This is a genomic window from Pseudotabrizicola sp., from assembly GCF_030656345.1.
Taxonomy (GTDB): Bacteria; Pseudomonadota; Alphaproteobacteria; order Rhodobacterales; family Rhodobacteraceae; genus Pseudotabrizicola.
On sequence record NZ_JAUSNR010000023.1, the window covers coordinates 109,851 to 221,156 of the forward strand.

At 63.9% G+C, this 111,306-nt stretch carries 106 protein-coding genes (1 of these 106 cut by a window edge); 56 read left to right on the forward strand and 50 right to left on the reverse strand.

The genetic code is table 11. From position 1 onward, the window contains the following. Positions 1 to 649 carry the 5' portion of an SDR family NAD(P)-dependent oxidoreductase gene (locus tag Q7J44_RS13450; RefSeq protein ID WP_304880664.1) on the reverse strand. It extends 176 nt beyond the left edge of the window, so 649 of the gene's 825 nt are visible here — the first part of the coding sequence; the start codon lies at positions 647 to 649; the stop codon falls past the left edge of the window. A 92-nt stretch (positions 650 to 741) separates the two neighbouring features. Beyond that, entirely contained in the window at positions 742 to 1,230 is a 489-nt protein-coding gene (locus tag Q7J44_RS13455) for an SH3 domain-containing protein (RefSeq protein ID WP_304880666.1), read from the reverse strand. A gap of 163 nt (positions 1,231 to 1,393) precedes the next feature. Between Q7J44_RS13455 and parC the strand changes: the two genes are divergently transcribed. Then, positions 1,394 to 3,697: a DNA topoisomerase IV subunit A gene (parC, locus tag Q7J44_RS13460; protein ID WP_304880974.1), complete on the forward strand. Its 2,304-nt coding sequence runs from the start codon at positions 1,394 to 1,396 to the stop codon at positions 3,695 to 3,697. Between the two features lie 109 nt (positions 3,698 to 3,806). On the opposite strand, the gene bhcR is transcribed toward parC, so the two are convergent. Next, positions 3,807 to 4,622 (reverse strand): HTH-type transcriptional regulator BhcR, encoded by an 816-nt coding sequence (gene bhcR, locus Q7J44_RS13465; RefSeq protein ID WP_304880668.1) that lies wholly within the window; start codon positions 4,620 to 4,622, stop codon positions 3,807 to 3,809. Positions 4,623 to 4,773: 151 nt separating this feature from the next. Between bhcR and bhcA the strand changes: the two genes are divergently transcribed. The 5 genes from bhcA (at position 4,774) to Q7J44_RS13490 (ending at position 10,316) form a co-directional block, all read left to right on the forward strand. After that, a complete protein-coding gene (gene bhcA, locus Q7J44_RS13470; protein WP_304880670.1) occupies positions 4,774 to 5,964 on the forward strand; it encodes an L-aspartate--glyoxylate aminotransferase BhcA in 1,191 nt (396 codons plus the stop codon). 102 nt (positions 5,965 to 6,066) lie between these two features. After that, positions 6,067 to 7,038, forward strand: a complete 972-nt coding sequence (bhcB, locus tag Q7J44_RS13475; protein ID WP_304880672.1) for a beta-hydroxyaspartate dehydratase BhcB — start codon at positions 6,067 to 6,069, stop codon at positions 7,036 to 7,038. Between the two features lie 4 nt (positions 7,039 to 7,042). After that, complete coding sequence (gene bhcC, locus Q7J44_RS13480; protein WP_304880674.1) at positions 7,043 to 8,206, forward strand: 3-hydroxy-D-aspartate aldolase BhcC; 1,164 nt, start codon at positions 7,043 to 7,045, stop codon at positions 8,204 to 8,206. A gap of 78 nt (positions 8,207 to 8,284) precedes the next feature. Continuing rightward, a complete protein-coding gene (gene bhcD, locus Q7J44_RS13485; RefSeq protein WP_304880676.1) occupies positions 8,285 to 9,244 on the forward strand; it encodes an iminosuccinate reductase BhcD in 960 nt (319 codons plus the stop codon). A gap of 97 nt (positions 9,245 to 9,341) precedes the next feature. Further along, positions 9,342 to 10,316, forward strand: a complete 975-nt coding sequence (locus tag Q7J44_RS13490; RefSeq protein ID WP_304880678.1) for a type I glyceraldehyde-3-phosphate dehydrogenase — start codon at positions 9,342 to 9,344, stop codon at positions 10,314 to 10,316. A 195-nt stretch (positions 10,317 to 10,511) separates the two neighbouring features. Here Q7J44_RS13490 and Q7J44_RS13495 read toward each other — a convergent pair whose 3' ends face one another. Beyond that, positions 10,512 to 11,747: a Coenzyme F420 hydrogenase/dehydrogenase, beta subunit C-terminal domain gene (locus Q7J44_RS13495; protein WP_304880680.1), complete on the reverse strand. Its 1,236-nt coding sequence runs from the start codon at positions 11,745 to 11,747 to the stop codon at positions 10,512 to 10,514. Between the two features lie 99 nt (positions 11,748 to 11,846). Between Q7J44_RS13495 and Q7J44_RS13500 the strand changes: the two genes are divergently transcribed. After that, positions 11,847 to 12,284 carry a GNAT family N-acetyltransferase gene (locus Q7J44_RS13500; protein WP_304880682.1) on the forward strand — a complete coding sequence of 146 codons (438 nt, stop codon included), beginning with the start codon at positions 11,847 to 11,849 and terminating at the stop codon, positions 12,282 to 12,284. Positions 12,285 to 12,330: 46 nt separating this feature from the next. On the opposite strand, the gene Q7J44_RS13505 is transcribed toward Q7J44_RS13500, so the two are convergent. The 4 genes from Q7J44_RS13505 to puuE all read right to left on the reverse strand — a co-directional run bounded on the left by Q7J44_RS13505 (position 12,331) and on the right by puuE (position 16,654). Further along, positions 12,331 to 13,746, reverse strand: coding sequence for a uracil-xanthine permease family protein (locus Q7J44_RS13505; protein ID WP_304880683.1), 1,416 nt, complete (start codon positions 13,744 to 13,746; stop codon positions 12,331 to 12,333). Between the two features lie 79 nt (positions 13,747 to 13,825). Beyond that, the gene (locus Q7J44_RS13510) at positions 13,826 to 14,320 is read right to left on the reverse strand and encodes an ureidoglycolate lyase (protein ID WP_304880685.1); all 495 of its coding nucleotides are present in this window, start codon (positions 14,318 to 14,320) and stop codon (positions 13,826 to 13,828) included. A 79-nt stretch (positions 14,321 to 14,399) separates the two neighbouring features. Next, positions 14,400 to 15,242 carry a bifunctional allantoicase/(S)-ureidoglycine aminohydrolase gene (locus Q7J44_RS13515; RefSeq protein WP_304880687.1) on the reverse strand — a complete coding sequence of 281 codons (843 nt, stop codon included), beginning with the start codon at positions 15,240 to 15,242 and terminating at the stop codon, positions 14,400 to 14,402. Continuing rightward, positions 15,239 to 16,654, reverse strand: coding sequence for an allantoinase PuuE (puuE, locus tag Q7J44_RS13520; RefSeq protein ID WP_304880689.1), 1,416 nt, complete (start codon positions 16,652 to 16,654; stop codon positions 15,239 to 15,241). The genes Q7J44_RS13515 and puuE overlap by 4 nt, the downstream gene beginning before the upstream one ends. Before the next feature lie 140 nt (positions 16,655 to 16,794). Here puuE and uraH point away from each other — a divergent pair, with 140 nt between their 5' ends. Both uraH and Q7J44_RS13530 read left to right on the forward strand, forming a co-directional pair. After that, positions 16,795 to 17,163 (forward strand): hydroxyisourate hydrolase, encoded by a 369-nt coding sequence (uraH, locus tag Q7J44_RS13525; protein WP_304880691.1) that lies wholly within the window; start codon positions 16,795 to 16,797, stop codon positions 17,161 to 17,163. Positions 17,164 to 17,249: 86 nt separating this feature from the next. Then, positions 17,250 to 18,716 carry a hypothetical protein gene (locus Q7J44_RS13530; protein ID WP_304880693.1) on the forward strand — a complete coding sequence of 489 codons (1,467 nt, stop codon included), beginning with the start codon at positions 17,250 to 17,252 and terminating at the stop codon, positions 18,714 to 18,716. 21 nt (positions 18,717 to 18,737) lie between these two features. Here Q7J44_RS13530 and Q7J44_RS13535 read toward each other — a convergent pair whose 3' ends face one another. After that, complete coding sequence (locus Q7J44_RS13535) at positions 18,738 to 19,700, reverse strand: LysR family transcriptional regulator (protein WP_304880694.1); 963 nt, start codon at positions 19,698 to 19,700, stop codon at positions 18,738 to 18,740. Positions 19,701 to 19,815: 115 nt separating this feature from the next. Between Q7J44_RS13535 and Q7J44_RS13540 the strand changes: the two genes are divergently transcribed. Continuing rightward, the gene (locus Q7J44_RS13540) at positions 19,816 to 21,054 is read left to right on the forward strand and encodes a urate hydroxylase PuuD (protein WP_304880696.1); all 1,239 of its coding nucleotides are present in this window, start codon (positions 19,816 to 19,818) and stop codon (positions 21,052 to 21,054) included. A 58-nt stretch (positions 21,055 to 21,112) separates the two neighbouring features. Here Q7J44_RS13540 and Q7J44_RS13545 read toward each other — a convergent pair whose 3' ends face one another. Next, positions 21,113 to 22,195, reverse strand: a complete 1,083-nt coding sequence (locus Q7J44_RS13545; RefSeq protein WP_304880698.1) for a zinc ABC transporter substrate-binding protein — start codon at positions 22,193 to 22,195, stop codon at positions 21,113 to 21,115. A gap of 76 nt (positions 22,196 to 22,271) precedes the next feature. Here Q7J44_RS13545 and Q7J44_RS13550 point away from each other — a divergent pair, with 76 nt between their 5' ends. From Q7J44_RS13550 to Q7J44_RS13560, 3 genes are read left to right on the forward strand one after another with little or no spacing between them, the layout of a single operon-like run. Beyond that, positions 22,272 to 22,808: a Fur family transcriptional regulator gene (locus Q7J44_RS13550; protein WP_304880699.1), complete on the forward strand. Its 537-nt coding sequence runs from the start codon at positions 22,272 to 22,274 to the stop codon at positions 22,806 to 22,808. Further along, positions 22,805 to 23,563 carry a metal ABC transporter ATP-binding protein gene (locus Q7J44_RS13555; RefSeq protein ID WP_304880701.1) on the forward strand — a complete coding sequence of 253 codons (759 nt, stop codon included), beginning with the start codon at positions 22,805 to 22,807 and terminating at the stop codon, positions 23,561 to 23,563. The genes Q7J44_RS13550 and Q7J44_RS13555 overlap by 4 nt, the downstream gene beginning before the upstream one ends. Then, entirely contained in the window at positions 23,556 to 24,347 is a 792-nt protein-coding gene (locus Q7J44_RS13560; protein ID WP_304880703.1) for an iron chelate uptake ABC transporter family permease subunit, read from the forward strand. The genes Q7J44_RS13555 and Q7J44_RS13560 overlap by 8 nt, the downstream gene beginning before the upstream one ends. A gap of 78 nt (positions 24,348 to 24,425) precedes the next feature. Here the strand turns inward: Q7J44_RS13560 and Q7J44_RS13565 are convergent, their stop codons facing one another. From Q7J44_RS13565 to Q7J44_RS13575, 3 genes are all read right to left on the reverse strand, one after another. After that, positions 24,426 to 25,487, reverse strand: a complete 1,062-nt coding sequence (locus tag Q7J44_RS13565; RefSeq protein WP_304880705.1) for a PRC-barrel domain-containing protein — start codon at positions 25,485 to 25,487, stop codon at positions 24,426 to 24,428. Positions 25,488 to 25,719: 232 nt separating this feature from the next. Further along, on the reverse strand, positions 25,720 to 27,108 hold the full coding sequence (locus tag Q7J44_RS13570) for a PepSY domain-containing protein (RefSeq protein WP_304880706.1): 1,389 nt from the start codon (positions 27,106 to 27,108) through the stop codon (positions 25,720 to 25,722). A gap of 47 nt (positions 27,109 to 27,155) precedes the next feature. Further along, positions 27,156 to 27,545 carry a hypothetical protein gene (locus Q7J44_RS13575; RefSeq protein WP_304880707.1) on the reverse strand — a complete coding sequence of 130 codons (390 nt, stop codon included), beginning with the start codon at positions 27,543 to 27,545 and terminating at the stop codon, positions 27,156 to 27,158. A gap of 177 nt (positions 27,546 to 27,722) precedes the next feature. Between Q7J44_RS13575 and Q7J44_RS13580 the strand changes: the two genes are divergently transcribed. Beyond that, positions 27,723 to 30,221, forward strand: coding sequence for an FAD-dependent oxidoreductase (locus Q7J44_RS13580; protein WP_304880708.1), 2,499 nt, complete (start codon positions 27,723 to 27,725; stop codon positions 30,219 to 30,221). Positions 30,222 to 30,341: 120 nt separating this feature from the next. On the opposite strand, the gene Q7J44_RS13585 is transcribed toward Q7J44_RS13580, so the two are convergent. The 9 genes from Q7J44_RS13585 to xdhA form a co-directional block, all read right to left on the reverse strand. Continuing rightward, positions 30,342 to 31,148: a GH25 family lysozyme gene (locus Q7J44_RS13585; protein WP_304880709.1), complete on the reverse strand. Its 807-nt coding sequence runs from the start codon at positions 31,146 to 31,148 to the stop codon at positions 30,342 to 30,344. A gap of 89 nt (positions 31,149 to 31,237) precedes the next feature. Further along, entirely contained in the window at positions 31,238 to 32,317 is a 1,080-nt protein-coding gene (locus Q7J44_RS13590; protein ID WP_304880711.1) for an FAD-binding oxidoreductase, read from the reverse strand. A 134-nt stretch (positions 32,318 to 32,451) separates the two neighbouring features. Further along, on the reverse strand, positions 32,452 to 33,543 hold the full coding sequence (locus Q7J44_RS13595; protein WP_304880713.1) for a BMP family ABC transporter substrate-binding protein: 1,092 nt from the start codon (positions 33,541 to 33,543) through the stop codon (positions 32,452 to 32,454). Positions 33,544 to 33,594: 51 nt separating this feature from the next. Beyond that, positions 33,595 to 34,524 carry an ABC transporter permease gene (locus Q7J44_RS13600; protein WP_304880715.1) on the reverse strand — a complete coding sequence of 310 codons (930 nt, stop codon included), beginning with the start codon at positions 34,522 to 34,524 and terminating at the stop codon, positions 33,595 to 33,597. Further along, positions 34,524 to 35,612 (reverse strand): ABC transporter permease, encoded by a 1,089-nt coding sequence (locus Q7J44_RS13605; protein WP_304880716.1) that lies wholly within the window; start codon positions 35,610 to 35,612, stop codon positions 34,524 to 34,526. The genes Q7J44_RS13600 and Q7J44_RS13605 overlap by 1 nt, the downstream gene beginning before the upstream one ends. 59 nt (positions 35,613 to 35,671) lie before the next feature. Beyond that, entirely contained in the window at positions 35,672 to 37,198 is a 1,527-nt protein-coding gene (locus Q7J44_RS13610) for an ABC transporter ATP-binding protein (RefSeq protein ID WP_304880718.1), read from the reverse strand. Continuing rightward, positions 37,195 to 38,130, reverse strand: coding sequence for a xanthine dehydrogenase accessory protein XdhC (xdhC, locus tag Q7J44_RS13615; RefSeq protein ID WP_304880720.1), 936 nt, complete (start codon positions 38,128 to 38,130; stop codon positions 37,195 to 37,197). Before xdhC ends, Q7J44_RS13610 begins: the two co-directional genes overlap by 4 nt. Beyond that, positions 38,123 to 40,612, reverse strand: coding sequence for a xanthine dehydrogenase molybdopterin binding subunit (locus Q7J44_RS13620; RefSeq protein WP_304880722.1), 2,490 nt, complete (start codon positions 40,610 to 40,612; stop codon positions 38,123 to 38,125). Before Q7J44_RS13620 ends, xdhC begins: the two co-directional genes overlap by 8 nt. Beyond that, positions 40,609 to 42,024, reverse strand: coding sequence for a xanthine dehydrogenase small subunit (xdhA, locus tag Q7J44_RS13625; RefSeq protein ID WP_304880724.1), 1,416 nt, complete (start codon positions 42,022 to 42,024; stop codon positions 40,609 to 40,611). The genes Q7J44_RS13620 and xdhA overlap by 4 nt, the downstream gene beginning before the upstream one ends. Positions 42,025 to 42,246: 222 nt before the next feature. Here xdhA and dnaE point away from each other — a divergent pair, with 222 nt between their 5' ends. Continuing rightward, positions 42,247 to 45,678: a DNA polymerase III subunit alpha gene (gene dnaE / locus Q7J44_RS13630; RefSeq protein WP_304880726.1), complete on the forward strand. Its 3,432-nt coding sequence runs from the start codon at positions 42,247 to 42,249 to the stop codon at positions 45,676 to 45,678. A gap of 60 nt (positions 45,679 to 45,738) precedes the next feature. Here dnaE and Q7J44_RS13635 read toward each other — a convergent pair whose 3' ends face one another. Beyond that, a complete protein-coding gene (locus Q7J44_RS13635) occupies positions 45,739 to 46,422 on the reverse strand; it encodes a hypothetical protein (RefSeq protein WP_304880728.1) in 684 nt (227 codons plus the stop codon). Continuing rightward, the gene (locus Q7J44_RS13640; protein WP_304880729.1) at positions 46,419 to 46,850 is read right to left on the reverse strand and encodes a DUF1489 family protein; all 432 of its coding nucleotides are present in this window, start codon (positions 46,848 to 46,850) and stop codon (positions 46,419 to 46,421) included. The genes Q7J44_RS13635 and Q7J44_RS13640 overlap by 4 nt, the downstream gene beginning before the upstream one ends. 128 nt (positions 46,851 to 46,978) lie before the next feature. On the opposite strand from Q7J44_RS13640, the gene Q7J44_RS13645 reads away from it, so the two are divergent. Next, positions 46,979 to 49,255 carry an adenosylcobalamin-dependent ribonucleoside-diphosphate reductase gene (locus Q7J44_RS13645; RefSeq protein ID WP_304880731.1) on the forward strand — a complete coding sequence of 759 codons (2,277 nt, stop codon included), beginning with the start codon at positions 46,979 to 46,981 and terminating at the stop codon, positions 49,253 to 49,255. Positions 49,256 to 49,306: 51 nt separating this feature from the next. Here the strand turns inward: Q7J44_RS13645 and ychF are convergent, their stop codons facing one another. After that, positions 49,307 to 50,404, reverse strand: a complete 1,098-nt coding sequence (ychF, locus tag Q7J44_RS13650; protein WP_304880734.1) for a redox-regulated ATPase YchF — start codon at positions 50,402 to 50,404, stop codon at positions 49,307 to 49,309. Between the two features lie 129 nt (positions 50,405 to 50,533). On the opposite strand from ychF, the gene trpA reads away from it, so the two are divergent. After that, positions 50,534 to 51,325 (forward strand): tryptophan synthase subunit alpha, encoded by a 792-nt coding sequence (gene trpA / locus Q7J44_RS13655; RefSeq protein WP_304880736.1) that lies wholly within the window; start codon positions 50,534 to 50,536, stop codon positions 51,323 to 51,325. Positions 51,326 to 51,366: 41 nt separating this feature from the next. Here trpA and Q7J44_RS13660 read toward each other — a convergent pair whose 3' ends face one another. The 3 genes from Q7J44_RS13660 to argC all read right to left on the reverse strand — a co-directional run bounded on the left by Q7J44_RS13660 (position 51,367) and on the right by argC (position 53,803). Next, entirely contained in the window at positions 51,367 to 51,759 is a 393-nt protein-coding gene (locus tag Q7J44_RS13660; RefSeq protein ID WP_304880738.1) for a VOC family protein, read from the reverse strand. A 278-nt stretch (positions 51,760 to 52,037) separates the two neighbouring features. Further along, entirely contained in the window at positions 52,038 to 52,688 is a 651-nt protein-coding gene (locus Q7J44_RS13665) for a pyridoxamine 5'-phosphate oxidase family protein (protein ID WP_304880740.1), read from the reverse strand. Positions 52,689 to 52,885: 197 nt separating this feature from the next. Next, positions 52,886 to 53,803: an N-acetyl-gamma-glutamyl-phosphate reductase gene (gene argC, locus Q7J44_RS13670; RefSeq protein WP_304880742.1), complete on the reverse strand. Its 918-nt coding sequence runs from the start codon at positions 53,801 to 53,803 to the stop codon at positions 52,886 to 52,888. Positions 53,804 to 53,940: 137 nt separating this feature from the next. On the opposite strand from argC, the gene Q7J44_RS13675 reads away from it, so the two are divergent. Continuing rightward, on the forward strand, positions 53,941 to 55,104 hold the full coding sequence (locus Q7J44_RS13675; RefSeq protein ID WP_304880744.1) for an alpha-hydroxy acid oxidase: 1,164 nt from the start codon (positions 53,941 to 53,943) through the stop codon (positions 55,102 to 55,104). Here the strand turns inward: Q7J44_RS13675 and Q7J44_RS13680 are convergent, their stop codons facing one another. Continuing rightward, positions 55,105 to 56,244, reverse strand: coding sequence for an MFS transporter (locus tag Q7J44_RS13680; protein ID WP_304880745.1), 1,140 nt, complete (start codon positions 56,242 to 56,244; stop codon positions 55,105 to 55,107). A gap of 93 nt (positions 56,245 to 56,337) precedes the next feature. Continuing rightward, positions 56,338 to 57,237, reverse strand: coding sequence for an NAD(P)/FAD-dependent oxidoreductase (locus Q7J44_RS13685; protein ID WP_304880747.1), 900 nt, complete (start codon positions 57,235 to 57,237; stop codon positions 56,338 to 56,340). Between the two features lie 44 nt (positions 57,238 to 57,281). Between Q7J44_RS13685 and Q7J44_RS13690 the strand changes: the two genes are divergently transcribed. Both Q7J44_RS13690 and Q7J44_RS13695 read left to right on the forward strand, forming a co-directional pair. After that, the gene (locus Q7J44_RS13690; protein ID WP_304880748.1) at positions 57,282 to 57,734 is read left to right on the forward strand and encodes an Rrf2 family transcriptional regulator; all 453 of its coding nucleotides are present in this window, start codon (positions 57,282 to 57,284) and stop codon (positions 57,732 to 57,734) included. 73 nt (positions 57,735 to 57,807) lie between these two features. Then, positions 57,808 to 58,419, forward strand: coding sequence for a 50S ribosomal protein L25/general stress protein Ctc (locus tag Q7J44_RS13695; protein ID WP_304880749.1), 612 nt, complete (start codon positions 57,808 to 57,810; stop codon positions 58,417 to 58,419). A gap of 79 nt (positions 58,420 to 58,498) precedes the next feature. On the opposite strand, the gene Q7J44_RS13700 is transcribed toward Q7J44_RS13695, so the two are convergent. Continuing rightward, positions 58,499 to 58,879 (reverse strand): GFA family protein, encoded by a 381-nt coding sequence (locus Q7J44_RS13700; RefSeq protein WP_304880750.1) that lies wholly within the window; start codon positions 58,877 to 58,879, stop codon positions 58,499 to 58,501. An 81-nt stretch (positions 58,880 to 58,960) separates the two neighbouring features. On the opposite strand from Q7J44_RS13700, the gene pth reads away from it, so the two are divergent. Further along, a complete protein-coding gene (pth, locus tag Q7J44_RS13705; protein ID WP_304880751.1) occupies positions 58,961 to 59,686 on the forward strand; it encodes an aminoacyl-tRNA hydrolase in 726 nt (241 codons plus the stop codon). 113 nt (positions 59,687 to 59,799) lie between these two features. Further along, positions 59,800 to 61,815 (forward strand): M3 family metallopeptidase, encoded by a 2,016-nt coding sequence (locus Q7J44_RS13710; RefSeq protein ID WP_304880753.1) that lies wholly within the window; start codon positions 59,800 to 59,802, stop codon positions 61,813 to 61,815. 203 nt (positions 61,816 to 62,018) lie between these two features. Here Q7J44_RS13710 and Q7J44_RS13715 read toward each other — a convergent pair whose 3' ends face one another. Beyond that, positions 62,019 to 63,074, reverse strand: coding sequence for a GlxA family transcriptional regulator (locus Q7J44_RS13715; RefSeq protein WP_304880755.1), 1,056 nt, complete (start codon positions 63,072 to 63,074; stop codon positions 62,019 to 62,021). On the opposite strand from Q7J44_RS13715, the gene Q7J44_RS13720 reads away from it, so the two are divergent. The 8 genes from Q7J44_RS13720 (at position 63,073) to Q7J44_RS13755 (ending at position 72,569) form a co-directional block, all read left to right on the forward strand. Next, positions 63,073 to 63,981, forward strand: a complete 909-nt coding sequence (locus tag Q7J44_RS13720; protein ID WP_304880756.1) for a 3-keto-5-aminohexanoate cleavage protein — start codon at positions 63,073 to 63,075, stop codon at positions 63,979 to 63,981. The two genes, Q7J44_RS13715 and Q7J44_RS13720, sit on opposite strands and share 2 nt — an antisense overlap. Beyond that, positions 63,978 to 64,490 (forward strand): lipocalin family protein, encoded by a 513-nt coding sequence (locus Q7J44_RS13725; protein ID WP_304880758.1) that lies wholly within the window; start codon positions 63,978 to 63,980, stop codon positions 64,488 to 64,490. Before Q7J44_RS13720 ends, Q7J44_RS13725 begins: the two co-directional genes overlap by 4 nt. An 83-nt stretch (positions 64,491 to 64,573) precedes the next feature. Further along, positions 64,574 to 66,031, forward strand: coding sequence for a carnitine 3-dehydrogenase (locus Q7J44_RS13730; RefSeq protein ID WP_304880760.1), 1,458 nt, complete (start codon positions 64,574 to 64,576; stop codon positions 66,029 to 66,031). Continuing rightward, on the forward strand, positions 66,031 to 67,194 hold the full coding sequence (locus Q7J44_RS13735) for an acyl-CoA dehydrogenase family protein (protein WP_304880761.1): 1,164 nt from the start codon (positions 66,031 to 66,033) through the stop codon (positions 67,192 to 67,194). Before Q7J44_RS13730 ends, Q7J44_RS13735 begins: the two co-directional genes overlap by 1 nt. 261 nt (positions 67,195 to 67,455) lie before the next feature. Further along, a complete protein-coding gene (locus Q7J44_RS13740) occupies positions 67,456 to 69,447 on the forward strand; it encodes an acetate--CoA ligase family protein (RefSeq protein WP_304880763.1) in 1,992 nt (663 codons plus the stop codon). A 12-nt stretch (positions 69,448 to 69,459) separates the two neighbouring features. After that, positions 69,460 to 70,245: a carnitinyl-CoA dehydratase gene (locus tag Q7J44_RS13745; protein WP_304880976.1), complete on the forward strand. Its 786-nt coding sequence runs from the start codon at positions 69,460 to 69,462 to the stop codon at positions 70,243 to 70,245. Between the two features lie 70 nt (positions 70,246 to 70,315). Then, a complete protein-coding gene (locus tag Q7J44_RS13750) occupies positions 70,316 to 70,786 on the forward strand; it encodes an OsmC family protein (protein ID WP_304880765.1) in 471 nt (156 codons plus the stop codon). Positions 70,787 to 70,865: 79 nt separating this feature from the next. Next, the gene (locus Q7J44_RS13755; RefSeq protein ID WP_370693011.1) at positions 70,866 to 72,569 is read left to right on the forward strand and encodes a GMC family oxidoreductase; all 1,704 of its coding nucleotides are present in this window, start codon (positions 70,866 to 70,868) and stop codon (positions 72,567 to 72,569) included. Positions 72,570 to 72,608: 39 nt separating this feature from the next. Here the strand turns inward: Q7J44_RS13755 and betC are convergent, their stop codons facing one another. Further along, positions 72,609 to 74,138 (reverse strand): choline-sulfatase, encoded by a 1,530-nt coding sequence (gene betC, locus Q7J44_RS13760; RefSeq protein ID WP_304880767.1) that lies wholly within the window; start codon positions 74,136 to 74,138, stop codon positions 72,609 to 72,611. 110 nt (positions 74,139 to 74,248) lie between these two features. Here betC and Q7J44_RS13765 point away from each other — a divergent pair, with 110 nt between their 5' ends. From Q7J44_RS13765 to Q7J44_RS13790, 6 genes are all read left to right on the forward strand, one after another. After that, positions 74,249 to 76,273: a CocE/NonD family hydrolase gene (locus Q7J44_RS13765; RefSeq protein WP_304880769.1), complete on the forward strand. Its 2,025-nt coding sequence runs from the start codon at positions 74,249 to 74,251 to the stop codon at positions 76,271 to 76,273. A gap of 119 nt (positions 76,274 to 76,392) precedes the next feature. After that, positions 76,393 to 77,976 (forward strand): ABC transporter substrate-binding protein, encoded by a 1,584-nt coding sequence (locus Q7J44_RS13770; protein WP_304880771.1) that lies wholly within the window; start codon positions 76,393 to 76,395, stop codon positions 77,974 to 77,976. A gap of 12 nt (positions 77,977 to 77,988) precedes the next feature. Beyond that, a complete protein-coding gene (locus Q7J44_RS13775; RefSeq protein ID WP_304880773.1) occupies positions 77,989 to 78,945 on the forward strand; it encodes an ABC transporter permease in 957 nt (318 codons plus the stop codon). Further along, entirely contained in the window at positions 78,942 to 79,754 is an 813-nt protein-coding gene (locus Q7J44_RS13780; RefSeq protein ID WP_304880775.1) for an ABC transporter permease, read from the forward strand. The genes Q7J44_RS13775 and Q7J44_RS13780 overlap by 4 nt, the downstream gene beginning before the upstream one ends. Before the next feature lie 135 nt (positions 79,755 to 79,889). Next, on the forward strand, positions 79,890 to 81,524 hold the full coding sequence (locus Q7J44_RS13785) for an ABC transporter ATP-binding protein (RefSeq protein ID WP_304880777.1): 1,635 nt from the start codon (positions 79,890 to 79,892) through the stop codon (positions 81,522 to 81,524). Positions 81,525 to 81,604: 80 nt separating this feature from the next. Next, entirely contained in the window at positions 81,605 to 82,438 is an 834-nt protein-coding gene (locus Q7J44_RS13790; RefSeq protein WP_304880779.1) for an alkaline phosphatase family protein, read from the forward strand. Positions 82,439 to 82,490: 52 nt separating this feature from the next. Here the strand turns inward: Q7J44_RS13790 and Q7J44_RS13795 are convergent, their stop codons facing one another. From Q7J44_RS13795 to Q7J44_RS13815, 5 genes are all read right to left on the reverse strand, one after another. After that, a complete protein-coding gene (locus tag Q7J44_RS13795; protein WP_304880781.1) occupies positions 82,491 to 83,237 on the reverse strand; it encodes a class II aldolase and adducin N-terminal domain-containing protein in 747 nt (248 codons plus the stop codon). Further along, on the reverse strand, positions 83,234 to 84,160 hold the full coding sequence (locus tag Q7J44_RS13800; RefSeq protein ID WP_304880783.1) for an alpha/beta hydrolase fold domain-containing protein: 927 nt from the start codon (positions 84,158 to 84,160) through the stop codon (positions 83,234 to 83,236). Before Q7J44_RS13800 ends, Q7J44_RS13795 begins: the two co-directional genes overlap by 4 nt. A gap of 164 nt (positions 84,161 to 84,324) precedes the next feature. Continuing rightward, positions 84,325 to 84,531 (reverse strand): cold-shock protein, encoded by a 207-nt coding sequence (locus tag Q7J44_RS13805; RefSeq protein WP_100197370.1) that lies wholly within the window; start codon positions 84,529 to 84,531, stop codon positions 84,325 to 84,327. 196 nt (positions 84,532 to 84,727) lie between these two features. Then, positions 84,728 to 84,937 carry a hypothetical protein gene (locus Q7J44_RS13810; protein WP_304880787.1) on the reverse strand — a complete coding sequence of 70 codons (210 nt, stop codon included), beginning with the start codon at positions 84,935 to 84,937 and terminating at the stop codon, positions 84,728 to 84,730. Between the two features lie 159 nt (positions 84,938 to 85,096). Next, complete coding sequence (locus tag Q7J44_RS13815; protein ID WP_304880789.1) at positions 85,097 to 85,981, reverse strand: LysR family transcriptional regulator; 885 nt, start codon at positions 85,979 to 85,981, stop codon at positions 85,097 to 85,099. Between the two features lie 215 nt (positions 85,982 to 86,196). Between Q7J44_RS13815 and Q7J44_RS13820 the strand changes: the two genes are divergently transcribed. From Q7J44_RS13820 to trmD, 7 genes are all read left to right on the forward strand, one after another. Continuing rightward, positions 86,197 to 86,709 carry a hypothetical protein gene (locus tag Q7J44_RS13820; RefSeq protein WP_304880790.1) on the forward strand — a complete coding sequence of 171 codons (513 nt, stop codon included), beginning with the start codon at positions 86,197 to 86,199 and terminating at the stop codon, positions 86,707 to 86,709. Between the two features lie 256 nt (positions 86,710 to 86,965). Then, entirely contained in the window at positions 86,966 to 88,459 is a 1,494-nt protein-coding gene (gene ffh, locus Q7J44_RS13825; protein ID WP_304880792.1) for a signal recognition particle protein, read from the forward strand. Then, positions 88,456 to 88,962: a GNAT family N-acetyltransferase gene (locus tag Q7J44_RS13830; RefSeq protein WP_304880794.1), complete on the forward strand. Its 507-nt coding sequence runs from the start codon at positions 88,456 to 88,458 to the stop codon at positions 88,960 to 88,962. Before ffh ends, Q7J44_RS13830 begins: the two co-directional genes overlap by 4 nt. Continuing rightward, on the forward strand, positions 88,959 to 89,267 hold the full coding sequence (locus Q7J44_RS13835) for a chorismate mutase (RefSeq protein ID WP_304880795.1): 309 nt from the start codon (positions 88,959 to 88,961) through the stop codon (positions 89,265 to 89,267). Before Q7J44_RS13830 ends, Q7J44_RS13835 begins: the two co-directional genes overlap by 4 nt. Before the next feature lie 59 nt (positions 89,268 to 89,326). Beyond that, complete coding sequence (gene rpsP, locus Q7J44_RS13840) at positions 89,327 to 89,680, forward strand: 30S ribosomal protein S16 (protein ID WP_304880797.1); 354 nt, start codon at positions 89,327 to 89,329, stop codon at positions 89,678 to 89,680. Positions 89,681 to 89,855: 175 nt separating this feature from the next. After that, positions 89,856 to 90,362, forward strand: coding sequence for a ribosome maturation factor RimM (gene rimM, locus Q7J44_RS13845; protein WP_304880799.1), 507 nt, complete (start codon positions 89,856 to 89,858; stop codon positions 90,360 to 90,362). Positions 90,363 to 90,366: 4 nt separating this feature from the next. Then, positions 90,367 to 91,197, forward strand: coding sequence for a tRNA (guanosine(37)-N1)-methyltransferase TrmD (gene trmD, locus Q7J44_RS13850; RefSeq protein ID WP_304880801.1), 831 nt, complete (start codon positions 90,367 to 90,369; stop codon positions 91,195 to 91,197). Here the strand turns inward: trmD and Q7J44_RS13855 are convergent. Continuing rightward, positions 91,194 to 92,069, reverse strand: coding sequence for a DMT family transporter (locus Q7J44_RS13855; protein WP_304880803.1), 876 nt, complete (start codon positions 92,067 to 92,069; stop codon positions 91,194 to 91,196). The two genes, trmD and Q7J44_RS13855, sit on opposite strands and share 4 nt — an antisense overlap. A 317-nt stretch (positions 92,070 to 92,386) precedes the next feature. Between Q7J44_RS13855 and rplS the strand changes: the two genes are divergently transcribed. The 3 genes from rplS to Q7J44_RS13870 all read left to right on the forward strand — a co-directional run bounded on the left by rplS (position 92,387) and on the right by Q7J44_RS13870 (position 93,975). Beyond that, positions 92,387 to 92,761: a 50S ribosomal protein L19 gene (gene rplS / locus Q7J44_RS13860; RefSeq protein WP_304880805.1), complete on the forward strand. Its 375-nt coding sequence runs from the start codon at positions 92,387 to 92,389 to the stop codon at positions 92,759 to 92,761. An 11-nt stretch (positions 92,762 to 92,772) separates the two neighbouring features. Continuing rightward, positions 92,773 to 92,994: a 50S ribosomal protein L31 gene (rpmE, locus tag Q7J44_RS13865; RefSeq protein ID WP_103332505.1), complete on the forward strand. Its 222-nt coding sequence runs from the start codon at positions 92,773 to 92,775 to the stop codon at positions 92,992 to 92,994. Between the two features lie 171 nt (positions 92,995 to 93,165). Then, entirely contained in the window at positions 93,166 to 93,975 is an 810-nt protein-coding gene (locus Q7J44_RS13870; protein ID WP_304880807.1) for a division plane positioning ATPase MipZ, read from the forward strand. On the opposite strand, the gene Q7J44_RS13875 is transcribed toward Q7J44_RS13870, so the two are convergent. Both Q7J44_RS13875 and Q7J44_RS13880 read right to left on the reverse strand, forming a co-directional pair. Continuing rightward, positions 93,959 to 94,114: a hypothetical protein gene (locus Q7J44_RS13875; RefSeq protein WP_304880809.1), complete on the reverse strand. Its 156-nt coding sequence runs from the start codon at positions 94,112 to 94,114 to the stop codon at positions 93,959 to 93,961. The genes Q7J44_RS13870 and Q7J44_RS13875 overlap by 17 nt on opposite strands. Before the next feature lie 133 nt (positions 94,115 to 94,247). Further along, positions 94,248 to 94,652, reverse strand: coding sequence for a helix-turn-helix transcriptional regulator (locus Q7J44_RS13880; RefSeq protein ID WP_304880811.1), 405 nt, complete (start codon positions 94,650 to 94,652; stop codon positions 94,248 to 94,250). A 261-nt stretch (positions 94,653 to 94,913) separates the two neighbouring features. On the opposite strand from Q7J44_RS13880, the gene Q7J44_RS13885 reads away from it, so the two are divergent. The 5 genes from Q7J44_RS13885 (at position 94,914) to Q7J44_RS13905 (ending at position 97,514) form a co-directional block, all read left to right on the forward strand. Next, positions 94,914 to 95,252 carry an AtpZ/AtpI family protein gene (locus Q7J44_RS13885; RefSeq protein ID WP_304880813.1) on the forward strand — a complete coding sequence of 113 codons (339 nt, stop codon included), beginning with the start codon at positions 94,914 to 94,916 and terminating at the stop codon, positions 95,250 to 95,252. Further along, a complete protein-coding gene (locus Q7J44_RS13890) occupies positions 95,245 to 96,009 on the forward strand; it encodes a F0F1 ATP synthase subunit A (RefSeq protein ID WP_304880815.1) in 765 nt (254 codons plus the stop codon). The genes Q7J44_RS13885 and Q7J44_RS13890 overlap by 8 nt, the downstream gene beginning before the upstream one ends. Before the next feature lie 50 nt (positions 96,010 to 96,059). Further along, positions 96,060 to 96,299 carry a F0F1 ATP synthase subunit C gene (locus Q7J44_RS13895; protein WP_103332512.1) on the forward strand — a complete coding sequence of 80 codons (240 nt, stop codon included), beginning with the start codon at positions 96,060 to 96,062 and terminating at the stop codon, positions 96,297 to 96,299. Between the two features lie 83 nt (positions 96,300 to 96,382). Continuing rightward, complete coding sequence (locus tag Q7J44_RS13900; RefSeq protein WP_304880817.1) at positions 96,383 to 96,952, forward strand: F0F1 ATP synthase subunit B'; 570 nt, start codon at positions 96,383 to 96,385, stop codon at positions 96,950 to 96,952. Positions 96,953 to 96,956: 4 nt separating this feature from the next. Next, positions 96,957 to 97,514, forward strand: coding sequence for a F0F1 ATP synthase subunit B (locus Q7J44_RS13905; RefSeq protein WP_304880819.1), 558 nt, complete (start codon positions 96,957 to 96,959; stop codon positions 97,512 to 97,514). A 46-nt stretch (positions 97,515 to 97,560) separates the two neighbouring features. On the opposite strand, the gene Q7J44_RS13910 is transcribed toward Q7J44_RS13905, so the two are convergent. The 3 genes from Q7J44_RS13910 to Q7J44_RS13920 form a co-directional block, all read right to left on the reverse strand. Further along, positions 97,561 to 98,328: a FadR/GntR family transcriptional regulator gene (locus tag Q7J44_RS13910; protein WP_304880821.1), complete on the reverse strand. Its 768-nt coding sequence runs from the start codon at positions 98,326 to 98,328 to the stop codon at positions 97,561 to 97,563. Between the two features lie 131 nt (positions 98,329 to 98,459). Continuing rightward, entirely contained in the window at positions 98,460 to 99,113 is a 654-nt protein-coding gene (locus tag Q7J44_RS13915; protein WP_304880823.1) for an OmpA family protein, read from the reverse strand. Positions 99,114 to 99,230: 117 nt separating this feature from the next. Beyond that, complete coding sequence (locus Q7J44_RS13920; protein ID WP_304880825.1) at positions 99,231 to 100,097, reverse strand: bifunctional helix-turn-helix domain-containing protein/methylated-DNA--[protein]-cysteine S-methyltransferase; 867 nt, start codon at positions 100,095 to 100,097, stop codon at positions 99,231 to 99,233. A 106-nt stretch (positions 100,098 to 100,203) separates the two neighbouring features. Here Q7J44_RS13920 and nth point away from each other — a divergent pair, with 106 nt between their 5' ends. Both nth and Q7J44_RS13930 read left to right on the forward strand, forming a co-directional pair. Beyond that, positions 100,204 to 100,848: an endonuclease III gene (gene nth, locus Q7J44_RS13925; RefSeq protein ID WP_304880980.1), complete on the forward strand. Its 645-nt coding sequence runs from the start codon at positions 100,204 to 100,206 to the stop codon at positions 100,846 to 100,848. Beyond that, positions 100,845 to 101,828 carry an adenosine kinase gene (locus tag Q7J44_RS13930; RefSeq protein WP_304880827.1) on the forward strand — a complete coding sequence of 328 codons (984 nt, stop codon included), beginning with the start codon at positions 100,845 to 100,847 and terminating at the stop codon, positions 101,826 to 101,828. The genes nth and Q7J44_RS13930 overlap by 4 nt, the downstream gene beginning before the upstream one ends. Here the strand turns inward: Q7J44_RS13930 and Q7J44_RS13935 are convergent. Further along, positions 101,761 to 102,528, reverse strand: coding sequence for a hypothetical protein (locus Q7J44_RS13935; protein WP_304880829.1), 768 nt, complete (start codon positions 102,526 to 102,528; stop codon positions 101,761 to 101,763). The two genes, Q7J44_RS13930 and Q7J44_RS13935, sit on opposite strands and share 68 nt — an antisense overlap. A 75-nt stretch (positions 102,529 to 102,603) precedes the next feature. Beyond that, a complete protein-coding gene (locus Q7J44_RS13940) occupies positions 102,604 to 103,422 on the reverse strand; it encodes a sulfotransferase family protein (RefSeq protein ID WP_304880831.1) in 819 nt (272 codons plus the stop codon). A gap of 142 nt (positions 103,423 to 103,564) precedes the next feature. Here Q7J44_RS13940 and Q7J44_RS13945 point away from each other — a divergent pair, with 142 nt between their 5' ends. Continuing rightward, positions 103,565 to 105,142 carry a DUF5928 domain-containing protein gene (locus Q7J44_RS13945; RefSeq protein ID WP_304880833.1) on the forward strand — a complete coding sequence of 526 codons (1,578 nt, stop codon included), beginning with the start codon at positions 103,565 to 103,567 and terminating at the stop codon, positions 105,140 to 105,142. A gap of 23 nt (positions 105,143 to 105,165) precedes the next feature. Beyond that, the gene (locus Q7J44_RS13950) at positions 105,166 to 105,537 is read left to right on the forward strand and encodes an HIT domain-containing protein (protein WP_304880835.1); all 372 of its coding nucleotides are present in this window, start codon (positions 105,166 to 105,168) and stop codon (positions 105,535 to 105,537) included. A gap of 192 nt (positions 105,538 to 105,729) precedes the next feature. Here the strand turns inward: Q7J44_RS13950 and polA are convergent, their stop codons facing one another. Next, positions 105,730 to 108,543, reverse strand: a complete 2,814-nt coding sequence (gene polA, locus Q7J44_RS13955; RefSeq protein ID WP_304880836.1) for a DNA polymerase I — start codon at positions 108,541 to 108,543, stop codon at positions 105,730 to 105,732. A 323-nt stretch (positions 108,544 to 108,866) separates the two neighbouring features. Here polA and Q7J44_RS13960 point away from each other — a divergent pair, with 323 nt between their 5' ends. After that, complete coding sequence (locus tag Q7J44_RS13960; RefSeq protein ID WP_304880838.1) at positions 108,867 to 109,343, forward strand: GNAT family N-acetyltransferase; 477 nt, start codon at positions 108,867 to 108,869, stop codon at positions 109,341 to 109,343. A 9-nt stretch (positions 109,344 to 109,352) separates the two neighbouring features. Here Q7J44_RS13960 and Q7J44_RS13965 read toward each other — a convergent pair whose 3' ends face one another. From Q7J44_RS13965 to Q7J44_RS13975, 3 genes are all read right to left on the reverse strand, one after another. Further along, positions 109,353 to 109,538, reverse strand: coding sequence for a zinc-finger domain-containing protein (locus Q7J44_RS13965; RefSeq protein ID WP_304880840.1), 186 nt, complete (start codon positions 109,536 to 109,538; stop codon positions 109,353 to 109,355). A 319-nt stretch (positions 109,539 to 109,857) separates the two neighbouring features. Then, complete coding sequence (locus tag Q7J44_RS13970) at positions 109,858 to 110,634, reverse strand: hydroxypyruvate isomerase family protein (protein WP_304880842.1); 777 nt, start codon at positions 110,632 to 110,634, stop codon at positions 109,858 to 109,860. Then, a complete protein-coding gene (locus tag Q7J44_RS13975; RefSeq protein WP_304880844.1) occupies positions 110,635 to 111,261 on the reverse strand; it encodes a DUF1285 domain-containing protein in 627 nt (208 codons plus the stop codon). Positions 111,262 to 111,306: the final 45 nt, after the last annotated feature.

Consider the following 111,306-nt stretch of genomic DNA (forward strand, 5'->3'; position numbering starts at 1 on the left):
GGTCGCCGTACAGCCGCCCGCGCAGGCTGGCGTATTCCTCCGCACGGGCGGAGTTTTCCCAGTCGACCCATTTTTCGAAATGCGCAATCGCATTGGCGCGGATGCGGCTGGTCACCGGGCCGGGTTCGATCAGGCTGACCAAAATCCCGGTGCCCTGCATTTCGATCCGCAGCACGTCGCTCAGCCCTTCCAGTGCGAATTTGGTCGACACGTAAGCGCCGCGCCATTTGATCCCGACCAGCCCCAGCACCGATGAGCAATTGACGATCCGACCATGGCCCTGCGCCCGCATCACCGGAATCACCCGGCGGGTCAGGTCATGCGGGCCGAACAGATTGGTCTCGAAAATCTCGCGCAGCGCACCGCGCGGCAGATCTTCCACCGCGCCCGGACAGGCAAAGGCCCCGTTGTTGTACAGCGCATCCAACGTCCCGCCCGTCGCCGCCAGCACCTGTGCCAGCGCCGCGTCAAGGCTGGCCTCATCGGCGTAATCCAGCCTCGGGCTGTCAAAGCCTTCCGCGATCAGCCGGTCGCAATCGGCCTGCTGACGGCAGCTGGCAAACACCCGCCAGCCCCGCGCCCGCAGCGCCCGCGCCGCATCAAGCCCGATGCCCGACGAACACCCGGTAATAAGAATCGATTGTCCCATGCTCTGCCCGTTTGTTTTTTCCCTGCTTAGGGCGAAACAACCGGGCCGCAAAGCGGTTTTGCGTGCAGGCAGGGCGCGGGCAACGTAGCTGACTATGGGGCCGTATCGCTCAGGAAGGACATCGACATGAACCCGTCAATGCCATCGCCTTCCACCCGGACCCGCGCCCAGCCGTTGCTTTCGACGCCGACCACCGTCACAGCCTCGCCCCGGCGCAGGGTGTCCATGACCGCATCCCGCGTCGACGGGCCGACGCGCACGTTGACGGCCTGCGCGCTCACATAACGCACAGTGGCCCCGGTAACGGTGGCCCCGGTATCAGCGGCATTTTCGGACACCTGTGCCACATCCGCAGGCGCGGATTGCATCATCACCGGCTGAGCGGTACCGAAAGACACCGGCATGACCGCAGCCTCGGCAGCCGCCCCCAAAGGCGCACTGTCCTCGACCACCGGCAGCGCGACCCGCACCGGGGCATTTGCCGCCTCCACAAGGCCAAGGCGCTTTTGCCCCCGGTCCTGCCCACCGATCTGAAGCGTCAGAAACAGACCTGCACACAGCAGCAACAGCATACGGATCATTCGGGCACCCTGAATCTTGAACGTCGAAAAGCGATGGGACAGCGGTCTTCACATCCCATCACACCGCCTCAACCCCCTGTGATGCAAAAAGTTCCCGTTGCGCCGCCTTCCCCCCGCACATTTCCGTCTGGACCGGCAGCGCCCTGCGGATTACACCACCCCCATGTCAGACAATACCGATCCGCCGAAGCCCGAACCCATCGAACTGGCCGAGCCCCTCAGCCGCGCCATTGGCGAGCGGTATCTGACCTATGCGCTGTCCACCATCATGCACCGCGCGCTGCCCGATGCGCGTGACGGGCTCAAACCCGTGCACCGCCGCATCCTGTATGCCATGCGCGAATTGCGGCTGTCCGCCACCAGCGCCTTTCGTAAATCGGCCAAGATCGCCGGTGACGTCATGGGCAACTACCACCCGCATGGTGACGCCGCGATCTATGATGCGATGGCCCGTCTGGCGCAGGATTTCAACGTGCGCTACCCGCTGGTTGATGGTCAGGGCAACTTCGGCAACATCGACGGCGATAACCCGGCAGCGGCCCGCTATACCGAGGCGCGTCTGACCGCGATTGCCGAAACCTTGATGGAAGGGCTGACCGAAAACGCGGTCGACTATCGCCCGAATTACGACGGCACGCTGGAAGAGCCTGTCGTCATGCCCGCCGCCTTTCCGAACCTGCTGGCCAACGGGTCCAGCGGCATTGCCGTCGGCATGGCGACCAATATCCCGCCGCACAATCTGGATGAGCTGATCGAAGGGTGCCACGCCATGTTGCGCAACCCTGATATCACCACCGCCGAACTGGTCGACCTGATCCCCGGCCCCGATTTCCCGACCGGCGGCGTGATGGTCGAACCGCGTTCCGTGATGCTTGATGCCTACGAGTCCGGTCGCGGATCGTTCCGCACCCGCGCCAAATGGGAGATTGAGGATCTGGGCCGCGGCACCTGGCAGATTGTCGTGACCGAGATCCCCTATCAGGTCGCCAAATCCCGGCTGATCGAAAAGCTGGCCGAGCTGATCCAGACCCGGAAAATCCCGCTGCTTGCCGATGTGCGCGACGAATCCACCGAAGATGTCCGCATCGTGCTGGAACCGCGCGCCAAGACCGTCGATCCGGATATGCTGATGGGCACCCTGTTCAAAAATTCTGATCTGGAAACCCGGTTCAGCCTGAACATGAACGTGCTGATCGACGGCAAGGTGCCAAAGGTCTGCAGCCTGAAAGAGGTGCTGAAAGCCTTCCTCGACCACCGCCGCAACGTGCTGCGCCGCCGGTCGGAACACCGGGTGGAAAAGATTGACCACCGGCTGGAGATTCTCGAAGGGTTCATCATCACCTTCCTGAACCTTGACCGGGTGATCGACATCATCCGTTATGACAGCGACCCCAAAGCCGCCCTGATGCGCGAAGACTGGGGCAAATCCCACGCCCGCGCCATGTCGGAAAAAGACTACACCCCGCCCGCAGCGGGCGAAGGCGAGCTGACGGAAGTGCAGGCCGAGGCCATCCTCAACATGCGCCTGCGGTCCTTGCGCAAGCTTGAAGAGATGGAGCTGATCGCCGAACGCGACGCGCTGATGAAAGAACGCGCCGGTCTGGCCGATCTGTTGGACAGCGACCGCCTGCAGTGGAAGCAGATCGGCACAGAGCTGGAAGCCATCCGCAAGCAATTCGGCAAGACCACCAAACTGGGGGCCCGCCGCACCGCCTTTGCCGAGGCGGGGGTGATCGAAGACGTACCGTTCGAGGCGATGATCGAACGCGAACCGATCACCGTGATCTGTTCCCGCATGGGCTGGATCAGGGCGATGAAAGGCCATGTCGATCTGGGTGCCGAGCTGAAATACAAGGATGGCGACGGCCCGCGCTTTGCCTTCCATGCCGAGACCACCGACAAGATCCTGCTGATCGCCGCCAATGGCCGGTTCTACACCCTGATCGGGGCGAACCTGCCCGGCGGGCGTGGCATGGGCGAACCTGTGCGGCTGATGGTTGATCTGCCCAATGATGCCGAAATCGTTTACCTCACGATCTTTCAGCCGGGGCAGAAACTGCTGGTGGCCTCCTCTGCCGGGGATGGGTTCATCGTCCCGTCCGAAGAGGTGCTGGCCCAGACCCGTGCGGGCAAACAGGTGCTGACGGTGCGCGATGGTGTGACCACCGCTGTGGTCACTGTTGCACGCGGCGATCATGTCGCCGTGGTCGGTGAAAATCGCAAAGTGCTGGTTTTCCCGCTGGCAGAGCTGCCGGAAATGGTCAAAGGCAAGGGCGTGCGGTTGCAGAAGTACAAGGATGGCGGTCTGTCCGATGCCATCACCTTCACGCTGGCCGATGGGCTGGTGTGGAAAGACCCCGCAGGCCGCACCCGCACAGAACCGGATCTGGCCGAATGGCTTGGCCCCCGCGCCGGTGCCGGCAAGATGGCCCCGCGCGGCTTTCCGCGCGACAATAAATTCAGCTGACCACCCCCTCATCGCTTCCTTCGGGCGCTTTTCGGTCCCGCATGAGGCCAGCGAAGAGCGCCCGAAGGAAGCGATGAGCGCGCGGCTCAGGGTGGGGAAAAGCCGCCCGTCAGGGCTGCACGCCCCCGGTCGCCTCTGTCACCTGATCCGCCGCCGCCCGCACCAGCCCGCCGATCCGTTCGGCATCTTCCAGCGCTATACGGAATGCCGGGCCGGACACCGACAGCCCCGCCACCGGCTCGCCATGGCTGTTGAAGACCGGGGCCGCCACGCAGCGCATACCGGGCGCGCGCTCCTGATCGTCAATCGCATATCCGCGCGCGCGGGTGGCCGCCAGATCGCGCATCAGGTCGGCCTCGGTGCCCAGCGTCAGGGCGGTAAACCGCTCCAGCCCCTTGCGCTCGATCACCCGTTTCACCCTGATTTCGCCGTACCAGGCCAGCAGCGCCTTGCCGATGCCCGACACATGCATCGGGGCCTTGGTGCCGGGCGGGAAAAACGCGCGGATCGCCTCATGCGTTTCGACCTGCGACAGGAACAGAACCTCATCCCCGGCCTCGATCCCCAGATTGGCGGTCTCACCACTGTCGCGCATCAGCATGTCCATCGGGTGCCGGGCGCGTTCCACCACTTTGGTGCGCCGCAGGAATGTGCTGCCCACGCGGAACGCGCCGGGGCCGACATGCCACAGTTGCCCGCCGTCTTCGGCCTCGACCATGTCATGGCCCTGCAGGGTGACCAGCGCGCGGAACACCGTCGCCACCGCCTCGCCACTTTCCGCCGCCAGTTCTGACAGTGACAATCCGGGCTTTGCCGCCACCAGTTCCAGCAGCATCAACCCCCGGTCCAGCGCCTGCACCGTGTTCTGGTCGGTCTTGTCAAGAAACGCCTTGGGGCGGCCGCGCGGGCGGGGGGTATTGGCCATGTCTCACCTTTGGGGTTTTGATGAAAAACGCTTACCGTCTGATATAATTGTAAAATAGCATGGCCTCTCATAAATGAAAAACCTTTTCGAAAAAATTGTCCCCCTGTGCCACTTCGCCTAAGATGGGCCAACAGCGCTTGGAGGAGCCGTCATGCAGTCCCAGAACCCCGTCTTCATCCCCGGCCCCACGAATATTCCCGAGACCATCCGCAAGGCCTGCGACCTGCCCACCCTTGACCACCGCTCCCCTGCCTTCGCTCGGCTGTTCCGCCCGGCAGTTGAAGGCGTCCGCCGGGTGTTGAAGATGGCCGAGGGCGAGGTGATCCTGCTTCCCTCCACCGGCACCGGCGGCTGGGAGGCCGCGATCACCAACACCCTGTCCCCCGGCGACACCGTGCTGGCCGCCCGCTTCGGCATGTTCAGCCACCGCTGGATCGACCTGTGCCAACGCCACGGCCTGACCGTGCAGATCATCGAGGTGCCATGGGGGCAGGGTGCCCCATTGGACAAGATTGAGGCCGCGCTAAGGGCCGACACCACCGGCACCATCAAAGCCGTGCTCGCCACCCATAACGAGACCGCCACCGGCGTGCGGTCCGACATCGCAGGCCTGCGCCGCGCGATGGACGCGGCGGGCCATGCGGCGATGCTGATGGTTGACGGCGTGTCCTCGATCGGCTCGATGCCGTTCGAGATGGGGGCATGGGGCGTCGACATCGCGGTGGCAGGCAGCCAGAAGGGCTTCATGTTGCCCGCTGGTCTGGCGATTGTCGGGGTCAGCCCGAAAGCACTGCAGGCGATGGACACGGCCACCCTGCCGCGCACGTTCTTTGATTTCAAGGACATGCTGAAAAGCTATGCCGCAGGCGGCTTTCCCTATACCCCGCCCGTCGGGCTGATCGCCGGTCTGGCCCGCGCGATTGAGATGCTGGAGGATGAGGGGCTGGACGCCGTCTACGCCCGCCATCACCGCCTTGCGACCGGCGTGCGCCGTGCCGTTGCCGCATGGGGGATGACGCCCTGCGCTGCGTCGCCGGACCTGTACTCGGACACCGTCACCGCCGTTGTGGTGCCCGAAGGCTGCAACGGTACCGATCTGGTGAAGCTGGCTGCCGAGAAATACGACGTGGCCTTTGGCGTGGGCTTGGGTGAGGTGGCCGGAAAAGTGTTCCGCATCGGCCACTTGGGCATGCTGACCGATGTCATGGTGCTGTCCGGCCTTGCCACGGCTGAAATGTGCATGGCCGATCTGGGCTGGCCGATCACGCTGGGGTCCGGCGTGGCGGCGGCGCAGGAGTATTATCGCGGGTCATCTGTCGCAATGGCAATGGCCGCGGAGTGAGGCGGATGCCCCGGGGCTCTGCCCGTCGCCGGCTGGTTCTCGAACCAGTGGCGCACCAACCGGCGACCCCGGGATATTTAAGAACAGATGAAAGGCGGGACGATGAAGGATCTGGAGCCGATGTATATTCCGACGTTTGATGACGTGATCGCGGCGCATGACCGTATCCGCCCGCATATCCACCGCACGCCGGTGCTGACGTCGAGCTATTTCAATGAGTTGGTGGGCACCGAGCTGTTTTTCAAATGCGAGAATTTCCAGAAGGCCGGGGCGTTCAAGGTGCGCGGGGCCTGTAATGCGGTGTTTGGCTTGACCGAAGATCAGGCGCGGCTGGGGGTTTGCACCCATTCCAGCGGCAACCACGCGCTTTCGCTGTCATACGCAGCGGGGCGGCGCGGGATACCGTGCAACGTGGTGATGCCGCGCACGGCACCGCAGGCCAAGAAGGATGCGGTGCGGGGCTATGGCGGGGTGATCACGGAATGTGAGCCATCCACCAGCAGTCGCGAGGCGGTGTTCGCGCAGGTGCAGGCGCAGACCGGAGGCGAGTTTGTACACCCCTACAATGACCCGAGGGTGATTGCCGGGCAAGCCACCTGTTCGCGCGAACTGCTTGAACAGGTTGAGGAATTGGATTGTGTGATTGCGCCGATTGGCGGCGGCGGGATGATTTCCGGCACCTGCCTGACCATGAGCGCGGTGGCCCCCGGGGTGGATGTTTACGCCGCCGAGCCGCAGAATGCCGATGACGCTTACCGCAGCTTCAAGGCGGGCCGGATCATTGCCGATGACGCGCCTGAAACGGTGGCTGACGGGTTGAAGGTGCCGCTGAAGGATCTGACGTGGCATTTTGTGTCGCACCATGTGACCGATATCTTCACCGCCACGGAAGAGGAGATCATCGAGGCGATGAAGTTGACCTGGCAGCGGATGAAGATTGTGATGGAGCCAAGCTGCGCTGTGCCGCTTGCCACCATATTGAAAAACAAGGATGTTTTCCGGGGGCGGCGCGTGGGCGTCATCATCACCGGGGGGAACGTCGATCTGGACACTTTGCCTTGGATGAAAGGGTAACACCATGAACACGCACGCAGATTTCGAAGGGTTTGAAGTGGGCTATGACATTCCGGCCCTGCCGGGGATGGATGAGGCCGATATCCAGACGCCTTGCCTTGTGCTGGATCTGGACGCTTTGGAGCGCAATATCAAGAAGATGGGCGACTATGCCCGCGCCCATGGCATGCGCCACCGGGTGCATGGCAAGATGCACAAATCGGTTGATGTGGCCTTGTTGCAGGAGCGGCTTGGCGGGTCGGTCGGGGTGTGCTGCCAGAAGGTATCGGAGGCCGAGGTGTTTGCCCGGGGCGGCATCAAGGATGTGCTGGTCAGCAATCAGGTGCGCGATCCGGCCAAGATCGACCGTCTGGCGCGGATGCCGAAATTGGGTGCAAGAACAATTGTTTGCGTGGATATGCTGGACAATGTGGCCGACCTGTCGGCGGCGGCGGTGCGGCATGGGACGACGATTGAGTGCCTGGTAGAGATCGACTGCGGGGCCGGGCGTTGCGGGGTGAAGACCACGCCGGAGGTGGTGGCGATTGCGCAGGCGATTGATGCCGCACCGGGGCTGAAATTTGCGGGCCTTCAGGCCTATCAGGGTGCGATGCAGCACATGGACAGCTACGCCGACCGCAAGGCCAAGATTGATCTGGCGGTGGCGCAGGTCAAGGACGCTGTGGAGGGGCTGAAGGCTGTGGGCCTTGAGTGTGACATCGTGGGCGGTGGTGGCACCGGCAGCTATTATTTTGAAAGCAATTCAGGCGTTTACAATGAGTTGCAGTGCGGCAGCTATGCGTTCATGGATGCCGATTATGGCCGGATTCTGGACAAGGACGGCCAGCGGATTGATCAGGGCGAATGGGAGAATGCGCTGTTCATCCTGACCTCTGTGATGTCCCATGCGAAGGCCGACAAGGCCATTGTGGATGCCGGATTGAAGGCGCAATCGGTCGATTCCGGGCTGCCGGTGATCTTTGGGCGCACGGATGTGACCTATGTCAAATGCAGTGACGAACATGGCGTGGTGGATGATCCGGCGGGGGTGCTCAAGGTCAATGACAAGCTGCGGCTGGTGCCCGGGCACTGCGACCCGACCTGCAATGTGCACGACTGGTACGTGGGGGTGCGGGGTGGCCGCGTCGAGGCGGTCTGGCCGGTGTCTGCCCGGGGCAAGGCGTATTGAGATGAAAATTCAACGTATGGTCTGGGTCTGGCGCGCGTATGGTGCGCGTATGGCAAACGTCATGACGTGGGTGCAGGCATGAGGATTGTGCCGGAAGCGCTGATTGCGGGCCTTGTCTCGCCCGAAGATGCCTTTGCGGCGGTGGAGGCGGTGTTTGCCGCCATGTCGCGCGGCGAGGCCTATAACTTCGACGTGGTGCGTGAGGCACTGGGTGAGGGGCGGCAGTATGGCTTCAAGTCGGGGCTGGACCGGGCTGGCGGGCAGTTGGGGGTGAAGGCCGGGGGGTACTTTCCCGGCAATGCGGCGCGCGGGATCATCAACCACCAGTCGACCGTGTTTCTATTCGACCCCGAGACCGGGCGGCCGACGGCCATGGTCGGCGGCGGGTTGCTGACCGCGCTGCGCACGGCGGCGGCGGCGGCGATTTCCATCGACCGGCTGGCGCGGCGGGATGCGAAGGTTCTGGGCATGGTGGGGGCGGGGCATCAGGCCGGGTTCCAACTGCGCGCAGCGGCGCGGGTGCGGGGGTTCGAGCGGGTGATCGGCTGGAACCTGCACCCCGAGATGCTGGACCGGCTGGGCGCGATTGCCGCAGAGCTTGGGGTGCCGTTTGAGGCGGTGCCCTTGGCGCGGATGGTGGAGGCGGATGTGATCGTGACGATCACCTCGTCGCCCGCTGCCAGCCTGTTGAGTGCCCATGTGTCCCCCGGCACTCATCTGGCCTGCATGGGCACCGATACGAAGGGCAAGCAGGAGGTGGAGCCGGCGCTGCTGGGCCGGGCCTCGGTGTTCACCGATGAGATTGCGCAAGCGGTGAGCATTGGTGAGGCGCAGCATGCGGTGGCGGCGGGTCTGCTGGACGCGACCGCGATCACGCCTTTGGGCGATGTGATCACCGGCGCGCATCCCGGGCGGCGGACGGAGGACGAGATCACGCTGTTTGACGGTACCGGCGTGGGCTTGCAGGATCTGGCGGTGGCGGCGATGGCGGTGCGCCGGGCGGAGGAGCGCGGGCAGGGGGCGGTGGTGGAGGTCTGAGGTCCGCTTAGGGCCGGAAACCTTGTCCGGGTGACAAAGCCGCGCTTGCGCACACGGCAGTGGCGTGCTGATCCTGCCGCGCGGAACGAGGTGCAGCATGCGGGTTTTCATCAACGGATTTGGCCGGATCGGGCGTTCTGTCCTGCGGGCCTGGGCGGCTGCCCCATCGCTGTGGCCGGGGCTGGAGGTGGTGGGCATCAACGACATCGCCGCACCCGAGATGTGCGCGCATCTGTTCGAATATGACAGCGTGTTCGGGCCATGGCGCGGCACGGTGGCGCTGGAACACGGCGTGCTGGTGGTGAACGGGCGGGCGATCCCGCTGCACCGGGCGGCGGATCTGTCGGGGCTGGATCTGCGGGGCGTCGATGTGGTGATGGAATGCACCGGGCGGGCCGACTGCCATGAGGTGGCGGCACGCGGGGTGCGGGCGGGGGCGCGGCGGGTGCTGATCTCGGGTCCGTCGCAGGCGGCAGAGGTGACGGTGGTGCTGGGGGCGAATGACGAGGTGCTGACGGATCAGCAGATCGTGTCGAACGCGTCGTGCACCACCAATGCGCTGGCCCCGCTGGCGCGGTTGATCCACCGCGAATGGGGGGTGGTGACCGGGTCGATGACCACGATCCATTGCTACACCGGCAGCCAGCCCACGGTCGATGCCCCGGCGGCGGATTATGCGCGGTCGCGCGCCGCCGCCCTGTCGATGGTGCCGACCACCACCAGCGCCTCGCGCCTGCTGGACCATGTGCTGCCCCAGATTGCCGGGCGGATCGAGGGGTCGGCGGTGCGGGTGCCGGTGGCCAGCGTGTCTTGCGTCGATCTGGCGGTGATGACGCAGCGGCCGGTGACGGTTGATGCCGTCAACGCGGCGTTTCATGCGGCGGGCGGGGTGATCGGGGTGACCGACCGGGCGCTGGTGTCGACCGATCTGCGGGCCCGGCCTGAGAGCATCGTGATGGCCACGCCGGAAACCCGGGTGACCCAAGGCGGGATGCTGCGGGTGTTTGGCTGGTATGACAATGAATGGGGATTTTCCAACCGGATGCTGGATGTGGCCTTGCGGATGGGGTGATCCGGACCACAGGTGATCTGATTGAGCACCTTCGGTGCAAGCTTTTTAGTCGCTTTCGGGCGCTTCGGCCCTCGGCTCCGCTGATGGGGGCGCTGCCCCCAAACCCTCGGAGTATTTGAAAAAGCTGCAAAGCCAAACTGCGGACATTGAGGCCTGCACCTTTCTGAAATACTCCCGCGCGGTGCGCTTCCGAACTTAGTGGCGTGGGGGACGGGTCTCATCTGTGCGAGGCGTCAGGCCGTAGCGCGCGGCGATGGCCCAGACGTGGGGCGGGATCATGTTTTTCATCCGCGCCGGATGGCTGCGGCGCAGATGGAGGATGGTCTCGACGGCTTTCATTTCCACCCGCGCGCGGGCGAATTCGAGGCCCTTCGGGCCGAAGTGGCGTTGCAGGATGCTGACCAGCGGGCGCAGCCAGTTCGGCATGCGGCGCAGCGGCAGGCCGCCGGCGGCGCGGGCGGTGTTTTGCAGGAAGCCTTTCACTGCCGCTTCGCGCTTGCCCGTCGAGGTAAGCGGGGCGGTGGTCAGCCGGTCCTTGATCAGCGCCAGCAGTGCGGCACCCCGGTCGTTGCGGGCGATGATCCATTGATCGCCGTCGCCGCCCATATAGCCCACGGTGATATCGGCCAGACGGTTGGTGTAATCGACGCAGGTCTTGCAGGTCATCGGGAAGAAATCGGCAGGCAGCTGGCTGATGGGCAGTTGCAGGAAGGGGATGAACCGTGGCTTGCGGCCATCGTCAAACCGCAACTCCACCCGGAAGTCGGCGCGGAATTCGAGGTAGCTGATGGTTTCGGGGGCGGGGTCGAGCAGGTTCAGGAAGGTGTGGAAGTTCGCGGTTGTGGTGTTGTCGGAGCAGGGGGTGCCGATGATGGTGAGGGCCTCAAACCCCAGTTCGGATTCGAGCGCGCGCAGGGCGTAGGTCTGGCAGGGGATGCCGATCATCGCCAGCCGCTTGTATCCGGCGGCGCGGGCGGGTTCGAGCAGGGCAAGGGTGGGGGCCCAGCCCATGCGCATGCCGCGGGCTTGGGCCATGTCGGCGGGGTTGGTGATGAGGGCGGGCAGCGGTTTCCAGCGGTCCGCCGGGTCGGGCAGGACGGTCAGTACGGCATCGACCAGCCTGCGCTCCAGCAGCGTGGCGGCGAGGGTGGTGGTGATGCCGGTCCATTGTGCGCCGGGGGCCGGGGGGGTGAGGCGGGCGCGCAGCATGGTGTGGGTGACGCCGAAGAACGCCTCATCCGTGCCCGGGGTGGCGGTGCGGCCGTGCACCGCTTGTTCCAGCGCAGGGTAGTCGGGGGCGATGAACTGGCAGGCGCGGCCACAGGCGCGGCCATCGCCAAGGCGCGAGACGCCGCAATCGGTGCAGAGCCCGTCGCGCGGGCCGCCGGGGAGGGTGGGGATCTGCGGGCCGGGGCGGGTGTGGTCGAACATGGCATCTCCTGTCACACAGATGACAATAGGGGTGTCAGATTAAAATGACAGTGCCTTGTGTGGCGGGGCGGTGCTAGGCTGCCGGAAAAGGGGATACAGATGCAGATACGCAAGCCGGAGGCCGGGGATTTTGAGGCGTGGTCGGCGCTGTATGCAGGCTATGCGGCGTTTTACGGCGTGGCGCAGAGTGAGGCGATGCGGGGGCAGGTGTGGGAGTGGATCCACGATCCGGGGCATGAGGTGCAGGCGCTGGTGGCCGAGGCGGATGGCCGGTTGCTGGGGCTGGCGCATTTCCGGGCCTTTGCGCGGCCCTTGTCGGCCAGCAGCGGCGGATTTCTGGATGATCTGTTTGTCAGCGAGGATGCGCGTGGCAGCGGCGCTGCCGCCGCGCTGATCGCCGGGGTCGAGGCCGAGGGGCGGCGCAGGGGCTGGACGGTGATCCGTTGGATCACCGCCGAGAGCAATGACCGGGCGCGGGGGCTGTATGACCGGGTGGCTGGCCGCACGCCTTGGGTGACCTATGATCTGAAGCTGTAGCGGTCGAGGTCACAAGCCGCAGGAGCGGCTTGTGACAAGGCTGGCTTTACTCGCCCGCGTTTTCGGGCAGCACCAGATTGAGGGTGATGGCAATGGCCGCCGCAGGCAGCAGGCCCGAAGTCAGCAGGATCTGCGCGGTCTGGCCCATGTGTTGCAGGGCCTCTGGCACCAGTTGCAGGCCGAGGCTGACCGACAGGGCGGTGGCAAAGATCACCATGTTGCGGCGGTTCCATTTCACATCCGACAGCATGCTGACGCCCGCGGCACAGACCATGCCGAACATCACCACCACGCCGCCGCCCAGCACGTTGATCGGCACCGTGTTGATGGCGGCACCGATCTTTGGCACCAGACCGCAGAGGATCAGGAAGATCGCGCCGATGGTCACCACATGGCGGCTCATCAGCCCGGTCATCGCGATCAGGCCGACATTCTGGCTGAACGAGGTGTTGGGCAAGCCGCCGAAGATGCCGGCGATGGCCGAACCTGCGCCATCGGCGAAGGTGGCACCCTCGATTTCCTTGTCGGTCGCCTCACGTCCGGCGCCGCCCTTGGTGATGCCCGACACGTCGCCGACCGTCTCGATCGCAGAGATCAGCGCCATGAAGCACATGCCGATGATGATGGCGGCGTTGAATTCGATGCCCCAGCGGAACGGGTTGGGCAGGGCGAACAGCCCGGCGCGTTCCACGGCGGTAAAGCTGACCTGTCCCATGAACAGCGCGACGACATAGCCCGCCAGAATGCCGACCAGCACCGCCGCCACCGCCATGAAGCCACGGGTGAAGAACTTGATGGCGAGGGTGACGCAGATCACGACCAGCGCCGGGAACCATTGGGCAAAGCTGCCGAAGCTGACCGCATCCCAGTTCACCGGCACGCCAGCGGCATTGGCCTCGGCAATCGCGCGCATTCCGGCTTCCATCGCGGGCACGCCGCCCGCCGCATATTGAATGCCGACGCGGACCAGCGCCAGACCGATCATCAGGACGATCAGCCCGGTCACAAGCGGCGGCAGGGCATAGCGGATGCGCCCGATCAGGAAGCCGAGAAAGAAGTGGAAGATGCCGCCGAAGACCACCCCGGTCATCAACCCGGCCAGACCGGCCGAGCCCAGACCGGCGACTGCCGGGATCATGACCGGCACAAAGGCAAAGGACGTGCCCTGCACGATTGGCAGCTTTGCCCCCACCGGGCCGACGCCGATGGTCTGGAACAGGGTGGCCACCCCGGCAAACAGCATCGACATCTGGATCATGTAGGTCATGTCCGGAAAGCCGAGCGCGGCCTGATCAGACCCGAAGCCGATGCCAGCCGCACCGCAGACGATGATGGCGGGGGTGACGTTCGAGACGAACATTGCCAGCACGTGCTGGATACCCAGCGGAATGGCGCGCCCGAGGGCGGGCATGTAGTCAGGATCGCGGAGCTGCTCCGGCGTTCCCATGGCGGAACTTGTCATCTGTGTATCCTCTCCCTTGGGCTTTTGGTCGGTCCGTCGGGGCGGCCCTGTGGCCCGGACGGTCAGAAGCGCCCCCTCCTCAGGGCGCGCGCACCGTCCAGCTTTTGCTGTAGCGGTGTTCTTCGAGGTTGGGCGTGGGACCGATGCGGTCAACCACGGCGAAAAGCCCGTTGGTGGCAGGCGCGCCGGGGGCCTGCAGCGGGGTCAGCACGCCGTGCCAGGTGCCGCGGTGCAGGTTGATGCCTTGCGCGCCGTTGGTCAGGAAGGCGAGCGGTGTGGCATCAAGGCTGCGCGCGACGATGATCAGAAACGGGTGTGGGGTCATCGGGATAAAGGCCTGAGAGCCATCGGGGTGACGCTCGATCAGGTCGAAGCTGTAGGGCAGGGCGCGCGGTTCGGCCTTGAAGATGGAGATCCCCGCGCTGCCCTGTGCGCCGAAATCGAGCGTGGCGCGGTCGTGGTGGCGCTGGCACATCCCTTCGTTGATCAGCCGGAAATCGCCGGTGGCATCGAGGATGTCGCCATAGGGGGCGAAGGCTTCGGCGGTGAGGGGCTGCGGCTTGATCACCGGCATGCGCTCTTCCCTCCCTTGCGGTCGCTCATCGCTGGGCGCCCGGACAGCGATGACGCCCGCAGGGGCGGAAGAGCGGCCCTCACCGTATTGCTCCAAAGGCACCGGGGCCACGCAGCTTGGCGTGGCGGTTGACGTCTTTGTATAGAAGGTAGCGGAACGGACCGGGGCCTGCGGCGTAGCAGGCTTGCGGGCAATAGGCGCGCAGCCACATGAAATCGCCTGCCTCGACCTCGACCCAGTCTTGATTGAGCTTGTAGACCGCCTTGCCCTGCAGCACGTAAAGCCCGTGTTCCATCACATGGGTTTCTTCAAACGGGATGGTGCCGCCGGGCTGGAAGGTGACGATGTTGACATGGGCATCGTGGCGCAGATCGGCGGGGTCGGCAAAGCGGGTGGTGCCCCAGACGTTGTTGGTGTCGGGCATGAAGGACAAAGGCACGTCGCGTTCGTTGATGATGATGGGATCGGGGCGGGCGATGCCGGGGGCGGGTTCATAGATCTTGCGCAGCCAGTGGAAGCGGGCGGGGGAGTTGCCCTCGGCCAGCAGGGTCCAGCGGCTGCCTGCAGGGATATAGGCGTAGCCGCCCGCGTCCATCTCGTAGCCCTGACCGTCGATGGTCAGGGTGGCGAGGCCTTGGGTAAAGAACAGCCAGTGTTCGGCACCCTCTTCCGCGTCGGGCGCGTCAGAGCCGCCGCCGGGGGCGACCTCCATCACATATTGGCTGAAGGTTTCGGAAAACCCGCTCATCGGGCGGGCGATCATCCAGAGCCGGGTTTTGCGCCAGCCGGGCAGGGCGCTGGTGACGATGTCGGAGAAGCAGCCCTTTGGAATGACGGCATAGGCGGTGGTGAACACGGCGCGGCCGGTCATCAGCTGGGTTTGCGGCGGCAGGCCGCCGGGGGGCGCGTAATACTGGGTCATGGCAAAAGATCTTTCAGGCGCAGGGCGGCGATGCGTTCCACCTGTGCGCAGGCGGTGGTGAATTCGGTGGCGGTGTCATTGGCGATGCGGGCGTGGAATGCCGCGAGGATGCTGTCTTTGGTATTGTCGCGCACGGCGATGATGAAGGGAAAGCCGTGCTTGGCCACGTAATCGGTGTTGAGCCGCGCGAAGGCCGCGCGTTCGGCATCGGTCAGCGCATCGAGCGCCGCGCTGGCCTGTTCGGCGGTGGACTCGGGCGTCAGCCGTTTTGCGGCGGCGAGTTTGCCGGCAAGGTCGGGGTGCGCGGTCAGCACGCCCAGCTTTTCCGCCGGACCGGCGCTGCGGAACATCCGGGTCAGGGCAGAGTGCACCCCGGCGGCACAGTCATGCGCGGGGCCGAGTTCCAGATCATGGGCGCGCTCTGCGATCCATGGGGAATGCTCATAGATGCTGCCGAAGCGTTCGACAAAGCGGGCTTTGGTCATCTGGCTGGGCCGTTCAAAGCGCTGGTGCGGGTGGGTTGCGGCCCAATGGCGGGCGATGTCGATGCGGCGGGGGAACCAGACGCCATCATGGCCCTGCGCATAATCGAGAAAGCGTTGCAGCCCCGCGAACTTGCCGGGCCGCCCGATCAGGCGGTTGTGCAAGCCGATGGAGAACATCTTGGCGCTGCCATCGGTGCCTTCGGCGTAGAGCGTGTCGAAGCTGTCTTTCAGGTATTGAAAGAACTGCTCGCCGGTGATGTAGCCCGGCGCGGTGGCGAAACGCATGTCGTTGGCCTCCAGCGTGTAGGGGATGACCAGCTGGTCATGGTCACCGACCTCGCGCCAATAGGGCAGGTCGTCATCGTAGGTGTCGGAAATCCATGCGAGTTTGCGCGTTTCGGCGGTCAGCTGTACCGTGTTCATCGAACAGCGGCCGGTGTACCAGCCTTGCGGGGCCTCACCTGTCAGCTCTTCATGCAGGCGGAAGGATTCGGCGATCTGGGCGCGTTCCTCTGCCTCGGGCATGTCGCGGTGGTCGACCCATTTCAGCCCGTGGCTGGCAATTTCCCAGCCTGCGGCCTGCATGGCGGCCAATTGTTCGGGGTTGCGTGCCAGAGCGCTGGTGACGCCGTAGACCGTGACCGGCAGGTCGCGGGTGGTGAACAGGCGGTGCAGCCGCCAGAACCCGGCGCGGGCGCCGTAATCGTAGATCGATTCCATGTTCCAGTGCCGCATTCCCGGCCATGGGGCGGCCCCGGCGATATCGGACAAGAACGCCTCGGACTGCGCGTCGCCGTGCAGCAGGTTGTTTTCGCCGCCCTCTTCATAGTTCAGCACCAGAGAGATGGCGATCTTCGCGCCACCGGGCCACTGCGCATCGGGGGCATCGGGGCCATGGCCACGAAAATCTCGGGGGTAGCGGGTCACCGGGACACCTCACTTTCAAGCATTGCGGAAGGATAGACGCGAATTCAGCGCCGTTTTATCAAGAAATTTGCGAAAGACATATTCTGTCCGGGTGCAGTCGCATCGGCGCGTGTTTTGTGCTGTCATGCAAGGCGGAACAGATGAAGGAATGGGCAATGGGGCGGCTTTCGACGCATGTGCTGGATACGGCGCTGGGCAAACCGGCGGCAGGGGTGAAAATCTGGCTTTACCGGGTCAGCGGCAATTCACACAAGAAAATTGCCGAGGTTGTGACCAATGGTGATGGCCGCACCGATGCGCCGCTTCTGACCGGCGATGCGCTGAAAACCGGCACGTATGAGCTGGTGTTCTTTGCCGGCGATTACCTGCGCGCAAGCGGGCAATCAACGGGTGAGGTGTTGTTTCTGAACGAAATTCCGATCCGCTTCGGGGTGCCCGATGCCGATCAGCACTATCATGTGCCGCTGCTGATTTCGCCCTTTGCCTATTCGACCTATCGCGGCAGTTGATACGATTTTGGAAAACCTGACCTTGCGCCGGGCCCCGGAAAGCGGTTCTGTCTTGCGACAACGATAGCACTTTTCTGGAGAGTGGCATGTTCAGGACCAATGTTTTGATGACGGCGCCGGTGATGGCGATTTTGATGTGTGGCACAGCGCAGGCGGCCCTGACGGCGGATCAGGTCTGGGCCGATCTGCAGGCTGCGGCAGTGTCGGGCGGGATGAAGATCACCGTGGCGACGGAAGTGCCGGGCGATGGGGAGCTGACGCTGAACGGCGTAACCATCACCCCCGACGGCAAACCCGCCATTGCCACCATTTCCGAAGTCTCGATTGTCGAGCAGGACGATGGCAGCGTGGCATTCTTCCCCGGCGAAATCCGGCTGGAAAACACCGGGCCGGGCAAGGTGACGATCACCCATGACGAGCTGTCGGTCAGCGCGTTCGAGGATGCGGGCGGGCTGGGCTATGGCTTTGATGCCGACAGCCTGACGGTTGCGGTCAATATCGTCGAAGGGGCCAATCTGTTTGACGGCACCTTCGACCTGATCGCCGCCGGGGGGCGCTATACCCGCGGCACCGATGCGCTAGGGCTGGAGATGTCGGCGGACCAGCTGGTCTATAACTTCACGCAGAAAGACCCGTCGCTTGGGATCGATTCCGTCAGCAGCAGCGACACCGCCGATCTGGCGCTGACCGGCGAGTTGACGTTGCCAGAAGGCATCAACCTGATGTCGTTGCAGGATACGCCTGCGTTCATCAGCGCGGTGCGCGCCGGGCTTGGCATCAGTTTTGAGGCGACCCAAGGTATTTCGACCGGCGAAGCGGTCGAGAACAACCCGATGATGCCGGTGAGCGTGGCCTATACCGCCGCGCCCGGCACCACCTCTGTCACCGCGAATGCGGATGTGTTTGATGTGTCCACCACTGTCGAAGGGCTGGACCTGACCCTGCGCCCGCCGATGGTGCCGATGCCGGTCACGGCCACCACCGGGGCCTTTGGCGTTGGGATGGCGATGCCGGTCACGACCGGGGAGGAGGCCGGGGAATACGGCTTGCAGATCACCATGGAAAATCTGGTGCTGGATGATGCGGCCTGGGGCATGATTGATGCAGGCAATGTGCTGGAGCATGGGCCGCTGGATGTGGCGCTGGATCTGGGCGGTCTGGTCAAGGTCGATGTGCTTGATCTGATGCTGGCGGGCGAAACCGGGGCACCTCCGGCCAGCACGCCGGAAATGCAGTCGCTGGATATCCGCACGCTGGCCATTCAGGCGCTGGGGGCCATGGCCACCGGCACCGGGTCGTTTACCTTTGACAATTCGATGGTGGCGATGGGCGGCCCGCCGCTGCCGGTCGGCACCGCCGATGTGCGGGTTGAAGGTGGCAACAAGCTGATCGACGGTCTGCTTGCGATGGGGGTTCTCACGCAGGAAGACGCGATGGGCGCGCGGATGATGATGGCGATGTTCGGCCAGCCTGCGGGGGAGGATGTGCTGACATCCAAGATCGAAGCGCGCGAAGGCGGGTCGATCTTTGTGAACGGCCAGCAGATCCAGTAAGCGGCGCTGCCGTTCGAAAGCTCAGACGCCCGCGCCATTCCCGGTGCGGGCGTCTTGCGTTGGATCGGCACCATCGGTGGCGCGGCGCAGTTCTTCCTTGATCTTCGCGGCCATGTAATCTGTGAACAGGCGCACCTTGGGGTCTTTCAGCCGCCGGTGCTGGCTGAGGCTGGACAGTTGCACCGAAATCGGCGGCGTTGCCGCTGCCACCGGCACCAGGGCCCCTGCGCGCAGATGATCGGCCACCTCGAACCGGGGTTTCATCACGATGCCGCGCCCGGCAAGCGCCCATTGGGTCAGCACATCACCGTCATCCGATTCGTAGGGTCCGGCGATTTCAAACCGGCGCGGGCCTTCCGGGGTGATCAGGGTCCACTGAAATTCCTTGGCCCCCGGATAGCGCAGGTTCAGACAATCATGCCGGTCGCGCAGCAGGGCGGTGCCGTCCTCGGGCATTCCACGCCGGGCAATGTAGGCGGGGGCGGCACAGAGCACCCGCTGACAATCGGCGATCAGCTGCACTTTCAGCGTGCTGTCATCCAGAATCCCCAGATGAAAGGCCACGTCGATGCCTTCGCTGACCACATCCACCCCCCGGTCTGACAGGCGCAGGCGCACTTCGATCTGCGGGTAAAGATCCTTGAACGTCGGCACATAGGGCGCGATGAGGCGCCGACCGATGCCAAGCGGGGCGGCCACAAAGATCGTGCCGCGCGGGTTTTGCGTGACATCCATCACCGCCGATTCCGCATCCTCGATCGACTCCAGAATCCGGATCGCACCGTCATAGAAGATGCGGCCATTCTCGGTCGGTTGCAGGCTGCGGGTGGTGCGGTTGAACAATCGCACGCCCAGATGCTTTTCCAGTTCCGATATCCGCGCCGAGGCCACGGCGGGCGAGGTGCGCTGATCACGCGCCGCCGCACTCATGCTGCTCAATTCATAGACACGGACAAACATGCGGATGGTGTTGACGTAGGACATCTGGGCACATCCCATTATACGGCGGCATTTGAAAGTGATGCGGTATTTCGCAGGATTAACAGAAGATGCCGCCTTGGTATAGCGTTTGCACCAAGAACAAGCAGGAGAGTGGGCGATGTATGATCTGGCGGTGATGTGGGAATGGGTCGAGATCGGCGTGCGCTGGCTGCATGTGATCACGGCCATCGCGTGGATCGGGTCGTCGTTCTATTTCGTGGCGCTGGACCTTGGCCTGCGCAAGACGCCGAGCCTGCCGCCGCTGGCGCATGGTGAGGAGTGGCAGGTGCATGGCGGCGGGTTCTATCACATCCAGAAATATCTGGTGGCCCCCGAGATGATGCCGGAGCATCTGACATGGTTCAAATGGGAAAGCTATGCGACCTGGCTGTCGGGGTTCGCCATGCTGGTGCTGGTCTATTATCTGGGGGCAGAGATGTTCCTGATAGATCCACAGGTGATGGATCTGGCGGTGTGGCAGGCGGTGGGGATTTCGCTCGCGTCGCTGGCCTTTGGCTGGCTGGTCTACAACACGCTGTGCCGGGCGTTTGTGAATGCCGATCAGACCGTGCTGATGGTGGCGCTGTTTGTGGTGCTGGTGGGGATGTCGTGGTTTTACACGCAGGTCTTCAGCGGCCGTGCGGCCCTGCTGCATCTGGGGGCGTTCACCGCCACGATCATGTCTGCGAATGTGTTCATGATCATCATGCCGAACCAGCGCATTGTGGTGGCCGATCTGAAGGCCGGGCGCAAGCCGGACCCGAAATACGGCAAGATCGCCAAGCAGCGCAGCACGCATAACAACTACCTGACGCTGCCGGTGATTTTCCTGATGCTGTCGAACCATTACCCGCTGATCTTTGCCACGCAGTATAACTGGATCATCGCGTCACTGGTGTTTCTGATGGGGGTCACCATCCGGCACTGGTTCAACACGCAGCACGCCCGCAAGGGCAGCCCGCACTGGACATGGGGGCTGACCGCCATTCTGTTCGTGCTGATCGCCTGGCTGTCCACCGCGCCCCTGCGCACGGTGCCGCAGCCCGAGGCGGCGCTGTCAGGCGCGGCCCTGCAGCACGCAGCGGCGGCGGGGTTTGACGATGTGGTCGGCATTGTGCAGGGCCGGTGCAGCATGTGCCACGCGGCAGAGCCGGTCTGGGACGGGATGCACTGGGCACCCAAGGGTGTGGTGCTGGAAACACCGGCGCAGATCGCGCATGAGGCGCGGCGCATCTACATGCAGGCCGGGGTCAGCCATGCGATGCCGCCGGGCAACCTGAGCTATATGGAACCCGAGGAACGCCTTGCCATCATCCGCTGGTTCCGCGCGGCGGGTCTGGGCGGGGTCGAGGGCTGACACCGCAACGCAAAAGGGCCGGGTCTGAACCCGGCCCTTTGCAGGTGTCACGGCAGGATCAGCCGTTCAGGCAGGACACCAGATTGGTCGCCAAAGCGCGCATCAGCGCGTCATAGGCATCCGGTCCGGGGTCTATCGTGCTGCCCGAAGGGTCGAGCGCCGGGCCGATGCGGGCCGTGGTGCCGTCTGCCATCTGGGTGACCAGTGCGGCATCGTGCTGCGCCTCGGGGAACAGGCACAGCGCGTCGCCACTGGCAACGGTTGCCGACAGGTCGCGCAGCCGCGCCGCACCCGGCGAGCTGGCATCGCCCAGCGCCACCGATCCGGCCACGGTCAACCCGTAATGGCTGGCGAAATAGCCGTAAGCGTCGTGATAGACCACAAAGGGCTTGTCCGCGACCGGGGCGAGCATGGCTGCAAGTTCGGCGTCAAGCGCGGCAAGCCGCGCCTTTGTCGCTTCGGCATTGGCGGCGTAAGTGGCCGCGTTTTCGGGGTCCAGCCGCGACAGCTCTGCCGCGATCACATCGGCCCAGACCGTTGCATTGGCCGGGTCCAGCCAGGCATGCGGGTCGACGCCGGTGTGGGAATGGCCTTCGTGATCGTGGTCATGCCCGGCGTGGTCATCTGCGGCTGCTTCTTCCGCGTGGTCGTCATGGTCATGATCGTGGCCCTCGGCGTGGTCATGGTCATGACCTTCGGCGTGGTCGTGGTCGTGATTATCGTGGCCGTGATCGTCTTCCGCATGGTCATCGTCGTGACCGTCCTCGCCATGATCATGCGCGCCGGTGTCGCCGTAATTCTGGCGGTGCGTGCCCGCCGCCGCCAGCAGGGCCACGCGCGGCACATCGGGCGACAGGCCATCGAGGGCGCGTTCCATCCACGGGGTCATTTCCGGCCCGATCCACAGGATCAGACCGGCATTGGCAAGGCTTGCGGCCTGACTTGGGCGCATCTGATAGCTATGGGCATTCGCGCCCCGGTCCAGCAGCAGCTCTGGCTGGCCCAGATCACCCATCACCTGTGCGGCAATCGACTGCACCGGCGGGATGTCCGTGACCACGCGCGGCACGTCGGCACGCGCGGGCAGGCCCGCAACAGACAGGGTCGTGCTGGCCAAGAGAAGAGATATGATATAACGCATGGGCAGACCTTTCTGAACGTTCTTGCTGGCCTTATGTATGTTATACTATAACCAGTCAACCCTACAGGACCCCGTCATGCCGCATGATCATGCCGACCACAGCCACACCGACGCGGAGTGCCCCGGCTGTGCCACGCCTGATCTGGCCTTTGCCAGCCATGACCATGCCCATTGCGCCGCCGATGTGCTGGCCCGGGCCGAAAGCCTGACCGCCGCCTCGGGTGCGCGGCTGACCCCGGTGCGCAGGCGCGTGCTGGAGATCTTGCTGGAAAACCACAAGGCGATGGGGGCCTATGATGTGCTGCAACGGCTGGCGGCGGATGGCTATGGCAACCAACCCCCCGTTGCCTATCGCGCGCTGGAGTTTCTGGTGGAGCATGGGCTGGTGCACCGCATCCGCCGGTTGAACGCCTTTGCCGCCTGCATGCACCCGGGTGAGGCGCATGCGCCGGCGTTTCTGATCTGCCGGTCCTGCGACGCGGTGGCCGAGGCGGCGGGAACCCCGGTGCGCGCCGCACTGGATACCGCTGCCGCCGCGCTGGGCTTTGTGATCGAGCGGTCGAACATCGAGGCGCTGGGCCTGTGCCCCGCCTGTCAGGCCAGCGCGCCATGAGCCTGATCTCTGCTGACCGCATCTGCGTCCGCTTTGGCGGGGCCGAGGTGCTGCATGACGTAACGGTTGCAGTGCAGCCGGGTGAGATTGTCACCATCGTCGGCCCGAACGGGTCGGGCAAGTCGACGCTGCTGCGCGCGCTGCTGGGCATTGTGCCGGTGGCACAGGGCCGGGTGCAGCGCGCGGCCGCACTGCGCATCGGCTATGTGCCGCAGCGTCTGGCGCTGGACCGCAGCCTGCCGATGACCGTGCGGCGGTTCCTGTCGCTGCCGGTGCGGGTCAGCGATGCGGCGGCGGGTCAGGCCCTCGCGCGGGTGGGCGTGCCGGATGTGAGCGCTTTGCAGATGGCCAGCCTGTCGGGCGGGCAGTTGCAGCGCGTGCTGCTGGCCCGCGCTTTGCTGGCCGATCCGCAGTTGCTGGTCCTGGACGAGCCGACGCAAGGGCTGGACCAGCCGGGCGAGGCCGGGTTTTACCAGCTGATCGAGGATGTGCGCGCCAGTTCCGGGGCGGCGGTGCTGATGGTCAGCCACGATCTGCATGTGGTGATGGCGGCGAGTGACCGGGTGATCTGCCTGAACGGGCATGTCTGCTGCGAAGGCACGCCGCATGTGGTGTCATCCGCCCCGGAATACCGCGCGCTGTTCGGATTGGGCACCCAAGGCGCGCTGGCGCTGTATCAGCACGTGCATGACCATGATCACATGCATGATCACAGCCACGACCACCCTCATAAACACGATCACACCCATGCTTGATGATTTCCTGACCCGCGCCGCCCTTGCCGGGGTAGGTCTTTCGCTTGCCACCGGGCCGTTGGGGTCTTTCGTGGTCTGGCGGCGGATGGCCTATTTCGGTGATGCCACCGCACATGCGGCCATTCTGGGCGTGGCCATGGCGCTTGCGACCGATTTGCCGGTGGGCTTCGGCATCATGGTGGTGTCGCTGGCGATGGCGGTGACTGTCGCCACGCTGGCGGCCAAGGGCTGGGCGATGGATACCACGCTGGGCGTGCTGGCCCATTCGGCGCTGGCCTTCGGTCTGGTCGCCGTGTCCTTTGTGCCGGGGGTGCGGACCGACCTGTCGGCCTGGCTGTTCGGTGATATCCTTGCCGTCAGCCGGGGCGATCTGGCCTTTGTCTGGGGCGGGGCGCTGGTGGTTCTGATGCTGCTGGCCTGGCGCTGGCAGGCGTTGCTGACCGCCACGCTGAATGAAGATCTGGCCCATGCCAGCGGGCTGAACCCCGACCGCGAGCGATTGGTGCTGACCATCGCACTGGCCATCGTGGTGGCGGTGGCGATCAAGGTGGTCGGCGCGCTGCTGATTGCCGCCATGCTGATCGTGCCCGCCGCCGCTGCCCGTGGCCTGTCGCGCACGCCCGAGGCGATGGCGGCGCTGGCGATTGTGATCGGTGCGGTTTCGGCGCTTGGCGGGCTGCAGCTTTCGCTGTGGCAGGACACGCCTGCGGGGCCGTCGATCATTGTGGTGGCCGCCGTGATCTTTGCAGCAACCACCGCATTCGGCAGGCGCATCGGGTCATAAACCTACCCCGACGAAAAAGGGCGGGCTGGCATATGCCAGCCCGCCCGATCAGACGGTGTCCGAGGCGTTACGCCCGGATCACATTTCGTAAGCAGGCAGCGCTTCGAGCTGTTCCTGCGTCATCGTCACGCGGAAGTGGTCAACCGACCCGTCGGCACCGCGCACAACGTTCAGAGCGTCGGCCCCAAGCGACACGCGCTTTTCGCCCATGCCGAGGAAGCCGCCGACATCAACCACCGCGCCGGTGATCACGCCATCAGCGCCGATCGCAACCGAGCTGACTTCGCCGACATCTTCATCGTTCGGGCCGACAACACGCTGGCCGATCAGGTCGGTTTCGGTCATCACGCTCAGGTCAGCCATTTCGCCGCCAGCCATGCCGGTCGATGGCATGTCGGTTGCAGCAGTGCCCGTGCCATCAGCCGGAGCCAGAGCCGGGTCGGTCACGTTCGGGTCAACCACAGCCGAACCGGCGGTGCCGCCAGCGGCCGGAGCCATTGCCGGATCGTTCAGGGCCGGGTCAGTGGTGCCCATGCCAGTGGTTCCCATCCCGTCGTTTGTCAGGGTTCCGTCATTGACCGGCTGTGCGGCGAAAACCATGTTCTCGTCGAACTCCGGCGCTGCTTCCAGCTCTGCCTGCGTGCCGTGGAACACGATGAAGTAGTCATCGGCGCTGTTCGAATCCGGCACCATCACAAGGTTGTCGAGCGACAGGGCAACGGTCTTCTGACCAATGCCAAGGAAGCCGCCGAAATCCACCAGTACGGCCTGTGCATCGCCGTTCATCGAGATGATCAGATCGGAGATGTCACCGGCATTCTGCCACTGAGCGTCCGCTGTGCTGAGCGCATCGAGAGGCATGGTCGACGTGTCCTGTTCGGTCACATAAACGGTCTTGCCAATGAAGTCAGAGGCGCGCACACCCTGATCAATACCTGCAAAGTATGGCGAGGTTGCATCCATGCCAGCGGTTCCGCCCATGCCAGCGGTGCCGTCCATGGTGCCAGCCGGAGCAGTGGTGCCGTCCATCGTGGTTCCAGCCGGTGCGGTGGTGCCATCAGCCGGCAGGGTCGTGTCCTGGGCAAAGGCCGGCATGGCCAAAGCCATCACCAGAGCGGTCGTTCCAAAGAGCTTTTTCATGGTCATCTCCTGTTAATGCAATGACGGCGAGGCGGTCAGTAGATCGGCCATCCTCTCTGCCGTCGGTATGAACAACAAACACGCTTGCCCCGGATATGTTCCGCAAAACGGTGCGATTTTGTTTTCAGGGTGTGCAAGGAACTTCTGCGCCGGTCAGGCGTTATGCGCGCCCGTTCCTTATGGCGTGCAGGTGCCGGTGTGCAGGTGCCGGGACAGCCCGGCACCTGCGGTTTCACGACAGTGCGACGCGCAATCCCGGTACATGGCGCACCACCAGCCGGTCCAGTACGATGATGCCAAGCATCAGCGCGCCGCCCAGCGGAAACAGCACGCCCAGCCCGACCACCACAGCCGCCGCCGTTTTCCAGAACGGCAGATCACGCGGGCGCGGGGGTGCGGCAAGCCGCAGCGCCCGCTCTGGCCGGCGCTTCCACCACATCACCAGACCTGACACCGGCAGAAAGATCATCGACAGGCAGAACAGCGTGTTCAACGCGATGTTCCATGCGCCCATGTCCCCTTCGTGAAACGCGATACCCCAGGCCATGGCGCGCGCATAGGCCGAGTAATCCGCGTAGCCCACATCGGCCAGCACATTTCCGGTATACTGGTCGATGTGCAGCGTGCGGTCGCGCCACGGGTCGTTGCCGTCGTTTGACATGCTGTCATGGCTGATGGTCCAGACGCCATCCGCGCCTTGCGGCAGGTTGAGCTGGAACCGTCCGGCAAAGCCAAGGGTGCGGGCAAAACCCACAACGCTGTCCAGATCCACCGGCGCGGTGATCGCCCGCTGCCCGACCAGCGCGCCTGACAGCGGCAGCGGTGTCTGTTCCAGCGCCCAGGGCACCTCTTTGGCAGCGCCATGGTTCATCGACGCATGGGTCGCATCCGACAGGGGGGCCGACCATTTCTCGGCCGGGAAGGTGTTCCAGGCCTGCACCATGCGCTCGCCCCAGACCCCGGCCCAGCTGAGCCCCGAGATCAGGAACACCAGCATCACCACCGACATCCAGATGCCGACAGCGCCGTGCAGCGATTTCCACCAGCCGCGCCCGCGCAGCGACAGGTCGGGCACCAGCATCTGCCGCAGCCCGGCCTTGCGCGGCCAGTGCAGATAAACCCCGCTGACCACCAGAAGGATGCCCAGACTGGCCGCCGCCTCGATCAGAGTATCGCCCAGATCGCCGATCAGCAGAGTGCCGTGGATGTCTTTGGCGAAATCATACCACCCGGCCCGCCAGGGGAAGGTATCCACGATGGCACCGCTGTAGGGGTCGATCACCACTGCTGTTGCGGTATCTGCGGCCGCAACCTTGAACACTGCCACACGGTCGGCAGCCAGGGGTTCCAGATATTGCTGCGCCACCCCTCCCGGCACCGCCGCTTCGGCCAGTGTCTGCAGCGCCGAGACCGCCATCGGCGCGCCTGATACCGGCACGATGCCGCGTTCGCCGTGGATGTCGCTCAGCGCGCTGATCCACAGCATGATCAGGCCGGTCACCGCCAGCATGATCAGGAACGGGATGACATAAAGCCCGGCGTAAAAGTGCCAGCGCCAGGCGATGAAATAGAAACGATGCGCGTCGGTGTGCGACGCGTCTTGCACGGGGACAGAACTCATTCTGCCGTCTCCTCGATCTGATTTCGACAAGTGGATTGACGGGAAAATCAGATCAGGGTCGGCGGGCCACGGGCATAAAGGCCGCGCGGGTCATGTGCGGGCTGCCACAGATCATCGGGCGCGGCGGGTGCCATCTGCACCGGCAGGTGCAGGGGCGGGCCGGGCAGGGGCTGGTCGACCAGGGGAACGGCCACCGCGATCCGCGCCCAGTCGCAGCGCCCGTCTTCGGGGGGCTGGTCCACGGGCTGGCCCGTGTTCAGGTCCATCACCACCTCGACCATGGCGCCATCCGCACAGATCACCATGCGCAAGGTGCCATCCGCGTCGCGCACGGGCATGAACCCCGGTGCGATCAGCGACAGCAGCAGGAACGGCACCAGCAGCAGGGTGCCGATGGCGCGGGTCAGAGGGGAACAGGACAGCGCATGCCGGATCATGCCGCGTGTGTGGGCAGTGCCGCGTGGTCTGTCAAGCTTGTGCCGCCTGCGGCCGATGTCGTTTTCGTCTGTCAAAGGTCGGGGGATCTTGCCCGTCTGCGTGCCGATCAGGCATTGATGGCGCAGACCGCAATTTGCCAACCCCAGTTCGCTAACCCCTGTCCCGGAGCAGCCCCCATGAAAACCCATGTCAAAGCGCTTGTTGTCGGCGGTGGTGCCGTTGGAAACGGTATTGCCTACCATCTGGCCAAGGCGGGCTGGGATACGATGCTGGTCGAACGCGACGAGCTGACGGCGGGATCGACCTGGCATGCTGCGGGCTTGCTCCCGTTGTTCAACATGTCTTATGCGACCACCCATATCCACAAATACTCGGTTGACCTCTACAAGGCGCTGGAGGCGGAAACCGGGCTGAACGCAGGTTTTGCCGTGGTGGGCAACTTGCGGATGGCGCAATGTCAGGACCGCATGGATGAATTCATGCTGTATTCCTCGGTGGCCGAAACCGCCGGGGTCTACCACGAATTCCTGACGCCCAAGGAAATGAAGGACCGCTGGCCCTTGCTGCGCACTGAAGATCTGGTCGGTGCGCTGTACCATCCGCAGGACGGCTACATCAACCCGGCCGATGTAACGCAGGCGATGGCCAAAGGGGCGCGGCAGTTCGGGGCGACCATCGAGCGCCGGATTCAAGTCAACGGCTACCGTTGGACCGGGTCGGAGTGGATCGTCACCTGCGCGCGCATGGTGGAACAGGGCGGCAATCTGGTCGCCAGCGAGGATACGTTCGAGATCACCGCAGAACATGTCGTCACCGCCACCGGCAACCACGCCCAACGCACCGCGCGGCTGTTGGGGGTGAAGCTGCCCGCGATCCCGGTAGAGCATCAGTATATCGTCACCGAACCCGATCCGGCACTGGTGGCCTGGCGCAAGGCGGGCAACCCGGAACACCCGGTGCTGCGCGACGCCGATGCCAAATGGTATGTGCGCGAGGAACGTGGCGGCTGGATTCTGGGGCCGTATGAGCGCAACGCGCCGGCCCGCTTCCTCTATGACGTGCCGCAAAGTTTCCGCGCTGACCTGTTCCCGCTGGATCTGGAGCGGATCGAGGCGGAATACATGTCGATGATCCACCGTCTGCCGTCATCTGAAACTGTGGGGCTGAAGGATGATTTCAACGGTCCGATCTGCTATACCCCGGACGGCAACCCGCTGGTCGGCCCGGTTCCGGGCCTGCGCAACATGTGGATCGCCGAAGGCTTCAGCTTTGGCATCACGGCGGCGGGCGGAACCGGCCACTACCTCGCGCAGCTGATGACCGAAGGTGAGGCCGAGATCGACATGGCGTCGCTCGACCCGCGCCGCTATGGCCAATGGATCACCACCGAATATTCTGCCCGCAAGAATGAGGAATGCTATGAGCACGTCTTCATCCTGCACCACCCGGATGAGGAACGCGAAGCCGCGCGCCCGCTGCGCACCGCGCCCGTGTATGACCGGCAAAAGGCGCTTGGCGCGCAGTTCGGGCAGGTGAACGGCTGGGAACGCCCGATCTATTACGGCCCCAAGGATGCGCCCGACGATTTCGATCACAACACGCGGTCGTTCCGGCGTGGTGCGTGGTGGCAATATGCGGTCGATGAGGCACGCGCCATCCGCGAAACCGCCGGGCTGATCGACGCCACCGCCTTTACCAAGCATCTGGTGCGCGGGCCGGGGGCGACGCAGTTCCTCGACTGGTTCACCTGCAACAAGTTGCCCGCGGTGGGCCGGATCAACCTGACCTATGCATTGACCCCCACCGGCACCACCCGCACCGAATACACCATCGTCCGGCTGGCGCAGGATGAGTATTATCTGGTGTCGGCAGGCGCATGGACCGATTACGACAGCGACTACCTGCGCAAATGCGCGCAGGATAAGGCCCCGGAATTTGGCCACATCGACATCCATGACGTGACCACGCAATGGGGCGTCTTCGCGCTGGCGGGGCCGAATGCGCGGCGGATTTTGCAAGAGATCGTCAAGGACGCCACCCCCGAAACCGTGCTGTCGAACAAGCGCTTTCCGTGGCTGACCATGCGCAACATCGAACTTGGCATGGTCCCGGTCCGCGCCATCCGCGTGGCCTATACCGGCGAACTGGGCTGGGAATTGCACCACCCCATCGAGATGCAACGCCACCTGTGGGAGTTGCTGCTGAAAGCGGGCGAGAAGCACGGCATGAAGCTGGTCGGCGCGCGGGCGCAGAACTGGCTGCGGCAGGAAAAATCCTACCGCGCCTTTGGCAATGAACTTGGCCGCGACGCGACCCCGCTGGAGGCGGCGCTGGACCGCTTTGTCGATCTGTCAAAAGAGTTTCAGGGCAAAGAGGCGATGCTGGCCACCGGCATCCGCTCGAAATGCTGCACGCTGCTGATCGACGGCCCTTCGGATTGCGACCCATGGGGCAAAGAGGCGTTGCTGCTGAACGGCGAGAAAATCGGTCGCCTGACCTCGGGCGGCTATTCGGTCGCCTTTGGCAAGCAGATCGGCATGGGCTACGTCCGCCCCGATCTGGCCGAGGTGGGCACAAAGCTGAAGGTCAAGATGATGCTGCAGGAATGGGACGCGGTGGTGGTTGAGGACAGCCCGTTTGACCCCGCCAACGCCCGCATCCGGATGGATGGCTGACACCCCGGGGCGCGGCCCCCGGAGTACTTGGGGCAGGATGAAACCCGGATGCTCTTCATCTTGACAAAAATACTCCGGGGTCCGGGGCAGAGCCCCGGGGGTGACATCCGCGCAAGCGTCTCAGCGATGAGTGCGCCGGGCCAGCCAGTCGCGCCACTCTGCCGGTGATCCGGCAAACACGTTCAGGTCGCCATCGCCCGCCTTGCCCGGAATCTGCCCGGTGCCGGAGTATTGCCAGAAGGTCCAGCGCGTGCCCGGATAGACCTTTGACGGGTGGTTGGCGACAGAGCGGACCCAGAATTCCACCCCGCGCAGCCGCCACAATTCATGCGAGGCAAAGATGTCGGGGCTGACGTAGACCAGCGGCATCTGGCCGTAATGGCGCGCGACGGTGTCGATGAACACCTGCGCCTCGGACAGCAGTTCCGCCTGCGGCGGGCGCCGCGTGCAGGTGGGGGAAAACGGTGTCCATTCAAGATCGAGGACCGGCGGCAGGGCGCCAGCAGCCTTTGGCACGCGGCGGATGAAGTTCAGCGCCTGTGCCCGGCCCGGCGCGCAGTGGTACCAGAAGTGATAGGCGCCGGTCGCCACCCCGGCGGCGCGGGCGGCATTCCAGTGGGCCTGGAACATCGGGTCGGCGTCATCGGCCCCTTCGGTCGCCTTGATGAAGGTGAAGTTGATGCCATTTGCCCGCGCCGTGGCCCAATCCACCGGCGGCTGATAGCGCGAGGTGTCGGTGCCATGCACCGCATAGGCGGATGGCGCGCGCCCGTCCCATGGGTGCGGCTTGCGGTCGCCGAAATTCGGCGCGGTGACAACGCCCGTCACGGCGGCGGCGGCCGGGGCGCGGTGCTGCATGGTGGCAAGGCGCGGGCCGCCACAGGCGGACAGCATCAGCGCGGCGACAAGGAGAATGGCGTATTTCATCGCGCAACTTTGCCGCAAGGCAGGTGCCGTGTCATCCCTGCAAATCTGGGCAACGCCGCCGCCGCTGGCCGAAATCCGCCGACCCTTGGTCAGCCCCCGAACCGCCCCGGCGACAGCGCCTGCACCAGATCGGCCCCAAGGTCCGGCGCGCGGCCCGTGATCAGATCGGCGGCAAGCTGGCTGGCCGCCGGGCAGGACTGGAAGCCCTGACCGCCCTGACCTGCCAGCCAGAAGAACGACGCCTCGCGCACATCAGCCCCGATCACCAGCGCGCGGTCGGGCGCAAAGGTGCGCAGACCCGCCCAGTTCGACACCAGCCGGGTGACGGGGGTGGTCACCATCTCCTCATAGCGCGCCAGACCCTCGGCCAGCACCATGTCATCGGCCCAGGCATCCTGCGGCTCCATGCCGTGTTCTTCGGCGGGCGAGACGATCAGCGCCCCGGCATCGGGCTTGGCATACCACGCCTCACCCGCGCCAAAGAGCATCGGCCAGCGCGACACATCAAGACCGCCGGGGGCCGGAATGCGCGCCATCGACCGGCGATAGGGCGTAAAGCCCAGGGGCTGCACCCCTGCCATCTGCGCCACAGCGTCGACCCATGCCCCGGCGGCATTGACCAGCACCCCTGCCGTGGCCGGCCCCTGTGCGGTGCTCAGATGCCACCGCCCGTCATGACGGCGGATCGCCGTCACCGCCGCCCCGGTGCGAAGCACCGCCCCCGCCGCGCGGGCGGTGCGGGCAAAGCCCTGCAGCAGCAGATCGGTGTCGATATCCCATGCCTCGGGCGAATAGGCTGCCATTGCCACGCTGTCGGGGTTCAGCACCGGCACCATCGCGATGGCCTCGGCCAAGGTCACCGGCTCCAGCCCCATCGCTGCCGACTCCGCCGGAAAGCTGGCGGCATCCCCGCTCTTGCCCACCATCATCAGCCCGCGCGGGGCCAGCACGCCGGGCGTGTCGTTGAAAAATGCGCCCGAGGCCAGCGACAATTCCACCACCGCCGGGCTGCCATAGCGCGGTTCATACAGTGCCGCTGACCGGCCCGAGGCGTGATGCGCCAGCACAGGCTCTGCCTCCAGCAGCAGGACAGAGGCATGGGGGGAAAGCCGCGCCGCCAGCGACACCCCGGCAATGCCGCCACCAATGATCACAACATCCGCATCCATCGCCCGCATCTCCTGTCAGACCGTCCGACCCCCTGATACCGGGCGCGCGGGCCAAAGGGCAGTCCTTCAACGCTCTGTCACGCATAAAAAAGGCCCGCGCGGTGCGCGGGCCTTTTCCGGTTCAGACCCTCAGGTCACTGCGGGATGGCACCCGTGATGCCTTCGATGTAGAAGTTCATCCCCAGCAACTCGCCATCCGGCGCAACCGCGCCCTCGGCCAGCCACTCGGAGCCATCCTGCTTGTTGATCGGCCCGGTGAACGGGTGATAGGTGCCGGCTGCGATGGCGTCGCGCATCGCTTCGGCCTCTGCCTTCAGCTCAGCCGGGATCGCATCGGTGATCTCGCCGATCTCGACCTCGCCTTCGGGAATGCCGGCCCAGCTGTCGACCTGCTCATAAGTGCCGTCCAGCAGCTCGCCGACCCGCTTCACGTAATAGGGGGCCCAGTTGTCGATGATCGACGACACGCGTGGGCTTGGCTTGTAATCGGCCATGTCGGACGCCTGACCAAAGCCGATCACCGCGCCATTCGTCTTGGCCGCTTCGGCCAGCGGTGCGGTGGAATCGGTGTGGCTGGCGATCACGTCCACGCCTTGATCGATCAGCGCCTTGGCAGAATCGGCCTCTTTCGCCGGGTCAAACCATGTGAAGGCCCAGACCACCGACAGTTCCACATCCGGGTTCACCTTCTTGGCGTGCAGGTAGTAGCTGTTGATGCCCATCACCACTTCGGGGATCGGGAAGGACCCGATATAGCCGATCTTGTTGGTCTTGGTCATCTTGCCGGCAATATGGCCCTGAATGGCGCGGCCTTCGTAGAAGCGGGCATTGTAGGTCGACACGTTGGCATGGTCACGCTTGTAGCCGGTGGCATGTTCGAACTTGATGTCGGGGAATTTGGCCGCGACCGTGTTGGTGGGGTCCATATAGCCGAAGGATGTGGTGAAGATGATGTTGCAACCCGACAGCGCCATCTGGGTCAGCACCCGTTCGGAATCGGCGCCTTCGGGCACGTTTTCCTGATAGGCGATTTCGACCTTGTCGCCATAGGTTTCCACCAGTTCCAGCGCGCCCTGATGGTGCTGATAGGTCCAGCCCAGATCGCCGATCGGACCCACATAGATGAAGCAGGCCTTGACCTTGTCCATGCCCTGCGCGCTTGCGCCGCCGCCGAAGGCAAGGCCAAGACCCAGTGCTGCCGTGGCAAGAAGTGTTCTGCGATTCATTGTCGTCTCCCTGAAGGGTGCCGTTGACCGGCCCCGGTTTGAGTGGTGCCCCTAACGCGAGGCGTGGAAATTCTGGCCCAGACTTGCCGGAGCGTTCAGTGCAGCCTTGCCCTTGCCCGAAGACATGATGACCAACACCAGAATGGTTATCAGATACGGCGACATCGACAAGTATTCGACCGGAATACGCGCCCCCGCCGCCTGCAGATTAAGCTGAAGTACCGAGATTCCGCCAAAAAGATAGGCACCGATCAGCGCGCGCCACGGACGCCAGGCCGCAAACACCACAATCGCCAGCGCAATCCAGCCCGCCCCTGATGTGATGCCATCGGTCCACTGCGGCACCCTGACCATGCTGATATAGGCCCCGCCCAAGCCCGCCATCGCCCCCCCGAACAGGATCGCCAGCATCCGGATCTTGCGCACCTTGTAGCCAAGGGCATGCGCCGCATCATGGCTTTCGCCCACCGCGCGCAGGATCAGCCCGGTGCGGGTGGCTTTCAGCACCCACCACGTCGCCGCGACCGAGGCAATCGAGGCGTAAACCACCCAGTCATGGCTGAACAAAACCCGGCCAAAGAACGGAATATCCGCCAGCGGGCCAAGCGGCACCGCCCCGGTGGCAGGCGGGCGGATGCCGACAAAGCTTTGCCCCATCAAGGATGACAATCCCAGCCCGAACAGGGTCAGCGCAAGGCCGGATGCCACCTGATTGGCCAGCAGAAACTGCGTCAGCACCCCGAAGATAAACGCCATGCACGCGCCGCCGATGGCCCCGCCGACAAAGCCCAGCACCGCACTGCCGGTCTGGACCGAGACGATAAAGCCGCAGACGGCGCCCATGATCATCATGCCTTCCACCCCAAGGTTCAGCACCCCGGCGCGTTCCACCACCAGCTCGCCGATGGCGGCAAGGATGATCGGCACCGAAGCCACCATCAGCGCTGAAATCAGCAGCGCCGGATCAATTCCTCCGAACATCAGATGGCCTCCTTCTTATGGGCAAGGCGGATGCGGTAATTGCTGAGCAGATCGACGGCCAGCAGGAAAAACAGCAGCATCCCCTGAAACGCCTGAATGGCGGCGGCAGGCAGGCCCAGCATGAACTGCGCAAGCTCGCCGCCGATATAGGTCAGCGCCATCAACAGCCCCGCCAGCAGAATGCCAATGGGGTTCAACCGGCCAAGAAACGCCACGATAATCGCGGTAAAGCCATAGCCCACGTTGAAATCAATGCTGATCTGCCCGGCAGGCCCCGACACCTCGAACAGGCCCGCCAGCCCCGCCAAAGCCCCGGAAATCCCCATGCACAGCAGCACCAGCCCGGTCGGGTTCACCCCGGCATAGCGCGCGGCGCGCGGGGCCTGCCCGGCCAGCTTGATGTGAAAGCCAAGGATATGGCGCTGCAGCAGGATATAGGCCGCAATCACCGCCATCAACGCCGCGATCACCCCCCAATGCATGCCGGTGCCCGCAATCAGTTCGGGGTTAGACGCGGCAGGGTACTGGCTCAGGTTCCGGCTGCCCGGAAAGCCGCCGCCTTGCGGATTGCGCAGCAGGCCCAGCGACATCGACGACAGGAAGTTCTGCGCGATATAGACCATCAGCAGACTGACCAGAATCTCGTTGGTGTTGAATTTCGTCTTCAGCACCGCCGGAATCATCGCCCAGATCCAGCCGCCGAACGCGCCTGCAATCACCATCAGCGGAAAGATGAACCAGTGGTCGGCAGGATAGAACGCCAGCCCGACCCCCGCGCCGAACAGCGCCCCCATAATATACTGGCCCTCGGCCCCGATGTTCCAGATCCCGGCCCGGAAGCCCAGGGAAAGCCCGATGGCGATCAAAATCAGCGGCCCCGCCTTCACCAGCAGTTGCGGCCGCGAATAGGCCGCAAACTGCGGGTGAAACAACGGGTCCCAGAAGATCGTGCGAATGGCCTCGAACGGGTTTTTCCCCAGCGCGGCAAACATCAGCCCGCCCGCAATCATCGTCAGCACCACCGCCAGAATCGGCGTCGCCCCCTGCCAGAACCGGCTGGGTGAGGGTCTCTTTTCAAGCCTCAGCATGGAGCCGCCCCTTCATCTTGATACAAATACTCATCTTGTCGCCGCCTGCTGCACTGCGCTCAGTGGCCATGATGCGCCACCTCCATGCCATGCGCGCCGCCCATCATCAGCCCGATCTCGTCTATCGTCAGCCCCGCCACCGGGCGCGGCGAGGTCAGCCGCCCCTCGTTCAGCGCGGCGAAGGTGTCGGCGATTTCCAGCAGCTCATCCAGATCCTGGCTGATCACCACCACCGCCGCCCCTCCGGCGGCGCGGTCGAGGATCGCCTGCCGGATGCTGGCCGCCGCCGCCGCATCAACACCCCATGTCGGCTGGTTGATCACGATCACCGTCGGCGTCTGGCTCAGCTCACGCCCCACCACGAATTTCTGCAGGTTGCCGCCCGACAGCGCCCGCGCTGCCACATGGGTGCCCGGCGTGCGCACGTCGAAGTCCTTGACGATACCGGCGGCAAACGCCTCTGTCGCGCCCCAGTCGATGAAGCCGTTCTTCGTCAAACCCTTGCGCAAGGCCCCCGACAGCAGCGCATTCTCGACCAATGACATGTCCGGTGCCGCCGCATGGCCCAGCCGTTCTTCGGGGGCCGCCACCAGCCCCAGCGCCCGACGCTCATTCGGGCCGGTTTGCCCCACGCCCGCGCCGTCGATCCTGACCGCGCCCTGCGCTGCCCGCACCTCACCCGACAGCGCCAGCAGCAATTCGTCCTGCCCGTTGCCCGCCACCCCGGCGATGCCCAGCACCTCACCCTTGGCCACCTTGAAGCTGACATTCTTCAAAGAGGTGCCAAAGGGAATGGGCGAGGCGACCGACAGATCCACCACTTCCAGCGCCGTCGCCCCTTTGGTGCCGCCCGCCCGTTCCGGCGGGGTCAGTGTGGCCCCAATCATCAGCTCTGCCATCTCGCGCGCCGACCGCTCACGCGGGGTGCAGGTTGCCACCACCTTGCCGCGCCGCAGGATCGTCGCCTCGTCACACAGCGTGCGGATCTCTTCCAGCTTGTGGCTGATATACAGGATCGCGGTGCCTTCCGCCGACAGCTGGCGCAGGGTGCGGAACAGGATGTCCACCTCCTGCGGGGTCAGAACGCTTGTCGGCTCGTCCATGATCAGCAGCTTGGGGTCCTGCAGCAGACAGCGCACAATCTCCACCCGCTGCCGCTCTCCGGCGGACAGATCGCCCACCATCCGGCCCGGGTCCAGCGGCAAGCCGTATTCCTCGCTGACCGACTTGATGCGGCTGGCCAGCTCCTTCATGGGGGGCGGATTTTCCATGCCAAGGGCGACGTTTTCGGCGACATTCAGCGCCTCGAACAGGCTGAAATGCTGGAACACCATGGCCACGCCGCTCGCCCGTGCGGCCCGAGGCTCGGCGGGCGTATAGGCCGCCCCGCGCAGGGTCATCTGCCCCGAGTCCGGTTTCACCAGACCGTAGATCATCTTGACCAGCGTTGACTTCCCGGCGCCATTTTCGCCGAGCAGGGCGTGAATCTCGCCCTCAGAAATCGCGAAAGACACATCAGAGTTCGCGACCACGCCGGGATAGGCCTTTGTCACCCCCTCGACGCGCAACAGTTCGGGCCGTGTCATAGGGCGTTCTCCTTGAGCAAAGGGATGGCGGTCTGCCGCAGAACGGCCTGCGCCACGCCGATGGCGATGGCCTGAGGGTGCTTGCCCAGGGCAGGGTCGCCAATCGGGCAATCAATGCGGGCGATTTGGCCCGGCGCGTGGCCAAGAGCGGCCAGCCGCGAGCGGAACCGCGCCCATTTGGTGGCCGATCCGATCACCCCGGCGCGGGCAAAACCGTGGGTCAGCAGACGGTGGCACAGATCCAGATCAAGCGCATGGCTATAGGTCAGCACCAGATGCTCGGCACCGCGCGGCGCATGCGGCACCAAACGTGCCGCATCGGCGCAGGGCAGGGCGGTCACGCCCTTGGGGATCGTATCGGGAAAGCGGTCTGCTGCAACATCCACCCATGTAACCCGCAGCCCCGGCAGCGGGGCCAGCACCCCCACCAGCGCCCGGCCCACATGCCCGGCACCCCAGATCCACAGATCGCGCGCCGGGGCCGCCACCGGCTCCACGAACCAGCCCTGCACCAGCTGCGGCTCTGGCATCACGCCTTGCCCCCGCGCCCGGTCCAGCAACCGTTTCACCCCCAGCGGCATCGCCCGCCCATCGGTGCTGCGCGCCACCACCCCGGCCTCGGCCATGGGCAGGCACCCGGCGTCATACACTTCGGTCAACAGCGTGACCGCGCCACCGCAGCATTGCCCAAGCGCAGGCCCCAAAGGCACCCGCCGCAGGCGATGCCCGCCCGCCGCCAGCATCGCCCGCGCGTCAGCCGCCGCCTCATATTCCAGCGCGCCGCCGCCGATGGTCCCTGATTGCCCATCCGCCCAGACCAGCATTGCCGCCCCCGGCTCTCGCGGCGATGACCCGTCATGCGCGGCAATCACCACCCGCGCGACAGCCCCATGCGCCGCCACCACTGCCGCCAGCTCCGCCAGATCAAACATCGCCACGCACCCGACCCACCGCCGCCAGAACCCGTTCGGCTGTGGCGGGCGCGTCCAGTGCCGGATAGCCCGGCCCGCAAGCCGCCACCGCATCCGAGAGCGCATACAGCGCCGAGATGCCCAGCATGAACGGCGGCTCGCCCACCGCTTTCGACCGGCCCACCGTGTCTTCGCGGTTGGGCTGCCCCCAGAGGGCCACGTTGAACACATCGGGCCGGTCCGAACAGGCGGGGATCTTGTAGGTGCTGGGGGCATGCGTGGTCAGCCGCCCCTTGCCATCCCAGACCAGCTCTTCCGTGGTCAGCCAGCCCGCGCCCTGAACGTAAGCCCCCTCGATCTGCCCGATATCCAGCGCCGAATTCAGGCTGCTGCCGGTATCGTGCAACAGATCGGCGCGCAGAATGCGGTTTTCGCCGGTCAGCGTGTCGATCACCACCTCTGTCACCGCCGCGCCATAGGCGAAGTACAGGAAGGGCCGCCCCTTACCCGCCTTGCGGTCCCATTGCAGCTTTGGCGTGGCGTAGAACCCGGTCGACGACAGGCTGACTCGCGCCTGATAGGCCCACATCGCCACGCGTGCGAAGTCATAAACCTCACCCGCCACCTTGACGACGCCACCTTCAAACCGCACCGACGCCGGGTCGGCCTGATGCTTGCCCGCGACAAACTCTGCCATCCGGTCGCGGATGGTGATGCAGGCCGCCCGGGCTGCCATGCCGTTCAGGTCAGACCCGGAACTGGCCGCCGTGGCGCTGGTGTTGGGCACCTTGGCGGTATCGGTCGCGGTGATCTTCACCACCGCAGGGTCCACCCCGAACACCCCCGCCGCCACCTGCGCCACCTTCTGGAACAGACCTTGCCCCATCTCGGTGCCGCCATGGTTCAGGTGGATCGACCCATCCTGATACACATGCACCAAAGCGCCGGCCTGATTCAGATGCGTCAGCGTGAACGAAATCCCGAACTTCACCGGCGTCAGCGCAATCCCGCGCTTGAGGATCGGCGACGTCGCATTCCAGGCCGCAATCGCCGCCCGCCGCGCCGCGTAATCCGATGTCTCCACCAGCCGCCCCACCAGCTCATGCCCGATGAAATCCTCCACCGGCATGAAAAACGGCGTGCTCTGCCCTGCCGCATTCATCTTGGCGAAAATACTCTCGGGGGTAGTCCATTGGTTTCGCCATTGGTTCGAGGAACCAATGGACTGGGGGGGCGAAGCGCCCCCGGGGGTTGCCGCAATCGCCCCGCGTGAGGTCAGGTCCACCTCGTCATCCACCGGCGGGCGGTCCGGCGCGGTATCCGCCAGACTGGCCTCCCCGCCCGGCAAATCCCCGCCGACCATCGCCGCATAGAAATTCACCCGCCGCACCTCCAGCGGGTCGCAGCCCAGCGTATGTGCCACATGGTCCATCACCCGTTCGATCCCCACCATGCCCTGCGGCCCGCCAAAACCGCGGAAGGCGGTGGCGCTTTGGGTGTGGGTTTTCAGGCGATGGCTTTCGATACGGATGTCAGGCAGGTGATAGCAGTTGTCGGCATGCAGCATGGCACGGTCAGCCACCGGCAAGGACAGGTCCTGCGCCCAGCCGCAACGGAACAGGTGGGTGAAGTCCACCCCGGTCAGCTTGCCCTGATCATCAAACCCGGCGCGATAGAGGATGCGCAGGTCATGGCGCTTGCCGGTGATCATCATGTCGTCATCGCGGTCATAGCGCATCTTGGCGGGTCGCCCGGTACGGGACGCCACCACGGCGCAGGCGATGGCCAGCGCGTTGCCCTGAGATTCCTTGCCGCCAAAACCGCCGCCCATCCGCCGCACCTCGACCCGCACGGCGCTCATCGGCAGGTGCAGGGCGTGGGCGACCTTGTGCTGGATCTCGGACGGGTGCTGGGTGGACGAATGCACCAGCAGATCGCCGCCCTCCAGCGGCAGGCAGGCCGCGACCTGACCCTCCAGATAGAAATGCTCTTGCCCGCCGACCTCGAACCGGCCTTCTACCTGATGCGGGGCCGCGTCAATCGCGCGGGCGGCATCGCCCTTGACCCAGATCACCGGCCCGTCCTCGAACCGGCTGTTGGCGGCCAAGGCGTCATCCACTGTCAACAACGCTGGCTTTTCGGCATAGCTGACCTTGGCCAGCCGTGCCGCCTTGCGCGCTGCCAGATGGCTGTCGGCGGCCACCAGAAACAGCGGCATCCCCAGATAATGCACCGGCCCGGTCGAAATCATCGGTTCGTCATGGGCCGAGGGGCTGCAATCGGGCACCTCGTCAAAATCCTGTGGCCCATAGACCGCCACCACGCCGGGAGCGGCGCGCACCTCCGACAGGTCGAGCGCTGTCACATCGCCATGGGCGATGGTTGACAGGCCAAAGGCCAGATGCAGCGCATTGCCGGGCAGCGGGATGTCATCGACATAGCGTGCCTGTCCGGTCACATGCAGTGGGGCCGCGTCATGCGGCAGGGGTTTGCCCATGCTCATGCCCGCACCTCCAGAACTGACACCGATACACCGGCAAGATCATGCACATAGCGCCGCAGCATGTTCTGCGCGGTGGTCAGCCGATAGGCCGCACTTGCCCGCATGTCAGAGAGCGGCGCGAAATCCTGCGTCATCAGAGCCGCCGCCGCGTCCGCCGTTTCCGGCGTCATCGGTCTGCCGATCAGCGCGCCCTCTACCGCCGCCGCCCGTTTCGGCGTGCCCGCCATGCCGCCAAAGGCGATGCGGGCCGAGGTGATCACCCCATCCGCCGTTTCCAGATTGAAGCAGCCGCAGACGGCCGAGATATCCTGATCGAACCGCTTCGACAGCTTGTAGCAACGCAGGTTCGGGGCAGTTGCGGGGATGGTCACGGCTTCGACAAATTCCCCCGGCTGCCGGTCCTGCTTGCGATACGCGATAAAGAAATCCTCCAGCGCCATCTCGCGCCGCACATCGCCGCGGCGCAGGTGCAGGGTGGCTCCCAGTGCGATCAAGGCCGGTGGCCCGTCACCGATGGGCGAGCCATTGGCAATATTGCCGCCGATGGTGGCCGCATTGCGCACCTGCTCGCTGGAATAGCGCCGCAGCAATTCGCCGAAGGACGGAAAGCGCGGGGCGAGGGCGCCGCGCAGATCGGCAATGGTGACAGCAGCGCCAATGCGCAGGGTGTCGCCCTGATCATCGATTTGGCGCAGGTCTTCGATGCCCGCCACAAACGCCACCGGCGACAGCGCGCGCAGCTGTTTGGTGACCCAAAGGCCGACATCCGTCGCCCCGGCGATCAGCGTGGCGTCGGGGCTGGCGAGGTACCAAGCCGCCAGCTCGTCACTGTTGCGCGGGCGGAAGCCGTGCAGGGGGGCTGCCTGCCCCCCTCGGCCTGCGGCCTCACCCCCCGGGGATACTTGAGGACTAAAAATATCACGATCCGTCGTCATCCAGGCCGGCACCGGAGCGACCTCAGCCGCCTGTGCCGCGCGGATGATCGGGGCATAGCCGGTACAGCGGCACAGGTTGCCGGCCAGCTGGTCATCGTGGTCGGTGGCGCCGTTCAGATGGGCTGTTGCCATCGACACGATGAACCCCGGTGTGCAGAAGCCGCATTGCGATCCGTGGTGATCGATCATCGCCTGCTGCACCGGATGCGCCTCGCCGTTCGGCCCGGCGATGCCTTCGACCGTGCGCACCGCCTTGCCGTCCAGCTGCGGCAGGAACAGAATGCAGGCGTTCAGCGCGCGGCTGCCATTTGCATCGGTGACCATCACCGTGCAGGCCCCGCAATCGCCCTCGTTGCAGCCCTCTTTGGTGCCGGTCAGCCCACGGCTTTCGCGCAGCCAGTCCAGAAGCGTCCGCGTGGGCGCCTCGTCGGACACGCGGACAGGCGCTCCGTTCAGGTGAAACGCAATCTGCGACATATGTGTTCGTCCGCCGCCTTCTCCCCGTTCGAGGTTTTCTGCATACCCGCCCGATGCGGCGTAAAACGGGTATGCACCCCTTATCTCCCTGTCAGATCATCAAGCAAGGCGATGCGCCACAAGGCAAGACAAATATCCGGGCCCGCATTTGAAGCACCATCGGGATTTGCCGAAGAATGAGGCGCCCTTTCCCCCGGAGGGATGCTTCGCTAGGCTAGCCCTATGTCACAGCACCCACGATTCATTCACCTGCGCGTCCACACCGAACATTCCTTGCTGGAAGGGGCGGTGCCGGTCAAGTCACTGGTCAAGCTGGCGGTGGCGGGGCAGATGCCGGCCATTGCGGTGACCGACACCAACAACATGTTTGCGGCACTGGAATTTTCGGTGACCGCGCAGGGGGCCGGGGTGCAGCCGATTGTCGGCTGTCAGGTCAGTCTGGCCCATGATCCGGCCCAGCCCGGCGAGCGGCCCCGTGCGCCCGCGCCCATCGTCCTGTTGGCGCAGAACGATGCGGGCTACATGAACCTGATGAAGCTGAACTCCTGCCTGTACCTGCGCGGCGACGGGCAGCTGCCGCATGTGACGGTGGACGATCTGACCCGCCATGCCGAGGGGCTGATCTGCCTGACCGGGGGGCCGGACGGCCCGCTGGGCCGGTTTCTGCAGGCCGGGCAGATGCCAAAGGCGCGCGCGCTGCTGGAGCAGTTGGCGGCGGCCTTTCAGGACCGGCTGTATGTCGAGTTGCAGCGCCATCCCGGCGAAGGGGGCAAACTGCCGCCCGCCGAGGCCGGGTCGGAGCGCGGCCATGTCGAGCTGGCCTATGACATGGGCCTGCCGCTGGTGGCGACCAATGATGTCTACTTCCCCAAGGCCGAGATGTATGAGGCGCATGACGCGCTGATCTGCATTGCCGAGGGGGCCTATGTGGACCAGCAGCAGCCCCGCCGCCGCCTGACCCCGCAGCACTATTTCAAATCTGAGTCTGAAATGTGCGCCCTGTTCGCCGATCTGCCCGAGGCGCTGGAGAATACGGTGGAAATCGCCCGGCGCTGCGCCTTTGCCGCCTATAAGCGCAAGCCGATCCTGCCGAAGTTCGCCGATGACGAGGTCAACGAGCTGCGCCGTCAGGCCAATGCCGGGTTGCAGGCGCGACTGGCCATCATCCCCCATGCGGTGACGGTGGAAGAGTATCAGGCCCGTCTGGATTTTGAGCTGAACGTGATCGAGGGCATGGGCTTTCCCGGCTATTTCCTTATCGTGGCCGATTTCATCAAATGGGCCAAGGATCATGGTATTCCGGTCGGGCCCGGGCGCGGGTCGGGGGCCGGATCGCTGGTTGCCTATGCGCTGACCATCACCGATCTTGATCCCTTGCGCTATGCGCTGCTGTTCGAGCGGTTCCTGAACCCGGAACGGGTCAGCATGCCCGACTTCGACATCGACTTCTGCATGGACCGCCGGGAAGAGGTGATCCAGTACGTTCAAGCGAAATATGGCCGCGACAAGGTGGGGCAGATCATCACCTTCGGCGCACTGCTGTCCAAGGCCGCTGTGCGCGACGTGGGGCGGGTGCTGCAGCTGTCCTACGGGCAGGTCGACCGGCTGTCGAAGATGATCCCGGTCGAAGGGGTGAAGCCGGTCAGCATCACCAAGGCATTGGCGGACGAGCCGCGCCTGCGTGAGGCCGCGAAGGAAGAGGTGGTGGGGCGGCTCTTGGGCTATGCCCAGCAGATCGAAGGCTTGTACCGCAACGCATCAACCCACGCCGCCGGGGTGGTGATCGGTGACCGCCCGCTGGACGAGCTGGTGCCGCTGTATCAGGACCCGCGCTCCGATATGCCCGCCACCCAGTTCAACATGAAATGGGTCGAGGCGGCGGGGTTGGTCAAGTTCGACTTTCTGGGGCTGAAAACCCTGACCGTCATTCAGAACGCGATGGACCTGCTCGCCCTGCGCGGCGTGTCCTTTGACATCAACCTGATCCCGCTGGACGACAAGCCCAGCTATGAGCTGTATGCCGCCGCGAAAACGGTCGCGGTGTTTCAGGTGGAATCCAGCGGCATGATGGATGCGCTGCGCCGGATGAAGCCGACCTGTATCGAGGATATCGTGGCACTGGTGGCGCTGTACCGTCCCGGCCCGATGGAGAATATCCCGGTTTATTGTGAGGTGAAGAACGGGCTGCGCGAGATATCCTCGCTGCACCCGACCATCGATCCGATTCTGAAAGAGACGCAAGGCATCATCGTTTATCAGGAACAGGTGATGCAGATCGCGCAGGTCATGGGCGGCTATTCCCTTGGCGGGGCCGACCTGTTGCGCCGCGCGATGGGCAAAAAGATCGCCGAGGAAATGGCGAAAGAGCGGCCCAAGTTTATTGAGGGCGCGAAGAAGACCCACGGCATCGACGCGAAAAAGGCGGGCGAGGTCTTTGACCTGCTGGAGAAATTCGCCAATTACGGTTTCAACAAATCCCACGCCGCTGCCTATGCGGTGGTCTCGTATCAGACCGCCTATCTGAAGGCGAATTACCCGGTTGAATTCATGGCCGGGGTGATGAACTGCGATATTCACCTGACCGATAAACTCGCCGTCTACAAACGCGAGGTGGACAAGCTGGGGATCACCATGGTCGCGCCTTGTGTGAACCGCAGTCTTGCCACCTTTACTGTGCGCGACGGCGCGTTGATCTATGCCCTTGGTGCATTGAAAAACGTTGGTGTCGAGGCGATGAAGCTGATTGTCGAGGCGCGCGTCGAAAAGCCTTTCGCCAACCTGTTCGATTTTGCCCGGCGCGTGGATCTCAAACGCGTCGGCAAGCGCCCGATGGAAATGCTGGCCCGCGCCGGGGCGTTTGATCAGCTCGACCCCAACCGCGCCCGCGTGTTCGAGGCGCTCGACGCGCTGGTCGCCTATTCCGCCGCGATCCATGAGGCGAAATCCAGCAATCAGGTGTCGCTGTTCGGCGAGGCCGGGGCAGACATACCCGAACCCCGCTTGGCCTTCCGCGATGACTGGCAGCCGGTGGAACGGCTGGGGCATGAACATCAGGCGGTCGGCTTCTATCTGTCGGGCCACCCGCTGGATGATTACATGGGGCCGCTGAAACGCCGCGATGTGAAGACCCTGACCGAGATTACCCAACTTGCCCAACGCGGCCCGCTGATTGCGAAAATCGCAGGCTCGGTCGCGTCAAAGCAAGAGCGTAAATCGGCCAAGGGCAACCGCTTTGCCTTTGTCCAGTTGTCGGACCCGACCGGCCTGTATGAGGTGACCGTGTTCTCTGACGTGCTGGAAGCCGCGCGTGAGTTTCTGGAACCGGGGCGTAATGTGGTGCTGACGGTGAAGGTTGATCCCGATGGCGATGGCGTCAAGCTGCTGGCCAACGGCGTGCAACCCATCGACGCGGTGGCCGATCAGGCCGGCGCGTCAGACCTGCGCATCCACCTGAACCGGGCCGAGGCGGTGCCGTCGCTCGCCACCCTGCTGGGCAAGGTAGAGGGCCGCAACCGCGCCCGCATCACCCTCTGCGTGCCCGACGATCAGGGCCGCGAGATAGATCTGATCCTGCCGCAGCAATACCCGGTTACGCCGCAGATCAAGGGCGCGATCAAGGCGATGCAGGGTGTGGTGATGATCGAGGAGGTGTGAGGGGGTTGAATAGTAGCCTTCCGGACTTTCGATCATACTATTTTATTTTCAGGAGCGTGTTCAGCTACCGCTTTCTATCTTTGGATAACTGTTTTGGTCAAAGAATGGATCCTTTTCCCAGCCTTGTTCCTCTTGAATGATCTCGCGAAAAACTACAGCGATCCAATGCTCAAGACATGCACAGGCATGCTCAAATTCCTTGAAAAGTTGGCTTTGATTGTACCCAACGCGGTCGGAACTTTTATTTCGGCCAAAAGCTTCTTTCCGTGATGTGCCAAATCTGAATAGATCACCTAGAGGGTCTACAGCATGCAAATTCTCAACAAGCCGGTCGGTTGCTTCCAGCCGCGTGTCATTTGTAATGGAATATCCATTGCCGATCAACCATACCCGCCCTTGATTCCAGAGCAATTCCAAATCGTGGACAAACTTCACTGTGCTAGCTTCATCCCCAACTTTCCATCTAATCGTTTCAATTAGAGACTTGAGGTAAAGTTCGATGGTCTGTCGGATCATATGAAGAACTGGGGACGTCCAATTCGACATATTCGGGTCTTCGCACTGACGTAAAATCAGAGCCTGTGCCGCAATTTTGAAGTCAAATGCTGCCAGCCCATAATCAAAATCCGCATTATGAATTTCGCAATATGAAACACTGGGATTTGTATTTCTGAACGCTTCGCTTGGTCCGTTCCAAATTTCAAAGTGGAATCTCTCGTCAGGATGTTTGTCGTTCCCCCTCACCGCAACCCGAACTCCGCCATCGCCTCCGCCAGTCCCGGCGGCAGGGCCTCTTCCTTCTCGCGCCCCGGCAGCAGGTCGGGCGGGGCATCTTTCGGGTCCAGATAGCGCCAGCCCTGGAACGGGCGGCGGGGCACGGCCTGGGTGCGGGTCACTTCGGCATCGAGCACGATGGCGCAGCGGGAGATGCCATCCTCGCCCGTCACCTGCTCCAGCCCGACAATCCGCTGCCGCGCCAGCACCACGCCCTTGATCACCCAATACAGCGAGCCACCCGCCAGCACCTCATCGGCGCGTTTGGGCCACATGCGGGTGACATGCACCGCACGGCCCTTGGGCCAGCGCGCGCGCTGGCTGCGCTGCCAGTCCAGCAGATCCTCGACGGAGTCGGCCCCGACGCAGAGTTTCAGGATGTGAATATGATCTGCCACCGACTCGGTCCCCATTCAGAAGGGCAGAGCATAGGCCGCTCATTGGTGAGGGCAAGGCGTTGACCCTTGCGCTTTAGGGGCGTATTTTGTGGTCTTCGCGAAATTCCCCACAAATACAAGGCTGTCCCATGACCCGATTCGCTGCGCCCATTGCCGAACAGATCTGGGACATGAAATACCGGCTGAAAGCGCAGGACGGCACCGCGATTGACGGCTCGGTCGAAGATACCTGGCGGCGTATCGCCCGCGCCATTGCGGCGGTCGAGAAAGACCCGGCCAAGTGGGAGGATAAATTCTACCACGCGCTGGAAGATTTCAAATACCTGCCCGCAGGCCGCATCACCGCAGGCGCGGGCACCGGGCGGGCGGTCACCCTGTTCAACTGCTTTGTCATGGGCACCATTCCCGACAACATGGGCGGAATTTTCGACGGGCTGAAAGAGGCCGCGCTGACCATGCAGCAGGGCGGCGGCATCGGCTATGATTTCAGCACCATCCGCCCGCGCGGGGCCGAGGTGAAGGGGGTGGCCGCCGATGCTTCCGGCCCGCTGTCCTTCATGGATGTCTGGGATGCGATGTGCCGCACCATCATGTCGGCGGGCAGCCGCCGGGGCGCGATGATGGCTACCATGCGCTGCGACCATCCCGATATCGAGGCGTTCATCGAGGCCAAGAAAGACCCCGCGCGGTTGCGCATGTTCAACCTGTCGGTGCTGGTGACAGACCCGTTCATGGCGGCGGTCAAGGCGGATGGCCCGTGGGAACTGGTGTTCGGCGACAAGGTCTACAAGACCCTGCAGGCCCGTGATCTGTGGAACAAGATCATGCGCAACACTTTTGATTTTGCCGAACCGGGTGTGATCTTCATCGACCGTATCAATGCGATGAACAACCTGAGCTATTGCGAAACCATCGCCGCCACCAACCCCTGCGGCGAACAGCCGTTGCCGCCTTATGGGGCTTGCCTTCTGGGCAGCATCAACATGGCGGCGCTGATCGCGAACCCGTTTGCCGATGATGCCGCGCTTGATCTGGACGCACTGGATGATCTGGTCCGCACCGCCGTGCGGATGATGGACAATGTGGTCGATGCCAGCCGCTTTCCCCTGCCGCAGCAAGAGGCCGAGGCGCAGGCCAAGCGCCGGATTGGCCTTGGCGTCACCGGGCTTGCCGATGCGCTGCTGATGATCGGCGCGCGCTATGGCAGTGTCGAGGCTGCCGCGATCACCGAACAATGGATGCACGCCATCGCGCGGTCGTCCTACCTCGCCTCGGCGGACCTTGCCCGCGAAAAGGGGGCCTTCCCGCTGTTTGATGCCGATAAATTCCTCGCCTCCGGCTCGCTGCAGCATATGGATGCCGATGTGAAGGATGCGATCCGCCAGCACGGCATCCGCAATGCGCTGCTGACCTCGATTGCCCCTACCGGCACCATCAGCCTGTACGCGGGCAATGTGTCATCGGGGATCGAGCCGGTGTTTGCCTATGCCTACACCCGCAAGGTGCTGCAAAAAGACGGCTCGCGCACCGAAGAAGAGGTGGTCGACTACGCCGTCCGCCTGTGGCGTGAAAAGTTCGGTGACGCGGCGCTGCCCGACCATTTCGTGAACGCCCAGACCCTGCCGCCGCTGGACCATGTGCGGATGCAGGCCGCCGCGCAGAAATGGGTCGACAGCAGCATTTCCAAAACCATCAACTGCCCCGAGGATATCAGCTTTGACGATTTCCAGCAGGTCTATATGGCGGCTTGGGATCAGGGCTGCAAAGGCTGCACCACCTACCGCCCCAATGATGTGACCGGCTCGGTGCTGACCGTATCGGAATCGTCGGACAAAACCCCGTCCGAGGCCCCTGTCGCGCAACAGGACGGCGAGGTGATCTACCTCTCCGAACCGCTCGACCGCCCCGCAGCACTGGAAGGGGCCACCTACAAGCTGAAATGGCCAGGGTCGGAACACGCGCTTTATATCACCGTGAATGACATCATCATCTCCGGCCACCGCCGCCCGTTCGAGGTGTTCATCAACTCCAAGAATATGGAGCATTTCGCCTGGACCGTCGCCCTGACCCGGATGATCTCTGCCGTGTTCCGCCGGGGCGGTGACATTTCCTTTGTGGTCGAAGAGCTGAAAGCCGTGTTCGACCCGCGCGGCGGGGCCTGGATGGAGGGCAAATACATCCCCTCCATCCTGGCCGCCATCGGCGGGGTGATCGAACGCCACCTGATCGAGATCGGCTTCATCGAAGGCGAAGGCATGGGCCTGAAATCCGACCCGCAAGCCGAGGTCGTCGCTATCGGCGCGACCCCGCGCGGCAAAAGCTGCTCCAGCTGCGGCAGCTATGACCTGCGCATGATAGAGGGCTGCATGACCTGCGCCTCCTGCGGCTATTCGAAGTGCGGCTGATGTGAAAAGGGCGGCACATTGTGCCGCCCTATGCTGTCAGGACCGGGCCGTTCAGCCGCTGAACAGGAAGTGCAGCACGTCGCCGTCCTTGACCTCATAGGTCTTGCCTTCCACCCGGAACTTGCCCGCCTCTTTTGCCCCCGCTTCACCCTTGCCGGCGATGTAATCGGCATAGGCAATGGTTTCGGCCCGGATGAAGCCCTTCTCGAAATCGCCGTGGATCACCCCCGCCGCCGCCGGGGCGAGTGTGCCTTTCAGGATGGTCCAGGCGCGGGCCTCTTTTGGCCCCACGGTGAAATAGGTCTGCAACTCCAGCAGCTCATACCCCGCCCGGATCAGCCGGTCCAACCCTGCCTCTGCCAGCCCCATTTCCTCCAGGAACATCGCGGCCTCTTCGTCGGCCAGCTGGCTGATCTCTTCCTCGATCCGGGCCGAGATCACCACCGCGCCCGCGCCTTGCGCCTTCGCCATTTCCACCACCCGCGCCGACTGGCTGTTGCCACTCGCTGCCGAGGATTCCTCGACATTGCAGACATACAGCACCGGCTTTGAGGTCAGCAGCTGCAGCAACCGCCAGGCCCGCAGATCATCCGCCGCCACCGCAATCGTGCGCGCCGGTTTGCCCTCTTCCAGCACCTTCTGCGCCAGTGCCAGCAGCCGGTCCTGATCCGCGCTTTCCTTGTCGCCGCCCTTCATCTTGCGGGCCAGGTTCGCGCGGCGGCGTTCGATGCTTTCCAGATCGGCCAGCATCAGCTCGGTTTCAATGGTCTCGGCATCCGCCACCGGGTCGATCCGCCCTTCGACATGGGTGATGTCGCCATCCTCAAAACAGCGCAGCACATGGGCAATCGCATCGCATTCGCGGATGTTGGCCAGAAACTGGTTTCCCAAGCCCTCACCCTTTGACGCCCCCCGCACTAGACCCGCGATATCGACAAAGGTCATCCGCGTGGGGATGATCTGCTTTGACCCGGCAATCGCGGCCAGCTTGTCCAGCCGGTCATCGGGCACCGCCACCTCACCCACGTTCGGCTCAATCGTGCAGAACGGAAAATTCGCGGCCTGCGCGGCGGCGGTCCGGGTCAGCGCGTTGAACAGGGTCGATTTGCCCACATTCGGCAGACCCACGATACCCATCTTGAAACCCATGACATTCTCCATCCGGCGGTTGACAGGCTCTTAAGCGTGATAGCGCACAGGATCAAGCAGGCGCAGGCCCCATTGATTTTCTGCGCCCGCCCGTGCAAACCGCTAGCAACCAAAAGGGATGGGCCGGACATGACCAGAATCGACGATACCTTCGCACGCCTGCGCACGCAGGGGAAAAAGGGCTTCGTCGCCTATATCATGGCCGGTGATCCCGATATCGCTACCTCATCCGCGGTGATGAAGGGCCTGCCGGGGGCGGGGGTGGATATTATTGAACTCGGCATGCCCTTCACCGACCCGATGGCCGATGGTCCCACGATCCAGCTGGCCGGTCAGCGCGCGCTGGACCACCATATGAAGATGGATCAGGTGCTGGATATGGTCCGCGACTTCCGCGCCGCCGATACGGTGACGCCCATTGTGCTGATGGGCTATTACAACCCGATCTACGCGCGCGGGGTCGACCGTTTTCTGGCTGATGCGGTCAGCGCCGGCATCGACGGGCTGATCGTGGTCGACCTGCCGCCGGAGGAAGACTCGGAACTCTGCCTGCCCGCACAGGCCGCCGGATTGAACTTCATCCGGCTGGCGACGCCGACGACCGATGCCAAACGCCTGCCCGCCGTGCTGAAAAACACCTCCGGTTTCGTGTATTACGTCTCTGTCACCGGCATCACCGGGGCTGCTGCTGCACAGGCGGCTGATGTGGGGCCAGAGGTGGCGCGCATCAAACAATCCACCGACCTGCCGGTGATCGTCGGCTTCGGCATCAACACGCCGGATCAGGCACGGGCAATTGCAGGCGTGGCCGATGGCTGCGTGGTGGGGTCGGCGATCGTGAAGGATATCGGTGCAGGCAAGCCGGTGGCCGAGGTGCTGGCAAATGTGGCGGCTTTGGCAGCGGGGGCGCACGCGGCGTAGGGGGGGCGGACCTAGCGGTCGTTGGACCAGAGCGAAGCCGCTCACGCATCTACGGCATAACAGACGGCTTGTAGCTTGTTGCCATCAGGATCGCGAACATATGCGGCGTAGTAGTTTTCGCCGTAGTGCGGTCTTGGACCCGGCTTGCCCGCACAGCTTCCACCCAAGCGAAGCGCGGATTCATGAAAGCTGTGAACCATCTCCTTTGTCTCTGCGACAAATGCAATGTGAGTGCCGTTTCCCCATGTTGCAGGACGGCCATCTTCCGGTGGATAAAGATAGATCGTCGGCATCCCACCTTTCTCATAAGCTGGCGCTTTACCCAGAGGCTTGGGCAAGCGCTTAAAGCCAAGAACACCAAGAACCTCGTCGTAAAAGCGACCGGCACGCTCCGTGTCATTGGTCCCGAGTGTGATGTGACTGATGATGGACATGATTGCCTCTTTGCGTTTTGCAGTGAGACTAAAACATGAACATGCTTATGCCAACAGGTTTGAACTGGGAACGTCTCATGTTCGTCAATTTGCGCCGACATCCTGAACAGACCCTCACCTGCACAGACCCTCAAAAGACAGCTGCATCAGCAGCGCCTCGCACTTCTTCCCATTTCCCCATCCGCTCCACCCTCCCTGACGGTCGCTTCTCGCGAAATGAGCCCGTAAGGAAGCGATGAGCGCGCGGGGGCGGGTCTGCGACTAACCCGCAACCCGTCTCAATACATCGACTTGCGGTAGGCGTCCTCAAGATCGGTATCCAGCTTTGCAAGCGCCTCGGGGTCTTCCGGCGCGCCAATGGTCTGGTCCAATATCATATGCACCAGCGATGGCATCTCGCGCCGGTTCTGCCGCATATCGGGGTTCCACAGGTCAGACCGGCGGAAGGCTTTGGCGCAGTGCAGGAACGCCTCTGCTACGCTGACGACGATGGCAACGGTGGGCAGACGGTCGTTCACCGTCAGGGCGGACAGCAGGTCCGGGTCGCGCGTCACCTGTGCGCGGCCGTTGATCCGCAGGCTATCGTCGAACCCGGGCACCATGAACAGCAGGCCGATGGCCGGGTTGGCGATCAGGTTGCTCAGCGTGTCCAGCCGGTTGTTGCCGGGCCGGTCGGGGATCAGCAGGGTCCGGTCATCCAGCACCTTTACAAAGCCGCGCGGATCGCCGCGGGGGCTGACATCGGCCCGCCCATCCGGGGCCTGCGTGCCGATGCAGACAAAGGGTGCGCGCGCAATGAAGGCGCGGGCATGCGGGTCCAGATGGTTCTGGCATTTGCGCAGCGCCAGATCGTGGGTGGCCGGGAACAGGGCCCGCAGGTCCTGTTCGGTGCGGATCACAAAGGCGTCGTTCAGCGGGGGGTGGGGCATGGTTCTTGCTCAGGCACAGGGGGTTTCGCCGTGAGCCTAGGCGCTGCGGCCCCGCACTGTCTATGCAAAAAGCCAGCCGACTGCGCCGGGTTTCAGGCCGCCTTCGCGGGGTGAATCGTTGACGGATCAGGACGATAGCTTTGCCAATCCATTGATTATAAACAAAACCTAACCTACAACACAGGGGGAGGCCCGTGTTACAACCCTGCCCCTTCGTCCATCCCCAGCATCAGGTTCAGGTTCTGCACCGCCGCACCCGAGGCCCCTTTGCCAAGGTTGTCCAGCGTGGCCAGCAGGACCACCCGGTCATCCTCAGGCCCGGCATGGACCGACAGCTCCATCACATTGGTCCCGTTCATCCGCTCGGGGCTGACGCGGGGCAGCAGGCTGGCCCCGTCGACCACCTTCACAAAATCCCCGTCCGCGTAATGCGCGGCCAAAGCTGCCTGCAGATCCGCCGCCGACTGACCCTTGGGCAGATGCAGCGGCACCTGCACGATCATCCCCTGATGATAATTCCCAACCGCGGGAACGAAAATCGGCCGCCGCGTCAGGCCGGTATGGGCCATCATTTCGGGCACATGCTTGTGCTTATGCTCCAGCCCGTACACGAAATACGCCCCGGCGCCGCCCGCCTCAAACTCCGCAATCATCGCCTTGCCACCGCCCGAATAGCCCGAGACCGCGTTGATCGTCAGCGCAGCATCAGGGTCGATCAGACCCGCCGCCACCAGTGGTGCGACCAAGGCAATCGCCCCGGTTGAGAAACACCCCGGGTTCGACACCCGCGAAGCCGATACAATCCGCGCCCGGTTGGCCGCGCTCAGTTCCGGAAAGCCGTAGGCCCAGTCGGGGTGCACCCGGTAGGCTGTGCTGGCGTCTATGATCCGGGTGGGCAGCCCCTCGCACAGGGCTACCGCCTCTATTGCCGCCGCATCGGGCAGGCACAGGATCGCCACATCAGCGGCGGCAAATGCCTCGCGCCGCGCGGCTGGGTCCTTGCGCCGGGCGGGGTCCACCTGCACCAGCGCGATATCGCCGCGCGCCAGCAAGCGGTCACGGATCTGCAACCCGGTGGTGCCTGCTTCGCCGTCAATGAATACCGATGCTGTCATGGCGACCTCCTTCTGTCTTTGGCCGTGCTACCGCATCCGGGCCAAAGGGGAAACATCCTTTGACACCCCTGCCTTTGCAATTGCGCGGATCAGCGCCAATTGGTAATGCGGATTGACCACATCAGAAGGGGCGGACGATGCCAGTGATTACCTGTATCGAGGATCTCAAGCGCATCTACAAACGCCGCACGCCCAAGATGTTCTACGATTACGCGGAATCGGGCAGCTATACTGAACAGACCTTCCGCGAAAACACATCAGATTTTGCACAGATCAAGCTGCGCCAGAAGGTTGCGGTCGATATGCTGGGCCGCAACATCGCCAGCACCATGGCGGGCCTGCCGGTGACGATGCCGGTGGCGCTTGCCCCCATTGGCCTGATGGGGATGCAGGCGGCGGATGGCGAGATCAAGGCCGCCCGCGCGGCGGCAAAGTTCGGGGTGCCGTTCACGCTGTCCACCATGTCGATCTGCTCGATCGAGGATGTCGCGGCCAACAGTCCGGCCCCGTTCTGGTTTCAGCTGTATGTCATGCAGGATGAGGATTTCGTCGACCGCATCATCGAGCGGGCCCGTGCGGCCAAGTGTTCGGCGCTGGTGCTGACGCTGGATCTGCAGATCCTTGGCCAACGCCACAAGGATCTTAAAAACGGCCTGTCAGCCCCGCCGAAGCTGACCCTGCCGGTGCTGTTGGATCTTGCCACCAAATGGGGCTGGGGACTGGAGATGCTGGGGACCAGGCGCCGGCATTTCGGCAACATCGTCGGCCATGTCAAAGGCGTGGGCGACACCTCCAGCCTGATGAGCTGGATTTCCGATCAGTTCGATCCGCAGCTGGACTGGACCAAGATCGCCCGGATTCGTGACAAATGGGGCGGCAAGTTCATCATCAAGGGCATTCTGGATGAGGATGACGCCCGCAAAGCCGCCGATTTCGGGGCTGATGCGATCATCGTGTCAAACCATGGCGGGCGCCAGCTGGATGGGGCGTCTTCGTCCATCCGCATGGTGCCGCGCATTGTCGATGCTGTGGGCGACCGGGCAGAGGTCTGGATGGATTCCGGCATCCGTTCGGGTCAGGATGTGCTCAAGGCGCTGGCGATGGGGGCCAAGGGTACGATGATCGGCCGCAGCTACGTTTACGGTCTGGGCGCGATGGGAGAGGCCGGCGTGACAAAGGCGCTGGAGGTGATCCGCAAAGAGCTGGACACCACCATGGCGCTGTGTGGTGAGCGGGATGTGCACGCGCTTGGCCGCCACAACCTGCTGATCCCCAAGGGGTTCTCGGACGGCTGGCAGTGATCAGCGCTGTGCGCGCGCCATCAGCGGCGACAGCACAAGCACCATCACCAGCAGACCGGCGGCAAAGACAAAGGCCATGCGCAGGCCGAAGCTTCCGGCGATGAACCCGAGCATCGGCGGGCCGAAGAAGTAGCCGAAATAGCCAAAAAGCGTGGCACGGGCGACGGCGCGTGCCCGCGCCTCGGGCCGCGCCAAGCGCCCCACCAGCGAAAACGCGGTGGGGGCGATCACGGATGCGCCAAGGCCCATCACGATGAACCCGGCATAGGCCATCATCGGCGTTGTCGCCGCCGCCGCGCCCAAGGCTCCGATTGCCGCAATCACCGCGCCGCCGGTCAGCAGCCGGTAGGGGTTGACGCGCGACACCAGCCCTTGCCCCGCCAGCCGGGCAAAGCCCATGGTCAGCGCAAGCGCCGCAGGGCCCAAGGCACCTTGCTCCGGGCTGCCACCCAGCGTTTTTTCGATATGCAGGGCCGACCACGCCTCCGCCGCGTTTTCGGTCATGAAGGCGATCAGCACCACGCCGCCGCCCAGCACCGGCAGCCAGCCCAAGGCCGCCGCGCCTGGTCCTTTGGGCCGACGCAAGCCGTCGATCTGGCCATCATGCTCCCATGTCATCAGCGCAAGGCTGCCCGCCACCAGCGCCATGGTGCCCAGCACCCATCCCGGCCCCCATTCCGCCCCGCGCATGACGCCGGTGGCAATCGCCGCCCCGGCATAGCCAAAGCTGTAGGCGGCGTGGCACAGGTTCATCAGGTGGATTTTGCGGGTGTTTTCCAGCTCGGCCACGCGGGCGTTCATCAGCACATCGGTCAGGCCGGTGCCCGCACCGCAGACCATCATGAACAGCGGAAACAGCACAAGGCTGGCACTTTGCCCCGGCAGGGCGATGCCCAGACCCATGGTCACTGCCGCCACGGGCAAGGCCATGCGCCCCATCGCGGCCCCGAAGGCCGGGGCCAGCAGCATGGCCGTCACCGCCGCCAGCGGCGTGAACAGCAACAGCAGCCCCAGCTGCGCCTCGTCCACCGCCAGCATCGCCTTGATGTCCGGCAAAGCCGCCGCAAAGGTGCCCCAGACCACACCCATGGCGGCAAATGCCGCAAGCGGCGCGCGCGCGACGGTCACGAGATGGAACATGGGGAGACTCCGCTTCTTGCCCGCCGGATCTAGCAGAGCTGCCCCGCCGCCGCCATCCTGAAGGCGACGGGCAAGGGGCTGGCCGCGACCCGGCTAAGCGCCGGAAAACAGCAAGGCGTGATGCGCTGCCGTTCCGGCCCTTGCGCCATCGGCGGCGGCAAACAGCGCGCCATACATCGGGCGGCACAGATCACCCGCCGCAAACACCCCGGGGACAGAGGTGTTCTGCATCATATCCACGCTGACAAACGGGCCGGTCATTCCGTCTTCGGTCCGGCAGTCAAGCTGTGCGGGCAGATCACATGAGGGTTCGGAACGTGACATCAGGTAAAGTACCGACCGCCGCACCTCTTGCCCATCGGCCAGCAGGATCGTGCGGGACGGGCCGTCGTCGCGGATGGCGACGACAGGCAGGTCATGGACCGGAATGCCCCAACCCGCCGCCTTTGCCCGCAGCTCATCTGGCAGCGGATGGCCATTGCAGAACAGCGCCAGATCATCGGTCCAGTCGCGCAGCATGGTCAGGTGATGCGGTGCGGCGGGGCTGGTCATCAGAATGCCGGTCGGCTGATCGGCGACCTCATAGCCATGGCAATAGGGGCATTGCAGGGCCCATTTGCCCCAACCCGGCTCCAGACCCGGAATGTCGGGCAGGATGTCGCGCATGCCGTGGGCAAGGATGACCTTTTTCGCCAGCCACTCTGCATCCGCCTCCAAGGTAAAGCGCCCGTCCTGCCCGGCGATGGCCGTCACGCGAGATCCGATAATCCGCGCGGTGGGATAGGCCAGCAGATCTGCCTGCCCGCGCCGCTGCATCTCTGCCGGGGCAAGCCCGTCCATTCCCAGAAAGCCATGCCCTGCGTCGGCAAAGCGGTTGCGGGTCTGGCCTTCGTCAAACACCACAACCCGCCGTCGCGCCCGGGCCAGCATCAGTCCCGCTGCCAGCCCGGCAAAGCTGCCGCCCACGATGGCCACATCCATATCATTGCCCATGCGTTTTCCTTGCATCCTGAGAATCATGTAACTATGATAGTTACATGAAACGAAACAACAAGCTCTCTCTCGCTCTGCACACGCTGGGCCATATGGCGGCGGCCCCGGATCAGGCGTTTACGTCAGAGGCGATTGCCGGGCACAACGCCACCAATCCGGTGGTGGTGCGGCGGGTGCTTGGCCTGCTGCGGGTGCAGGGGATTGTGGTGTCAGGCAAGGGGCACGCTGGCGGCTGGCGGCTGGCGAGGCCGGCCGACAGCATCACTGTGGCCGATGTCTACACCGCCATTGGCGCACCCCTTATGACAGTCGAACCGCTGGCAGCGGAACAGGGCTGCGCCATCGTGGCCGCCATGCATTCCACCATGACCGAAGCGGTGGCCGAGGCGGAAGCGGTGCTGCGCCGCCACTTTGCCAGCCGCACGATTGCCGATCTGGCGCAGGCCATGGTGCACCGCGCAAAGGAAAAAGGCGATTTGCGCTTTCCCCCGCGCTGATTCCCCGCTATAGCCCCCCGGTCGCGCCGCGCACCCTTGGAGGGCGGTGGACTTATTTATATGGAGAACTGCAATGGCTGGTGAGATCCCTGATCTGATCGCCGAGGCACGTACGGGGACAGGCAAGGGGGCCGCCCGTCAAGCTCGTCGTGAGCAACTCGTGCCCGGTATTGTTTACGGTGGTGGTGTAGACCCGCAACCGATCAACATCAAATACAACTACCTTCTGACCAAACTGCGCAAGGGACGTTTCCTTTCGACGCTGTTCAACCTGAAAGTTGAAGGTCAGGAAGACGTCCGCGTGATCTGCCGCGGTGTTCAGCGCGATGTGGTCAAGGATCTTCCGACCCACGTCGACCTGATGCGCCTGCGCCGCACCTCGCGGATCAATCTGTTCATTCACGTGAACTTTGAGAATCAGGATCTGGCCCCCGGCCTGAAGCGCGGCGGCACGCTGACCGTGGTCCGTCAGGAAGTCGAACTGGAAGTGACCGCGGGCGATATCCCCGATCACATCACGGTTGACCTGACCGGCAAGAACATCGGCGATGTGATCCACATCGAAGATATCGCGCTGCCCGAAGGCGTTGTGCCCTCGATCAAGCGGAACTTCGTGATTGCCAACATCGCAGCCCCATCGGGCCTGCGGTCGGAAGACAACGCTGAAGAAGCCGCTGAAGAGTGATCTGTGGCCTCAGGGCCGGATGATCCAGACTTTGGCAACAGACATTGGCGCGGCAGGGAAACCTGCCGCGCCTTTTGCATCAGTGCTCGTTCTGGGGCAGGCCGTCGGCAATGTCGTAATAGTCACCCTTGTCAGCGACGAAAATATGCAGGGTCATCTGCGTTCCGGTCGCCCCGTCAAACGCCCCCATGGCCACCGCGATCCAGTCGCGGTGCGGCGGGTCCCAGAACAGCGACGACCCGCAGCGCCCGCAAAACCCGCGCCTGACCTTGGGCGACGACGGATACCACGTGATATGCTCGGCCCCGTTCACGGTGAGGTCCGCCTTTTTCACCTCGGTCGAGGCAAAGACATGACCGGACTGCTTGCGGCACATGGTGCAATGGCAGGCATTGGGTGGCGGCAACTCACCCGCGACGGTAAAGGTGACGGCACGGCACTGACAGGAGCCTCGGTGCAATTGCGCTTCCCCTCCGGTATTTTCCCCGATGCTTGACGGGCCGGTCCGGCTTCGTCAAGGAAGACGGTAAAGGAGACTGCGATGAAACTCTTTGTCGGCCTTGGCAACCCGGGCGCGAAATATGCGGGCAACCGCCATAACATCGGCTTCATGGCGGTGGACCGCATCGCGGCAGACCATGGGTTCACCCCGTGGAAGGCCGGGTTCCGGGGCGAGGTGGCCGAAGGACGGCTGGGGGCCGAAAAGGTGCTGCTTTTGAAACCCGGCACCTTCATGAACCTGTCGGGCCAGTCGGTGCAGGCGGCCATGGCGTTCTACAAGCTGGCCCTGACCGATGTAACGGTGTTCCATGACGAGCTGGATCTCGCCCCCGGCAAATGCCGGATCAAGCAGGGCGGCGGCCATGCCGGGCACAACGGCTTGCGGTCCATCAGTGGCATGCTGGGCGAAGGCTATGGCCGGGTGCGGCTTGGCATCGGCCATCCGGGCCACAAGGATGCGGTGGCGGCCTATGTGCTGCATGATTTTGCCAAGGCCGATCAGGACTGGCTCGATGATCTGCTGCGCGGGCTGTCCGATGGTGCGGCACATCTGGCGGCAGGGGACGGGCAGAAGTTCATGAACGCCGTCGCCCTGCGTGTGGCCCCGCCCCGGTCTTCTGATAGACTTCAGCCTTCGGACAAGGCCCGGTCTGACGGGAAACCCATGGAAAAGCCTGCGGAAAAACCGGCCGAAAAGCCGGTGCCGGTTGCGCAAGCGCCAGACAGCCGCAGCCCGATGCAAAAGCTTCTGGACCGGTTTCGCTAGGGTCCCCGCCAGAAGCTCTTCCGCGCGCGGGAGTATTTCAGAAAGGTGCAAGCCCATCGGGTGTGGACCTTTGCCCGGCGCATGCCTAGCTTTGCAGGCAAAGGAGACCCCCTATGACCATTTTCGCCCAGGACTGGACCACGCCCTTTGGTCTGCCGCCCTTTGATCAGATCAAGGATGAAGATTTCGCGCCCGCATTTGATGCCGCGTTGGCCGAGGCACGGGCCAATATCGCCGCAATCGCCGACAGCGCCGAGGCACCGGACTTTGCAAATGTGATCGACGCGCTGGAATTGGCCGAGGGCGCTTTGGACCGGGTGGCGGGGGTGTTCTACAACCTGTCCGGCGCAGATTCGAATGACGCGCGCGAAGCGCTGATGCGCGATCTGGCCCCGAAGATGAGCGCGTTTTCGTCGGAAGTCTCGAACAACAAGGCGCTGTTCGCCCGCATCGAGATGCTTTGGGACTCGCGCGACACACTGGACCTGACGCAGGAACAGCTGCGGGTGCTGACGCTGTACCGGCAGATGTTCGTGCGGTCCGGCGCGCTGCTTGAAGGGCAGGCGGCAGAGCGGCTGACGGCGGTGAAATCGCGGCTGGCGGTGCTGGGCACCCGGTTCAGCCAGAACCTGCTGGCGGATGAGCGGGAGTGGTTCATGCCGCTGGACGAGGCGGATCTTGAGGGGTTGCCGGAGTTCGTGGTGGCCAGCGCCCGCGCCGCCGGGGCGGAGCGCGATGCCGGGGGGCCGGTGGTCACCCTGAACCGCAGCCTGATCGTGCCCTTCCTGCAATTCTCGCCGCGCCGCGCGCTGCGCCAGCGCGCCTATGAGGCCTGGGGGGCGCGCGGGGCCAATGGCAACGCGCATGACAACCGGGGAATCGCCGCCGAAATTCTGGCGCTGCGGCAGGAACGGGCGCAGCTGCTCGGCTACGCCAGCTTTGCCGACTACAAGCTGGAACCCGAGATGGCGAAGACCCCGGCGGCCGTGCGGGATCTGCTGATGCGGGTCTGGCAACCTGCGCGCGCCAAGGCGACCGCGGACGCGGCGGTGCTGGAAGCGATGCTGCACACCGACGGGATTACCGGCCCGCTGGAGGCCTGGGACTGGCGCTATTACAGCGAGAAACGCCGCCGGGCCGAGCATGATCTGGATGAGGCCGCGCTGAAACCCTATCTGTCGCTGGATGCCATGCTGGCCGCGCAGTTCGATTGTGCGGGCCGGCTTTTCGGGTTGGAGTTCCGCGCGCTTGACGGCCCGTTCTACCACCCGGACGTGCGTGGCTGGGAAGTCACCCGCAACGGCGCGCATGTGGCGGTTTTCCTTGGGGATTACTTCGCGCGCGGGTCGAAACGGTCCGGTGCCTGGTGTTCGGCCATGCGGTCGCAGCGCAAGCTGGGGGGCGAGGTGCGGCCCATTGTCGTCAATGTCTGCAACTTCGCCAAGGGCGATCCGGCGCTGCTGTCTTATGATGACGCCCGCACCCTGTTTCATGAATTCGGCCATGCGCTGCACCAGATGCTGTCGGATGTCACCTATGGCTTCATCTCGGGCACCTCGGTGGCACGGGACTTTGTGGAACTGCCCAGCCAACTCTATGAGCATTGGCTGGAGGTGCCCGCCGTTCTGGAGCAGCACGCCCGGCACTGGCAGACCGGCGAGGCGATGCCGTCGGACATGCTGGAACGGCTGCTGGCGGCCAGCACCTATGATCAGGGCTTTTCCACCGTGGAATTTGTCGCTTCGGCGCTGGTGGATCTGGCGTTTCACGAAGGACCGGCCCCCGCCGATCCGATGCAGAAACAGGCCGAGGTGCTGGAGGCGCTGGGGATGCCCCGGGCAATCCGGATGCGGCACGCAACCCCGCATTTCGCCCATATCTTCACCGGCGACGGCTATTCCTCCGGCTACTACTCCTACATGTGGTCCGAGGTGATGGACGCCGATGCCTTCGCCGCCTTTGAAGAGACCGGGGATGCCTTTGATCCGGCCACGGCGGCGCGGCTGGAGCGGTTCATCCTGTCGGCGGGCGGGTCTGAGGAGCCAGAGGATCTGTACCTTCAGTTCCGGGGCAAGATGCCGGGTGTGGAAGCCTTGCTGAAGGGGCGGGGGTTGCTGGAGGAGGTGTGAGGCGACCCACGCCTTCCCCCTGTGTTACAGCCTGCAAAGAGAGCATGGATTCTCAACCTTTCGGTTGAAAGGGGGCGCTGCCCCCTTGGGCCTTTGGCCCATCCCCCGGAGTATTTTTGCCAAGATGAAGCCCCACATTCGTCAGGCGGCTTCATCTTGGCAAAAATACTCCGGGGGGAGGCGAAGCCGGGGGGCTGGCCCCCCTACGCCCTTTGCCGCCGGAGCGACGCCGGGGGTTGGCCAAAGGCGCGGCGGAAGGCGCGGGACAGGGTGGCGGGGCTGGAAAAGCCGCAGCGCAGGGCGATTTCTGCCAAGGGATGGGCTGTATCGGTCAGCATCCGGCGGGCGCTCGCGAGGCGGAGTGAGAGGGCATGTGCACCCGGCGTTGTGCCTAGGCTGTCGCGGAACAGGCTTTCCAACCGGCGGGCCGACAAGCCGACATGTGCCGCGAGGGTCGCCATCGGTTCCGGCGCGTCAAGGCTGGCCTCCATCCGGGCGAGGACCCGCGCCACGCGCGGGTCGAGCCCCGGATCGGCACTCAAGGGACCGGGGGGCGGGGCGATCTGCGCCGCATGGCCGGGGCGGGGCGACTGCAGAAAGCTCTGCGCTACCTGACGGGCGACGCCTGCGCCGTGGCGGGCGCGGATCAGGTGCAGCATCAGGTCATAGGCGGGGGCAGCGCCGCCTGCGGTCATCCGGTTGCGGTCGATGACATAGCGGTCGGGGCAGACCGTGACCTGCGGGTGCAGGTGGGCCAGATCCTCCAGATCCTCCCAGTGCACGGTGGCGCGGTGGCCGTCGAGCAGACCGGCGCGCGCCAGCACCCATGGGGCGGCATCCACGCCACCAATGGCGGTGAAGCCATGCGCCATCCGGCGCAGGTCGCGGATCAGCGGGCGGGTGGCCACCTCGGCCAGACGGTAGCCCGCGATCACCATCAGCATCGCCGCGCCTTTGGCGGCGGACAGCGGGCCAGAGGCGGGCAGCTCGATCCCGCAGGTCAGGGGTGCTGCCTGGCCATCGGGGGTGACGACGCGAAAGCGGAAGGCGTCGCGCCCCAGATGCCGGTTGGCGTTGCGCAACGGGTCCAGCACAGAGGCGACTTCGAGGATCGAGCAATGCGGCAGGACCAGCACGGCAAGGTCCAGCGGGCTTTGGGCCGGAGAAAAGAGGGCATTTTCCGTCATGCAGATTTCGTAAAACGCAAGGCGCGGGTTGGCAAGCGCGTTAAGCTGGGAGGCAACAAAGGGGTTTGCCATGCCACTGACCATGAACCGCGAAGTCTTCATCACCTGTGCCGTGACCGGATCGGGCGGCACGCAGGACCGCAGCCCGCATGTGCCGCGCAGCCCCAAGCAGATTGCCGATAGTGCCATTGATGCCGCCAAGGCCGGGGCCGCCGTGGTGCATTGCCATGTGCGGGACCCCGAGACCGGCAAACCGTCGCGCGCGCTGGCGCTGTACCGCGAGGTGACGGAACGCATCCGCGACGCAGGCGAGGATGTGGTGCTGAACCTGACCGCCGGGATGGGCGGCGACATCTATTTCGAGGGCACCGAGGATATGGGCCGGATCGGCCCCCGGTCCGACATGGCGGGTGCTGCGGAACGGGTGGCGCATGTGGTTGAGTGCCGGCCCGAAATCTGCACGCTCGACTGCGGGACGATGAATTTCAACGAGGCCGATTATGTGATGGTCAACACGCCGGGCATGCTGCGCGATATGGCACGCCGGATGACGGCAGCGGGCGTGCGGATCGAGATTGAGGCGTTTGACACCGGGCATCTGTGGCTGGCCAAGGAATTGGTGAAAGAGGGCGTGATCCCGGAGCCGGTGCTGGTGCAGCTGTGCATGGGCGTGCCATGGGGCGCGCCGGATGATCTGAACACCTTTATGGCCATGGTGAACAATGTGCCGCCGTCCTGGCACTGGTCGGCCTTTGCGCTGGGGCGGCATCAGATGGGCTATGTGGCGGCCTCGGTTCTTGGCGGCGGCAATGTGCGGGTGGGGTTGGAGGACAACCTTTGGCTCGACAAAGGGGTTCTGGCGACCAATGCTCAGCTTGTCGAGCGCGCGGCCACCATCATCGAGAACATGGGCGCGCGGGTGATCACCCCCGCCGAGGTGCGGGCGCGGCTGAAACTGGAGAAAAGGGCCCCGCTATGAAACGATTTCTTTTGCCTGTCATGCTGGCACTGGCGGCATGCGAGCCGCACACGCCATCGCCGCGCTATGCCTTTGCCCCGATGTATCTGCTGGATATCGCGCCCGAGCGGTTGCTGGGCACGTGGTATGAGGTGGCGAGCTTTCCCGCGCCGTTTCAGGACGGCTGCAGCCATACCACGGCGACTTACGGTGCGATTGAGGGCGGCCTGAGTGTCGTGAACCGCTGCCGCCGGGGCGGTCAGCTGGTGCAGATCACCGGGACGGCGGCAAAGGTCGGGCCGGGGCAGTTCAAGGTGAAGCTGGGCGGTGTGCCCTTTGCCGGGGATTACTGGGTGATTGGGCAGAGCCGCGACGGGCGCACGCTGCTGGTCGGCACGCCGACGCGCACGGCAGGCTGGATGCTGCACCGCGACCGGCATGTGACCGAAGCGGAACGGCGCTGGGCGGGGCAGGTGTTCGCCAGGAACGGGTATGACGAGGCGGCGTTGCAGCGGACGGATCAGCGGTAGCGCCTGCCGCCCCTCCCTCCCCCTTGTAGGGGAGGGGCGGGGGTGGGGGCCGCCACCGATAACAGACAGACAAGGGACGACAGATGGCACGCAAGGCGGCAATCATTGGCGGCGGGGTGATCGGCGGCGGCTGGGCGGCGCGGTTCCTGCTCAACGGCTGGGACGTGGCAGTGTTCGACCCCGACCCGGAGGCCCCGCGCAAGGTGGGCGAGGTGCTGGCCAATGCCCGCGCGGCGCTGCCCGCGCTGTCAGACGGGCCGATGCCGGCCGAGGGTACGTTGAGTTTCGCCGGGACGATCACCGAGGCGGTGGAGGGGGCGGACTACATTCAGGAGTCGGTCAGCGAACGGCTGGACCTGAAGCACCGGGTGTTTGCGCAAATCCAGCAGGTGGCATCGGATACGCCGATCGGCAGTTCAACCTCGGGCTTCAAACCGTCGGAACTGCAGCAAAATGCCGCCAATCCGGCGGTGATCTTTGTCGCCCATCCGTTCAATCCGGTCTATCTGTTGCCGCTGGCCGAGGTGGTGCCATCGGCGGCGTCTGACCCGGCGCTGATCGAGCGGGTGAAAGAGACCCTGCGTGAAATCGGCATGTTCCCCCTGCACGTGCGCAAGGAGATTGATGCCCACATCGCCGACCGTTTCCTTGAGGCGGTGTGGCGCGAGGCGCTGTGGCTGGTCAAGGATGGCGTGGCGACCACGGAAGAAATCGACGAGGCGATCCGCATGGGCTTTGGCCTGCGCTGGGGCCAGATGGGGCTGTTCGAGACCTACCGCGTGGCCGGGGGTGAGGCCGGGATGAAGCATTTCATGGCGCAGTTCGGACCTTGCCTGCAATGGCCGTGGACCAAGCTGACCGATGTGCCGGAGTTCACCGACGAGTTGGTCGATCTGATTGCCGGGCAGTCGGATGCGCAATCGGGCGCATACACGATCCGCGAGCTGGAACGCATCCGCGACCAGAACCTGATCGGCTTTCTGCGCGTGCTGAAAGAGCGCAACTGGGGCGCGGGCAAGGTTCTGTTGGAGCATGATGCCCGCCGCCGCGCCGCGGCCTTCGCGCCGGTGGTGGGCGAGGGTCCCATGGAAACCGCACGGATGACGGTGCTGCCCGGCTGGATCGATTACAACGGCCATATGACCGAAAGCCGCTACCTGTTCGCGGCCTCGGAAACCTCTGACGCCTTCCTGCGCCACATCGGCGCGGATATTGCCTATGTCGGCACCGGCTTCAGCTATTACACCGCCGAAACCCACATCATGCATACGGGGGAGGCCAAACTGGGAGACGCGCTGACCGGCACCGTGCAGGTGCTGGCGGCAGATGAAAAACGGCTGCACATCTTCATCCGCATCCTGAAGGACGGCCAGCCTGTGGCAACTCTGGAACAGATGCTGCTGCATGTCGATATGGGGCGCGGCAAGACCTGCGCCGCCCCGCAGACGATCCTCGACCGCCTGCTGCCGATTGCGCAAGCGCATGCCGCGCTGCCCCGCCCCGAGGCGGCAGGCCGCCATGTCGGGCAAAGGAACGCGTGATGCACTTTGGCCTGACCGACGAGCAGCGCATGATCATCGACACCACCCGCGCCTTTGTGGAAAGCGAGCTGTACCCGCATGAACTGGAGGTGGAACGATCAGGCCACCTGCCGCTGGAGCTGATCCGCGAGATCCAGGCGAAGGCCATCGCTGCCGGGCTTTACGCCGCCAACATGCCGGAGGAGGTGGGCGGCGCGGGCCTCGATACCCTGTCCTGGCTGCTCTATGAACGCGAGCTGGGCCGCGCGAATTACGCGCTGCACTGGACCTGCGTGGCACGCCCGTCGAACATCCTGCTGGCAGGAACGCCCGATCAGCGCGAACGCTACCTGATGCCCTGCATCCGGGGGGAGACCTGGGATTGTCTGGCGATGACCGAACCCGGGGCCGGGTCGGACCTGCGCGGCATGAAAGCATCGGCCCGGCAAGAGGGCGGCGACTGGGTGCTGAACGGCACCAAGCATTTCATCAGCCATGCGGATCTGGCGGGCTTCACCATCGCCTTCATGGCGACGGGCGAAGAAGACACGCCGCGCGGGCCGAAGAAAAAGATCACAGCGTTCTTCGTCGACAAGGGCACCAAGGGCTTCACCGTGCGCGACGGCTATCGGAACGTGTCGCACCGCGGCTATACCAACGCGGTGCTGGAATTCGACGATTGCCGCATACCGGCGGAAAACGTGCTGGGCGAGCCGCACAAGGGGTTCGAGGTCGCCAACACCTGGCTTGGCGCCACCCGGCTGCAGGTGGCCAGCACCTGCCTCGGCCGCGCCGACCGCGCGCTGCACCTCACCATTGCCTACGCGGCGGAGCGCCACCAGTTCGGTCAGTCCATTGGCAAGTTTCAGGGCGTCAGCTTCAAGCTCGCCGATATGGCGATGGAGCTGAAAGCGGCAGAGCTGCTGACCTGGGAAGCGGCGTGGAAATTCGATCAGGGTACGGTAACCGAGGCCGATATGAGCATGGCCAAGCTGAAAGCCAGCGAAGTGCTGGCAATGATCGCGGATGAGGCGATCCAGATCCATGGCGGTATGGGGCTGATGGACGAGCTGCCGCTGGAGCGCATCTGGCGCGACGCGCGGGTGGAGCGGATCTGGGAAGGCACCTCGGAGATCCAGCGCCACATCATCAGCCGCGAGTTGCTGCGCGCGCAGGGCGGCTGAACTGTCGGACCGGGGGGCCAGCCCCCCGGACCCCCCGGGATATTTGTGAACAGATAATGCGATGAATCAGCCTTACGACAATCTTTCCTTAATCTTTCACTATCATGATAAACTTGCGGTACAGGCGGGGACGCCTATGACCGTAACAGGTAATGGCACCCCGTTTCCTTCGTGGAAGCGGGGTGTTCTTATTATTTGTTCAAAAATATCCCGGGGTCCGGGGCAGAGCCCCGGGGTTTGCCACAGATCGCGAGGCCGGACATGACGCGGCTTTCGCGCCTTCTGCAGCCGCGCTCTATTGCGGTGCTTGGCTCTGGCTGGGCCGGAAACGTGATCGCCCAATGTCAGAAGATGGGGTTTGCCGGGCCAGTCTGGCCAGTGCATCCGACGCGCACGGCCGTGGGCGGGGTGCCTGCCTTCCGGTCTTTGGCCGATCTTCCTGACGTGCCGGATGCGACCTTTATCGGGGTGAACCGGCATGCCACGCTTGGTGTCGTGCGCGAGCTTGCCGCCATGGGCGCGGGCGGGGCGATCTGTTTTGCCTCTGGCTGGGAGGAGGCGGGGGAGGCCGGGTTGCAGGCCGATCTGGTGGCGGCGGCGGGGGGGATGCCGGTGCTGGGCCCGAACTGCTACGGGGTGATCAACTATCTCGACGGGGCGCTTTTGTGGCCCGATCAGCATGGCGGGCGGCGGGTGGAGCGGGGTGTGGCGCTGCTGTCGCAATCGTCCAACATCGTGATCAACCTGACCATGCAGGCGCGCGGGCTGCCGGTGGCTTACGTTGCCTGTCTGGGCAATGCGGCGCAGGTGGGGTTGGCGGAACTGGCCGGGGCGCTGCTGGCCGATGACCGGGTGACGGCGCTGGGCATGTATGTTGAGGGCATTGACGATGCCCCTGCGCTGGCGCGGCTGGCCGCTGAGGCGGCGCGCTTGGGCAAGGGGATTGTCTGCCTGAAATCCGGCAAGACCGAGCTGAGTCGGGTTGCGGCGGCGTCGCATACCGCGTCCTTGGCGGGAGAGGCGGCGGTGTCTTCGGCCTTTCTGCGCAAGGCGGGGATTGCCGAGGTGGCGGGTTTGCCGGAGCTGCTGGAGGTGCTGAAGATATTCCACACCCATGGCCGGGGGCTGGGGCCGCGTCTGTGCTCGCTGTCCTGTTCCGGGGGGGAGGCGGGGTTGGTGGCCGATCTGGGGGCGGCGGCGGGGCTGGAGTTTGCGGCACCTTCGGCGGCGCAGCGGGCGCGGTTGGGGGAGATCCTCGGGCCGATTGTCACCATCGCCAATCCACTGGATTACCACACCTTCATCTGGGGAGACGGGCCGCGCACCACGGATGTGTTCACCACCATGTTGGCCGGGTATGATGCGGGGGTATTCGTCATCGACCCGCCGCGGCCGGATCGCTGTGATCCGTCATCTTTCCAGCCGGCTTTGGACGCGATTGTGGCGGCTGTGCAGGCGACCGGCAAACCGGCCTTTCCGGTGGCGTCGCTGCCGGAGAATTTCGACGAGGCGCTGGCGGAGCGGATGATGGCGCAGGGTGTGGTGCCGTTAATGGGTTTGGAGGCGGCGCTGGGGGCGATCCGGGCGGCGCAAGGGGTTTGGGGGGTGCAACCGGCGGTGCCTTTGGCGGCGCGGGTCGCGCGCGAGGTGCCTTTGCTGGACGAGGCGGCCGCGAAGGAGTTGCTTCGCGCGGCGGGGGTTGCGGTGCCTTTGGGGGTTTGTGCGCCGACGCTGGCAGAGGTTGCGGCGCGCGCGGCGGGGCTCCGGCCCCCGCTGGTGCTCAAGGGTCTGGGCTTTGCGCATAAGACCGAGGCCGGGGCGGTGCGGCTGGGGCTCGCCTCGCTGGAGGGCCAAATCGAGATGCAGGGGGCGATGGGCTATCTGGTAGAAGAGATGGCAGTCGGTGCGGTGGCCGAGGTGCTGGTGGGGCTGCGGCGCGATCCGGTGTACGGGGTGGCGCTGACGCTGGGCATGGGCGGGGTGACGGCGGAGTTGCTGGCCGATACGGTGACGCTGGTGCTGCCCGCCAGTCGCGATGAGGTGCTGACGGCGCTGCGGCGCTTGCGGCTGTATCCGCTGCTCGACGGGTATCGGGGGCGGGCGCGGGGCGATGTGGGGGCGCTGTGTGATCTGGTGGGGCGGCTGTGCGCCCTGATGACGGATGACGACAGGTTTGAAGAGATCGAGCTGAACCCGGTGCTGGTGTTTGCCGAAGGTGCGGTGGCGGTCGATGCGTTGATACGGAAAGGATAGGCTATGGAGATGATGTCAGAGGGGCCGATCCGCACGCGGGTTGAGGGTGCGGTGCTGGAGGTGACTTTGGACCGGCCAAAGGCCAATGCGATTGATCTGGTGACCAGCCGGATCATGGGGCAGGTGTTCCGCGCCTTTCGCGATGACGATACGTTGCGGGTGGCGATCCTGCGGGCCGAGGGCGACAGGTTCTTTTGCCCCGGATGGGATCTGAAAGCGGCGGCGGCGGGTGATGCGGTGGACGGTGATTACGGGGTCGGCGGCTTTGGCGGCTTGCAGGAGTTGCCGAACCTGAACAAGCCGGTGATTGCGGCGGTCAACGGCATCTGCTGTGGCGGCGGGCTGGAACTTGCGCTGTCCTGCGATCTGATCCTTGCGAGCGCCAATGCGACATTTGCCCTGCCCGAGATCCGGTCGGGCACAGTGGCGGACGCGGCCAGCATCAAGCTGCCCAAGCGCATCCCCTATCATGTGGCGATGGATCTGTTGCTGACCGGGCGCTGGTTTGATGCAGAGGAGGCGCGGCACTGGGGGTTGCTCAGGGAGGTTTGCGCGCCGGAGGAGCTGCTGGGCAAAGCCTGGGATCTGGCGCGGCTGCTGGAAGCGGGGCCGCCGCTGGTGTATGCGGCGATCAAGGAAGTGGTGCGCGAGGCCGAGGATATGCGGTTTCAGGATGCAATGAACCGGGTGACCAAGCGCCAGATGCCGACGGTGGACCGGCTGTATTCGTCAGAGGATCAGCTGGAAGGGGCACGCGCCTTTGCCGAAAAGCGCGATCCGGTCTGGAAGGGGCGGTGAGGCGGGGATCGCCGGGGGACCAGCCCCCCGGACCCCCCGGAGTATTTGAGCCAAGATGAAGGGCAGGGCGATGGCAACGCATGACTATAGCAGCCGGATTGTCTGGACCGGGAACACGGGTGAGGGCACGCGCAGCTATCGCGGTTATGCGCGGAGCTGGGAGATTGCGGTGCCGGGCAAGGCGGTGGTGCAATGCTCCAACGACCCTTTGCTGGGCGGTGATCCGGGCAAGATGAACCCTGAAGACCTGCTGCTGTCAGCGCTCTCGGCCTGTCATATGCTGTGGTATCTGCATTACGCGTCAGAGGCGGGAATTGTGGTGACGGAATATGAGGACAGCCCGGTCGGAACGGGCGAGATCGGGCCGGGGGGTGCGGGGCGGTTTACAGCGGTGGAGCTGCGGCCGGTGATCACTCTGGCACCCGGGGCCGATGAAGGCTTGGCAGAGGCGATTCACCACCGTATCCATGCAGTCTGTTTCATCGCGCGGTCGGTGGCCTTTCCCGTGACCTGCGCGCCGCGTTTTGTCACCGAGCAATAGAAGCGTGGGGGCCTTTGGTCTGAACCTGTGGCCCGTGCCGATGGGCCAATGACCTGCCGCGCGGCTTGTGCTGCATGGCATGATATGGCCGCGACATCCGGTGTCGGATTTGCGCAAGTGGTTGTGGCAAGCGGGGCTAGTCTGGCCGCTGATCAGCAGCTGGGGCAGCATGGAAGACAGCGATTACATCATCGTGGGGGCAGGCTCGGCGGGCTGTGTTCTGGCCGAACGGTTGAGCGCGTCGGGCCGCCATACCGTGACCCTTATCGAGGCCGGGGGCAGCGACCGGCGGTTTTATGTGCAGATGCCGCTTGGCTATGGCAAGCTGTTCTATGACCCGGCGGTGAACTGGATGTACCGCAGCGAACCCGATCCGGGGCTGGCGGGCAACCGGGACCATTGGCCACGGGGCAAGATCCTTGGCGGGTCGTCTGCGATCAATGCGATGGTCTGGATCCGGGGCCACCGGGCGGATTATGATGACTGGGGCGCTGCGGCACCGGGCTGGGGCTGGGACGATTGCCTGCCCGCCTATCGCCAGATCGAGGATACCGAGGCCGGGGGCGATGACTTTCGCGGGCAGGGCGGGCCGCTGTTCATCTCGGCCAACCGGCAGGGGCTGCATCCGCTGGTGGGCGACTACATCGCGGCCTGTGGTCAGGCGGGGCTGCGTGAGGTCGCCGATTTCAACGGGGCCGTGCAGGAAGGCGCGGGCGTCTACCAGATGACGATCAAGCGCGCGCGGCGCAACTCCACCGCGCGGGCCTTTCTGCGCCCGGCGATGCGGCGGCCCAACCTTCGGGTGGTGACCCATGCGCAGGTGACGCGGGTGATCTTTGAAGCAGGCCGCGCGGTGGGGGTTGAGTTGCGGCGTGGCGCGCAGGTTGAGACTGCGCGCGCGCGCGGGGAAGTGATCCTGTCGGGCGGGGCGGTGAACAGCCCGCAGCTGTTGCAACTGTCGGGCATCGGACCGGGGGCGTTGCTTCAGGGGATGGGCCTGCCGGTGCTGGTGGACAACCCGAATGTGGGCCGGCATCTGAGCGACCATCAGGGCATCAACTACACCTGGTCGATGCGGGTGCCGACCTACAATGATGCGCTGCGGCCCTGGTGGGGCAAGGCTTTGGCGGGGATGCAGTACCTGCTGGGCGGGCGCGGGCCGCTGGCCAAATCGATCAACCATGCGGGCGGGTTCTTCCGCACTGATCCCAGCCTCGACCGGCCGAACATGCAACTGTACATGCAGGCGTTTTCCACCCTGATCCCGCGCAATGGCGAGCGCCCGATCCTGTCGCCCGACCCGTGGTCGGGTCTGTCGCTGGGGCTGTCGAACTGCCGCCCCACCTCGCGCGGGGAGATCCGGCTGGCCAGCCCCGACCCGCTGGCGCATCCGGTGATCGTGGCCAATGCCTTTGCGACAAAGCATGATGTGGACGAGATGCTGGAGGCGGTGAAATTCCTGCGCAAGATTGCGGCGCAACCCGCGATGGCGCGGCTGATCCGCGAAGAGCTGCGGCCCGGCCCGGCGGTCACTTCGGACGCGGATCTGATCGCCGATATCCGGGCCCGGTCGGGCACGGTGTATCACCCGTCCTGCACCTGCCGGATGGGGGCGGACCCAGCGACCAGCGTGCTGGACGCAAGGCTGCGCGTGCGCGGGGTGGCGGGGCTGCGGGTGATTGATGCCGCGAGCTTTCCCAACATCATCGCCGGCAACACCAACGCGCCGGCGATCCTGATGGGCTGGAAAGGGGCAGGACTGGTTCTGGAGGATGCTCGATGACGGTGGCCGCCTCGCGGAGCGTCCGAGGGTGGAGCCGGGCTATTCGCCGCGGGGAAATCGCTTGCTGTCCTCCAGCACGTTGAGGTCCATGTGATTGCGCATGTAGCGTTCGGAGGCGGCGCGCAGGGGTTGGTAATCCCATGGGAAGTAGGCGCCGTTGCGCAGCGCTTCATACACCACCCAGCGGCGGGCCTGGCTTTCGCGGACCGAAGAGTCGAAGCGCAGCAGATCCCAGCGGGCGGTGGCGGCCTTGCGGAAATGGGCCAGCACGGGGGCGGCGCGGGGGTCTGTGGCGAGGTTGTCCCGTTCGTCCGGGTCGGCGGCCAGGTCGAAGAGCTGTTCGGGATCGGCGGGGCAGAGGATGTATTTCCAGGCCCCTTCGCGCAGGGCGACCATCGGGGTGATCGTGCCCTCTGCCGCGTATTCCATCGCGACCATCGGGCGAGTGCCGCCGTTGGCCATCGGGAGCAGGTCGACGCCATCGGTCCAGGGCATCACCTCGGCCATGTCGACCCCGGCGAGGGCGGCGAGGGTTGGGGTGAGGTCGATGGTGGAGACCGGGTCGGTGATCAGGCCGGGTGCGAGGCCGGGGGCGGAGATCATCAGCGGCACGCGGGCGGCACCCTCAAAGAAGTTCATCTTGAACCACAAGCCGCGTTCGCCCAGCATTTCGCCGTGGTCGGACAGGAAGACCACCACCGCCTCTTGCCGGGCGGCTTCCAGCACGGCGAAGATTTCGCCGATCTTGTCGTCGATATAGGAGATGTTGGCGAAGTAGCCCTGGCGCGCGCGGCGGATCTGGTCGGGCGTGATGTCGAACGCGCGCCAGTCGCAGGCATCCATCAGGCGTTGGGAATGGGGGTCCTGGTCGGCGTAGCCGATGGGGTCTGGCGGGTCGAGTTCCGGGGCGTTTTCATACAGGTTCCAGTATTTGCGGCGGGCGACGAAGGGGTCATGCGGGTGGGTGAAGCTGACCGTCAGGCACCACGGCCGCGGGTCGGCCCCGCGCGACAGGTCGTAGAGTTTCTGCACTGCCTGAAAGGCCACGTCATCGTCATATTCCAGTTGGTTGGTGATTTCGGCCACGCCCGCGCCGGTGACCGAGCCGAGGTTGTGATACCACCAGTCGATCCGTTCATCGGGTTTGCGGTAATCCGGGGTCCAGCCGAAATCGGCGGGGTAGATGTCGGTGGTGAGCCGGTCTTCGAACCCGTGCATCTGGTCGGGGCCGACGAAATGCATCTTGCCCGAAAGCGCGGTGTAATAGCCCGCACGGCGCAGGTGGTGCGCATAGGTCGGAATGTCAGACGCGAATTCGGCGGCGTTGTCATAGACCCGGGTGCGGCTGGGCAGCTGACCCGACATGAACGACGCCCGCGCAGGCGCACAGAGCGGCGACGCGGTATAGCAGTTCTGGAACCTCAGCGCGTGCTGTGCCAGTCTGCGCAGATGAGGCGTGTGCAGAAAATCGGCTGGGCCATCCGGGAACAGGGTGCCGGTGAGCTGGTCCACCATGATGATCAGGATGTTCGGGCGGTCGGTCGTGGCATCAGGCTGGGCATCGATCATCGGGAGGTTCCTTTGGGCTTTGGTCTTGGAACAACGGTGTTGCGCATGTCTGGTCCTGTCTTGAACGCTTGCGACAGCTGCAAGCCAAATGCGCCATCAAGGGGAATCGCATGAAAACGGTTAAAAAGTTTCCTCAAAACCTCGTCGAATTGGAGGATATGGGGATTGTGATGCCGGATGGCACCCGGCTTTCGGCGCGGGTTTGGATGCCGGAGGGGGCCGCGCACGCGCCGGTTCCGGCGGTACTGGAATACATTCCCTATCGCAAGCGCGATGGCACCCTGCCGCGCGATGAGATGATGCACCCTTATGTGGCGGGGCATGGCTATGCCTCGGTCCGGGTGGATATGCGGGGCAATGGCGACAGTGAAGGGTTGATGACGGATGAGTATACCGCGCAGGAATTGCAGGATGCCTGCGATGTGATTGCCTGGCTGGCGGCGCAGCCGTGGTGTTCGGGCAGCGTGGGGATGATGGGCAAGAGCTGGGGCGGGTTCAACTGCCTGCAGACCGCCTTTCTGCAGCCGCCGGCGCTGAAGGCGGTGATCTCGGTCTGTTCGACCACCGACCGTTTTGCCGATGACATTCATTTCAAGGGCGGCTGTCTGCTGGGGGAGAATTTCGGCTGGGGGGCGGTGATGCTGTCCTTCTCCAGTCGTCCGGCGGACCCGGTGCTGCGCCCGGACTGGCGTGCGGACTGGTTGGCACGGCTGGAGGCAGAGCCATGGCTGGCCCCGCGTTGGGCGGCACATCAGGCGCGCGATGCCTATTGGCGGCATGGGTCGGTTTGCGAGGATTTCTCGCGGATGCAGGTGCCGGTGCTGTCGATCGGCGGCTGGGCGGACAATTACATGAACACGGTGGATGCGCTGGTGCGCAATGTGGGTGCCCCCGGGATGGCCAAGGGCATTGTGGGGCCGTGGGTACATCAGTACCCGCATACGGCGGTGCCGGGGCCTGCCATCGGCTTTCTGCAAGAGGCGATCCGCTGGTGGGACCGCTGGCTGAAAGGCATTGAGAACGGGGCAGAGGCGGACCCGGCGATGCGGGCCTATATGCTGCATTCGGCCCCCCCCGATGCCAGCGCGCGGCACCGGGAAGGGCATTGGGTGGCGGAGGATCAGTGGCCCGGCCCGAATGTGCGCGCTTCGGTGCTGAGCCTGATGCCGGGGCGGGACCGCGGCGCATCCGGCGGATATCTGGGGCAAGGCGAAACCGCAGGTTTTGAGCGGATTGTGTCTACACCGCAACATCTTGGCCTGTCAGCGGGTGAGTTTTTTCCCATGGGGCTGAATGCTGAAATGCCCGGCGATCAGCGGGCCGATGATGCGATGAGCCTGTGTTTTGACGGCGATGTGCTGGATGCGCCCTTGGCGCTGCTGGGGGCGGCGCGGCTGCGGTTGCGGCTGGCATCTGATCAGCCGCTGGGGTTCGTGGTGGCGCGGTTGTGCGATGTGGGGCCAGACGGTGCCTCGGTGCGGATTGCGCATGGGATGCTGAACCTGTGCCACCGCCACAGTCGGGAAGAGCCGGAACCGATGGTGCCGGGGCAGTCGCAAGAGGTGGCATTTGATCTGGACCAGATGGCTTACCGGCTGGCCCCCGGTCACCGGCTGCGGCTGGCGCTGTCAAACAGCTACTGGCCGTTTGTCTGGCCGTCGCCCGTACAGGCCAGCCTGACGATAACCCAAGGCAGCCTGGCCCTGCCGGTGCATCAGGGCGGCAAGGGTTGGGTGCCGCCAGAGCCGGAGGCGGCCCCGGAGTGGGCCCACCGGGTGCTGCGCGAGGGCCAGTCGCGGCGGGTGGTCGAGACGGACATGATCACAGGGATGCAGGCGCTGTGCGTTTTCGAGGATTCCGGCGATGTGGAAAATCTGACACATGGCTTATGTTCGGGCGAAACCTTGTCGGAACGCTGGGAAATTCATCCGACCGATCCGCTGTCGGCGCGCGCCACCCATGTCTGGGAACAGCGCCTGTCACGCGGTGACTGGCGGGTGCGGACGCAAGCCACGGCGGTTATGAGCGGCGATGCGTCGCATTTGCACATGCAGGCCACGCTGACCGCCTGGGAGGATGATAAAGTGATCTTTTCCCGTGATTTCGACGAAAAGGTGCCGCGACGCTTTGTCTGAAAAAATCGCGATCACGGGGCACGAATCGTTGCCCCAATGCAAAACACCCGTTTCTATTGACTCACCAGTCAACAAAACCGGCGCGGGGTTAACCGCCGCCATTCAGGGAGACGACCAGAATGACAGATCCGCTTGACCGTATGATTGCTGCCGCCAAGGCAGGCCGCATGACCCGCCGCGAGTTCGTGGGACGCACCACTGCCATGGGTGTTTCTGCCGGCCTTGCTTCGGCGCTGTTCACCAAAGCCGCAAACGCGCAGCCCAAAAAAGGCGGCCTGATCCGCATGGGGATGCAGGGCGGCGAGTCGACCAACAGTCTTGACCCGGCGCTTGCCGCGTCCGAAGTGCCGTTCGCGGTGAACATGACCTGGGGCGAGATGCTGGTGGATGTGACCCCGACGGGTGAGATCGACCTGCGCATCGCCGAAGAGATCAGCGCCAATGCCGATGCGACCGAGTGGAAGTTCAAGATCCGCCAGGGCGTCGAATTCCACAATGGCAAGACTGTCACCGCCGATGATGTGATCGCGACGCTGCGCCGCCATACCGATGAAAAGTCGCAGTCAGGCGCGCTGGGCATCGTGCAGGGCATCACCGACATGTCAGCCGAAGGCGATATGGTCACGCTGAAGCTGGCCAGCGGCAATGCCGACCTGCCGTATCTGATGGGTGACTACCACCTGATCATCCAGCCGAATGGCGGCATCGACAACCCGACCGAAGGCATCGGCGCTGGCCCCTATAAGGTGGTGGTGCATGAACCCGGCATCCGCCATACCTTTGAAAAACACGCAAACTACTTTGACACCACCATCGGCCATGCGGATCAGACCGAGATTCTGGTGATCAACGATGGCACCGCCCGCACCGGCGCGCTGCAATCCGGTCAGGTTCACATGATGAACCGGGTGGACCCGAAGATTGCCGAACTGCTCAAGCGGGCACCCGGCGTGCAGGTCAAGGCCGTTCCGGGCCGGGGTCATTATGTGTTTATCATGCATGTCGACAAGGCCCCGTTCGACAACAACGATCTGCGCATGGCGCTGAAGCTGTCGGTCAACCGGCAGGAGATGGTGGACAAGATCCTTGGCGGGCTCGGCAGCATCGGTAACGACTTTCCGATCAACTCGGCCTATCCGCTGTTTGATGACAGCATTCCGCAGCGCGAATACGATGCGGCGCTGGCGGCGGAGCATTACGCCAAATCCGGCCATGACGGCAGCCCGATCATCCTGCGCACCGCGCAGGGCGCATTTCCCGGCGCGGTCGAGGCGGCGCAACTGTTCCAGCAAACGGCAAATGCTGCCGGTATTCCGCTGGAAATCAAGCGCGAGCCGGATGACGGCTATTGGTCGAATGTCTGGAACGTGGAACCGTTCTGCGCCAGCTATTGGGGCGGGCGCCCGGTGCAGGATCAGATGTATGCCACGGCTTACCTGTCCACCGCCGACTGGAACGACACCAAGTTCAAGAACGCCCGGTTTGACGAGCTGTTGCTGGCAGCACGGGCCGAACTGAACGCTGACACGCGCAAGGCCACCTATTCTGAAATGGCAATGATCGTCCGCGATGAAGGTGGTCTGATCCTGCCGATGTTCAACGACTTTGTTGAGGCAGTGCGTGACGAGATCCAGGGTTGGGAAGCCGATCCGAATGGCGAGCTGATGAACGGCCGCGCCCATGTCAAGTGCTGGCTGGCATAAGGACCGGGGCGCGTGCATCCGGTATTAACTCTGGTGGTCCAGCGCATTGCGCTGGGCCTGCTGTTGCTGTTGGCGGTGTCGGCGGTAATTTTCCTTGGTGTGGCGGCGCTGCCCGGTGATACGGCGCAGGCCATTCTGGGCCAGTCGGCCACGCCGCAGGCGTTGGCCAATCTGCGCGCTGAAATGGGCTTGGATCAGCCGCCGCTGACCCGCTATTTCAGCTGGCTTGGCGGGGTTCTGACCGGCGACCTGGGCACCTCGATTTCCAACCGGACCGATATTGCGACGGCCATCGGCCAGCGGCTGGGCAATACGCTGTTTCTGGCGGGTTGGGCTGCGGTGATCTCTGTCCCGCTGGCGATTTTGCTGGGGCTGGTTGCGGCGCGCTATAACGGGCGCTGGCCGGATAAGTTGATTTCCGGCGCGACGCTGTCCGCGATCAGCCTGCCGGAATTTGTGGTGGGCTATCTGGTTTTGTATTTCCTTGCCGTCAAATGGCAGCTGTTTCCGTCGGTTGCCATGGTGTTTCCCGGTATGAGCATGATGGACCGGCTGAACGCGGTGATCCTGCCGGTGATCGTGCTGGTGCTGGTGGTGCTGGCGCATATGATGCGGATGACGCGGGCGGCGATCCTGAACGTGATGCAATCGGCCTATATCGAAACTGCCGAGCTGAAGGGCCTGTCGCCGATGAAGGTGATCTGGCGCCACGCCTTTCCCAACGCCATCGCCCCTGTGGTCAATGTGGTGATGCTGAACCTTGCCTATCTGGTGGTGGGCGTCGTCGTGGTTGAGGTGGTGTTCGTCTATCCGGGCATGGGACAATATCTGGTGGACCATGTGGCCAAGCGCGACCTGCCGGTGGTGCAGGCGGTGGGGCTGATCTTTGCGGCCGTCTATATCGGGCTGAACATTTTGGCGGATGTCATCTCCATCCTTGCCAACCCAAGGTTGAGGCACCCGAAATGAGGATACCGCTTTCCGCCCTTATCGGGATGTTCTTCACCGGGGCCTTCTTTCTGGCCGCAATCTTTGCGCCCCTGGTCGCACCTTATGGCATGGCGCAGATTGTCGGCGGAGTCTGGGACCCTGCCTCGTCGACCCACTGGTTCGGCACCGATGCCATCGGCCGCGATCTGCTGAGTCGGATGATCTATGGCGGGCAGACCACGATCTTCGTCGCCTCTGCCGCGACGATCCTGAGCTTTACGCTGGGGTCGGTCTTGGGCTTTTCGGCGGCGGTGGCCGGGGGCTACGTGGATCAGGGGCTGAGCCGGATGGTCGATCTGATGATGGCGATCCCGTCGCTGATATTGGCGCTGGTGATCCTGTCGGTGTTGCCGGTGACGCTGACGGTGCTGATCCTGGTCATGGGCCTGCTGGATGCAACGCGGGTGTTCCGACTGGCCCGCGCGGTGGCGGTGGACATCACGGTGATGGATTATGTCGAGGCGGCGCGCCTGCGCGGTGAAGGCTGGGCCTGGATCATCTTTCGCGAGATCCTGCCCAATGCGCTGTCGCCCTTGGTGGCGGAACTGGGGCTGCGGTTCATCTTTGCGGTGCTGTTCATCTCGACCCTGTCGTTCCTTGGGCTTGGCGTGCAGCCGCCGCTGGCCGACTGGGGTGGGATTGTGAAGGAGAACTCCTCGGGGCTGGTCTACGGCATTCCGGCGGCGCTGATCCCGGCCTTTGCCATCGCGGCGCTGGCGATTTCGGTGAACCTGGTCGCCGACTGGGTGCTGTCGCGCACCACCAGCCTGAAAGGCGGGCGCGGATGACCCGGCGTTTGGTTTTGCGGAAAGCGCCGGGGGGTTTCACACCCCCCGGGCCCATTGGTTTCCTGAGCCAATGGCGAAACCAACGGGCAACCCCCGTGGGATATTTAAGAACAGATGAATGCAGGGGGGCCGGGTATGAGTGACGCGCTGTTGCAGATCCGCAATCTGCGGATCGAGGCCACCTCTTATCCGCCGGGCGAGCCGCCGCGCGATGTGGTGCTGGTCGATGATGTCTTGGTCTCGGTGGAAAAGGGCCGGGTGCTGGGGCTGATCGGCGAATCCGGGGCGGGGAAATCGACCATCGGCCTGTCGTCGATGGCTTACGGGCGCGGTGGCGTGCGGCTGACGGGCGGGACGATCACCCTGAACGGGCGCGATATCCGGCTTGCCGATGCGCGGACCCTGCGGGCCTTGCGCGGGCGCGAGGTGACTTACGTTGCGCAATCGGCGGCGGCGGCGTTCAACCCGGCGATCCGGCTGATGGATCAGGTGATCGAGACCTGTCTGGCGCACAAGGTGATGGGCAAAGCCGAGGCAGAGGCGCGCGCGGTCATGCTGTTTGCCCGGCTCGGCCTGCCCGACCCGGAGAATTTTGGCAAACGCTATCCGCATCAGGTGTCGGGCGGGCAGTTGCAGCGGGCGATGACGGCGATGGCGCTGTGCCCGAAACCCGATCTGGTGATCTTTGACGAACCGACCACGGCGCTGGATGTGACCACCCAGATTGAGGTGCTGGCCGCGATCAAAGAGGCGATCCACGATACCGGGGTGGCGGCGCTGTACATCACGCATGATCTGGCCGTGGTGGCTCAGGTGGCCGATGACATTCTGGTGCTGCGCCATGGCAAGCGGGTGGAATACGGCCCGACCGAGCAGATCATCACCGCCCCGCGTGAGGCGTATACACAGGCGCTGGTGTCAGTGCGGTCTATTGACCATGTGGAAAAGGCCAATGCGCCTGCGGTGTTGCAGATCCAGAATGTGACAGCGCGCTACAGGGGCACCACATTCGATGTGCTGAAGAACATCACGCTGGATCTGCCTGCCGGGCAGACCCTTGCCGTGGTGGGGGAAAGCGGGTCGGGAAAATCGACGCTGGCGCGGGTGATCACCGGGCTGTTGCCACCGGCACAGGGGCGGATCAGCTTTGCCGGGCGCGATCTGGCACCAGAGCTGGCGGCGCGCAGCCGCGACGATCTGCGCGAGGTGCAGATGATCTACCAGATGGCCGATACCGCGATGAACCCGCGCCAGACCGTCGGCACCATCATCGGGCGGCCGCTGGAGTTCTACTTTGGCCTGAAAGGCGACGCCAAGCGCAAACGCATTCAGGATCTGCTGGAGCAGATCGAAATGGGCAAGGGCTTTATCGACCGCTACCCGGCAGAGCTGTCGGGCGGGCAGAAGCAGCGGGTCTGCATTGCGCGCGCGCTGGCGGCCAAGCCCAAGCTGATCATCTGCGATGAGGTCACCTCGGCACTGGACCCGTTGGTGGCGGATGGCATCCTCAAGCTGTTGCTGGACCTGCAGGCGGTGGAAGGGGTGGCCTATCTGTTCATCACCCATGACCTTGCCACGGTGCGGGCGATTGCCGACCGGATTGCAGTGATGTATCGCGGCGAGGTGCGGCGCTATGGTACCAAAACCGATGTGCTGTCGCCGCCGTTTGACGACTACACCGAACTGCTGCTGTCTTCGGTCCCCGAGATGAAGATGGGCTGGCTGGAAGGTGTGCTGGACAGCCGCAAGATGGAAGCCGCCGGGAACTGAGGCGTACCACTGCGATTGCACCTTTCTGAAATACTCCCGCCGGAGGCGTCCAACGCCGGCCCCCTGCACAGGTTTTGACCATGAGAAAACTGCTTCTGATCGTGATTGACGGCGTGCCATGGCGCAACTGGCGGCGGCTGTTCGGCAACCTTGAGGGCTGGGTCGCGCAGGGCGACGCGCGGGTGTGGCGGATGCGGGCGGTGCTGCCGTCAACCTCGGCGTCGTGCTATGCCTCGATCCACACCGGGGTGCCGCCGCAGGTGCACCGGGTCTGGGGGAATGAAGCGGTGTACCGGCTGGCGGAGCCGGACATCTTTTCCGAAGTCACCCGGGCGGGGGGCAAGACCGGGGCGGTGACCCACAGTTTCTGGTCAGAGTTTTTCAACCGCGCGCCCTTCGATGTGGTGCGCGATATCGAATATGACGAACCCGCCGGGCCGATCACCCATGGCCGGTTTCACACCATGACCGGCTATGGCCATGCCAATCAGATGACCCCGTCGGATGTCGATCTGTTCGCCACGCTGACCCGGCTGTGCGAGGTACAGGGCATTGATTATGGCATCCTGCACACCTGCACGCTGGACAGTATGGGGCACCGTTTCTTTCACGATTGCGAAGAAATGGACCACGCCTGTTATGCGCTGGATGCGATGCTGGCCCCCTTTGTCCAGCGCTGGCGCGATGCGGGGTATGAGGTGATTGTCACCGCCGACCACGGGCAGGATGCGCGCGGCCATCATGGCGGCACTGGCGAAGATCAGCGGGATTTTGCATTTTATTACTTCGGCGACAGTGCCATGCCCGACGCCGATGTGGTGCTGGACCAGCTGGCACTGGCCCCGTCGATCCTGACACGGATGGGCGTGCCGGTGCCGGACAGCATGCGCGCGGAACCGTTTTTTCAGCCCTAGGGTTGGCGGTTTAAAATGAGTATTTGTGTCAAGATGAAGCGGAGGCGTGAGGTCAGTCGGCATAACCCGGCGCTTCGGCATCAAGGATGGCCTTGATCTCGCGCAGGTGGTCTTCGGCGTAGCCGGGGTAGGTTTCCCATTCGCGGGCGGTTTTCTCGGCAATTTCGTCCGGCAGATGGCGCAGCGGCTGGCCGGTTTGCAGGGCGCGGATGTAGGTCTCGGCCGCGCGTTCGAAGTAATAGAGCCGGTTGAAGGTTTCCGCCACCGTGGCCCCGATCACCAGCACGCCGTGATTGCCCATGATCAGCGTGGTGATCTTCGGGTCGGACAGCAGTTGCACGCAGCGGGCGGCCTCATCCTCGAACGCCATGCCGCCGTAGTGGTCATCAACCACCACCCGGTTGTGGAACATCGCCGTGGTCTGGTCGATGGCGGGCAGGCGGCTGTCTGCCAGGCTGGCCAGCACTGTGGCGTGGATCGAATGCACGTGCATCGCGCAGCGGGCATGTGGGCAGGCGCGGTGCAGGCTGCCGTGCAGGCCCCAGGCGGTGGGGTCGGGCGCGTCGGGCCGGTCCAGCGTGGTGGGGTCGTTGGCATCGATCTCGATCAGGCCGGAGGCGGTGATCCGGCTGAAGTGCCGCCCCGCAGGGTTGATCAGAAAGCGGGTGCCATCGTCGCTGACCGCAAGGCTGAAGTGGTTGGCGACGGCTTCGTGCATGTTCAGCCGGGCGGTCCAGCGAAAGGCGGCGGCCATATCGGTGCGCGCGGTCCAGTGGGTCTGGTTGGGCAGGTCTTTCATGGCTGATCTCCGGTTTGCCACTGGCCGGTGGCCATGGCGGACAGGGTGGCGGTGACGCGGGCAAAGCTGGCACGGGCACCGGCGACAGTGTGGCGTGCGCGCAGATAGCCATGGACAAGGCCGGGTTCGGTCAGGGCGACGGCCCTTCCCCCGGCGGCGGTGATGCGGGCGGCATAGGCGGCGGCATCATCGGCCAGCGGGTCACATTCCGCCGCGAGCGCCAGCGTGGGGGGCAGGCCGGTGAAGCCGGTGGCCATCAGGGGGGCTGCAGTGGGATCGTTGCGGTCTGCGCCCCGGATACGGGCATAAAAATCGACATCATCCGCCGTGAGCATCGGGGCCTGCGCATGGCGCTGGTAACTGGCCCCGTGCCCGCCAAGGCCGGGGTAGATCAACACCTGACCCAACACGCGCGGGTCAGACAGGGCCGCTGCAACTGCTGCCGCAAGCGCCCCGCCGGCACTGTCGCCCGCCAGCAGGATCGGGCCGGGCGTGGCGCGCGCAACGGCGAGGCAATCGTCAAACGCCGCCGGGTGGGGATGTTCGGGGCAAAGCCGGTAATCAACGGCCAGCACCTCCAGCCCGGTGGCGGCACAGATCTCGGCGCAGACATCATCATGGCTGTCCAGCCCGCCGACGACAAAGCCGCCGCCGTGGAAATAAATCACCACCGGCCCCTTGCCGGAATAGCGGCGACAGGGAACCCCGGCGACGGTTTCATCGCGCGAGGTGACGCCGGGCGGGGTCCCGTGGTGAAAGGTTCGGCACATGGCGTCATAGATCCGGCGCTGATCGGCAATTGTCAGCGTTGCGGTGTCGGGGGGATAGGCGGCTTCGGTCCGGCGGATGAAGGCCCATGTCTCCGGCGCGATCAGGCGCTGATACTCTGCCGGGGTGATGATGTTGTGGGACGTGTCTGGCATAAAGGGAAGTGTGACGCGCGCGGCGACGGGTCACAAGGGAAATTCCGGGGAAATTCCGGCGGGCGTGGCGGATGTAGCTGAACCCGGGGACAACAAAAAGGGCGCAGCTTTGTGCGCGCCCTTTCAGAGTGGTGCCTGTGGTCAGCGCATCGCGCCCGCGATCGTCAGGACAGCGACAGATTGGTTGCGGATTCCCGCCCGTCACGACCGGCTTCGATGTCGAAGGTCACGGCCTGACCGTCCTTCAGCCCACGCAGCCCGGCCCGTTCCAGTGCGGTGATGTGGACGAAGACGTCTTTCTTGCCACCCTCGGGCGCAATAAAGCCATAGCCTTTTGTTTCGTTGAACCATTTCACGGTGCCCTTGGCCATCGTGAAGTCTCCCGTAGATACGCCGCCCGCGGGATTGCGGCGGCCCGGCGCAGTCAGCTGATCGTCGATTGCTGTGGCCGTAAGGCGGAGACAGTGGTCGAAATAGTTAACGTCGCCAGCAAAATATGGAATCGGATGGGCAAAAAGGCAAGAAAATTTGCGTAAGCGTTGCTGTCGCCGGTGCCCTTGCCCTGCCCTATGCCGTGCGGGTGGTGGCGGCCATTTGCGTGACCTCAGACACGTCGGCGCGGCGGAGCATCAGTGCCAGGAATAGTGCCATACTGCCAATCCCGGCCCCGGACCAGATTGCCAGAGCCGTCAGCAGTCCTGCATCGAAAAATATCAGTGAGACAAGGGCCGAAGCGAAGCCGACCATGCCACCCGCCAGTGCGCAAATTGCTGCCATCAGATCCTCCTGTCCATATGATAGCAGAATCCCGTCGAATTGGGGCGGGAATGTGGCAAGGCGTGGCCGTCACGGCGCTTGAATGCTTCAAATTGAAAGCGCCTGAAGCCACCGCCAGAGCGCCCGACGTTTGCCTGCAGCCGCAGGAGAGCAGGTCTGTCAGGCGGCCCAGGTTTTGGCGGCTTCCTTCAGATGCGTCAGAAAAGCCTGTACCTTTCTGGTCCGGTGCAGGTCCACATGGGTCACGATCCACAACGGCGCATCCCATTCGGGACGGGGCGGCAGGATCTCGACAAGGTTTTCGGAAACCCGGGATTTGTAGGCCGCGACAAAGCCGATGCCGACGCCCTGATGCACCGCCTCTTCCAGCGCCGCCGGTTCGGTGCCCCGGAAACTGATCGCACTCGCCGGAACCGTGTTGCGCAGCCAGCGGAAGAACGGGGCCCGGTTGGCTTCGCTGTCGACGCAGACAAAGCGGTGGTTGGCGAAGTCTGATTCGTCCTTGGGCTGGCCATGCCGCGCGATATAGGATCTGGAGGCGTAGAGGCCGGTGCGGATATGGGGCAGGGGCTGCGCCACATTGTCCGGTTCTTCCGGCGCGGCCCCGGCGCGGATGGCGACATGCGCCTCGCCATAGTCCAGCCGGAACACCCGCATGTCGGTCAGAAACCGCACTTGCACCAGCGGATATAGTTCCTGAAACGTGGCAAGCACCGGAACCAGCAGGTCGGCGATGCCCGAGATCGAGGTGATCGTCAGCTCACCGGCAACCGCTTCGCCCTGACCCTTGATGCGGCTGGACAGCTGGGCAAACTGCTCTTCGGTGGTCTGGGCCACGATCAGCAGGTCACGGCCGGCTTCGGTCGGGGTATAGCCGCGGGCGTGGCGCTGAAACAGCCGTGTGCCAAGGGTTCTTTCCAGCGCGTCAATGTGGCGGATCACCGTCGCATGATGCACGCCCAAAACTTCAGCTGCGCCGGACACCGTGCCAAGACGGGCCACCTGAAACGCGGTTCGGATCTCATCCCAGGCTGGGTGTGCCATCTCAGGCCTTTCTTTGGTCGCGGGTTATCACGAATTAGTGCTGTGCGCATATGCACAGACTGAGGTCAAACTTATAGAATGTAAAGCAAAAAGGAACGGCGTATTTTGATGTCACCGAACAACAAACGGGAACGCGCTGAAACTTTCAGCCAAGACGCTCCGTTCCACAATTACCCGCTGCAAGCCTGCAGTTTATACGACGAAGGAAGAAAACCATGCGTACTCTTATGATCTCTGCCGCCGCCCTTGCTCTGACCGCCGGCATCGCTGCCGCGAACCCCGGTCTAGACCAGCTTGCCGCGCAGGCCGGCGTTTCCGCCAATGATTACACCCAAGGCCAGCTGATCCAGTTGCTGGACGCCCAGCGTGACAATGATGTCGAGCGCATCAACTTTATCAAGTCGCAAGCCGGCAATGGTGCCGCAATCCGCAGCGACATGGGGGCAGGTTCAGCCTCGACCGATGCGCAACTGGCAGCCGCCGCAGGCGTCGAGCCGGGCCGGTTTACGATCAACGAACTGCAACTGCTGATCGAAGCCAAGCGTGACAATGACACCCAGATGACCAATTTCATCCTGTCGGGTCAGAACCGCGCCAATGGCAAGCCTGCCAACGTGGTCACCCCCGGTCAGGCACAACTGGCAGCACTGCTGGGTGTGGATGCCTCGCAGTACACGCTGGCAGAACTGACGGCGCTTTATGCCGACCAGATCGACGACCGGTCGTAATCACCGCTTCGGACCGGGCAGCACTGCCCGGCCTGCCCTTCAGACGGTCCGTGCCAGATTGGCGCGGGCCGTTTTGCGTTGACCCCTGAGTCCCGCCCAAGACTTGACTCGCGCGGTCTTGCGGCCTATCAGGCACCAATTCCCCGGAGGCTGTCGCTTCCGGTCCCTTGGCTTTTGCCGGGATCGCCATCTGCCAGCGCGTTGCGCCCGCAGGTGCCCTTGGCCATTGCTGTAACGCCCTTTGCGGGAGACGACCATGTTCGAGAGCCTTTCAGATCGCCTTGGCAGCGTCTTTGACCGCCTGACCAAACAGGGCGCGCTGTCCGAGGCTGACGTGATTGCCGCTCTGCGTGAAGTGCGGACAGCCTTGCTGGAGGCCGATGTCTCCTTGCCGGTGGCGCGCGATTTCATCAAGCGGGTGCAGGACAAGGCGACCGGGTCGGCGGTGACGAAGTCGATCACGCCGGGGCAGATGGTCGTCAAGATCGTGCATGACGAGCTGATCCGGGTGCTGGCAGGCGATGAACCTGCCGATGCGCTGAAGATCGACAGCCCGCCGGCCGCGATTCTGATGGTCGGTCTGCAAGGCTCGGGCAAGACCACCACCACCGCCAAGCTGGCCAAGCGGCTCAAGGACCGCAATGGCAAGCGGGTGTTGCTGGCGTCTTTGGACACCAACCGCCCGGCGGCGATGGAGCAGCTGGCGATTCTGGCCGCTCAGGTGGGTGTGGATTCTCTGCCGATCGTCAAGGGTGAGTCGGCGGTGCAGATCGCACGGCGCGCGAAGACGCAGGCCGCAATGGGCGGCTATGATGTGCTGTTTCTGGATACCGCAGGCCGGTTGCACATCGACGAAGTGCTGATGGACGAAGTGCAGGCGGTGCGTGACATCGCCCAGCCGCGCGAAACGCTGCTGGTCGTCGATGGTCTGACGGGCCAGGACGCAGTGAATGTGGCGGCCGAGTTCGACGGCAAGGTCGGCATTTCCGGCGTGGTCCTGACGCGGATGGACGGTGACGGCCGCGGCGGTGCGGCGCTGTCGATGCGGGCTGTCACCGGCAAGCCGATCCGCTTTGTCGGCCTTGGCGAAAAGATGGATGCGCTGGAAACGTTCGAGGCCGAACGGGTCGCGGGCCGTATCCTTGGCATGGGCGACATTGTTGCGCTGGTGGAACGCGCGCAGGAAACGTTTGAGGCCGAACAGGCCGAGCGCATGGCGCGCCGATTCTCCAAGGGGTTGTTCAACATGAACGACCTGAAAGGCCAGCTTGAACAGATGCAGAAAATGGGCGGCATGCAGGGCCTGATGGGGATGCTGCCGGGCATGGGCAAAATGGCAAAGCAGGCCGAAGAGGCCGGCTTTGACGACAAGATGCTGCGCCGTCAGGTCGCGCTGATCAACTCGATGACCAAAAAGGAACGGGCCAACCCGGACCTGCTGGCCGCCAGCCGCAAGAAGCGGATCGCATCGGGCGCGGGGCTGGAAGTGTCAGAGCTGAACCGCCTGCTGAAACAGCACAAGCAGATGGCCGAGATGATGAAAAAGATGGGCAAGGGTGGCGGCATGAAACAGGCCATCAAGCAAATGATGGGCAAAGGCGGTATGCCCGACCCCAGCAAGATGTCGCCCGCCGAACTGGAAGCCGCAGCCAAGGGCATGAAAGAGTCGATGGGGCAGGGCGGATTTCCCGGCATGCCGCGCGGCATGAGCCTTCCGTCTGGCCTGTCGGGGCTGATGAAGAAGAAATGACCCCGCCCGTTCTGCATACCCAGCGGCTGACACTGCGCGCCCCCGTCATGGCCGATTTCCCGGCCTATGCGGCGTTCTGGGCGTCGGACCGGGTTGCCTATATGGGCGGGCCAAGGGATGCAGCTGGCGCGTGGTTCTGGTTTTGCCATGATGTCGCGCAATGGGCGCTGCTTGGCCATGGCGCGCTGATGGTGGACCATACCGCCAGCGGGGAAACCGTGGGGCAGGTTGGCCTGAACGGCGGCCCGAAATTCCCCGAGGTTGAACTGGGCTGGCTGGTGTATCAGGGCCATGCGGGTCAGGGCTATGCCACTGAATCTGCGGGCGCGCTGCGCGATTGGGCCTTTACCACCCTGACCGTGGAGTCGCTGGTCAGCTATATCGACGCTGACAATGCCGCCTCAATCCGGGTGGCACAGCGGCTGGGGGCTGAACTGGATACCACCGGGCCACGCCCGGACCCCGAAGATCTGGTCTGGCGACATGCCCGGAGGATGCAATGACCGACACCAATATCGATCATTCTGGGCGCGCCGCCGAGCTGTTGAAAGAGCATCGCCAGTCGATTGACCGGCTGGACGCCATTCTGGTCTACACGCTGGCCGAACGGTTCAAGCACACGCAGGCGGTGGGGCGGCTGAAGGCTGAACATGAACTGCCACCCAGTGACCCGACGCGAGAGGGGCGCCAGATTGCAAGACTGGAACAACTGGCGCAGGACGCCGACCTTGATCCGGAATTTGCCAAGAAATTCCTGACCTTCATCATTTCCGAAGTCATCAGGCATCATGAGAAACTGCAAAAGTAACCCGGGAAGGCGGGGTGAACCCCGCCCTACCCAAGCGACAAACCTTAAGGAGACTACCCATGGCTGTTAAAATTCGTCTGGCTCGCGGCGGTTCGAAAAAGCGCCCGCACTACTCGATCGTTCTGACCGACTCGCGCAACCCGCGCGATGGCCGTTTTCTGGAAAAGCTGGGCGTCTATGACCCGATGCTGAACAAGGACGACGAAAAGCGCGTCGTGATGAACCTTGACCGGATCAAGGAGCTGATGGCGACCGGCGCACAGCCGACCGACCGCGTGACCCGTTTCCTGGAAGCGGCCGGCGTGCTGGACAAAAAAGTCCGCAACAACCCCAAAGCGGCGGTTCCCGGCAAACAGATGGCAGAACGCGCTGCGAAAAAAGCAGCCCGCGCTGAAGCCCCTGCCGAAGAATAATCGGCCCGATGATACCCGGCCTTGGCCTGGTGCGCCGGTCCATCACGCTTGCCCTTTGCGGGGCGGCGTTCTGGGCCGGCATGAATGTTTCCCGCATCCAGAGCCAGACGTCCTGTCTGGATGCGGGCGGATCGTTTGACCCGCGCGGGTTTTGCAGCACAGGGGTGCCTTTGCCATGACGAGTGACCGGATCTGTGTCGGCTCTATCGCGGGGGCCTTTGGCGTTCAGGGCGAAGTGCGGCTGAAATCATTCTGCGCCGACCCCGGGGCGATTGCGGACTATGGTCCGCTGTACACCGCCGATGGCAGCCGCAGCTTTGGCGTCAAGCTGACCCGCCCGGTGGCGGGCGGGCTTGGCGCGCGGATTGAGGGCGTGGCGACCAAGGATCAGGCCGACGCGTTGCGCGGCACCGATCTCTATGTCGACCGGGCCCGCCTGCCATCCTTGCCGGATGATGAATTCTACCATTCCGACCTGATCGGGCTGGAGGTGTATGACACCGGCGGCGTGCTGCTGGGCACCCTGCGCGCGGTGCACAATCACGGCGCGGGTGACCTGCTGGAGGTTTATGCGCCAACCCGTAAGCAACCCTTGCTGATCCCCTTTACCAAGGCGGCAGTGCCAACGGTCGATCTGGCCGCGCGGCGGATTGTGGCGGACCTGCCCGAGGGGCTGGAGTAGGCGGATGCCTGACAAGCTTCCCAACGATGCAGCGCTGGCCAAGGCCCCGTCCCGGTCGCACGGGCGGCTGTCGGCAAAGCCTGTCCTGCGCCCGCGCGATCTGTTCGACGATGCCCGCGCGGTGCGCGGTGCCTGGCTTGCGCGGGTCATCACCCTGTTTCCGCAGGCCTTTCCGGGGGTGCTGGAGCAGTCTTTGACCGGCAAGGCGATGGATCTGGGGCTGTGGCGGCTGGAAACCTATGATCTGCGCACATTCGGAATCGGCAAGCATCGCAATGTGGATGACACGCCTGCCGGGGGCGGCGCGGGCATGGTGCTGCGCGCCGATGTGGTGGATGCAGCGATCACGGCGGCAAGCGCGGGGGCAAACCCCGACCGCGCCCGCTGGCCGGTGGTATACCTGTCGCCACGCGGCACGCCGTTCGATCAGGCCATGGCGCGGCGTTTTGCCGGGTGCGAAGGGCTGACGCTGCTGTGCGGGCGGTTTGAAGGGGTGGACCAGCGGGTGCTGGACCATCACGCGGTCGAAGAGGTGTCTTTGGGCGATTTCGTGCTGACCGGCGGCGAGATCGCGGCACAGGCCATTCTGGATGCCACGGTGCGGTTGCTGCCCGGCGTGCTGGGCAATGCGGAGAGCATCGAAGAGGAAAGCCATTCCAACGGGTTGCTGGAACACCCGCAGTATACCCGCCCGCCGGTCTGGGAAGGGCGTGAGGTTCCGCCGGTGCTTCTGTCGGGCGATCATGCCAAGATCGCCAAATGGCGCCGCGCACAGGCCGAAGCCCTGACGGCAGAGCGCAGGCCCGACCTGTGGGCGCGCAAGGCCCGCAGTTAACGCGTGCGCCCGGCCCTCACCGCAACCGCAACCCCCGCCGCCAGCACCATGCCCATTCCCAGCAGGCTGAGCGGGGTCGGTATATGGTCAAACGCCAGCCAGCCCAGCAGCCCGGCCCAGACCAGATGCATGTAGTTCACCGGGGCAAGCAGGGCGGGCGGGGCCTGCCGGTAGGCCATGGTGAACAGAAAATGCCCTGCCGTGGCCACCACCCCCAGCGCCGCAATCAGCGCAAGGTCTGGCAAGGGCGGCAAGGTGGTCGGGAAAGATGGCACGGCCATCACACAGAAAATCACCAGCCCCGCCACGGCCACGTGGAACAGCATCGACATTGTAGATTCCGTTCGCGCCAGAACCCGCGTCATCAGGTGATAGGCCGTCGACAAAGCGGCATTCATCAGGGCAAAGATCACCCCCCAGGTGTCGAGCCCGCCACCGGGGCGCATGACCAGAATAACACCCCCGAACGCCAGCACCGCGCCGAACCAGGCGGCAGGATGCACCTTTTCCTTCAGCAGCGGACCTGAAAGCAGCATTACCAGAATCGGTGCCAGATAGATGATCGCCACCGTTTCGCCCACCGGCATGCGCTGCAGCGCAAGCCCCATGGTCAGCGACGCAAGCGCCAGAATGATGCCGCGCGTCACCACCCAGCTTTTGCGCTGCGCGTGCCACAGGCTGAACCCATGGCGCGGCATCATGATGACCATCAGCAAAGCAACGTTCACCAGATAGCGCCCGGTCTGCACGACGGCGATCGGGTAGCGTTCAACGAGATATTTGGTCATCGTGTCACCTGTCGCGAACAGAAACACGGCGCTCATGACAAACAGCACGCCTTTCAGCGCGCTTCCCCCGGTGGTTTTGTCCATGTCTTCGAGAAAACTCCAATGTTGCAGGTGTTTTCTGCGCAAATGCGGGGCAGTGCAACCCCGTGCCACTTGACCGGCGGCAAGGATTGCCCCTATACGCGCCTGTCCGGGATCAACGTGGTCCGTCGGACCCGATTCCTGTTTGTCTTATCCCGGGCTTCTTCCCCGGTGCGCGGGCAGACAGGGCGGCTGTTATGGAAAAGCTGGCCTGATCTCTGGCGGGCTCATCGTACGCGGTGGGGACCCGGTGAAGACCGAGAGCTCTGAGGCACGGCATCACCTCTGCGGACCCACCGCAGGTTGCGAAAGGACCAGGCATGAACCTGATCGCCCAACTCGAAGCCGAGCAGATTGCTGCGCTTGGCAAGACCATCCCGGATTTCAAGGCCGGGGACACTGTCCGCGTCGGTTTCAAAGTGACCGAAGGCACCCGCTCGCGTATTCAGAACTACGAAGGTGTGTGCATTGCCCGTCAGGGCGGCATGACGATTGCTGCGTCGTTCACCGTGCGCAAGATCTCGTTCGGCGAAGGTGTGGAACGTGTGTTCCCGCTGTACTCGACCAACATCGACTCGATCGATGTGGTGCGTCGCGGCAAAGTCCGTCGCGCAAAGCTGTATTACCTGCGCACCCGTCGCGGGAAATCGGCACGTATCTCGGAAGATACGACCTATAAACCGAAATCTGAATAAGGATCGGACCGATGAAAGAAGGCATTCACCCCGACTATCACTTCATCACCGTGAAGATGACCGACGGTTCGACCTATCAGACCCGTTCGACCTATGGCAAAGACGGCGACAGCCTGGCACTGGACATCGATCCGCTGGCCCACCCGGCCTGGACCGGCGGCAATGCCAAGCTGATGGACACCGGCGGCCGTGTGTCGAAGTTCAAGAACAAATACGCCGGTCTGGGTTTCTGATCCGACCCCGCGTGCAAGTCTGGAACAGCCCCGCTTCGGCGGGGCTTTTTCGTCTGCTGATGCCGCGCTGCCATACCGGGGCATCGCGCGCGGGCCGGAGGTGCCTTCGCGCTTTCCCTTGCGCGGCAACCCGCCTAAAAGGGCGGACAGGCTGGGGCAAAGGGGCAAAGCATGGCGCACATCATCGTCGTGGGCAACGAAAAGGGCGGATCGGGCAAATCGACCACCTGCATGCATGTGGCCACCGCCCTTGTCCGGCAGGGCCACCGCGTGGGCGGACTGGATCTTGATCTGCGGCAGAAATCCTTTGGCCGCTATGTCGAGAACCGCCGCGCCTATCTTGCGCGCAGCGGGCTGAGCTTGCCAACGCCCGATTACCGCGATCTGCCCGAGGTGGACGAGGCGACGCTGGCACCGGGCGAAAACCCGTTTGATGCCCGGCTGTCGGCGGCGGTGGCGGCGCTGGACCCGGTATCGGATTTCATCATCATCGACTGCCCCGGCAGCCATACCCGGCTGTCACAGGTGGCGCATTCTCTGGCCGACACGCTGATCACGCCGCTGAACGACAGTTTCATCGACTTTGATCTGCTGGCGCGGACTGATCCGGAAACCGGCAAGGTCAAGGGTCCGTCAATCTATTCCGAAATGGTCTGGAATGCCCGGCAGTTGCGGGCGCAGGCGGGGCTGAAGCCGATTGACTGGATCGTGCTGCGCAACCGTCTGGGCGCGCAGCAGATGCATAACAAGAAAAAGGTGGGTGCCGCGCTGGAGGAATTGTCCAAGCGTATCGGCTTTCGCGTCTCGCCCGGATTTTCCGAGCGCGTCATCTTCCGCGAGCTGTTTCCGCGAGGGATCACTCTGCTGGACCTGAAAGACACCGGCGTGGACCAGCTGAACATCTCGAACATCGCCGCACGCCAGGAAGTGCGCGATCTGATGCGCGAGCTGCGCCTGCCGGGGGTTACGCCGGAGTTCTGACGAACGGCGTCGCCCGCACTTCGCGCCGCGCATCGCGCGAGCCGATGCGGGTCAGACGGTGCATAAAGAAATCATCGGCAAGCTCGGCCTTCGGGGCAAACAAGCCGAATTTCTGAAACAGCGAAAGGGCGTAGGTCATAACCGGCTCCTGATGTGATGTGTCTTCCCCGTTGACCCCAGACTCGCCCCCGGTTGCGGCGAAATCACGGCAGGCTGTGGTCGAAGGCAAGGCAATTTGACGCGGTGCCCGGCGCGCAGCCAACGCCTGCCGGTCAGGTCACATCCTGACCCCCGGTATTTTCAGTCTCCAATATCCCGGGGCTGTCCGCATCCTCTTTCTCACCGGACAATTCCCCCGCCAGAAACCGCTCGAACGCGTCCAGATCAACCGGCTCGAACTGCCCGAAGCCCTGCATCCAGACCGTGGCCGCGCGCAGGGCATCCGGTTCCAGCTTGCACCAGATCACCCGCCCGCGCTTTTCGCGGCTGATCAACCCCGCTTCGGTCAGCACGGTCAGGTGCTTTGAAATCGCGGCAAGGCTCATCCGGAACGGTTCGGCCACGTCGGTCACCGCCATGTCGTCTTCCAGCAACATGGCAAGGATCGCCCGCCGCGTCGGGTCGGCAAGGGCGGCAAAGACCCGGGACAAAACATCGGGGGATTGAGGATCAGTCATCGGCAAAGCATGGGCCTTCTTTGATAAAAAGGTCAACCGCCGGGTTGAGGGTTTCGCGCTGATGATCGGTGGTGCTGGAAAATCAACTGATCAGTTGAATATGCTCCAGCGGTCGGATTGGGGCGCATCGGGGTCGGACATGCTGAATGAGTGACATTTAATTAATTGATTTAAAATGATAATCTCAATTTGCTCGGCCGCTTGACTCGGGCCTGAACTGCCATTAGCACCGCTTCAACCATCTTCATGGGGGCAAGGCTGGTGTCCGACCCGCAAGATCCGTCCGATGGCGCCCGGTTAAAGGTGCTGGAGGCCCGGATTTCGGCGGCAAAGGCAGCCACTGCGCCGGTGCCTCATATGAAGAAAGACTATTCTCAGGCCCAGGTGGCCTGGCGGATGGTCATCGAGCTTGTGGCCGGTCTGGTGATCGGTTTCGGCATCGGATACGGGCTGGATACGCTGTTGGGCACCATGCCGATATTTCTGGTGCTGTTCATCGGGTTCGGTCTGGCCGCAGGGGTGAAAACCATGCTGCGGTCGGCGAATGAGTTGCAGGAACGCCGGCTGGCAAAAGACGCAGCCGATCAAGGGGATGACTGAGGTGGAAGAAGACGTACACACTCAAGGTGGTGATCTGGTGTTCCACCCGATGGACCAGTTCATCGTCAGGCCGCTGTTCGGCGATGGTCCGGTTTTGTGGTACACGCCCACCAACGCGACCCTGTGGATGCTGCTGGCCGTTCTGTGTGTGGTGGCACTGTTCGTGCTGGGCACCCGTGGCCGTGCCGTGATTCCGACCCGGCTGCAATCGGTGGCCGAAGTGTTTTACGGTTTCATCTACAAGATGATCGAAGACGTGACCGGCCATGACGGGGTGAAGTATTTTCCCTGGATCATGACGCTGTTCCTGTTCATCTTCTTCTCGAACATGCTGGCGCTGATCCCGATGTCCTTCTCGCCGACCTCGCAGATCGCGGTCACGGCAGTTCTGGGCTTTGGCGTGTTCTTCGTGGTGACGATCATTGGTTTTGTCAAGAATGGTGCCCACTTCCTCGGCCTGTTCTGGATGAAGGACGCGCCGCTGTTCCTGCGCCCGATCATCGCGGTCATCGAGGTGATTTCCTACTTCGTCCGCCCGGTCAGCCATTCCATCCGTCTTGCGGGCAACATCACTGCCGGTCACGCCGTGATCAAGGTGTTCGCAGCCTTTGCCGGGATCGCGCTGATCGCCCCGGCCTCGATCCTTGCGATCACCGCCATCTACGCGCTTGAAGTGCTGGTGGCCGTGATTCAGGCCTATGTCTTCACGATCCTGACCTGTGTCTACCTCAAGGATGCGCTGCATCCGGGTCACTGATACCGGCTCAACTCTCTCAGAAATCCAAATTCCATCGTAAGGAGCATCACATGGAACTCGCAGCAGCAGCCGCACTCGGCAAATACATCGGCGCCGGTATCGCAGCCATCGGTGCAGGCATTGCAGCCGTCGGCGTGGGCAACGTCGCCGCCAACTATCTGGCAGGCGCCCTGCGCAACCCGTCGGCAGCCGCATCGCAGACCGCGACCCTGTTCATCGGTCTGGCCTTTGCCGAAGCTCTGGGCATCTTCGCCTTCCTCGTCGCCCTTCTGCTGATGTTCGCAGCCTGATCCCCTTTTGACGTCTTGCGAAACAGGGGTGCAGCGCAAATGCGTTGCCCCCTTGAGTTTCAAAGGGTCCGATGGAGGACATGATGGCTACTGAAACACTCGCAGATGGTGTGGTGCAGGGTGGGGCTGCTCTCAGCTCGTGCCTTGGGCTGAACGGCAGTGCCATCGGCATGCCGCAACTTTGCACCGACTGGATGCCGAACCAGATCTTCTGGCTGCTGGTCGCGCTTGCCGCGATCTATTTCTTCCTGTCGCGGATTGGTCTTCCACGCATCGGTTCGGTTCTGGCCGAGCGTCAGGGCACGATCAGCAATGACATCGCGGCGGCTGAAGAGATGAAGCTGCAGGCGGTCGCGGCCGAGCGCGCCTATGTAGAGGCGCTGGAACGTGCCCGCGCAGATGCGAACCGGATTGTGGCAGAGGCCAAGGCTGATATCCAGAAAGACCTGGATGCGGCACTGGCCAAGGCGGATGCCGAGATTTCGGCCAAATCTGCTCAGTCCGAGGTGCGTATTTCTGAAATCCGTGCCGGGGCGATGCAGGCGGTGACCGAGGTTGCCAAGGACACCGCGAAGGAACTGGTTGCGGCTCTGGGTGGTTCGCCCGATGCCCGCGCTGTGACGGCAGCAGTTTCTGCCCGGCTGAAGGGGTAAGGCGATGACCAGACTGACACCTATCCTGCTGGTCCTGATGGCAAGCCCCGCGTTTGCTGCGACCGGCCCGTTCTTCAGCCTGCGCAACAGCGATTTCGTTGTGTCGATCGCGTTTCTGGTTTTTATCGGCATCCTGCTGTATTTCAGGGTCCCGTCGCGGATCACTGGCATGCTCGATGCCCGTGCGGTTCAGATCAAGGCTGATCTGGAAGAAGCCCGGGCGCTGCGCGATGAGGCCAAGGCCCTGCTGGCGTCTTATGAGCGCAAGCAGAAAGAGGTGAAAGAGCAGTCGGACCGCATCGTCGCCGGTGCCAAGGCCGAGGCGGAAGCCGCTGCGGCTCAGGCCCGCGCCGACATGCAACAGTCGATTGCCCGCCGTCTGGCCGCCGCCGAAGAGCAGATCCAGGCCGCCGAGAATTCGGCTGTGCGGGCGGTGCGCGAAGAGGCGATTTCGGTTGCCGTTGCGGCCGCAGGCGCGGTTCTGGCCAAGCAGATGACGGCGGAAAACGCGCAGGCGTCAATTGATGCCGCGATCAGGCAGGTTGACGCAAAGCTGCACTGAACGTTGGTAAATTAAAATCAAAGCCGGCCCTCGGGCCGGCTTTTTTCTATCGTGAGCGTTCGTGGTCAAACCGTTTCTGGGCGATGACTTCGTTCCGTTCGGCCTTGAGCTGGTCGGACAGCGATTGTTCGACATAGGTCAGATGCGCCTCTACCGCCGCTTTGGCGGCTTGCGGGTCGCGTGACTGCAACCCGGTGTTGATGGCGCGGTGCTGGTCCAGCAGCATGTCGCGGGTGGTGCGGTTTCGGAACATCATCTGGCGATTGTAGAACACGCCCTGCCGCAGCAGATCATACATCGACCGCATCATGTGCAGCATCACCACATTATGGCTGGCCTCGATGATCGACAGATGAAATTCGGCATCCAGGCCCGCCTCATCCGTGGGGTCGCGTTTCAGGTGGGCGGCTTCCATCTTCTGGAAAATCGCATCAACCACCTTCCGGTCGGTATCCGATGCCAGCCGCGCCGCGCGTTCCGCGGCCAGCCCTTCCATATCGCGGCGAAAGGCGATGTAGTCGAAGACCGCTTCGTCATGGGTGGCAAACAACTGCACCAAGGCATCCGAAAACGCCGAACCCAGCACATCGGCCACATAGATCCCGGCCCCGGCGCGGCTGACCAGCAGGCCACGGGTCTGCAGATCGGCCACCGCATCGCGCAACGACGGGCGCGATACGCCCATGCGGTCCGACAGTTCGCGTTCCGACGGAAGTCGCTCGCCCGGGCGCAGAATGCCGCGCAGGATCAGCTGCTCGATCTGGCGCACCACCGATTGCGACAGTTTTTCGGTCTGTATTCGTGAAAAGGGCATGAAGCTGGGCACCTGACTGATTGGTCAGAATCTATGACCACGGCGGCGTCTTCTCAAGCGTAAACTGTTTATGTAGGACGCAACAAAACGGGCCGCCGGTGAGGGCGGCCCGTTTCAGTCCTGCGCCGACCTTACTGGGTCGGGCGGATGATGATTTCCACACGGCGGTTTTGCGCGCGCCCGGCGGGCGTTGCATTGGACGCAATCGGCTGATCGAATCCGCGACCGATGGTGGTGATGCGGCCAAACGGCACGCCGCCTTGCGTCAGCACGCCCGACACCGCATTCGCGCGGCGCTGCGACAGATCGTAGTTATACGCGGCTGTCCCGGTATTGTCGGTGTGGCCGATCACCTCGATCCGGCTGTTGGGGTAGCGCAGCAGACTGGTGGCCACGCTGCCCAGATCCGACCGCAGGTCGGGGCGCAGCGAGGCGCTGTCGACGGCGAACAGCAGATCCTGTGGCATGTTCACAGTCAGATAGCTGCCGTGATTGGTCACAGTGACATTCGGGTTGTTGATCGAGCCGCGCAGTTCCGCGGCTTGACGGTCAAGCGTGGCACCGATGGCACCACCTGCCGCAGCACCGATCACGCCGCCGATCACGGCCTTGCCCAGACGGTCGCTGCCAGAGCTGGCCCCTGCGGCTGCGCCGACAAGCCCGCCCATCAGAGCACCTTGTTGAGCGCGGGCATTTGGGTTGTCGGGGAACGCGTTCGGGTCAACACATGCGGTCAGCGCCAGAAGCGATGCCGCGGAAAAAAGAAGGGGGGTCTTGAAGATCATTTCTGCCGCCTCATAAATATTATGCACTGCGGGCAGTGCCCACAGAATGCCTGCAATGTATAGCAACACCCGGGCTGGCCAGAAAGTTCCCATCTGCACTGCGCAGCTTTCCGCGCATCACGTTGCGGTGTCAGTCAGAGCAGCTTCGCTGCGGGCGGATTCGTAGGCCAGTATGGCCCGCTTTACCGGCAGGCCCCAGTGATAGCCGCCCAGGGCCCCGCTTTTGCGCAGGGCGCGGTGGCAGGGGATCAGCAGGCTGATCGGGTTGCGGCCCACGGCCGTGCCGACCGCGCGCACGGCCTTTGGGTGGCCGATGACGGTGGCGATGTCAGAATAGGTGGTGACATGGCCGGAGGGGATGCGCAGCAGCGCCTCCCATACCTTGATCTGGAACGGGGCGCCGATCAGGAACAGTGGTGTGTCGGCATTCTGTCCGGGGCGCGCGCCAAAGGCCTCCAGCACCCATGGACGCAGCATTGCGGGATCATGGACGAACCGCGCCTTGGGCCAGCGGCGCAGCAGGTCATCCGATGCCGCGTCTTCGCCGGTTTCCGACGCAAAGCCGATGCCGCAGATGCCACGTTCGGTGCCGGTGACGATGGCGCGGCCAAACGGGCTGTCGAACCAGCCGTGGCGGATCGTCAGACCCTCGCCCGCGCGGGCAAAATCGCCCGGTGTCATCGCCTCCCATGTCAGGAACAGATCGTGCAACCGGCCAGATCCCGACAGACCCGCGCCATCTGCCGCCGCCAGCGTGGTGTGGCGGGTGGCAAGCAGGGATTTGGCGTGATCAAGCGCCAGATACTGCTGATAGCGCTTGGGGCTGACCCCGACCCAGGCCGAAAACAGGCGCTGGAAATGTGCAGCACTCATCCCCATGCGGGCGGACAGGGCGTCAAGTGTCAGGCCCGGACCTGCCATGTCAATCTCGCGGATGGCGCGACCGATGACGTTGTAATGATAATCAGGCGACAGGTCTGACATGGCGGCTCTCCTTCGCATCACCCTACGGCTGCGGCTGCGGCTTTGCGACCCGTTTCCTGCGGCTTTGCGCCCTTGCGATGCGGGGCGGAGTGTGGTGCAAACGCCTATGGTCAGACAGCTTGATTACCACGAGATGCGCGCGGTCTTTACCCGGTTCCAGGCTGCGGAGCCGGAGCCGAAGGGCGAGCTGGAGCATGTGAATGCCTTTACCCTTGTGGTGGCAGTGGCGCTGTCGGCGCAGGCGACCGACATCGGGGTGAACAAGGCCACAAGGGCGCTGTTCGCGATTGCCGATACGCCCGCGAAAATGCTCGCCTTGGGTGAGGAGGCGCTGACCGGCCATATCAAGACCATCGGCCTCTACCGCAACAAGGCGCGCAATGTCATCAAGTTGAGCCAGATTCTGGTGGACCAGTACGGCGGCGAGGTGCCATCCAGCCGGGCGGCGCTGCAATCTTTGCCGGGCGTCGGGCGCAAGACGGCGAATGTGGTGCTGAACATGTGGTTTCATCAACCCGCGCAGGCGGTTGATACGCATATCTTCCGTGTCGGCAACCGCTCCGGTATCTGCCCCGGTCGCGATGTCGATGTGGTCGAACGCGCCATCGAAGACAACGTACCTGCCGAATTCCAGCACCACGCGCATCACTGGCTTATTCTGCATGGCCGGTATATCTGCACCGCGCGTAAACCAAAATGCGGTATCTGCCCGATCAGCGAGTGGTGCCTTTACGAGGAAAAGACGGAATGAAAACCTATCAGGTCGTGGGTATCGGAAATGCCATCGTCGATGTCTTCGCGCAATCGGATGACAGTTTTCTGGAACTGATGGGCATCGAAAAAGGCATCATGCAGTTGGTGGAACGCGAACGGGGCGAAGTGCTGTATGGCGCGATGAAAGACCGCAAGCAGGCACCGGGCGGGTCGGTGGCCAATACGCTGGCGGGTCTGGGCAACCTTGGGCTGACCACCGGGTTCATCGGGCGGGTGCATGATGATGCTTTGGGCCGGTTCTACGCCCGGTCGATGGATGACAACGGCACCAGTTTCGTCAACGCGCCGGTGCCGGGGGGCGAGTTGCCGACCTCGCGCTCGATGATCTTTGTCTCGCCGGATGGTGAACGGTCAATGAACACCTATCTGGGCATCTCGTCCGAGCTTGGGCCGGATGACGTGGCCGATGAGGTGGCCGGGCAGGCCGAGATCCTGTTCCTTGAAGGCTATCTTTACGACAAACCCAAGGGCAAACAGGCGTTTGAACGCGCGGCGCAGCTGTGCCGGGCCAATGGCGGCAAGGCCGGGATCGCGTTGTCAGACCCGTTCTGCGTCGATCGGCACCGCGATGGCTTCCGCCATCTGGTCAAGGATCTGGATTATGTGATCGGCAACGAACACGAATGGGAATCGCTCTATCAGACCGACCTGAGTTCTGCGCTGGAACAGGCCGCGCAGGATTCCGGGCTGGTTGTCTGCACTCGGTCTGGCCACGATGTCATTCTGGTACAGGGCGATGAACAGGCGGTCGTCCCTGTCAGGCGGATCGTGCCGGTGGATGCCACCGGCGCGGGCGATCAGTTCGCCGCCGGGTTCATCTATGGCATGGCGACGGGGCAAAGCCTTGCCACTTCAGGCCGGATGGGCTGTGTGGCGGCGGCAGAGGTGATCAGCCACTTTGGTGCGCGGCCAGAGGCGGATCTGAAAGCGCTGTTCCGGCGTGAAGGGCTGATCTGACGCCCGCTGCCTGCAACCACATCGCGTCGATCCGGTCGATTTCGGCCGGGTCGAAGCGGTCTTCCTCTTTCCAGTATTTGCCCGAGGGGACGACATACGCCAGATCGGCTTCGCGCGTCAGCGCGGCATGGGTCAGGCGCGGATCATTGGGCAACGGGGTCTGCGCGCGCAGGTCGCGCTGATCCGCACGCGGAAAGACCAACCGGCTTTCCGCCGCGCCTGACAGGTTCACCGCAGCACAACCTGCCTGCGCGGCCAGCAGCATGAAGCGCGCCGATTTCGCCTCCAGCGAGCGCAGGGTGATATCCTTGCGCAAAGGGTCCGCGGTGCCGGTGCCGTAAAAATGTGTGGCCCCCGTGGCGGGATAGACCATATCACAGCCCACAAAGCCGATCACCTGCGGGCGCAGCGCCGCCAGCGCCCAATAGGCGGCGGTAAAGGCCATGGTGCCGCCGGCATAGACAAAGCCACCGAACAGGTTCTGCAACGGCACGTAATCCGCAGATGTGACGATGCTCTGGCGCGGTGAAAGCTGCGCAGGGCGGCGGTCCTGCGGGAAATCATCGGGGTGAATCAGCACATCCCAGTCGGGCCGCACCTGCCAGGCGTTGTTGATGGCGACCAGATGCGCATCGCCCTTTGCCCAGCCCTGCGCCGCCAGCACGCCGGGGCCTGACCCCATGATGATCACCGTCCGCATCAGGCACCCCTTTTGTCGCTGTGCCGCAACCTAGGACGGCCAACCCACAAGACCATGAACCGGGGGATGAAAAGATCAGTCCCCCAGCTTTGCGTGCACCTCGTCCAGATCAATCTGCCCTATGGGCAGCTTGTTGGCCGGATTGTCGAAATCGTATTTGAACAGCTGGAAATCGCGCTTGTAGATCTCCCACACCAGATGGCGCGACAGATCGTCAAAGTAATCCTCAACCGGGTGCGCGCGTTTCGGCCCGTGGCCTTCGCTTTCGTTGAAGCGGGGGATCTGTTTCAGATCAACCGGGTGGCGGTGCGTGGTGTTGTCCAGCACCACCTGCATGCCGTCATTGAACATTTCGGTGAAGAAGATGTGGTCATACCTCCCGCCGTTGACGATGAAGGTAGAGATATGACCCGACATCGCCGACCAGTGAATATCAGGCTCCATCGGTTTGCGCCAGCGGATGGTGTCGCGCGCGAACAACAAAAAGCGGCGGAAGCTTTTGATCTGGTCGAAGTCGAAATCGGTCTCGGGGCTGCCCACCTCAATCCCGTATTTCTGCGCCAGTTGCGGCACCAGATTGCCGCGATAGCGTTTGCCATTGCGCTGGATGCCGCAGATCTTGTCGAAGAACGACGACAGGATGCGCTGATACGGATTGCGCACACAGGTAAAAGCGTAGGAATCGTGCGCCTTCACATTGCGCTCGATCAGTGGCTGGCTGTCTTCCTGCGCCCATTTGTGCAGGCCGGTTTTCGAATCGTGAATGTCGCCATCGAAAAACCTGCCATGGTCGGAATAAAACATGATCTGGCCGATGGTCGAACAGGCGCATTTCGGCACCACGCGGTACACCATGCTTTCGCTTTCCGTCATCCAGGTGCCGGGGAAACCCATAACCAACTGCTCCATTTCTGCCGGGCTTGGCTGCCCGGTGCGCTCTTGAGGGCAAAATCGCAAATAAACGCTGTCGTTTCAACGTGTGTTAAAGCTATTTAGGGAAACAGTGACCTAACCCGCCCCGGGGACGAATGTTCGTATGGCAAGAATAGCCTATATCCTGCTGACCCATAAGGACCCTGACGGCATCATCGCACAGGCCGAGCGATTGACGGCAGGCGGCGATTTTGTGTCGATTCACTTTGACGCCAATGCAAACCAGAAGGATTTTGACCGGATCAGGGGCGCGCTTGCCTCCAACACCTCGGTCACCTTTGCCAAGCGCCGCGTGCGCTGTGGCTGGGGAGAGTGGAGCCTGGTCGAAGCGTCTTTGCTGGCAGTGCGGGCGGCGGTGGATTCCTTTCCGCGCGCGACCCATTTCTACATGCTGTCGGGCGATTGCATGCCGATCAAATCGGCAGACTACACGCATGGGTTTCTCGACCGCGACGATGTCGATTACATCGAAAGCGTCGATTTCTTCAACTCGGACTGGATCAAGACCGGGTTGCGCGATGAGCGGCTGATCTTTCGCCACTTTTTCAACGAACGTTCGCATAAGGACTGGTTCTACCGCTCGATGGAGTGGCAGCGCAAACTGGGACTGACCCGCAAGGTGCCTGCCGATCTGCAGATGCAGATCGGGTCGCAATGGTGGTGCCTGCGCCGCCGCACGATCGAGCAGGTGTTGCAGTTCTGCGACCGCCGCCGCGATGTGATGCGGTTTTTCCGCACCACATGGATTCCGGACGAGACGTTTTTTCAGACGCTGGTCCGCCATCTGGTGCCCGAGCATGACATCCGGTCCCGGTCGCTGACCTTTCTGATGTTCACCGATTACGGCATGCCGGTGACCTTCTACAATGATCACTATGACCTGCTGCTCAGTCAGGATTACATCTTTGCCCGCAAGATCAGCGCGCAGGCCAAGGATCTGAAGGCGCGGTTGGGCAAGCTGTATACAACGAAGAACGTGCAGTTCCAGATCTCGGATGAAGGGCGCAGCCTGTTCCGGTTCCTGACCGGGCGCGGCCGGATCGGCCGCCGTTTTGCGCCACGGTTCTGGGAACGGGAAAGCACGGTCGGGCGCGAACGCCAGCTGATGATGGTGACCTGCAAGAAATGGCATGTTGCCAAACGTCTGGTCGACCGGGTGCGGCAGGTGACCAATATGCCCGCCGTCGACTATCTGTTCAACGAAGACAGCACGCCGCTGCCCGATCTGGGCGGCATCCAGACCACGCTGGAAAAGCGCACCCGCCACCGGCGCGCGCTGGTGCGGATGCTGTTTGACTATTGGGGAACCGACAAGCTGGTGGTGTGCATCGATCCGGCGAATGTCGATCTGATGCAGGATTTCTACAATGACAAGGCAACGGTGCGTCTGCTGGAGATCGATTGCGACTTTACCGATGACTATCTGATCGGCCATGCCCGCCGTGTGGGTCTGGCAGGCGACCGGACCCCGCAGGAAACCATCGACCGGCTGTTGCCGACGATCCGCTATGATGTGAAGTTTGAATCCGACCGGCTGCGCGATGCGGGGTTCAAGGACTTTCACCGCATAAGGCAATCGGCCAGTGTGGATGAAAACACCACGCCTCTGGCCGCGTTTCTTGATATTCCGGTCGACAAGGCGCGCGAAATTGCAGGCAGCGACTATCTGTTTGTGGACTGAACTTCTCAAAGTGGACGGCCCCGATGACCAAAGCATATGATCCCAACAACATCTTTGCCCGCATCCTGCGTGGTGAGATCCCGAACAAGACCGTGCTGGAGACGCCGCACACGCTGGCGTTTCACGACATCGGCCCACAGGCCCCGGTGCATGTGCTGGTGATCCCGAAAGGGGCCTATGTGGATTTCGCCGAATTTGCGGCGAAAGCCTCCGCCGAAGAGCTGGTCGATTTTCACCGCGCCTGCGCGCAGATCTGCGACATGCTGGGCCTGACCGGGCCAGACGGATACCGCGCGATCACCAATGCAGGCCACCATGGTATGCAAGAGGTGCCGCATTACCACCTGCATATTCTGGGGGGGCGGGTTCTGGGCCGTCTGGTCTCGCCCGACTGATCCGAAGGAGCGGCTGCGCCGCACGGTTTTTATCTCGTCGCGCGCGTGCCGCGCGTCTCCTCGGGGCTGCGCTCCGCGCGGGAGTATTTGGATCAAGATGAAAAGGCTGCACGTCCTTGCCATTCATCTTGATCCAAATACTCCGGGGTGAGGCGAAGCCGAGGGGCGGAGCCCCTTTGCGCAAGGGGTGGCTCAGTGCGCGGCGGCCCAGTTGAGGCCCTGACCTGACTCGACGGTCAGCGGCACCTTCAGGCTCAGCACCGGGTGGTGGGCGTTTTCCATGATCGTTTTGGCAATGCGGGTCAGCTCAGCCGCGTCATCTTCGGCGACGTCGAACAGCAGTTCGTCATGCACCTGCAGCAGCATCTTGGCATCCAGATGCGCAATGGCATCGGGCATGCGGATCATGGCGCGGCGGATCACGTCGGCGGCGGTGCCCTGAATCGGCGCGTTGATGGCGGCGCGTTTGGCGAAACCGGCGGTGGGGCCTTTGGCGTTGATTTCGGGCGTATGAATTTTGCGACCGAACAAGGTCTGTACATAGCCTGTGGCCTGCGCTGACCTGACCGTTTCGGACATGTATTCCTTGATGCCGGGAAACCGCTCGAAGTAGCGGTCGATGAAGCCCTGCGCCTCGGCCCGCGGGATGCGCAGGTTGCGGGCGAGGCCGAAGCCCGAGATGCCGTAGATCACGCCGAAGTTGATCGCTTTGGCGCGGCGGCGGATATCGGGGGTCATCTGGTCCAGCGGCACGCTGAACATTTCCGATGCGGTCAGCGCGTGGATGTCGATGCCATCGCGGAACGCCTGTTGCAACGACGGGATGTCGGCAACATGGGCGAGGATGCGCAGCTCAATCTGGCTGTAGTCGAGCGAGACCAGAACCCGGCCCTTTGGCGCGACAAATGCCTCACGGATGCGGCGGCCTTCTTCGGTGCGGATCGGGATGTTCTGCAGGTTCGGGTCGGTCGAGGACAGGCGTCCGGTGACAGCACCCACCAGCGAGTATGAGGTATGCACCCGCCCGGTTTCCGGGTTGATGTGGTCTTGCAGCGCATCGGTATAGGTGGATTTCAGCTTGGCCAGCTGGCGCCAGTCCAGCACGCGGGCGGCCAGTTGCGCGCCTTGTGGAAAGGTGTCTTCCAGCGTGGTGATGTCTTCGAGCACATCGGCCCCGGTGGCATAGGCCCCGGTCTTGCCCTTGGTGCCGCCCGGCAGGCCCAGACGGTCAAACAGCACCTCTCCCAATTGCTTGGGGGAGCCTACGTTGAACTTGTCGCCTGCAAGCGTCTGGATCTCATCCTCCAGCCCGGCCATTTTCTGCGCAAAGGCGTTGGACATGCGCGACAGCGTGTCACGATCCACCTGAATGCCATGCATTTCCATCCGCGCCAGAACCGGCACCAGCGGCCGTTCCAGCGTTTCATAAACGGTGGTGACGGCTGCCCGGTGCAGATTGGGGCGGAACGCCTGCCACAGACGCAGGGTGACATCGGCATCTTCGGCGGCGTATTTCACCGCATCCTCAATTGCCACCCGGTCAAAGGTGATGGCGGATTTGCCCGAGCCAAGCAGCGGCTTGATCGGAATCGGGATATGGCCAAGGTAGGTTTCCGACAGCGTGTCCATGCCATGGTTGTGCAGCCCGGCATACATGGATGATGACATCAACATCGTGTCTTCAATCGGCGCGACAGTCACGCCGACGCGGGCAAAGATCTTCCAGTCGTATTTCATGTTCTGGCCGATTTTCAGGATCGCCGGATCTTCCAGCACCGGCTTCAGCACCGCCAGCACATCATCAAGCGCCAGTTGCCCCGGCACCAGATCGGTCGATCCGAACAGATCGCCGCCGCCCTGTTTGTGGCCGATGGGAATATAGCAGGCGCGGCCCGCATCGACGGCCAGCGATATGCCGACCAGTTCGGCGCGCATCTCGTCCAGACTGGTGGTTTCGGTATCCACCGCGACATGGCCGATGTCGCGGATGTGGTCGGCCCAGACCTGCAGCGCGGGCAGGCTGTCCACCCGTTCATAGCTGCTGTGATCAAAGGGCAGGCGTTCCGGGGTGGCCTGCGCTTGCGGTACGGTGGCCTCAAGCACGGCAGGCGCCTCGACCTGCAGCCGTTCCGCCACGCGGCGGGTCAGGGTGCGGAACTCCATTTCCTGCAGAAAGCCGAGCAGCGCTTCCGGGTCGGGCTCCAGCACCGACAGATCGGCGATGGTGAAATCCAGCGGCACCTGCGCATCCAGCGACACAAGCCGTTTGGAGATGCGGATCAGATCGGCATTGAGGGTCAACGCTTCGCGGCGTTTGGGTTGCTTGATCTCGCCCGCCCGCTCCAGCAGGGTTTCCAGATCACCGTATTCGTTGATCAGCAAGGCGGCGGTTTTCAGCCCGATGCCCGGTGCGCCCGGCACATTGTCGACCGAATCCCCGGCAAGCGCCTGCACATCGACCACCCGTTCGGGGCCGACGCCGAACTTCTCGATCACCTCGTCGCGGTCGATGGTCTTGTCTTTCATCGGGTCACGCATCCGCACGCCATTGCCGACCAGTTGCATCAGATCCTTGTCGGAGGAAATGATGGTGCAGGCCCCCCCGGCCTCCACCGCTTGCCGGGCGAGGGTGGCGATGATGTCGTCGGCTTCAAACCCGTCAATCTCGATACAGGCAACGTTGAAGGCGCGGGTGGCGGCGCGGGTCAGCGGGAACTGCGGGCGCAGGTCTTCGGGCAGCTCTGGCCGGTTGGCCTTATAGAGTGGGTAAATGTCGTTGCGGAAGGTTTTGGATGAGAAGTCGAAGATCACCGCGATATGCGTCGGCACCTCGCGGCCCGATTTCGTCAGCTCGCCCCACAGGATGTTGCAGAACCCGGCAACGGCCCCCACCGGCAGCCCGTCCGATTTGCGCGTCAGCGGCGGCAGCGCATGATAGGCGCGGAAGATATAGGCCGAGCCGTCGATCAGATGCAGGTGGTGCCCCTTGCCGAACTGTTCGCCCATAGCCAAACTCCCGTCATACGATTTGAGGTTGTCTTGCCATGTTCCGGGCTGTCCTGCCACCCTTTGCACGGCAGATTGCGCAGGCTTCCCGCCAAGTGCCCGGACGGAGCGCAGGGGGCTGGCTTGACAGAGGGTGCAAAGCGCGGCAGGGTGCCATCCATGCTGCACCTGATCGCCCGCCACGCTTCGGCGTCGTTTTATTGGACCTGCGCCATATAGGCGGCAGGGCAGTTTCGTCTGAAACCCCCATCAGCCGCCCGCAAGGGTCAGGCCGATGAAAATGGTTCCCCCTCGCGGGCCCTTCGCGAGAGAGAGACCGAGCCGTGATTCCGAACCATCCCCCGATTGATATCCGCCCGCTAGACGCGGCGCATCTGCCCGAGGTGCACCGCATGCTGATCGACCTTGCCGGTCATCATGGCGACGTGGCCACCATCACGCCGTCCCGGTTGCGGGCACTGGTGCTGGATGCGCCCGATATGCGCGGGCTGGTCGCCTTTCCGGCAGACCGTCCGTCCCGTCTTCCGGTCGGCTATGCGCTGCTGTCGCGGCGCACCGACCTGATCACCGGGCGGTCGGGCTATGACATCGCGCATCTGTTTGTGCAGGATGTATTTCGCGGTCAGGGAATCGGCCGGGCGTTGATTGCGGCAGCGCGCGGGCTGGCACTGGCAGAGGGTTGCAGCCGACTGACTATCAGCGCGCATCCCGCCAACGCAGGGGCGGCGGCAACCTACCGCGCCATAGGGCTGACCGAACGGCCTGCACCGGGGCCGTCATTTTCCGTAGCCTTGGTCTGACGGCGCGGCTTAGTGATCGCCGTGGGCATGATCGCGGTCGATCACATAGCGCTTGTCGCAATAGCCACATTCGACATAGCCCAGATCCTGCGGGATCGTCAGCCAGACGCGGGGGTGGCCCAAAGCCCCCTCGCCGCCATCACAGGCGACTTTCCAGGTGGTGACGATCTCGGTTTCTGGCGCGTCGATGCTCATGGCTGGAATCCTGTGGCTTTGCTGCGCCCGCATCATACGGAAAACCGGGGCGCGGGCAAGGGTGGCGCGTGGCTGGCATCGGCAACCCTGTCGTAAATTGGCCACCCCGGCCGTCCTCCCCGCGCCCCGATGCCGGCCTCTGGCCTTGTCTGCAAAACCCGCACAAGCAGCCCTACCCATGCCATACGTTTGCCATACCTGAACCAGACGCGCACCATACCCGGAAAACCGCGTTCATTCCGGCCAGAATGCTCTCCTGTCTGCGCTCAGGGCGCGCGCGGCTGGGCATACCCAGAGTACCCGGCGTGACAGTCTGTGATCAGTCGCCGATCGGGCGGTTGCGCGATTTCAGCGCCTGCAGCCACATCAGCCCGTGCACAGTGGCGCGGCTGGGGCGGTATTCCCCCGCCACCCAGACCGTGCCCGCGGCCGCATCCAGATCGGCGCACAGGGCGGGCAGATCAAACCCGCCGCCGCCCGGTTCATTGCGCGACGGGAAGCCCGCAATCTGCACATGGCTGACGCGGTGGCGGTGCGTATCCCAGACCGTGGTGGCATTGCCGTGAATGCGCGCGGCGTGCCAGACATCGAACTGCAACCCGATCTGGGCTGCGTTCAGGTCTTCCAGAATGCGGGCGGCCTGATCGAAATCGTTCAGGAAATAACCCGGCATATCATCGGGGTTGATCGGTTCCACCGTGATGGCAAGCTCAGGGGCCTGCCCTGTCGCCCACAGCAGATTCTCGCGGTAGACCTGTTCGGCCATCGGCCCTTTGGCCACCCCGGCCATCACATGCACCCGTTCCGCCCCCAACCGGTTGGCCACGGAAGCCGCGCGCAGAAAGCCATCGCGAAACACGGCTTCCTGCCCCGGCACCGCCGCAAAGCCCCTGTCCCCCGCCGACCAGTTGCCGGGGGGGGTGTTGATCAGCGCCAGCGGCAGGCCGGACAGCGCCTTTTCCCACTCCGCCTCGGGGTGGTCATAGGGGAACAGCACTTCAGCCCCGTCGAACCCGGCCTGTGCGGCCAGTTCCGGCCGGTGCAGGCTGGGCACCTCGGTGAACAGCATCGTCAGATTGGCGGCAAATCGGGGCATTCAGGGCAAGTCAGCCGATGGGATCATGGGAAAGAAAACACCTGCCGACCAGACGCCGAACCAGGGGGTGCCGTCAACATCTTCCTGCATACCAAGGTCAACAAGCCGGTAGAAGGTCTTGCGGTCAATCAGCGCCTCCATCCCGGCGCGGATGTGGATATAGGGCGCAGGCTCGTCGCTTGTCGCATCGCGCGCCACCCGGATCGCATGGGCTGTATCGGCCAACACCACGTCTTCGGTTTTGGTGGTGAAGGTCAGACACTGGCTGCGCCCGCTGCCCTTTGCCGTGAAATCCACCGCCAGAAACGGCGCATCCTCCACCTGAATGCCAACCTTTTCCACCGGGGTGACAAGGAAGTACCGATCCCCCTCGCGCTTCAGGATCGAGGAAAACAGCTTCACCATCGGGGCCCGGCCAATCGGGGTGCCGTCGTGAAACCAGGTGCCGTCGCGGGCAATGCGCATGTCGATCTCACCGCAATAGGGCGGGTTCCACAGATGCACCGGCGGCGGCCCCTTCTTCGGCAGCGCCGCCAGCGACGCGCTCAGCCCCTCCGCCGAAACGGTGGCGGGTTCATCGGTCGGGTGGGGCGGTTTCTGGTCAGGCGGTTCCGGGCGGGTCGGCATGAGGCGGGGCAGTCCTTTCGCGGGGCCAAAGCCCGGGGAGTTTCG

Bases quoted from the DNA above. Each gene is read 5' to 3' on its own strand.
- Q7J44_RS13970 (WP_304880842.1), bottom strand. From the start codon at position 110,634: ATGCCCCGATTTGCCGCCAATCTGACGATGCTGTTCACCGAGGTGCCC.
- Q7J44_RS13910 (WP_304880821.1), bottom strand. From the start codon at position 98,328: ATGCCCTTTTCACGAATACAGACCGAAAAACTGTCGCAATCGGTGGTG.
- Q7J44_RS13585 (WP_304880709.1), bottom strand. From the start codon at position 31,148: ATGAAATACGCCATTCTCCTTGTCGCCGCGCTGATGCTGTCCGCCTGT.
- Q7J44_RS13680 (WP_304880745.1), bottom strand. From the start codon at position 56,244: ATGTTCCATCTCGTGACCGTCGCGCGCGCGCCGCTTGCGGCATTTGCC.
- Q7J44_RS13455 (WP_304880666.1), bottom strand. From the start codon at position 1,230: ATGATCCGTATGCTGTTGCTGCTGTGTGCAGGTCTGTTTCTGACGCTT.
- Q7J44_RS13500 (WP_304880682.1), top strand. From the start codon at position 11,847: ATGCAGATACGCAAGCCGGAGGCCGGGGATTTTGAGGCGTGGTCGGCG.
- Q7J44_RS13710 (WP_304880753.1), top strand. From the start codon at position 59,800: ATGACCATTTTCGCCCAGGACTGGACCACGCCCTTTGGTCTGCCGCCC.
- Q7J44_RS13550 (WP_304880699.1), top strand. From the start codon at position 22,272: ATGCCGCATGATCATGCCGACCACAGCCACACCGACGCGGAGTGCCCC.
- Q7J44_RS13780 (WP_304880775.1), top strand. From the start codon at position 78,942: ATGAGGATACCGCTTTCCGCCCTTATCGGGATGTTCTTCACCGGGGCC.
- rimM (WP_304880799.1), top strand. From the start codon at position 89,856: ATGACGAGTGACCGGATCTGTGTCGGCTCTATCGCGGGGGCCTTTGGC.
- Q7J44_RS13805 (WP_100197370.1), bottom strand. From the start codon at position 84,531: ATGGCCAAGGGCACCGTGAAATGGTTCAACGAAACAAAAGGCTATGGC.
- Q7J44_RS13830 (WP_304880794.1), top strand. From the start codon at position 88,456: ATGACCCCGCCCGTTCTGCATACCCAGCGGCTGACACTGCGCGCCCCC.
- Q7J44_RS13620 (WP_304880722.1), bottom strand. From the start codon at position 40,612: ATGAGCATGGGCAAACCCCTGCCGCATGACGCGGCCCCACTGCATGTG.
- bhcB (WP_304880672.1), top strand. From the start codon at position 6,067: ATGAAGGATCTGGAGCCGATGTATATTCCGACGTTTGATGACGTGATC.
- trpA (WP_304880736.1), top strand. From the start codon at position 50,534: ATGACCAGAATCGACGATACCTTCGCACGCCTGCGCACGCAGGGGAAA.
- Q7J44_RS13645 (WP_304880731.1), top strand. From the start codon at position 46,979: ATGACCCGATTCGCTGCGCCCATTGCCGAACAGATCTGGGACATGAAA.
- Q7J44_RS13570 (WP_304880706.1), bottom strand. From the start codon at position 27,108: ATGAGTTCTGTCCCCGTGCAAGACGCGTCGCACACCGACGCGCATCGT.
- Q7J44_RS13800 (WP_304880783.1), bottom strand. From the start codon at position 84,160: ATGCCAGACACGTCCCACAACATCATCACCCCGGCAGAGTATCAGCGC.
- Q7J44_RS13750 (WP_304880765.1), top strand. From the start codon at position 70,316: ATGGCAACGCATGACTATAGCAGCCGGATTGTCTGGACCGGGAACACG.
- bhcA (WP_304880670.1), top strand. From the start codon at position 4,774: ATGCAGTCCCAGAACCCCGTCTTCATCCCCGGCCCCACGAATATTCCC.
- ffh (WP_304880792.1), top strand. From the start codon at position 86,966: ATGTTCGAGAGCCTTTCAGATCGCCTTGGCAGCGTCTTTGACCGCCTG.
- Q7J44_RS13740 (WP_304880763.1), top strand. From the start codon at position 67,456: ATGACGCGGCTTTCGCGCCTTCTGCAGCCGCGCTCTATTGCGGTGCTT.
- rpmE (WP_103332505.1), top strand. From the start codon at position 92,773: ATGAAAGAAGGCATTCACCCCGACTATCACTTCATCACCGTGAAGATG.
- Q7J44_RS13790 (WP_304880779.1), top strand. From the start codon at position 81,605: ATGAGAAAACTGCTTCTGATCGTGATTGACGGCGTGCCATGGCGCAAC.
- Q7J44_RS13930 (WP_304880827.1), top strand. From the start codon at position 100,845: ATGAAAACCTATCAGGTCGTGGGTATCGGAAATGCCATCGTCGATGTC.
- Q7J44_RS13600 (WP_304880715.1), bottom strand. From the start codon at position 34,524: ATGTTCGGAGGAATTGATCCGGCGCTGCTGATTTCAGCGCTGATGGTG.
- Q7J44_RS13535 (WP_304880694.1), bottom strand. From the start codon at position 19,700: ATGTCCTACGTCAACACCATCCGCATGTTTGTCCGTGTCTATGAATTG.
- Q7J44_RS13905 (WP_304880819.1), top strand. From the start codon at position 96,957: ATGACCAGACTGACACCTATCCTGCTGGTCCTGATGGCAAGCCCCGCG.
- bhcR (WP_304880668.1), bottom strand. From the start codon at position 4,622: ATGGCCAATACCCCCCGCCCGCGCGGCCGCCCCAAGGCGTTTCTTGAC.
- Q7J44_RS13890 (WP_304880815.1), top strand. From the start codon at position 95,245: ATGACTGAGGTGGAAGAAGACGTACACACTCAAGGTGGTGATCTGGTG.
- bhcD (WP_304880676.1), top strand. From the start codon at position 8,285: ATGAGGATTGTGCCGGAAGCGCTGATTGCGGGCCTTGTCTCGCCCGAA.
- rplS (WP_304880805.1), top strand. From the start codon at position 92,387: ATGAACCTGATCGCCCAACTCGAAGCCGAGCAGATTGCTGCGCTTGGC.
- Q7J44_RS13900 (WP_304880817.1), top strand. From the start codon at position 96,383: ATGGCTACTGAAACACTCGCAGATGGTGTGGTGCAGGGTGGGGCTGCT.
- Q7J44_RS13495 (WP_304880680.1), bottom strand. From the start codon at position 11,747: ATGTTCGACCACACCCGCCCCGGCCCGCAGATCCCCACCCTCCCCGGC.
- Q7J44_RS13965 (WP_304880840.1), bottom strand. From the start codon at position 109,538: ATGAGCATCGACGCGCCAGAAACCGAGATCGTCACCACCTGGAAAGTC.
- Q7J44_RS13565 (WP_304880705.1), bottom strand. From the start codon at position 25,487: ATGAAAAAGCTCTTTGGAACGACCGCTCTGGTGATGGCTTTGGCCATG.
- Q7J44_RS13745 (WP_304880976.1), top strand. From the start codon at position 69,460: ATGTCAGAGGGGCCGATCCGCACGCGGGTTGAGGGTGCGGTGCTGGAG.
- parC (WP_304880974.1), top strand. From the start codon at position 1,394: ATGTCAGACAATACCGATCCGCCGAAGCCCGAACCCATCGAACTGGCC.
- nth (WP_304880980.1), top strand. From the start codon at position 100,204: ATGGTCAGACAGCTTGATTACCACGAGATGCGCGCGGTCTTTACCCGG.
- Q7J44_RS13660 (WP_304880738.1), bottom strand. From the start codon at position 51,759: ATGTCCATCATCAGTCACATCACACTCGGGACCAATGACACGGAGCGT.
- Q7J44_RS13935 (WP_304880829.1), bottom strand. From the start codon at position 102,528: ATGCGGACGGTGATCATCATGGGGTCAGGCCCCGGCGTGCTGGCGGCG.
- Q7J44_RS13510 (WP_304880685.1), bottom strand. From the start codon at position 14,320: ATGCCGGTGATCAAGCCGCAGCCCCTCACCGCCGAAGCCTTCGCCCCC.
- Q7J44_RS13855 (WP_304880803.1), bottom strand. From the start codon at position 92,069: ATGGACAAAACCACCGGGGGAAGCGCGCTGAAAGGCGTGCTGTTTGTC.
- Q7J44_RS13685 (WP_304880747.1), bottom strand. From the start codon at position 57,237: ATGGGCAATGATATGGATGTGGCCATCGTGGGCGGCAGCTTTGCCGGG.
- betC (WP_304880767.1), bottom strand. From the start codon at position 74,138: ATGATCGATGCCCAGCCTGATGCCACGACCGACCGCCCGAACATCCTG.
- Q7J44_RS13575 (WP_304880707.1), bottom strand. From the start codon at position 27,545: ATGATCCGGCATGCGCTGTCCTGTTCCCCTCTGACCCGCGCCATCGGC.
- Q7J44_RS13715 (WP_304880755.1), bottom strand. From the start codon at position 63,074: ATGGCAAACCCCTTTGTTGCCTCCCAGCTTAACGCGCTTGCCAACCCG.
- uraH (WP_304880691.1), top strand. From the start codon at position 16,795: ATGAAGGAATGGGCAATGGGGCGGCTTTCGACGCATGTGCTGGATACG.
- Q7J44_RS13795 (WP_304880781.1), bottom strand. From the start codon at position 83,237: ATGAAAGACCTGCCCAACCAGACCCACTGGACCGCGCGCACCGATATG.
- Q7J44_RS13920 (WP_304880825.1), bottom strand. From the start codon at position 100,097: ATGTCAGACCTGTCGCCTGATTATCATTACAACGTCATCGGTCGCGCC.
- Q7J44_RS13695 (WP_304880749.1), top strand. From the start codon at position 57,808: ATGGCTGGTGAGATCCCTGATCTGATCGCCGAGGCACGTACGGGGACA.
- Q7J44_RS13785 (WP_304880777.1), top strand. From the start codon at position 79,890: ATGAGTGACGCGCTGTTGCAGATCCGCAATCTGCGGATCGAGGCCACC.
- Q7J44_RS13730 (WP_304880760.1), top strand. From the start codon at position 64,574: ATGGCACGCAAGGCGGCAATCATTGGCGGCGGGGTGATCGGCGGCGGC.
- Q7J44_RS13690 (WP_304880748.1), top strand. From the start codon at position 57,282: ATGAAACGAAACAACAAGCTCTCTCTCGCTCTGCACACGCTGGGCCAT.
- Q7J44_RS13945 (WP_304880833.1), top strand. From the start codon at position 103,565: ATGGCAAGAATAGCCTATATCCTGCTGACCCATAAGGACCCTGACGGC.
- Q7J44_RS13490 (WP_304880678.1), top strand. From the start codon at position 9,342: ATGCGGGTTTTCATCAACGGATTTGGCCGGATCGGGCGTTCTGTCCTG.
- Q7J44_RS13875 (WP_304880809.1), bottom strand. From the start codon at position 94,114: ATGACCTACGCCCTTTCGCTGTTTCAGAAATTCGGCTTGTTTGCCCCG.
- Q7J44_RS13770 (WP_304880771.1), top strand. From the start codon at position 76,393: ATGACAGATCCGCTTGACCGTATGATTGCTGCCGCCAAGGCAGGCCGC.
- pth (WP_304880751.1), top strand. From the start codon at position 58,961: ATGAAACTCTTTGTCGGCCTTGGCAACCCGGGCGCGAAATATGCGGGC.
- xdhA (WP_304880724.1), bottom strand. From the start codon at position 42,024: ATGTCGCAGATTGCGTTTCACCTGAACGGAGCGCCTGTCCGCGTGTCC.
- Q7J44_RS13870 (WP_304880807.1), top strand. From the start codon at position 93,166: ATGGCGCACATCATCGTCGTGGGCAACGAAAAGGGCGGATCGGGCAAA.
- Q7J44_RS13530 (WP_304880693.1), top strand. From the start codon at position 17,250: ATGTTCAGGACCAATGTTTTGATGACGGCGCCGGTGATGGCGATTTTG.
- Q7J44_RS13720 (WP_304880756.1), top strand. From the start codon at position 63,073: ATGCCACTGACCATGAACCGCGAAGTCTTCATCACCTGTGCCGTGACC.
- Q7J44_RS13595 (WP_304880713.1), bottom strand. From the start codon at position 33,543: ATGAATCGCAGAACACTTCTTGCCACGGCAGCACTGGGTCTTGGCCTT.
- Q7J44_RS13555 (WP_304880701.1), top strand. From the start codon at position 22,805: ATGAGCCTGATCTCTGCTGACCGCATCTGCGTCCGCTTTGGCGGGGCC.
- Q7J44_RS13515 (WP_304880687.1), bottom strand. From the start codon at position 15,242: ATGACCCAGTATTACGCGCCCCCCGGCGGCCTGCCGCCGCAAACCCAG.
- Q7J44_RS13580 (WP_304880708.1), top strand. From the start codon at position 27,723: ATGAAAACCCATGTCAAAGCGCTTGTTGTCGGCGGTGGTGCCGTTGGA.
- Q7J44_RS13560 (WP_304880703.1), top strand. From the start codon at position 23,556: ATGCTTGATGATTTCCTGACCCGCGCCGCCCTTGCCGGGGTAGGTCTT.
- xdhC (WP_304880720.1), bottom strand. From the start codon at position 38,130: ATGTTTGATCTGGCGGAGCTGGCGGCAGTGGTGGCGGCGCATGGGGCT.
- argC (WP_304880742.1), bottom strand. From the start codon at position 53,803: ATGACAGCATCGGTATTCATTGACGGCGAAGCAGGCACCACCGGGTTG.
- ychF (WP_304880734.1), bottom strand. From the start codon at position 50,404: ATGGGTTTCAAGATGGGTATCGTGGGTCTGCCGAATGTGGGCAAATCG.
- Q7J44_RS13810 (WP_304880787.1), bottom strand. From the start codon at position 84,937: ATGGCAGCAATTTGCGCACTGGCGGGTGGCATGGTCGGCTTCGCTTCG.
- Q7J44_RS13975 (WP_304880844.1), bottom strand. From the start codon at position 111,261: ATGCCGACCCGCCCGGAACCGCCTGACCAGAAACCGCCCCACCCGACC.
- Q7J44_RS13605 (WP_304880716.1), bottom strand. From the start codon at position 35,612: ATGCTGAGGCTTGAAAAGAGACCCTCACCCAGCCGGTTCTGGCAGGGG.
- Q7J44_RS13725 (WP_304880758.1), top strand. From the start codon at position 63,978: ATGAAACGATTTCTTTTGCCTGTCATGCTGGCACTGGCGGCATGCGAG.
- Q7J44_RS13880 (WP_304880811.1), bottom strand. From the start codon at position 94,652: ATGACTGATCCTCAATCCCCCGATGTTTTGTCCCGGGTCTTTGCCGCC.
- trmD (WP_304880801.1), top strand. From the start codon at position 90,367: ATGCCTGACAAGCTTCCCAACGATGCAGCGCTGGCCAAGGCCCCGTCC.
- Q7J44_RS13540 (WP_304880696.1), top strand. From the start codon at position 19,816: ATGTATGATCTGGCGGTGATGTGGGAATGGGTCGAGATCGGCGTGCGC.
- Q7J44_RS13940 (WP_304880831.1), bottom strand. From the start codon at position 103,422: ATGGGTTTCCCCGGCACCTGGATGACGGAAAGCGAAAGCATGGTGTAC.
- polA (WP_304880836.1), bottom strand. From the start codon at position 108,543: ATGGGCGAACAGTTCGGCAAGGGGCACCACCTGCATCTGATCGACGGC.
- Q7J44_RS13590 (WP_304880711.1), bottom strand. From the start codon at position 32,317: ATGGATGCGGATGTTGTGATCATTGGTGGCGGCATTGCCGGGGTGTCG.
- Q7J44_RS13950 (WP_304880835.1), top strand. From the start codon at position 105,166: ATGACCAAAGCATATGATCCCAACAACATCTTTGCCCGCATCCTGCGT.
- Q7J44_RS13735 (WP_304880761.1), top strand. From the start codon at position 66,031: ATGCACTTTGGCCTGACCGACGAGCAGCGCATGATCATCGACACCACC.
- Q7J44_RS13675 (WP_304880744.1), top strand. From the start codon at position 53,941: ATGCCAGTGATTACCTGTATCGAGGATCTCAAGCGCATCTACAAACGC.
- Q7J44_RS13665 (WP_304880740.1), bottom strand. From the start codon at position 52,688: ATGCCCCACCCCCCGCTGAACGACGCCTTTGTGATCCGCACCGAACAG.
- Q7J44_RS13610 (WP_304880718.1), bottom strand. From the start codon at position 37,198: ATGACACGGCCCGAACTGTTGCGCGTCGAGGGGGTGACAAAGGCCTAT.
- Q7J44_RS13505 (WP_304880683.1), bottom strand. From the start codon at position 13,746: ATGACAAGTTCCGCCATGGGAACGCCGGAGCAGCTCCGCGATCCTGAC.
- Q7J44_RS13545 (WP_304880698.1), bottom strand. From the start codon at position 22,195: ATGCGTTATATCATATCTCTTCTCTTGGCCAGCACGACCCTGTCTGTT.
- Q7J44_RS13820 (WP_304880790.1), top strand. From the start codon at position 86,197: ATGCGTACTCTTATGATCTCTGCCGCCGCCCTTGCTCTGACCGCCGGC.
- dnaE (WP_304880726.1), top strand. From the start codon at position 42,247: ATGTCACAGCACCCACGATTCATTCACCTGCGCGTCCACACCGAACAT.
- Q7J44_RS13895 (WP_103332512.1), top strand. From the start codon at position 96,060: ATGGAACTCGCAGCAGCAGCCGCACTCGGCAAATACATCGGCGCCGGT.
- Q7J44_RS13755 (WP_370693011.1), top strand. From the start codon at position 70,866: ATGATATGGCCGCGACATCCGGTGTCGGATTTGCGCAAGTGGTTGTGG.
- rpsP (WP_304880797.1), top strand. From the start codon at position 89,327: ATGGCTGTTAAAATTCGTCTGGCTCGCGGCGGTTCGAAAAAGCGCCCG.
- Q7J44_RS13815 (WP_304880789.1), bottom strand. From the start codon at position 85,981: ATGGCACACCCAGCCTGGGATGAGATCCGAACCGCGTTTCAGGTGGCC.
- Q7J44_RS13835 (WP_304880795.1), top strand. From the start codon at position 88,959: ATGACCGACACCAATATCGATCATTCTGGGCGCGCCGCCGAGCTGTTG.
- Q7J44_RS13765 (WP_304880769.1), top strand. From the start codon at position 74,249: ATGAAAACGGTTAAAAAGTTTCCTCAAAACCTCGTCGAATTGGAGGAT.
- bhcC (WP_304880674.1), top strand. From the start codon at position 7,043: ATGAACACGCACGCAGATTTCGAAGGGTTTGAAGTGGGCTATGACATT.
- Q7J44_RS13915 (WP_304880823.1), bottom strand. From the start codon at position 99,113: ATGATCTTCAAGACCCCCCTTCTTTTTTCCGCGGCATCGCTTCTGGCG.